This is a genomic window from Thioclava sp. JM3 (assembly GCF_002213185.1).
GTDB classification, from domain to species: domain Bacteria; phylum Pseudomonadota; class Alphaproteobacteria; order Rhodobacterales; family Rhodobacteraceae; genus Thioclava; species Thioclava nitratireducens.
This window is the reverse complement of record NZ_NBOB01000006.1, coordinates 111,478-220,588: the sequence shown is the minus strand read 5'-3', so window position 1 is coordinate 220,588 and position 109,111 is coordinate 111,478. Positions and strand designations below refer to the sequence as shown.

118 protein-coding genes and 1 other RNA gene (2 of these 119 running past the window's edge) are annotated in these 109,111 nt (G+C 64.6%); 55 read left to right on the top strand and 64 right to left on the bottom strand.

Translation table 11 applies throughout. The features are described 5' to 3' along the window. Positions 1–462, top strand: partial view of an L-malyl-CoA/beta-methylmalyl-CoA lyase gene (locus B6V73_RS13135; protein WP_088725451.1) — the 3' portion only. Its footprint begins 495 nt before the window's first position; 462 of the gene's 957 nt are visible here — the last part of the coding sequence; its start codon lies off the left edge, out of view; the stop codon is at positions 460–462. Between the two features lie 191 nt (positions 463–653). Here B6V73_RS13135 and B6V73_RS13130 read toward each other — a convergent pair whose 3' ends face one another. Continuing rightward, positions 654–1,121, bottom strand: coding sequence for a GyrI-like domain-containing protein (locus B6V73_RS13130; protein ID WP_088725450.1), 468 nt, complete (start codon positions 1,119–1,121; stop codon positions 654–656). A 183-nt stretch (positions 1,122–1,304) separates the two neighbouring features. On the opposite strand from B6V73_RS13130, the gene B6V73_RS13125 reads away from it, so the two are divergent. Then, positions 1,305–2,264 carry an acetyl-CoA carboxylase carboxyltransferase subunit alpha gene (locus tag B6V73_RS13125; RefSeq protein ID WP_088725449.1) on the top strand — a complete coding sequence of 320 codons (960 nt, stop codon included), beginning with the start codon at positions 1,305–1,307 and terminating at the stop codon, positions 2,262–2,264. Positions 2,265–2,303: 39 nt separating this feature from the next. Here the strand turns inward: B6V73_RS13125 and B6V73_RS13120 are convergent, their stop codons facing one another. Then, entirely contained in the window at positions 2,304–3,524 is a 1,221-nt protein-coding gene (locus tag B6V73_RS13120; RefSeq protein ID WP_088725448.1) for an MFS transporter, read from the bottom strand. A gap of 83 nt (positions 3,525–3,607) precedes the next feature. Here B6V73_RS13120 and B6V73_RS13115 point away from each other — a divergent pair, with 83 nt between their 5' ends. Then, positions 3,608–3,940, top strand: coding sequence for a helix-turn-helix transcriptional regulator (locus tag B6V73_RS13115; RefSeq protein ID WP_075773971.1), 333 nt, complete (start codon positions 3,608–3,610; stop codon positions 3,938–3,940). A gap of 99 nt (positions 3,941–4,039) precedes the next feature. On the opposite strand, the gene B6V73_RS13110 is transcribed toward B6V73_RS13115, so the two are convergent. The 3 genes from B6V73_RS13110 to B6V73_RS13100 are packed head-to-tail and all read right to left on the bottom strand — an operon-like array spanning position 4,040 to position 6,380. Next, positions 4,040–4,816, bottom strand: a complete 777-nt coding sequence (locus B6V73_RS13110; RefSeq protein WP_240496944.1) for a lysophospholipid acyltransferase family protein — start codon at positions 4,814–4,816, stop codon at positions 4,040–4,042. After that, a complete protein-coding gene (locus B6V73_RS13105; RefSeq protein ID WP_088725539.1) occupies positions 4,816–5,700 on the bottom strand; it encodes an FtsX-like permease family protein in 885 nt (294 codons plus the stop codon). The genes B6V73_RS13110 and B6V73_RS13105 overlap by 1 nt, the downstream gene beginning before the upstream one ends. Before the next feature lie 8 nt (positions 5,701–5,708). Further along, positions 5,709–6,380, bottom strand: coding sequence for an ATP-binding cassette domain-containing protein (locus B6V73_RS13100; protein ID WP_075773969.1), 672 nt, complete (start codon positions 6,378–6,380; stop codon positions 5,709–5,711). 423 nt (positions 6,381–6,803) lie between these two features. On the opposite strand from B6V73_RS13100, the gene B6V73_RS13095 reads away from it, so the two are divergent. Beyond that, positions 6,804–7,631 carry a hypothetical protein gene (locus B6V73_RS13095; protein ID WP_240504139.1) on the top strand — a complete coding sequence of 276 codons (828 nt, stop codon included), beginning with the start codon at positions 6,804–6,806 and terminating at the stop codon, positions 7,629–7,631. 53 nt (positions 7,632–7,684) lie between these two features. On the opposite strand, the gene B6V73_RS13090 is transcribed toward B6V73_RS13095, so the two are convergent. Genes B6V73_RS13090 through argH form a run of 5 tightly spaced genes read right to left on the bottom strand, consistent with a single transcriptional unit; the run spans position 7,685 to position 13,457 of the window. Further along, a complete protein-coding gene (locus B6V73_RS13090; protein ID WP_240504138.1) occupies positions 7,685–10,456 on the bottom strand; it encodes a DUF4175 domain-containing protein in 2,772 nt (923 codons plus the stop codon). 39 nt (positions 10,457–10,495) lie between these two features. After that, positions 10,496–11,761: a diaminopimelate decarboxylase gene (lysA, locus tag B6V73_RS13085; RefSeq protein ID WP_088722306.1), complete on the bottom strand. Its 1,266-nt coding sequence runs from the start codon at positions 11,759–11,761 to the stop codon at positions 10,496–10,498. A gap of 12 nt (positions 11,762–11,773) precedes the next feature. Then, entirely contained in the window at positions 11,774–11,899 is a 126-nt protein-coding gene (locus B6V73_RS21340) for a hypothetical protein (protein WP_255415012.1), read from the bottom strand. Then, positions 11,896–12,054, bottom strand: a complete 159-nt coding sequence (locus B6V73_RS20795; protein WP_168174897.1) for a hypothetical protein — start codon at positions 12,052–12,054, stop codon at positions 11,896–11,898. The genes B6V73_RS21340 and B6V73_RS20795 overlap by 4 nt, the downstream gene beginning before the upstream one ends. Next, positions 12,051–13,457: an argininosuccinate lyase gene (gene argH / locus B6V73_RS13080; protein WP_088725446.1), complete on the bottom strand. Its 1,407-nt coding sequence runs from the start codon at positions 13,455–13,457 to the stop codon at positions 12,051–12,053. The genes B6V73_RS20795 and argH overlap by 4 nt, the downstream gene beginning before the upstream one ends. 27 nt (positions 13,458–13,484) lie before the next feature. On the opposite strand from argH, the gene B6V73_RS13075 reads away from it, so the two are divergent. Next, positions 13,485–14,033 carry a TlpA disulfide reductase family protein gene (locus tag B6V73_RS13075; protein WP_088725445.1) on the top strand — a complete coding sequence of 183 codons (549 nt, stop codon included), beginning with the start codon at positions 13,485–13,487 and terminating at the stop codon, positions 14,031–14,033. A 280-nt stretch (positions 14,034–14,313) separates the two neighbouring features. On the opposite strand, the gene B6V73_RS13070 is transcribed toward B6V73_RS13075, so the two are convergent. Further along, positions 14,314–15,561, bottom strand: a complete 1,248-nt coding sequence (locus tag B6V73_RS13070; protein WP_075773963.1) for a PAS domain-containing protein — start codon at positions 15,559–15,561, stop codon at positions 14,314–14,316. Between the two features lie 174 nt (positions 15,562–15,735). Here B6V73_RS13070 and B6V73_RS13065 point away from each other — a divergent pair, with 174 nt between their 5' ends. The 4 genes from B6V73_RS13065 (at position 15,736) to B6V73_RS13050 (ending at position 19,711) form a co-directional block, all read left to right on the top strand. Then, positions 15,736–16,578 carry an EAL domain-containing protein gene (locus tag B6V73_RS13065; protein WP_240504137.1) on the top strand — a complete coding sequence of 281 codons (843 nt, stop codon included), beginning with the start codon at positions 15,736–15,738 and terminating at the stop codon, positions 16,576–16,578. 141 nt (positions 16,579–16,719) lie between these two features. Next, entirely contained in the window at positions 16,720–17,895 is a 1,176-nt protein-coding gene (locus B6V73_RS13060) for an acetyl-CoA C-acetyltransferase (protein ID WP_075773962.1), read from the top strand. 105 nt (positions 17,896–18,000) lie between these two features. After that, complete coding sequence (locus B6V73_RS13055) at positions 18,001–18,723, top strand: beta-ketoacyl-ACP reductase (RefSeq protein WP_075773961.1); 723 nt, start codon at positions 18,001–18,003, stop codon at positions 18,721–18,723. A 67-nt stretch (positions 18,724–18,790) separates the two neighbouring features. Next, positions 18,791–19,711: an EamA family transporter gene (locus B6V73_RS13050; protein ID WP_088725444.1), complete on the top strand. Its 921-nt coding sequence runs from the start codon at positions 18,791–18,793 to the stop codon at positions 19,709–19,711. A gap of 80 nt (positions 19,712–19,791) precedes the next feature. Here B6V73_RS13050 and B6V73_RS13045 read toward each other — a convergent pair whose 3' ends face one another. The 3 genes from B6V73_RS13045 to B6V73_RS13035 all read right to left on the bottom strand — a co-directional run bounded on the left by B6V73_RS13045 (position 19,792) and on the right by B6V73_RS13035 (position 21,062). Next, on the bottom strand, positions 19,792–19,959 hold the full coding sequence (locus B6V73_RS13045) for a DUF465 domain-containing protein (RefSeq protein WP_075773960.1): 168 nt from the start codon (positions 19,957–19,959) through the stop codon (positions 19,792–19,794). Positions 19,960–20,077: 118 nt separating this feature from the next. Further along, positions 20,078–20,845: a methyltransferase gene (locus B6V73_RS13040; protein ID WP_088725443.1), complete on the bottom strand. Its 768-nt coding sequence runs from the start codon at positions 20,843–20,845 to the stop codon at positions 20,078–20,080. A 4-nt stretch (positions 20,846–20,849) separates the two neighbouring features. Beyond that, entirely contained in the window at positions 20,850–21,062 is a 213-nt protein-coding gene (locus tag B6V73_RS13035; protein ID WP_075773958.1) for a DUF2007 domain-containing protein, read from the bottom strand. Positions 21,063–21,098: 36 nt separating this feature from the next. Between B6V73_RS13035 and B6V73_RS13030 the strand changes: the two genes are divergently transcribed. Beyond that, positions 21,099–22,133: a polyprenyl synthetase family protein gene (locus B6V73_RS13030; RefSeq protein ID WP_240504136.1), complete on the top strand. Its 1,035-nt coding sequence runs from the start codon at positions 21,099–21,101 to the stop codon at positions 22,131–22,133. 46 nt (positions 22,134–22,179) lie between these two features. On the opposite strand, the gene B6V73_RS13025 is transcribed toward B6V73_RS13030, so the two are convergent. The 3 genes from B6V73_RS13025 to B6V73_RS13015 form a co-directional block, all read right to left on the bottom strand. After that, on the bottom strand, positions 22,180–23,061 hold the full coding sequence (locus B6V73_RS13025; protein WP_088725442.1) for a 4-(cytidine 5'-diphospho)-2-C-methyl-D-erythritol kinase: 882 nt from the start codon (positions 23,059–23,061) through the stop codon (positions 22,180–22,182). Next, positions 23,048–24,922 carry a tetratricopeptide repeat protein gene (locus B6V73_RS13020; RefSeq protein ID WP_088725441.1) on the bottom strand — a complete coding sequence of 625 codons (1,875 nt, stop codon included), beginning with the start codon at positions 24,920–24,922 and terminating at the stop codon, positions 23,048–23,050. The genes B6V73_RS13025 and B6V73_RS13020 overlap by 14 nt, the downstream gene beginning before the upstream one ends. Positions 24,923–25,086: 164 nt before the next feature. Beyond that, complete coding sequence (locus B6V73_RS13015; RefSeq protein WP_088725440.1) at positions 25,087–26,733, bottom strand: electron transfer flavoprotein-ubiquinone oxidoreductase; 1,647 nt, start codon at positions 26,731–26,733, stop codon at positions 25,087–25,089. A 237-nt stretch (positions 26,734–26,970) separates the two neighbouring features. Between B6V73_RS13015 and greA the strand changes: the two genes are divergently transcribed. Next, positions 26,971–27,441 (top strand): transcription elongation factor GreA, encoded by a 471-nt coding sequence (gene greA, locus B6V73_RS13010; RefSeq protein WP_078522518.1) that lies wholly within the window; start codon positions 26,971–26,973, stop codon positions 27,439–27,441. A gap of 63 nt (positions 27,442–27,504) precedes the next feature. Further along, entirely contained in the window at positions 27,505–28,551 is a 1,047-nt protein-coding gene (locus tag B6V73_RS13005) for a hypothetical protein (RefSeq protein WP_233242995.1), read from the top strand. 74 nt (positions 28,552–28,625) lie between these two features. Here B6V73_RS13005 and B6V73_RS13000 read toward each other — a convergent pair whose 3' ends face one another. Both B6V73_RS13000 and mobA read right to left on the bottom strand, forming a co-directional pair. Next, positions 28,626–29,213 carry a GNAT family N-acetyltransferase gene (locus B6V73_RS13000; RefSeq protein ID WP_240504135.1) on the bottom strand — a complete coding sequence of 196 codons (588 nt, stop codon included), beginning with the start codon at positions 29,211–29,213 and terminating at the stop codon, positions 28,626–28,628. Beyond that, positions 29,210–29,812: a molybdenum cofactor guanylyltransferase MobA gene (gene mobA / locus B6V73_RS12995; RefSeq protein WP_276206799.1), complete on the bottom strand. Its 603-nt coding sequence runs from the start codon at positions 29,810–29,812 to the stop codon at positions 29,210–29,212. The genes B6V73_RS13000 and mobA overlap by 4 nt, the downstream gene beginning before the upstream one ends. An 88-nt stretch (positions 29,813–29,900) precedes the next feature. Here mobA and B6V73_RS12990 point away from each other — a divergent pair, with 88 nt between their 5' ends. Both B6V73_RS12990 and B6V73_RS12985 read left to right on the top strand, forming a co-directional pair. Next, the gene (locus B6V73_RS12990) at positions 29,901–30,647 is read left to right on the top strand and encodes an AzlC family ABC transporter permease (protein ID WP_233242997.1); all 747 of its coding nucleotides are present in this window, start codon (positions 29,901–29,903) and stop codon (positions 30,645–30,647) included. Next, complete coding sequence (locus B6V73_RS12985; protein WP_075773953.1) at positions 30,644–30,973, top strand: AzlD domain-containing protein; 330 nt, start codon at positions 30,644–30,646, stop codon at positions 30,971–30,973. Before B6V73_RS12990 ends, B6V73_RS12985 begins: the two co-directional genes overlap by 4 nt. A 353-nt stretch (positions 30,974–31,326) precedes the next feature. Here B6V73_RS12985 and rpmG read toward each other — a convergent pair whose 3' ends face one another. The 4 genes from rpmG to rnpB all read right to left on the bottom strand — a co-directional run bounded on the left by rpmG (position 31,327) and on the right by rnpB (position 33,437). Beyond that, positions 31,327–31,494, bottom strand: a complete 168-nt coding sequence (gene rpmG, locus B6V73_RS12980; RefSeq protein WP_036638206.1) for a 50S ribosomal protein L33 — start codon at positions 31,492–31,494, stop codon at positions 31,327–31,329. A 158-nt stretch (positions 31,495–31,652) separates the two neighbouring features. Further along, positions 31,653–32,363 (bottom strand): tellurite resistance TerB family protein, encoded by a 711-nt coding sequence (locus tag B6V73_RS12975; protein ID WP_088719534.1) that lies wholly within the window; start codon positions 32,361–32,363, stop codon positions 31,653–31,655. An 80-nt stretch (positions 32,364–32,443) separates the two neighbouring features. After that, positions 32,444–32,827 carry a DUF302 domain-containing protein gene (locus B6V73_RS12970; RefSeq protein ID WP_088725438.1) on the bottom strand — a complete coding sequence of 128 codons (384 nt, stop codon included), beginning with the start codon at positions 32,825–32,827 and terminating at the stop codon, positions 32,444–32,446. A 195-nt stretch (positions 32,828–33,022) separates the two neighbouring features. After that, positions 33,023–33,437, bottom strand: an RNA gene (gene rnpB / locus B6V73_RS12965) — RNase P RNA component class A. Between the two features lie 197 nt (positions 33,438–33,634). On the opposite strand from rnpB, the gene B6V73_RS12960 reads away from it, so the two are divergent. Together B6V73_RS12960 and B6V73_RS12955 are read left to right on the top strand one after the other, a co-directional pair. Continuing rightward, positions 33,635–34,069 carry a DsrE family protein gene (locus B6V73_RS12960; RefSeq protein ID WP_075773950.1) on the top strand — a complete coding sequence of 145 codons (435 nt, stop codon included), beginning with the start codon at positions 33,635–33,637 and terminating at the stop codon, positions 34,067–34,069. Between the two features lie 175 nt (positions 34,070–34,244). After that, positions 34,245–35,264, top strand: coding sequence for a hypothetical protein (locus tag B6V73_RS12955; RefSeq protein WP_088719533.1), 1,020 nt, complete (start codon positions 34,245–34,247; stop codon positions 35,262–35,264). Between the two features lie 47 nt (positions 35,265–35,311). Here the strand turns inward: B6V73_RS12955 and B6V73_RS12950 are convergent, their stop codons facing one another. The 5 genes from B6V73_RS12950 to B6V73_RS12930 form a co-directional block, all read right to left on the bottom strand. Next, complete coding sequence (locus B6V73_RS12950; RefSeq protein WP_143597903.1) at positions 35,312–36,193, bottom strand: SPOR domain-containing protein; 882 nt, start codon at positions 36,191–36,193, stop codon at positions 35,312–35,314. A 65-nt stretch (positions 36,194–36,258) separates the two neighbouring features. Beyond that, positions 36,259–36,891: a uracil phosphoribosyltransferase gene (gene upp / locus B6V73_RS12945; protein ID WP_075773947.1), complete on the bottom strand. Its 633-nt coding sequence runs from the start codon at positions 36,889–36,891 to the stop codon at positions 36,259–36,261. 11 nt (positions 36,892–36,902) lie between these two features. Continuing rightward, positions 36,903–38,120, bottom strand: a complete 1,218-nt coding sequence (locus tag B6V73_RS12940) for a phosphopentomutase (RefSeq protein WP_088725436.1) — start codon at positions 38,118–38,120, stop codon at positions 36,903–36,905. After that, the gene (locus tag B6V73_RS12935; RefSeq protein ID WP_075773945.1) at positions 38,117–39,439 is read right to left on the bottom strand and encodes a thymidine phosphorylase; all 1,323 of its coding nucleotides are present in this window, start codon (positions 39,437–39,439) and stop codon (positions 38,117–38,119) included. Before B6V73_RS12935 ends, B6V73_RS12940 begins: the two co-directional genes overlap by 4 nt. Next, positions 39,439–39,831 (bottom strand): cytidine deaminase, encoded by a 393-nt coding sequence (locus B6V73_RS12930; RefSeq protein ID WP_075773944.1) that lies wholly within the window; start codon positions 39,829–39,831, stop codon positions 39,439–39,441. Before B6V73_RS12930 ends, B6V73_RS12935 begins: the two co-directional genes overlap by 1 nt. Positions 39,832–40,073: 242 nt before the next feature. Here B6V73_RS12930 and B6V73_RS12925 point away from each other — a divergent pair, with 242 nt between their 5' ends. The 4 genes from B6V73_RS12925 to B6V73_RS12910 all read left to right on the top strand — a co-directional run bounded on the left by B6V73_RS12925 (position 40,074) and on the right by B6V73_RS12910 (position 47,601). Then, positions 40,074–42,350 carry an NADP-dependent malic enzyme gene (locus tag B6V73_RS12925; RefSeq protein WP_088725435.1) on the top strand — a complete coding sequence of 759 codons (2,277 nt, stop codon included), beginning with the start codon at positions 40,074–40,076 and terminating at the stop codon, positions 42,348–42,350. Positions 42,351–42,556: 206 nt separating this feature from the next. Next, entirely contained in the window at positions 42,557–44,449 is a 1,893-nt protein-coding gene (locus B6V73_RS12920) for a propionyl-CoA synthetase (protein WP_088725434.1), read from the top strand. Between the two features lie 331 nt (positions 44,450–44,780). Further along, positions 44,781–46,154, top strand: a complete 1,374-nt coding sequence (locus B6V73_RS12915) for an ATP-binding protein (RefSeq protein ID WP_075773941.1) — start codon at positions 44,781–44,783, stop codon at positions 46,152–46,154. Further along, positions 46,141–47,601, top strand: a complete 1,461-nt coding sequence (locus B6V73_RS12910) for a sigma-54 dependent transcriptional regulator (protein ID WP_088725433.1) — start codon at positions 46,141–46,143, stop codon at positions 47,599–47,601. The genes B6V73_RS12915 and B6V73_RS12910 overlap by 14 nt, the downstream gene beginning before the upstream one ends. Positions 47,602–47,604: 3 nt before the next feature. Here the strand turns inward: B6V73_RS12910 and B6V73_RS12905 are convergent, their stop codons facing one another. Continuing rightward, complete coding sequence (locus tag B6V73_RS12905; protein WP_199224616.1) at positions 47,605–48,369, bottom strand: NAD kinase; 765 nt, start codon at positions 48,367–48,369, stop codon at positions 47,605–47,607. Between the two features lie 157 nt (positions 48,370–48,526). Between B6V73_RS12905 and glyA the strand changes: the two genes are divergently transcribed. Further along, positions 48,527–49,819, top strand: a complete 1,293-nt coding sequence (gene glyA / locus B6V73_RS12900; RefSeq protein ID WP_088722290.1) for a serine hydroxymethyltransferase — start codon at positions 48,527–48,529, stop codon at positions 49,817–49,819. Positions 49,820–49,890: 71 nt separating this feature from the next. Here the strand turns inward: glyA and B6V73_RS12895 are convergent, their stop codons facing one another. Then, complete coding sequence (locus B6V73_RS12895) at positions 49,891–50,262, bottom strand: hypothetical protein (protein ID WP_075773939.1); 372 nt, start codon at positions 50,260–50,262, stop codon at positions 49,891–49,893. A 144-nt stretch (positions 50,263–50,406) separates the two neighbouring features. Here B6V73_RS12895 and B6V73_RS12890 point away from each other — a divergent pair, with 144 nt between their 5' ends. Then, on the top strand, positions 50,407–51,195 hold the full coding sequence (locus B6V73_RS12890) for an alpha/beta fold hydrolase (protein ID WP_075773938.1): 789 nt from the start codon (positions 50,407–50,409) through the stop codon (positions 51,193–51,195). Between the two features lie 19 nt (positions 51,196–51,214). On the opposite strand, the gene B6V73_RS12885 is transcribed toward B6V73_RS12890, so the two are convergent. The 3 genes from B6V73_RS12885 to B6V73_RS12875 all read right to left on the bottom strand — a co-directional run bounded on the left by B6V73_RS12885 (position 51,215) and on the right by B6V73_RS12875 (position 52,441). Beyond that, complete coding sequence (locus B6V73_RS12885) at positions 51,215–51,706, bottom strand: cytochrome b/b6 domain-containing protein (RefSeq protein ID WP_075773937.1); 492 nt, start codon at positions 51,704–51,706, stop codon at positions 51,215–51,217. A gap of 123 nt (positions 51,707–51,829) precedes the next feature. Then, complete coding sequence (locus B6V73_RS12880) at positions 51,830–52,012, bottom strand: hypothetical protein (protein ID WP_075773936.1); 183 nt, start codon at positions 52,010–52,012, stop codon at positions 51,830–51,832. A gap of 111 nt (positions 52,013–52,123) precedes the next feature. Beyond that, the gene (locus tag B6V73_RS12875; protein ID WP_088725432.1) at positions 52,124–52,441 is read right to left on the bottom strand and encodes a hypothetical protein; all 318 of its coding nucleotides are present in this window, start codon (positions 52,439–52,441) and stop codon (positions 52,124–52,126) included. A gap of 361 nt (positions 52,442–52,802) precedes the next feature. Here B6V73_RS12875 and B6V73_RS20470 point away from each other — a divergent pair, with 361 nt between their 5' ends. Beyond that, complete coding sequence (locus B6V73_RS20470) at positions 52,803–52,940, top strand: entericidin A/B family lipoprotein (protein ID WP_109171601.1); 138 nt, start codon at positions 52,803–52,805, stop codon at positions 52,938–52,940. 98 nt (positions 52,941–53,038) lie between these two features. On the opposite strand, the gene B6V73_RS12870 is transcribed toward B6V73_RS20470, so the two are convergent. Both B6V73_RS12870 and lepA read right to left on the bottom strand, forming a co-directional pair. Continuing rightward, a complete protein-coding gene (locus B6V73_RS12870) occupies positions 53,039–53,518 on the bottom strand; it encodes a pyridoxamine 5'-phosphate oxidase family protein (RefSeq protein WP_075773934.1) in 480 nt (159 codons plus the stop codon). Between the two features lie 143 nt (positions 53,519–53,661). Then, positions 53,662–55,461: a translation elongation factor 4 gene (lepA, locus tag B6V73_RS12865; RefSeq protein ID WP_088725431.1), complete on the bottom strand. Its 1,800-nt coding sequence runs from the start codon at positions 55,459–55,461 to the stop codon at positions 53,662–53,664. A gap of 119 nt (positions 55,462–55,580) precedes the next feature. Between lepA and B6V73_RS12860 the strand changes: the two genes are divergently transcribed. Further along, the gene (locus tag B6V73_RS12860) at positions 55,581–55,772 is read left to right on the top strand and encodes a heavy metal-associated domain-containing protein (protein WP_075773932.1); all 192 of its coding nucleotides are present in this window, start codon (positions 55,581–55,583) and stop codon (positions 55,770–55,772) included. 204 nt (positions 55,773–55,976) lie between these two features. After that, on the top strand, positions 55,977–56,285 hold the full coding sequence (locus tag B6V73_RS12855) for a hypothetical protein (RefSeq protein WP_075773931.1): 309 nt from the start codon (positions 55,977–55,979) through the stop codon (positions 56,283–56,285). 23 nt (positions 56,286–56,308) lie between these two features. Here the strand turns inward: B6V73_RS12855 and B6V73_RS12850 are convergent, their stop codons facing one another. Then, on the bottom strand, positions 56,309–56,779 hold the full coding sequence (locus B6V73_RS12850; RefSeq protein WP_075773930.1) for a low molecular weight protein-tyrosine-phosphatase: 471 nt from the start codon (positions 56,777–56,779) through the stop codon (positions 56,309–56,311). 28 nt (positions 56,780–56,807) lie between these two features. Here B6V73_RS12850 and B6V73_RS12845 point away from each other — a divergent pair, with 28 nt between their 5' ends. After that, entirely contained in the window at positions 56,808–57,497 is a 690-nt protein-coding gene (locus tag B6V73_RS12845) for an NAD-dependent deacylase (RefSeq protein ID WP_088725430.1), read from the top strand. A 34-nt stretch (positions 57,498–57,531) separates the two neighbouring features. Here the strand turns inward: B6V73_RS12845 and B6V73_RS12840 are convergent, their stop codons facing one another. From B6V73_RS12840 to B6V73_RS12830, 3 genes are read right to left on the bottom strand one after another with little or no spacing between them, the layout of a single operon-like run. After that, positions 57,532–58,902 carry a glutamate--cysteine ligase gene (locus B6V73_RS12840; protein ID WP_075773928.1) on the bottom strand — a complete coding sequence of 457 codons (1,371 nt, stop codon included), beginning with the start codon at positions 58,900–58,902 and terminating at the stop codon, positions 57,532–57,534. Between the two features lie 51 nt (positions 58,903–58,953). Beyond that, positions 58,954–59,508 carry a hypothetical protein gene (locus B6V73_RS12835; RefSeq protein ID WP_088725429.1) on the bottom strand — a complete coding sequence of 185 codons (555 nt, stop codon included), beginning with the start codon at positions 59,506–59,508 and terminating at the stop codon, positions 58,954–58,956. Then, the gene (locus B6V73_RS12830) at positions 59,505–60,230 is read right to left on the bottom strand and encodes a 16S rRNA (uracil(1498)-N(3))-methyltransferase (RefSeq protein ID WP_075773926.1); all 726 of its coding nucleotides are present in this window, start codon (positions 60,228–60,230) and stop codon (positions 59,505–59,507) included. Before B6V73_RS12830 ends, B6V73_RS12835 begins: the two co-directional genes overlap by 4 nt. A gap of 12 nt (positions 60,231–60,242) precedes the next feature. Between B6V73_RS12830 and ubiA the strand changes: the two genes are divergently transcribed. From ubiA to B6V73_RS20790, 4 genes are all read left to right on the top strand, one after another. Beyond that, on the top strand, positions 60,243–61,223 hold the full coding sequence (ubiA, locus tag B6V73_RS12825; protein ID WP_088725428.1) for a 4-hydroxybenzoate octaprenyltransferase: 981 nt from the start codon (positions 60,243–60,245) through the stop codon (positions 61,221–61,223). 78 nt (positions 61,224–61,301) lie between these two features. After that, positions 61,302–63,389 carry an OmpA family protein gene (locus B6V73_RS12820; RefSeq protein ID WP_088725427.1) on the top strand — a complete coding sequence of 696 codons (2,088 nt, stop codon included), beginning with the start codon at positions 61,302–61,304 and terminating at the stop codon, positions 63,387–63,389. An 11-nt stretch (positions 63,390–63,400) separates the two neighbouring features. Then, positions 63,401–63,727: a hypothetical protein gene (locus B6V73_RS12815; protein WP_088725426.1), complete on the top strand. Its 327-nt coding sequence runs from the start codon at positions 63,401–63,403 to the stop codon at positions 63,725–63,727. 232 nt (positions 63,728–63,959) lie between these two features. Continuing rightward, positions 63,960–64,118, top strand: coding sequence for a hypothetical protein (locus B6V73_RS20790; protein ID WP_168174462.1), 159 nt, complete (start codon positions 63,960–63,962; stop codon positions 64,116–64,118). Here the strand turns inward: B6V73_RS20790 and B6V73_RS12810 are convergent. Genes B6V73_RS12810 through B6V73_RS12790 form a run of 5 tightly spaced genes read right to left on the bottom strand, consistent with a single transcriptional unit; the run spans position 64,106 to position 69,936 of the window. Further along, positions 64,106–64,318, bottom strand: a complete 213-nt coding sequence (locus B6V73_RS12810) for a formate dehydrogenase subunit delta (protein WP_088722284.1) — start codon at positions 64,316–64,318, stop codon at positions 64,106–64,108. The two genes, B6V73_RS20790 and B6V73_RS12810, sit on opposite strands and share 13 nt — an antisense overlap. Then, entirely contained in the window at positions 64,315–65,085 is a 771-nt protein-coding gene (gene fdhD / locus B6V73_RS12805) for a formate dehydrogenase accessory sulfurtransferase FdhD (protein WP_088725425.1), read from the bottom strand. The genes B6V73_RS12810 and fdhD overlap by 4 nt, the downstream gene beginning before the upstream one ends. Beyond that, positions 65,082–67,967 carry a formate dehydrogenase subunit alpha gene (gene fdhF / locus B6V73_RS12800; protein ID WP_088725424.1) on the bottom strand — a complete coding sequence of 962 codons (2,886 nt, stop codon included), beginning with the start codon at positions 67,965–67,967 and terminating at the stop codon, positions 65,082–65,084. Before fdhF ends, fdhD begins: the two co-directional genes overlap by 4 nt. Beyond that, positions 67,964–69,487, bottom strand: a complete 1,524-nt coding sequence (locus B6V73_RS12795) for a formate dehydrogenase beta subunit (RefSeq protein WP_088725423.1) — start codon at positions 69,485–69,487, stop codon at positions 67,964–67,966. The genes fdhF and B6V73_RS12795 overlap by 4 nt, the downstream gene beginning before the upstream one ends. Next, on the bottom strand, positions 69,484–69,936 hold the full coding sequence (locus B6V73_RS12790) for a formate dehydrogenase subunit gamma (protein ID WP_075773918.1): 453 nt from the start codon (positions 69,934–69,936) through the stop codon (positions 69,484–69,486). The genes B6V73_RS12795 and B6V73_RS12790 overlap by 4 nt, the downstream gene beginning before the upstream one ends. 138 nt (positions 69,937–70,074) lie before the next feature. Here B6V73_RS12790 and B6V73_RS12785 point away from each other — a divergent pair, with 138 nt between their 5' ends. From B6V73_RS12785 to B6V73_RS12745, 9 genes are all read left to right on the top strand, one after another. Then, on the top strand, positions 70,075–70,914 hold the full coding sequence (locus B6V73_RS12785; RefSeq protein WP_075773917.1) for a S49 family peptidase: 840 nt from the start codon (positions 70,075–70,077) through the stop codon (positions 70,912–70,914). Between the two features lie 4 nt (positions 70,915–70,918). Continuing rightward, a complete protein-coding gene (locus B6V73_RS12780; protein ID WP_075773916.1) occupies positions 70,919–71,131 on the top strand; it encodes a hypothetical protein in 213 nt (70 codons plus the stop codon). After that, positions 71,128–72,108 carry a calcium/sodium antiporter gene (locus B6V73_RS12775; RefSeq protein WP_088725422.1) on the top strand — a complete coding sequence of 327 codons (981 nt, stop codon included), beginning with the start codon at positions 71,128–71,130 and terminating at the stop codon, positions 72,106–72,108. The genes B6V73_RS12780 and B6V73_RS12775 overlap by 4 nt, the downstream gene beginning before the upstream one ends. Beyond that, the gene (locus B6V73_RS12770; RefSeq protein WP_088722277.1) at positions 72,105–72,881 is read left to right on the top strand and encodes an SDR family oxidoreductase; all 777 of its coding nucleotides are present in this window, start codon (positions 72,105–72,107) and stop codon (positions 72,879–72,881) included. The genes B6V73_RS12775 and B6V73_RS12770 overlap by 4 nt, the downstream gene beginning before the upstream one ends. Before the next feature lie 298 nt (positions 72,882–73,179). After that, the gene (gene uvrC, locus B6V73_RS12765) at positions 73,180–75,087 is read left to right on the top strand and encodes an excinuclease ABC subunit UvrC (protein ID WP_077701319.1); all 1,908 of its coding nucleotides are present in this window, start codon (positions 73,180–73,182) and stop codon (positions 75,085–75,087) included. 1 nt (position 75,088) lies between these two features. Beyond that, positions 75,089–76,147 (top strand): lysine-2,3-aminomutase-like protein, encoded by a 1,059-nt coding sequence (locus B6V73_RS12760; RefSeq protein WP_088725421.1) that lies wholly within the window; start codon positions 75,089–75,091, stop codon positions 76,145–76,147. Between the two features lie 45 nt (positions 76,148–76,192). Continuing rightward, a complete protein-coding gene (gene pgsA / locus B6V73_RS12755; protein WP_075773912.1) occupies positions 76,193–76,822 on the top strand; it encodes a CDP-diacylglycerol--glycerol-3-phosphate 3-phosphatidyltransferase in 630 nt (209 codons plus the stop codon). Further along, entirely contained in the window at positions 76,815–77,063 is a 249-nt protein-coding gene (gene moaD / locus B6V73_RS12750) for a molybdopterin converting factor subunit 1 (protein ID WP_075773911.1), read from the top strand. The genes pgsA and moaD overlap by 8 nt, the downstream gene beginning before the upstream one ends. Before the next feature lies 1 nt (position 77,064). Continuing rightward, complete coding sequence (locus B6V73_RS12745; protein WP_088725420.1) at positions 77,065–77,505, top strand: molybdenum cofactor biosynthesis protein MoaE; 441 nt, start codon at positions 77,065–77,067, stop codon at positions 77,503–77,505. Here B6V73_RS12745 and B6V73_RS12740 read toward each other — a convergent pair whose 3' ends face one another. Next, positions 77,506–78,324 (bottom strand): sulfotransferase family protein, encoded by an 819-nt coding sequence (locus B6V73_RS12740; RefSeq protein ID WP_088719506.1) that lies wholly within the window; start codon positions 78,322–78,324, stop codon positions 77,506–77,508. 150 nt (positions 78,325–78,474) lie between these two features. On the opposite strand from B6V73_RS12740, the gene B6V73_RS12735 reads away from it, so the two are divergent. Further along, positions 78,475–80,049, top strand: coding sequence for a DUF5928 domain-containing protein (locus B6V73_RS12735; RefSeq protein WP_088725419.1), 1,575 nt, complete (start codon positions 78,475–78,477; stop codon positions 80,047–80,049). A gap of 11 nt (positions 80,050–80,060) precedes the next feature. Beyond that, a complete protein-coding gene (locus tag B6V73_RS12730; RefSeq protein ID WP_075773907.1) occupies positions 80,061–80,441 on the top strand; it encodes an HIT domain-containing protein in 381 nt (126 codons plus the stop codon). 40 nt (positions 80,442–80,481) lie between these two features. Here the strand turns inward: B6V73_RS12730 and B6V73_RS12725 are convergent, their stop codons facing one another. Together B6V73_RS12725 and nth are read right to left on the bottom strand one after the other, a co-directional pair. Beyond that, complete coding sequence (locus B6V73_RS12725) at positions 80,482–81,468, bottom strand: adenosine kinase (protein WP_088719504.1); 987 nt, start codon at positions 81,466–81,468, stop codon at positions 80,482–80,484. Beyond that, on the bottom strand, positions 81,465–82,109 hold the full coding sequence (gene nth / locus B6V73_RS12720; RefSeq protein ID WP_075773905.1) for an endonuclease III: 645 nt from the start codon (positions 82,107–82,109) through the stop codon (positions 81,465–81,467). The genes B6V73_RS12725 and nth overlap by 4 nt, the downstream gene beginning before the upstream one ends. A 116-nt stretch (positions 82,110–82,225) precedes the next feature. On the opposite strand from nth, the gene B6V73_RS12715 reads away from it, so the two are divergent. The 3 genes from B6V73_RS12715 (at position 82,226) to B6V73_RS12705 (ending at position 84,762) form a co-directional block, all read left to right on the top strand. After that, on the top strand, positions 82,226–83,080 hold the full coding sequence (locus B6V73_RS12715) for a bifunctional helix-turn-helix domain-containing protein/methylated-DNA--[protein]-cysteine S-methyltransferase (protein WP_088725418.1): 855 nt from the start codon (positions 82,226–82,228) through the stop codon (positions 83,078–83,080). A 141-nt stretch (positions 83,081–83,221) separates the two neighbouring features. Further along, complete coding sequence (locus tag B6V73_RS12710) at positions 83,222–83,902, top strand: OmpA family protein (protein ID WP_075773903.1); 681 nt, start codon at positions 83,222–83,224, stop codon at positions 83,900–83,902. A 98-nt stretch (positions 83,903–84,000) separates the two neighbouring features. Beyond that, on the top strand, positions 84,001–84,762 hold the full coding sequence (locus B6V73_RS12705) for an FCD domain-containing protein (RefSeq protein ID WP_075773902.1): 762 nt from the start codon (positions 84,001–84,003) through the stop codon (positions 84,760–84,762). Between the two features lie 58 nt (positions 84,763–84,820). Here B6V73_RS12705 and B6V73_RS12700 read toward each other — a convergent pair whose 3' ends face one another. From B6V73_RS12700 to B6V73_RS12680, 5 genes are all read right to left on the bottom strand, one after another. After that, a complete protein-coding gene (locus B6V73_RS12700) occupies positions 84,821–85,378 on the bottom strand; it encodes a F0F1 ATP synthase subunit B (RefSeq protein WP_075773901.1) in 558 nt (185 codons plus the stop codon). Positions 85,379–85,382: 4 nt separating this feature from the next. Beyond that, complete coding sequence (locus tag B6V73_RS12695) at positions 85,383–85,946, bottom strand: F0F1 ATP synthase subunit B' (RefSeq protein WP_075773900.1); 564 nt, start codon at positions 85,944–85,946, stop codon at positions 85,383–85,385. A 91-nt stretch (positions 85,947–86,037) separates the two neighbouring features. Then, the gene (locus B6V73_RS12690; RefSeq protein WP_038144344.1) at positions 86,038–86,274 is read right to left on the bottom strand and encodes a F0F1 ATP synthase subunit C; all 237 of its coding nucleotides are present in this window, start codon (positions 86,272–86,274) and stop codon (positions 86,038–86,040) included. A gap of 64 nt (positions 86,275–86,338) precedes the next feature. Continuing rightward, positions 86,339–87,094, bottom strand: a complete 756-nt coding sequence (locus B6V73_RS12685) for a F0F1 ATP synthase subunit A (protein WP_233243003.1) — start codon at positions 87,092–87,094, stop codon at positions 86,339–86,341. 7 nt (positions 87,095–87,101) lie between these two features. Beyond that, positions 87,102–87,458 (bottom strand): AtpZ/AtpI family protein, encoded by a 357-nt coding sequence (locus B6V73_RS12680; RefSeq protein ID WP_075773898.1) that lies wholly within the window; start codon positions 87,456–87,458, stop codon positions 87,102–87,104. A 215-nt stretch (positions 87,459–87,673) separates the two neighbouring features. Here B6V73_RS12680 and B6V73_RS12675 point away from each other — a divergent pair, with 215 nt between their 5' ends. Continuing rightward, positions 87,674–88,084 carry a metalloregulator ArsR/SmtB family transcription factor gene (locus B6V73_RS12675; protein ID WP_075773897.1) on the top strand — a complete coding sequence of 137 codons (411 nt, stop codon included), beginning with the start codon at positions 87,674–87,676 and terminating at the stop codon, positions 88,082–88,084. Here B6V73_RS12675 and B6V73_RS12670 read toward each other — a convergent pair. Continuing rightward, the gene (locus B6V73_RS12670; protein WP_088719501.1) at positions 88,081–88,830 is read right to left on the bottom strand and encodes an SDR family oxidoreductase; all 750 of its coding nucleotides are present in this window, start codon (positions 88,828–88,830) and stop codon (positions 88,081–88,083) included. The genes B6V73_RS12675 and B6V73_RS12670 overlap by 4 nt on opposite strands. A gap of 221 nt (positions 88,831–89,051) precedes the next feature. On the opposite strand from B6V73_RS12670, the gene B6V73_RS12665 reads away from it, so the two are divergent. Further along, positions 89,052–90,113: a hypothetical protein gene (locus B6V73_RS12665; protein WP_088725417.1), complete on the top strand. Its 1,062-nt coding sequence runs from the start codon at positions 89,052–89,054 to the stop codon at positions 90,111–90,113. A gap of 182 nt (positions 90,114–90,295) precedes the next feature. Here the strand turns inward: B6V73_RS12665 and B6V73_RS12660 are convergent, their stop codons facing one another. Then, positions 90,296–91,072 carry a cell cycle transcriptional regulator TrcR gene (locus B6V73_RS12660; RefSeq protein ID WP_075773894.1) on the bottom strand — a complete coding sequence of 259 codons (777 nt, stop codon included), beginning with the start codon at positions 91,070–91,072 and terminating at the stop codon, positions 90,296–90,298. A gap of 132 nt (positions 91,073–91,204) precedes the next feature. On the opposite strand from B6V73_RS12660, the gene B6V73_RS12655 reads away from it, so the two are divergent. Further along, the gene (locus tag B6V73_RS12655) at positions 91,205–91,855 is read left to right on the top strand and encodes a ribonuclease T2 (protein ID WP_088719499.1); all 651 of its coding nucleotides are present in this window, start codon (positions 91,205–91,207) and stop codon (positions 91,853–91,855) included. A gap of 4 nt (positions 91,856–91,859) precedes the next feature. On the opposite strand, the gene B6V73_RS12650 is transcribed toward B6V73_RS12655, so the two are convergent. From B6V73_RS12650 to B6V73_RS12640, 3 genes are all read right to left on the bottom strand, one after another. Next, the gene (locus tag B6V73_RS12650; protein ID WP_168174461.1) at positions 91,860–92,324 is read right to left on the bottom strand and encodes an STAS/SEC14 domain-containing protein; all 465 of its coding nucleotides are present in this window, start codon (positions 92,322–92,324) and stop codon (positions 91,860–91,862) included. Between the two features lie 65 nt (positions 92,325–92,389). Further along, a complete protein-coding gene (locus B6V73_RS12645; protein ID WP_088725533.1) occupies positions 92,390–93,376 on the bottom strand; it encodes an NAD(P)H-quinone oxidoreductase in 987 nt (328 codons plus the stop codon). A 14-nt stretch (positions 93,377–93,390) separates the two neighbouring features. Next, a complete protein-coding gene (locus B6V73_RS12640) occupies positions 93,391–94,059 on the bottom strand; it encodes a COQ9 family protein (RefSeq protein ID WP_077701322.1) in 669 nt (222 codons plus the stop codon). A 107-nt stretch (positions 94,060–94,166) separates the two neighbouring features. Between B6V73_RS12640 and rpsU the strand changes: the two genes are divergently transcribed. Together rpsU and B6V73_RS12630 are read left to right on the top strand one after the other, a co-directional pair. Further along, positions 94,167–94,373: a 30S ribosomal protein S21 gene (gene rpsU / locus B6V73_RS12635; RefSeq protein ID WP_011748553.1), complete on the top strand. Its 207-nt coding sequence runs from the start codon at positions 94,167–94,169 to the stop codon at positions 94,371–94,373. 206 nt (positions 94,374–94,579) lie between these two features. Then, the gene (locus B6V73_RS12630) at positions 94,580–96,028 is read left to right on the top strand and encodes a TrkH family potassium uptake protein (protein WP_088725416.1); all 1,449 of its coding nucleotides are present in this window, start codon (positions 94,580–94,582) and stop codon (positions 96,026–96,028) included. Positions 96,029–96,031: 3 nt separating this feature from the next. Here the strand turns inward: B6V73_RS12630 and B6V73_RS12625 are convergent, their stop codons facing one another. Further along, positions 96,032–96,496, bottom strand: a complete 465-nt coding sequence (locus B6V73_RS12625) for an Lrp/AsnC family transcriptional regulator (protein WP_075773891.1) — start codon at positions 96,494–96,496, stop codon at positions 96,032–96,034. A 143-nt stretch (positions 96,497–96,639) separates the two neighbouring features. Here B6V73_RS12625 and ald point away from each other — a divergent pair, with 143 nt between their 5' ends. Further along, the gene (ald, locus tag B6V73_RS12620; RefSeq protein ID WP_088725415.1) at positions 96,640–97,764 is read left to right on the top strand and encodes an alanine dehydrogenase; all 1,125 of its coding nucleotides are present in this window, start codon (positions 96,640–96,642) and stop codon (positions 97,762–97,764) included. 100 nt (positions 97,765–97,864) lie between these two features. Here the strand turns inward: ald and mscL are convergent, their stop codons facing one another. From mscL to B6V73_RS12600, 4 genes are all read right to left on the bottom strand, one after another. Next, a complete protein-coding gene (mscL, locus tag B6V73_RS12615; RefSeq protein ID WP_075773889.1) occupies positions 97,865–98,293 on the bottom strand; it encodes a large conductance mechanosensitive channel protein MscL in 429 nt (142 codons plus the stop codon). Positions 98,294–98,400: 107 nt separating this feature from the next. Beyond that, on the bottom strand, positions 98,401–99,075 hold the full coding sequence (locus B6V73_RS12610) for a hypothetical protein (RefSeq protein WP_088725414.1): 675 nt from the start codon (positions 99,073–99,075) through the stop codon (positions 98,401–98,403). A gap of 105 nt (positions 99,076–99,180) precedes the next feature. Further along, on the bottom strand, positions 99,181–99,972 hold the full coding sequence (locus B6V73_RS12605; protein ID WP_075773887.1) for an inositol monophosphatase family protein: 792 nt from the start codon (positions 99,970–99,972) through the stop codon (positions 99,181–99,183). 144 nt (positions 99,973–100,116) lie between these two features. Further along, a complete protein-coding gene (locus B6V73_RS12600) occupies positions 100,117–101,022 on the bottom strand; it encodes a LysR family transcriptional regulator (RefSeq protein WP_075773886.1) in 906 nt (301 codons plus the stop codon). A 93-nt stretch (positions 101,023–101,115) separates the two neighbouring features. On the opposite strand from B6V73_RS12600, the gene metF reads away from it, so the two are divergent. The 3 genes from metF to B6V73_RS12585 all read left to right on the top strand — a co-directional run bounded on the left by metF (position 101,116) and on the right by B6V73_RS12585 (position 103,119). Then, positions 101,116–101,982, top strand: coding sequence for a methylenetetrahydrofolate reductase [NAD(P)H] (gene metF, locus B6V73_RS12595; protein WP_088725413.1), 867 nt, complete (start codon positions 101,116–101,118; stop codon positions 101,980–101,982). Between the two features lie 222 nt (positions 101,983–102,204). Then, the gene (locus tag B6V73_RS12590; protein ID WP_075773884.1) at positions 102,205–102,537 is read left to right on the top strand and encodes a GYD domain-containing protein; all 333 of its coding nucleotides are present in this window, start codon (positions 102,205–102,207) and stop codon (positions 102,535–102,537) included. Between the two features lie 90 nt (positions 102,538–102,627). Next, positions 102,628–103,119: a PaaI family thioesterase gene (locus B6V73_RS12585; RefSeq protein ID WP_088725412.1), complete on the top strand. Its 492-nt coding sequence runs from the start codon at positions 102,628–102,630 to the stop codon at positions 103,117–103,119. Here the strand turns inward: B6V73_RS12585 and B6V73_RS12580 are convergent. Then, on the bottom strand, positions 103,021–104,241 hold the full coding sequence (locus tag B6V73_RS12580; RefSeq protein WP_075773882.1) for a DUF2235 domain-containing protein: 1,221 nt from the start codon (positions 104,239–104,241) through the stop codon (positions 103,021–103,023). The genes B6V73_RS12585 and B6V73_RS12580 overlap by 99 nt on opposite strands. A gap of 188 nt (positions 104,242–104,429) precedes the next feature. Here B6V73_RS12580 and B6V73_RS12575 point away from each other — a divergent pair, with 188 nt between their 5' ends. Further along, a complete protein-coding gene (locus B6V73_RS12575; RefSeq protein WP_088725411.1) occupies positions 104,430–107,549 on the top strand; it encodes a valine--tRNA ligase in 3,120 nt (1,039 codons plus the stop codon). A gap of 90 nt (positions 107,550–107,639) precedes the next feature. On the opposite strand, the gene B6V73_RS12570 is transcribed toward B6V73_RS12575, so the two are convergent. Next, entirely contained in the window at positions 107,640–108,935 is a 1,296-nt protein-coding gene (locus B6V73_RS12570; RefSeq protein WP_088725410.1) for an MFS transporter, read from the bottom strand. A 137-nt stretch (positions 108,936–109,072) separates the two neighbouring features. Between B6V73_RS12570 and B6V73_RS12565 the strand changes: the two genes are divergently transcribed. After that, positions 109,073–109,111: the start of a pyridoxal phosphate-dependent aminotransferase gene (locus B6V73_RS12565; protein ID WP_088725409.1), read on the top strand. It continues 1,071 nt past the right edge of the window; only the first 39 of its 1,110 coding nucleotides appear in the window; its start codon is at positions 109,073–109,075; its stop codon lies beyond the right edge, outside the window.

Here is a 109,111-nt window from a genome sequence, read left to right as displayed (position 1 = left end):
GCGGCCGACTTCGCCGCCTCGATGGGAATGCAGACCACCGGCATCGGCGGGACGCAGGAAAACTACTACATGCTGCGCAACGGCGAGAAGCATTGGTCCGACCCGTGGCACTGGGCACAGGCCGCGATTGTCGCCGCCTGCCGCACGCACGGGATTCTGCCCGTCGATGGCCCGTTTGGCGATTTTTCCGACGATGACGGGTTCCGCGCGCAGGCGCTCCGCTCGGCGACTCTGGGCATGGTCGGCAAATGGGCAATCCACCCCAAACAAATTTCCCTTGCAAATGAGGTCTTTACGCCGTCAGATGAGGCGGTCACCGAGGCGCGCGAAATCCTCGCAGCGATGGAAGAAGCCAAGGCACGCGGGGAAGGCGCGACGGTTTACAAAGGCCGTCTCGTTGACATAGCGTCGATCAAACAAGCTGAAGTGATTGTAAGACAAGCTGAAATGATTAAAGATTAAGCCGCGCGCGAACGAATCGCGATATAGTTATCTAATCCCGGAGCGGTTGGGAGGGGAGGCCCGGCCGCATGAGGGAAAAGGAGCGCCCTGGCCCCGTGCCGGGGCGTTTCCGTTTTCTGGAATCGGACCCTCTCGCGGCGTAACCTTCCTTAACAGCCCCGTGCGACCGCCCCGTGACAGACCGCCACCGCTCAGTCCTTGAGCGGCAAACGAATCTCCGTCAGCAGATTTCCGGGCTTCGGCTCGAAGGGATCGTTCAGATAGACCTCGTAGCGATCGAGACCGCGCGGCGCTTCGCCCGACGCGGGATACCACTCCTGCGCCAGCCAGCGATACGCCTCGGGCAACTGGTCATAGGGCCCTGCGATCGTCAGGGTCGCATATCTCCCTGCGGGATAGCGGATTTCCTCGAGAGGCGGGAAGATCACGAACCCCTCGCCCACTATGAAACAGGCATGCGAACGCAGATCCTCCGCCGGGACCGTGCGCGGATTGTCATGCCCGATCATCGCCGGATGCTCGACCTCCGCCCGAGACGGTTCGGGAATCAGCGAAACGAGCCTCTGGAACACCGGCGCCACCGAAGGATACGGTCCGGTATGCGCCAAACCCGCCAACCGCACCGGCGGCAGCCTCCGTATCTCGACCTCGTAGGCCATCGCACCCTCCCTTGAAAGCTAACCGGGCCTCGCCCCGAGCAGTTTAGCGCTCCGCGCGGCCCCGCCTATCTAGCAGGCTCCCGCCACCCGCACATCTGCGATAGGCTGCCCACGCGCCACCCAGTTGCAATTCCCGAGCGTTGAAGACATTAAGGGCCCGAGTTTCCGGATGCGGAGTGATCCATGACCTATCTCGAATTCGAAAAGCCGCTGGCAGAAATCGAAGGCAAAGCCGAAGAGCTGCGCGCGCTGGCCCGGCAAAGCGAAGAGATGGATGTCGACAAGGAAGCGTCGGCCCTCGACAAGAAGGCCGAGACGATGCTGCGCGATCTCTACAAGGATCTGTCGCCCTGGCGGAAATGCCAGGTCGCGCGCCATCCCGACCGGCCGCATTGCAAGGACTATATCGACCAGCTCTTCACCGAATACACGCCGCTCGCAGGCGATCGCAACTTCGCCGACGACCATGCGGTGATGGGCGGCCTTGCGCGTCTCGGCGACAAGCCGGTGATGGTGATCGGCCACGAGAAGGGCAACGACACCGCGAGCCGCATCGAGCGCAACTTCGGCATGGCTCGCCCCGAGGGCTACCGCAAGGCGATCCGCCTGATGGACATGGCCGCCCGCTTCGGACTGCCCGTCGTCGCCCTGATCGACACGCCCGGCGCCTATCCCGGCAAGGGCGCGGAAGAACGCGGCCAGTCCGAAGCCATCGCCCGCTCGACCGAGAAATGCCTGCAGATCGGGGTTCCGCTGATCTCGGTCATCATCGGCGAGGGCGGCTCGGGCGGCGCCGTGGCCTTCGCCACCGGCGACAGTGTCGCGATGCTGGAACATTCCGTCTATTCGGTGATCTCGCCGGAGGGCTGCGCCTCGATCCTCTGGAAGGATGCCGAGAAGATGCGCGAAGCCGCCGAGGCGCTGCGCCTGACCGCGCAAGATCTCAAGAAGCTCGGCGTGATCGACCGCATCATCTCGGAGCCGATGGGCGGCGCACAGCGCGACCCCAAGGCGACCATCGCTTCGGTCGGCTCTGAAATCTCGCTGATGCTGGCCGAGCTGGAGGGCAAGAAGGCCGCCGATCTCATCAAGGCCCGGCGCAAGAAGTTCCTCGACATGGGCGCGAAGGGGCTTTCGGCCTAAACCGAAACTCCTCCCGAAACGCGAAGACCAGCGCCGGCCTCACGCCGGCTCCGCCTGCCTGCGCATCAGCCCCGCCCCGAGCGCGAGCGCGATTATGACCGCGCCATAAATCTCGGTCGTCAGCCGCAGTCCCAGTTCCGGCACCGCCAGCCCTGCGAGCACCGCAGGCACCCCGAAGGCCGAATATGCCAGTGTGAACAGTGCCGCGAACAGGCCGCCACGCTCATCCGGCGCAGCCAGCGGCGCAAGCGAACGTAACACCCCTGCGAAGCAGGTGCCGAACCCGATCCCCGCGAGAATGACGCTCGAGATATAGAGCGGAAAACTCTCCGTCATCAGCGCCGCCAGCGAAAGCAGCGTGCCCAGCACCAACCCGTCCGTACCCAGAAGCGCAATCCGGCGTGGCGCCAGATTGCGCGTCGCATAGCACGAGGCCGCTCCGGTCGCCGCCAAAAGCGCCACGATCGCGCCCTGCGCCAGCGCTGTGTGAACCTCGAAGACCCGGGCCACGATGGGCGCGCCCAGCGACAGGAACAGCGAGCCGGTCCCCCACCCCGCCACGACGGCAGGCGCGCCCCGCCGGAACGCTGCGCGAATATGCGGCGGGACCGAGACCCGCGGGCGCAGCGAGGCGAGCGTCCCCGCATGGCGCGGCGCGGTCTCCGGCGGCAGCCAGACCAGCAGCGCCAGCACGGCATAGACCAGAGCAAGTCCAAGGAAGGTCACCAAACGCGGCGCGGGCACATAGGCCAGCAATGCCCCACCCGCGAGCGCGCCGAGTGCCAGCCCCGCCAAGGGCGCAACTGCATTCCAGACCGCCGCCAGTCCGGGCCGCGCCGGCGGCTCGTGATCGGTCGAACTCGCGCTCAGCGTCGAGATCAGCAGACCGCTCGCCAATCCTTGCACCACTCGCGCCATTAGCAGCGTCGTGGCCGTATCGGCCCGGAGGAATTCGAGCATCCCGACCGCCAACAGAACGAACCCCACTGAAAGGACGGGCCGCCGCCCGAGGTGGTCGGAGAGCCGCCCGAAGACCAGTAGGGTCACCAGAAGAGCCCCGGCATAGATCGCGAAGATTCCCGTCATCATCGCCGAGGAAAAGCCGATCTGCGCCTGTAGCACCGGGTAGAAGGGCGACGGCGCACTGGCCCCGGCCAGCATCAGCACGAGCCCTGCAAGGGCCAGAACGAAGCCCGCGCGGCTCCGCGTTGGCGGATTTGGAGAGGTGGGGCGCGGGCCGGGACGGGTCTCATCGGTCATCGCTGTCTCCTGATGCGATAGGTTCGAAAATTGTTGAACCTCCACATACTCGACACGGCAGATGGTTCAAGTATTGTCGAACCATGAGCACGCCCCCCGAACTTCCTCACCCGCCCGCAGACTCGCTGTCGCTGTCGCAAGTGCTCTTCGCGCTCAGTGATCCGGCGCGGCGAGAAATCGCCCGCAACCTGCGCGAGGGCCCGCTTGAAGCCGCCGCCTGCAGCTCTGCGGGCGCGGGCGTTCCGAAATCTACGAAATCCCATATTCTCAAGGTCTTGCGGGAATCCGGCGTAATACGGAACGAGCCGAATCCGAACGGCCGCGGCCGCCTTCTCACCCTGCGCCGGGACGACCTCGAAGCGCGCTTCCCCGGCCTGATCGACCCGATCCTCGACGCCGATCTACGCGAGGGATGATCACGCCAACGTGTTCCGCGCCCGCGCTTCGCGGCGCCGCCGCACCTCTTCCTCTTGGCTAAAATATCCCTGCCGGAGGTTCCCTCCCCCGGCATCCACTCAGGGCTTCGGCAGCTCGAACCCGGCCTCCGCCATGAGCGCATCGGAGCGCGGCTCCACCACCGCTTCGACCGCCGCCAACGTCTGTGGCGCCGAGCCAGCCGCGTCGATCACCGGCAGGAACTCGGTCACCGCCACGCCCGAGCGGATCGGCCAGCCTCGCTTGTTCCAGAACAGCCCGGCATTGGTCGCGGCGGGCACGACCGGCAGCTTCGTGGCCTCCGCCACCACCCCCACGCCCTGCTTGTAACGGCGTTTCTCGCCCGGCGGCACGCGCGTGCCCTCGGGATAGATGATCAGTTGGCCCAGCCCATGCGTCGCACGCGCCTCTTCGACCGCCCCAAGCATCACCTTCATCGCCTCCGACCCCTTGGAGCGATCGATCGGAATGCACCCCGCCTTGTGCGCGAACCAGCCCATCACCGGCACGTTCAACAGCGCCTTCTTCATCACGAAAGCCCGGCGCGGCAGGTGATTGGCGAGGATAAGAATGTCGAAAAAGCTCTGATGCTTGGCCGCGATGATGCAGTCGCCCTGCGGCGGCGTGCCGCGCAGCTCGTAGCGCAACCCCAGATAGACGCGCGCCATCGTCAACAGATGCTGCGTCCAGATCCCGGCCACGCGATGCACCCCGTCCCGCCCCTTTGGCAGCACCTGAAACACAAGGCCCCACGCCCCGATCAGCACCGTCGCGAGCGCAATGTGGACGTAGTAAATTCCGGTCATCACATGAGTCAGCGGCGTGACCTTTCCGGGTCGGTGCGAAGGATCGGACATCAGCGAAGTCTCCTGAGCATACGCAGCGCGGCGAAACGCGTGGCGGCAAAGGCCACGATCGCGGCGATCGGCGGAATGATCAATGGCCAGAGCCATGCGGCCCCGGAAAAGCCCAGGCCGGTGAGGAAACCGCCCGCGGCCTCGGTCGAGGGGAGCAGCGCCACCGCGAGCATCCCCAGCACCGTGCCCGCCACGGCACCGATCAGCCCGCGCGTGGTGAACCGGCGCACGAAGGCCCGCGCGATGAAGGCGTCGCGCGCGCCCACAAGCCGGAGCGTCGCGATCACCTGACCATTCGCGGCCAGCGCGGCCTGCGCGGCCAGCGTGATCATCCCCGCCATCGCGCCGAAGATCAGCAGCAGCGAGAGCAGCCCCAGCGTCCGAATCCGCTGCGCGGCGGCCACCAGCGGGCGCCGCCAGCGGGTATGGTCGTCGAAGATCGCGCCGGGCGCTTCAGCCTGCAGCCGCAGCCGCAGCCCCTCGACATCGACGCCCGCGCCGGTCTCGGTCACCGCGATCAGCTTCGGCAACGGCAACGCATCCACCGGCAGATCGGGACCGAACCACGGCTTCAGCAGCCCCTTCATTTCGTCATCGCCCAACACCCGCGACGAGGCGACACCCGGCGTCGTCTTCAGCACCTCCTGCACGGCGGCGACCTGCGCATCCATCTGCTCGGGCGGGGCGGAGATGCGGATCGTGGCGGACCGCGCGAGGCTATCCGCCCAGCGATCGGCAAGCCGCCCGGTCGCCAGCGACAGAGCGAGCGCAAAAACCGCCAGAAACGCCATCGCGGCGGCCGTGAACAGGGTCAGCCGCGCGGTAAACCCGGTCGGCGGCACGACACGATCCGGCCCCGTGGTCTCGGATGCGAATGTCAGCATGGTCAGCTTCACAGATCGGCCCCCGCCGTATGCAGATGGCGCTTCGCGATCCGCAGCACCCGCGCCGAGACCTGCGGCTTCGCCTGCCGGATCAGGTTCAGATCGTGGGTCGCGATCACCACCGTCTTGCCCATCTTGTTCAGCTCGACCAGCAAAGACAGCAGCCGCAGCGACATCTCCCAATCGAGGTTCCCCGTCGGCTCGTCCGCAAGAATCACGTCGGGCGACATGATGACGGCCCGCGCCAATGCGACCCGTTGGCGCTCCCCGCCCGACAGCTGCGGCGGCAGCGCATTCGCCTGCCGCTTCAGCCCGACCCACGCCAGCAATTCGCGCAGCTGGGTCATGTCGGGGGTGCGGCGATTGACCGTCATCGGCAGCGCCACGTTTTCCTCCACCGAGAGGTGATCGAGGAACTGGCAGTCCTGGTGCACGACACCGATACGCTGGCGCAGCCCCGCGATTTCGTCGCGGCTCATCGTGCGCACATCCTTGCCGAACAGAGATAAATGACCCGCCGTCGGCAGCAGCTCCGCGTAGCACAATTTGAGAAATGTGGTCTTCCCCGCGCCCGACGGCCCGGTGAGAAAATGAAATGACCCTGGGGCAAGCGTCAGGGACATATCGCTCAATAGCTCCGCCCCGCTATAGCTCATCGCCACATTTTGCAGCTCGATCACTGCCAGCCCCTCTATTTGGTGCGCGTTTCGCGAATTAAGCGGCCCAAATCATTTGGACATTCCGCCCGCGCTTGCTACAACATAAGACAGTGGTTGGCCAGAACGGCAAAACGCCAACACGGGCAGGGATGGGACAATATGCGGTTGGTTTGCCCCAATTGCGGTGCGCAATACGAAGTGGATGACGCCGTCATCCCAGACGGCGGACGGGATGTGCAATGCTCCAATTGCGGGCATGGCTGGTTCCAGCCGAGCAAGGATATGCTCTCTGCCGACAGCGACCCGACAGGCCCTGCGGCCCCGCCGGCAGGCTGGGATCCGGATCCCAACACCGAAACGGCCTCAGAACCTGAAACCTCCCGAGCCGAGACAGAGGCGCCCGTTGCCTCAAAGGCGACCGCGGAGCCGTCCGAGCCCACGCCGATGCCGGAGCCCGAACAGCAACCCAGCCACGACACGACGACCCATCTGCCCGAGCCCGAGCCGGTGGTGACGCAGCAAAGCGACGATGATACCGATGCAGCCGTCGCGGCGATGGTCGCGGCGCCGGAGGCCGAGGAAGATGACGAGGACGAGCCGGGCCTAGGCCCCGCCCCGCGCGTCGGGGCCAAACCGCGCAAACCACTCGATGACGGGCTCCTGTCGATCCTGCGCGAAGAGGCCGAGCGCGAAGCCGCGCAGCGCCGCGCCGAAGGCTCGAGCGAATTGCAGACGCAAGAGGAGCTGAACCTCGAAGAACGCGAAACCAGCGAAGATGCTGAACGCGCCGCAGAGGCCGCCGCCGCCGATCTGGCGCGCCGTCGCAAACGCGCACAGGATTTTTCCGACCTCCGCGATCCCGACGCCGAGCGCGAAGAAGATCGCGTGGCCGACCTGCTCGGCGAGGACGATGAGGACCTGCAGACGATCCGCGGGCGCGAACGCCTGCCCGATATCGACGAGATCAATTCGACCCTCACCGCGACCTCCGATCGCGAAGGCGACAGCGTCGCCGAATTCTCGCCGGAGATGGCGCGCCGCCGTCGCTCTGGCTTCAGCCGGGGCTTCATCTTCGTGATGGCCGTGACTGCGGTCTTGGCGCTGCTCTATGCTTTCGCGCCGGACATCGCAGCGAAGGTCCCGGCGCTGAAATCGCCGCTGACGCAATATGTCGTCGCGGTGGACGAGGGGCGCATCTGGCTCGACGACCAGCTCCAGATCCTCACCCATCGCCTCTCGCCAGAGACGGCCTCGGACGGCTTCACCGAATAAGTTTTCCTAATATTTCGACGCCGCGCATAAGTTGAACTTATGCGCGCCCGGCATCAGCCCGCATTCGAGAACTGATCGAGCAGCCGCTTGAGGTAATCCAGTTCTTCCTCGGGGCGCAGACGATCGGCCGAGCGGCGCCGGATTTCATCGAGCAGGTCCTGCGCCCGGCGATAGACATCCTCGCCGTTGAGCATCTGACGATCCGTGCCGAGCTGGTTGCCCTCGCCCTGCGCCCGGCCCAGCGGATCGCGTGGCATCTCGCGCCCACCGAGTTGTCCAGGTTGGCCCGCCTGCTGATTGCCCTGCTGGCCGGGCTGCTGACCGTCGCGGCGCGCCTGTTCGTTGCGCATCGCCTCGCCCAGCGCGCGCATCCCTTCGCGCAGCGCCTCGATCGCGTCGGCCTGACGGTCGATCGCCGCCGAATTGTCGCCCTGGCGCAGGGCCTGCTCGGCCTGATCCATCGCGCGCCCGGCGTCGTCGAAACGCTTCTCGGCCTGCTGGCCCGCCTCGTTGCCAAAGCCCGGCAGCAGCCCGCGCTGGCGGTCGAGTTCGCGGCGGAGCGCACGTTGGCGATCCGCGAGGCTCTGGCCGTCCACACCGCCCTGCCCGCCGTTCATGCCGGGCTGGTCGCCCTGCCCCTGGCCGTCGCGCTGCGCTTGTCCGTCCTGGCCTTGGCCGGGCTGGTTGCCGGGCTGCTGGCCCTGACCTTGTTGGCCTTGCTCACCCTGCTGGCCTTGTTGCCCCTGCTGACCTTGCTGCTGACCCTGTTGCCCTTGCTGACCTTGCTGGCCCTGCTGACCGTTCTCGGCCTGCCGCTGGCGCTCCTCGGGCGTCATGAACTGGTCCTGCAGGTTGCGGAACGCGTCGTCCGAAAGCTCCTGCTGCTTGCGCAAGGTGTCCTGCATGTCGCGCATCGCCTGACCGCCGGGCATGTCGCCCTGACCGTTCTGGCCCTGCTGGACCTTGAGGTTCTCCATCATCCGCGAGAGCTGATCGAGCAATTCCTGCGCCTCAGCCATCCGGCCTTCCTCCATCAGCTTCTGGATCTGGTCCATCATCTGCTGGATCTGGTCGCCGGTTATCTGCTGGCCCTGCTGCGGCTGCTGGCCAAATTGCGGCCCCTGATCCTGCTGTTGCGAGCGTTCGGCGAGCATGCGGATGTAATTGTCGGTGGCCTGTTTCAGCTCCTGCATGAGCTTGGCGATTTCATCCTTGGAGGCCCCGTTGCGGATCGCTTCGGAAAGCTTCTCCTGCGCCTTCTGCATCGCGGCCAACGCATCGGCCAAGCCGCCATCTTCGACAAGCTCCGCCATCTTCCACAGCGCCTCGGCGATCTCGTCGCGGGCCTCGGGGGACAGGTCGGGATCGTCGAGCCGCCCGATCACGAGGCGGATCATCAGATACACCTCCTCGCGCTTGATGAAGCCCTCGTGCCGGTTCGAGATCGCGCGGAGAAGCTGATCGGCATAGCCGCGGTTGTCGCGCGACCACAGCAGATCGCGGCGCACCTCAATCAGCGCGGCGGCGAGCGGGTCGAAGAAGCGCTTGCCGGGCAGGATGATTTCCTGCGTGCCGGAGGTGCCGGTCTGGCCGCGCCCGTCCTCGACATCGAGCGTAAGCTTCACCGGCAGGTTCGCCCAAGGATGCTTCGCGGCATCCTCGACAAGGCTCTCGGTGAAATCGGCGCGCGAGCCGGAAATCGGCAGCGGCAGATCATAGATCAGATCGTCTCGCGGCTCGGGCGGGATCTCCAGGCCGTAACGGCGATCGACCTTCGCCAGATCGAGCGAGATCACCGCATGGCCCTTGGTCACGGCGTAGTCGTCCTGCGCGGTGAAGGGCAGGCTCAGCTTACCATCGGCGCGGCGGTCGGGGGTACCGGCCAGCGCGACCGAGGGCGCCTCGTCGGGGCGCACCACCACATTGAAGCGGCGCGCGGCGGGGCCTTTGAACTCCAAAAGCCCGTCGCGGACCGCTTCGAATTCGTGGGTCTCGATGCCGCTGGCGGTCTGCGCCGCGCCCTGTTCGGGCAGCGCGGCCGGATTCGAAACGCTCTCGGAAAAGCCGATCGCGCCGGACGAGCCGTACAGCCGGATCGAGAAACGGGTGCCCTCGGGCACGATCAGTTCGTCGCCCTCGACCTTGTTAAGATAGAGCCCTGGCTTGCCGGTATAGCGCGGCGGCGCGGCCCAGCCTTCCCAGCTCGGTCCCATCGCGGCCTCGGCAGAGCCTGCAGGCGTCGGCAGCCCCTCGGTCGGATGCAACAGACGCTGCGGCACCCCGAAGATCACCGCGACGACCAAGGCCGTGAGCGCAGTCAAACGCAGCGCATAAGGATCACGGCGGGCGAGATCGGGTTTCGGTCGCGGCGCGCGGGCGGCCTGCGCGGCTTTCGCCATGCGCCGCAGATGCGCCATCCAGAGCGCGCGGGCTGCGGGATCGTTCTGCCCCAGCGCCATTTCGTCGGTCAGCGCGGAAAGTGGGCGGCCCGGCAACGTCGCATCGAGACGCGCGATCGCATCGGTCCGGCGCGGCCAACGCATCCGCCACGCGCCCCAGCCCAAAGCCACGAGCGACGCGATCAGCGCGACCAGCCAGAACCAGCGCCCGCCCGGCCCCAGATAGGCGGGCAGCGCGAAGGCGATGGCGGTGGCGATCAGCGCGAGAACGGAGAGAAGCGGCCAGAAGGCGGCCAGCCCTCGCTCGAGGATCATCCCGGCATGGGTCAGCAAAATAGGCCGGGCGAGCGGGGCCAGAGCGGCCTGCCCGTCCTCCTTCGTCGCGGTATCGCGCGAAGCTTTGCTGAACCAGTTCCTGACCGGCATTCTCTCCCTATCCGTCGGCCCTGATTCCCTTCCTACGGATCAGAGCCACTCCGGGATCGTATCGCGGGAGAGCATTTCCTCAAAGCTCGGTCTTGCCCGAATGAGAGCGAATTCGCCCCCCCGCACCAGAACCTCGGGGATCAGCGGGCGGGAATTGTATTCCGACGACATGACCGCGCCGTAGGCCCCCGCCGAGCGGAAGGCGACCAGATCGCCCGGGCCCAGCGGTGTCAGGTTGCGCGCCTTGGCGAAGGTGTCGCCGGTCTCGCATACCGGGCCGACGATGTCGTAAGGCGCGGAGTCGGTGCCCGGCTCTGGTTCGAGCACCGGGACAATATCGTGATAGGCGCCATACATCGAGGGCCGCACGAGGTCGTTCATCGCTGCGTCGAGAATGAGGAAATCGCGTCCCTCGCCCTCTTTCAGCCAGATCACCGAGGAGACCAGCAGCCCGGCATTGCCCGAGATCAGGCGGCCCGGTTCGATTTCGATCTCGCAGCCCAGATCGCCCACGGTGCGCTGGATCACCTGCCCGTATTCGATGGGCAGCGGCGGCGCGGAGTTAGAGCGCTCATAGGGAATGCCCAAGCCGCCACCGAGGTCCAGCCGACGGATATCATGGCCATCCGCGCGCAACGTCTCGGTCAGTTCGCGGACCTTCAGAAAAGCCGCCTCGAACGGCTCCAGATCGGTCAGCTGCGAGCCGATATGCACATCGATGCCGACGACATCGATGCCCGGCAGCTTCGCGGCCTCGGCATAGACCGCGCGCGCCTTGGCGATCGGGATGCCGAACTTGTTCTCGGATTTCCCGGTCGCGATCTTCTCATGGGTCTTCGCGTCGACATCCGGGTTCACCCGCAGCGCGATCGGCGCGGTCACCCCCATCGACGCGGCAATCTCGGAAATCGCCAGTAGCTCCGGCTCGGATTCGACATTGAACTGGCGGATGCCGTTTTCGAGAACGTAGGCGATCTCCTCGCGGGTCTTGCCCACGCCCGAGAACACCACCCGCTCGCCCGGCACGCCAGCCGCCCGCGCACGGCGATATTCACCGCCCGAAACCACGTCCATCCCCGCGCCGAGATCGCCCAGCACCCTCAGTACGGCGAGGTTCGAGTTCGACTTGATCGCGAAGCAGATCAGGTGTTCGGTCCAGCCAAGCGCCTCTTCGAACAGCTTGAAATGCCTCTCCAGCGTGGCGGTCGAATAGACGTAGAACGGCGTGCCCACGGCCGCCGCGATCTCGGGGATCGGCACATCCTCTGCATGAAGGACGCCGTCGCGATAGAGGAAATGATCCATGAGAGGTCTCGATTACTGGGCCGAAGCCTGCTGGGATTGCGCGCTGTCCGCCTCGGACGGCGGAACGGGCGGACCGTCGACACCGCAGGCAGCGAGCGAAAGAAGAAGCGTCAGGGCGAGGGTCAGGGTCTTGGTCATGGAGTCACCGACAGGGTCATGATGCCGACACGCGCCGTCGCGGCGGGATAGACTTTGATGCCGTCACGATTGATGCCGACATGCGTATGCAAGGCCGCGTCGGCGGCGCAGCCGCCAAGAAGGCCGATCAGCACGAAAGGGACCGCGAAGTTCATCCAAGCAGTTCCTTCCAGCGGGCGACCTGCGCGCGCACCTGATCGGGCGCGGTGCCCCCGTAAGACTGACGCGAGGCGACCGAGTTGTGAACCCCGAGCACGTCGAACACGCTCTCGGTGATCGCCGGGTTGACCGATTGCATCTGCTCGAGGCTCAGATCGGGCAGATCGCAGCCCTGCTCCTCGGCCATCGCGACGAGCGAGCCAGTGACATGGTGAGCGTCACGGAACGGTAGCCCCGCCTCGCGCACCAGCCAGTCGGCCAGATCAGTCGCGGTGGAGAACCCGCCCGAGGCCGCGGCCTCCAGCTTGTCGGCATTGACGGTCATGTCGCCGATCATCCCGGCCATCGCGGCGAGCGCGAGCATCAGGTTGTCGGCGGCGTCGAAGACCTGTTCCTTGTCTTCCTGCATATCCTTGGAATAGGCGAGCGGCAGCCCTTTCATCACGGTGAACAGCGCGACCGACGCCCCGAGGATGCGTCCGATTTTGGCGCGGATCAGTTCTGCCGCGTCCGGGTTGCGTTTCTGCGGCATGATCGACGAGCCCGTCGACCACTTGTCCGACATCGCGACGAAACGGAACTGCGCGGAGGACCAGATCACCAGTTCTTCGGCTAGGCGCGACATGTGCACCGCGCAAATCGCAGAGGCCGACAGGAACTCCAGCGCGAAATCGCGATCCGACACCGCGTCGAGCGAGTTCGCCATCGGCCGATCGAAACCGAGCGCCTCGGCCGTGGCATGACGGTCGATCGGGAAACCTGTGCCAGCAAGCGCCGCCGCCCCTAGAGGAGATTCGTTCATCCGTTTGCGCGCATCAGTGAACCGGGATTTGTCGCGCGCGAACATCTCGACATAGGCCATCATGTGGTGGCCGAAAGTCACCGGCTGCGCGGTCTGCAGATGGGTGAAGCCGGGCATGACCCAATCGGCGCCTTCCTCGGCCCGGGTCAGCGCGGTGCGGATCAGCGTGTCGAGACCCGAGATCGCGGCGTCGCATTGTTCGCGCACCCAGAGGCGGAAATCGGTCGCGACCTGATCGTTGCGCGACCGCGCCGTGTGCAGCCGCCCCGCCGGTTCGCCAATGACCTCTTTCAGCCGCGCCTCGACATTCATGTGGATGTCTTCGAGCGCGGTAGAGAACGGAAAGCCGCCCGCTTCGATCTCGGACAAGACAGTGAGCAAACCTTCCCCGATCGCCTCGGCATCCTTGTCGCTGATGATGCCCTGCGCAGCGAGCATCGCGGCGTGGGCCCGGCTGCCGCGAATGTCCTGCGCGTAGAGCCGCTGATCATACCCGATCGAGGCGTTGATCGCCTCCATGATCGCATCAGGCCCCGCGGCGAAACGCCCGCCCCACATCGCGTTGGAGGACTTGTTCTCGTCGGTCTGATCGGTCATGGTCGAAGGCCCTTGCTAGGAGGCTATATGTTACGGTTTCTCGTCCTTTATACGGCGCTGGCGCTGGGTGCAAATGTTGCGCAGGCCGCGGATCTCGATGCGATTAAATCGGGGCAGATGGAATCCCTCGTTACCTATGACGAACCGCTGCCGCTGCCGCCCTTCACGGTGACCGATGAAAGCGGCGACGAGAATTCGATGAAAGATTTCGAAGGCAAGGTTGTGCTGATCAATTTCTGGGCGACGTGGTGTCCGCCCTGCCGCGAGGAGATGCCTTCGCTGAATGCGCTGCAAAAAGAGTTCGGCGAAGATGGGTTTCAGGTGATGACGATCGCCACGGGCGGATCGAACTCGCCCGAGAAAGTCGCCGCCTTCTTCGATAAGGAAGGCATAGACGTCTTGCCCCGTTTCCACGACGATGCCAATTTCGCGGCCCGCGCGATGGGGGTGCTGGGCCTGCCGGTTTCGGTCCTGGTCGACAAGAACGGCCACGAGGTTGCACGAATGATCGGCGGGGCGGAATGGGATTCGCCCGAGGCGAAGAAGGTCATTCAGGCATTGATCGACGAGGATTGAGGCGCGATGACGCCGTGACGCGTGTGGTTTAAGGCGAACCGCTGCGCCATCGCGGTATTCTCGTAGATGCTGTGCTGCGCATTTATACTGTACTTCGCATATACTGTGCTTCGCATTCCACTTCATATGGCGCAAGCGTTCGGACACCCGATGGCGCGCCGTGGGCTCCGCGCTTCGCGAAACCTCGCGTATTTTCTTTGAGCGATGTGGCAAGGCTAGTGCCACAGGGCTCTGGGCGCCTCATGGCCGTGATAACACAGCCATAAGCCCTGAGACACGCTCATGCCGCGGTTCTTTCGGCTCGGAGGTAGCGCCCTAGCCAATGCTCGATCTCTTCGGATAGAGAAAGGATAGCCTCGAGCCGTCCCTTGATGTCGTCATGGAAGCTGTCGAGCTGGTCTATTGTGGCCGCGAGCCCACCGTTGGTATCCCGCATGCGCCCGCACTCGACCCGCCCGAGAACCCGGATCGTGTCGAGCCCGAGCAACTGGCGACGAAGATCTCGACTTTGGTCCATCATATCGTCAGCGAGTTCTGCCGCTTGGCGCATCGCGGCATTCGCATCGGCAGTGCCCCTGACGACGAGAGACTGAAGCAATGTGCGCTCCTCGTCTCGGGTATGACCTTCGCGAGGTTGGCTAGGCTGCGCCTCTTCGCCCATGAAATTTTCGCTCATCTCGTTGAGGACACGAGCGCATCCTAGTTGGAACACGGCGCGCGCAACCTGGTAGGCCATCTGGCCACAAAGATTGTCGCGGCCGGCGACGAATTTGCGCAGCCGTTCCGATATAACGGCAGACGAGGCTTTGTAATTTTCCGAGATTGCGGACACAGGCCCCCCGGATGGTTCCAACCGCGAAGCAACAATCCGCATATTGTTGGGCACGGATTGCAACGCCTCGAAACTGCGCAAAAGTCCGAATTGTTCCTTCGTTAGCCGCCCCATCGCGGTGTTCAACTCGGCCAGCATCCGCGTATTCTCATCGGCAGTTCGACCGAGGCGGCGATCCCGTTCGGTCAGTTCAAGCGCCAGGGCATAGGCCATGAAGGCCGTGTAGTTGGAGTAGCCGCCACGCTCTGCGAAATCGCGCAGCAGACCCGCGCTCTCCCCCGGGTCGAGGGCCTCTGCCCGCTCGCGCGCAGAGAGCTCGCGATAGAATGAATGAATCCGATCGGAGAGGTCGCTCGTCGGCTTCAGCCGGACGGAAACATAACCACTCTCGATCGGCATGACGACCGCAAACACCCAGTACCAACCGCCACCTTTCGCCCTGTTTTTCACATAGGCGCCCATGGGATAGCCCTCTTTGATCGCATCCCACAGCACCCGGAACACCGCGCGCGGCGTATCGGGGTGGCGCACGATCTTATGCGGGGCACCGATCATCTCGGACCACTCGAAGCCCGCGGTGCGGCGAAAAATTTCGTTACCCGATTGGATCACACCGCGCGTGTCGGTGCGCGAGTAGAACAATTCTTCCAGCGCGAAAGGCACCTCGCTGGTACCGCGCATTTCCGGCTGCCCCATTGTCGTTATCGCCCATTCTGTTCCATCAGGACTCACCCTAGGCAACCGACGGTTACGAACGGCTTAACGCTGCAGAAGAATTTTTTGTTAACCACGAGTTCGATGCCTTTCCCCCTCTTTACCGCTTCTTAGGCGCTTGCGGGGATGCTTGTTGCGAAGGTGAAGGAGGGCCACATGACGATTCGAAACGCGAAAGCCATGCCCGTGCATCGTGACGAAGACAGCCCACTGAGCTTCGCGGCTGCGGAGCAAAGACGACAGTCGATTGCCATGGTGCACGCGGCGATCGATAGGCACGACGTCATGCTGGCCTTTCAACCCGTAATCCAAACCTGTCGTCCCGACCGTCCTGCCTTCTATGAAGGGCTGATCCGTGTGCTCGACGACCGCGGGCGGATTATCCCGGCCAAAGATTTCATGGACGCGATCGAACGCACGGAGGTCGGGCGAAAGCTCGACTGCCTCTCGCTCGAACTCGGTTTAAAAGCGCTTCTCGGGCAACCGGATCTGCGCCTTTCGGTCAACATGTCGGCGCGCTCTATCGGCTTCGCGCCCTGGACCAAGGTGCTTAATCGCTGCCTCGCAATCGATGAAACGGTCGCCGATCGCCTCATACTCGAAATTACCGAAAGCTCGGCCATGGAAATGCCTGAGCTGGTCAGCATCTTCATGGAGGACCTGCAGGCCCGAGGTGTCAGTTTCGCGCTCGACGATTTCGGGGCGGGCTACACCTCCTTCCGCTACCTTAGGGATTTCTACTTCGACATCATCAAGGTCGACGGTCAGTTCATTCGCGGCATCTCCCGCGATCCGGACAATCAGGCGTTGACGAAATCGCTGCTCGATGTAGCGCGCCATTTTGAGATGTTCACGATCGCCGAAGCGGTCGAGTCGCTGGAGGATGCCGAATATCTGGCGAGCCTCGGCATCGATTGCATGCAGGGCTATTACTTTGGCGCGCCGACGATCCACCCTCCGTGGAGCCAGACGCCCGAGCCGCAGAGGAGGCGCGCATGACCCCGGCGAAAGCGCAATAAACTTGCGCTAACAATTTCCCGAGCGACGGGATTAAGCTTGACCTCTCGCCTCCATCCGCCATGCTGCGCAGCAGCAGAACGGACGCGCTTTCGCGCCCGCTTAAGTGATGAGGAGGATCCCATGACCAATGTCGTCATCGTCTCGGCCGCGCGCACGCCCGTCGGCTCGTTTTTGGGCGCGTTCGCCAATACGCCCGCACATGACCTCGGCGCCGCCGTGATCGAGGCCGTCGTCGCCCGCGCCGGGATCGAGAAGTCCGATGTGTCCGAAACGATCCTCGGTCAGGTGCTGACCGCGGGCCAAGGCCAGAACCCCGCCCGCCAAGCCCATATCAACGCGGGCCTGCCGATCGAAAGCGCCGCCTGGTCCATCAACCAGGTCTGCGGCTCGGGCCTGCGCACCGTTGCGCTCGGCGCCCAGCATATCATGTGCGGCGATGCCGATATCGTCGTAGCCGGCGGTCAGGAAAGCATGTCGCTCAGCCCCCATGTCGCGCATCTGCGCGCGGGCCAGAAGATGGGCGACATGAAGATGATCGACTCGATGATCAAGGACGGGCTGTGGGACGCGTTCAACGGCTACCACATGGGCCAGACCGCCGAGAATGTCGCGACCCAGTGGCAGATTTCGCGCGAGCAGCAGGACGAATTCGCGCTCGCCTCGCAGAACAAGGCGGAAGCCGCGCAGAAGGCGGGTAAGTTCGCCGACGAGATCGCACCCTTCACCGTGAAGACGCGCAAGGGCGACATCGTCGTGGATCAGGACGAATATATCCGCCACGGCGCGACCATCGAGAACATGCAGAAGCTGCGCCCCGCCTTCACCAAGGACGGCTCGGTGACCGCGGGCAACGCGAGCGGCATCAACGACGGCGCGGCAGCAGTGCTGTTGATGTCGGAAGAAGAGGCCGAGAAGCGCGGCCTCACGCCGCTGGCCCGCATCGCGTCCTACGCGACCGCCGGCCTCGACCCGTCGATCATGGGCTGCGGTCCGATCCCCTCCTCTCGCAAAGCGCTGGAAAAAGCGGGCTGGAAAGCCTCCGATCTCGACCTGATCGAGGCAAACGAAGCCTTCGCGGCGCAGGCTTGCGCCGTGAACAAGGATATGGGCTGGGATGTCAGCAAGGTGAACGTCAACGGCGGCGCCATCGCCATCGGCCACCCGATCGGCGCAAGCGGCGCGCGAATCCTCAACACCCTGCTCTTCGAGATGAAGCGCCAAGGCGCGAAAAAAGGCCTCGCCACGCTCTGCATCGGCGGCGGCATGGGCGTCGCAATGTGTATTGAAGGCCTCTAACGGCAAAAAAATGCTGCATCTGCAAAAAGAGCGCGCAACTTTGTTGCGCGCTCTTGTCATTTTCGGTAACAGCGTTTCAAGGGGTAATCCATTGGAGGAGGAATCATGTCGAGAGTTGCATTGGTCACCGGCGGATCGCGCGGCATTGGCGCGGCGATCTCGAAGGCGCTTCAGGCGGCGGGCTACACGGTCGTCGCGAACTATGCCGGCAATGACGAGGCTGCGGCCAAGTTCACCGAGGAAACGGGGATCAAGACCTACAAGTGGTCGGTCGCCGATTACGACGCCTGCGCGGCGGGCATCGAGCAGATCGAATCCGAAGTCGGCCCGATCGACGTTTTGATCAACAACGCCGGCATCACGCGTGACGCGCCCTTCCACAAGATGACCCGCGAGCAGTGGAGCGAGGTGATCGACACCAACCTCAGCGGCATCTTCAACATGACTCATCCGCTCTGGACGAAGATGCGCGAGCGCAAGTTTGGCCGCGTTGTGAACATCTCCTCGATCAACGGCCAGAAGGGCCAGTTCGCGCAGGCGAACTACTCGGCAGCGAAGGCGGGCGATCTGGGTTTCACCAAAGCTCTGGCGCAGGAAGGCGCCCGCGCAGGCATCACGGTGAACGCGATCTGCCCCGGCTATATCGCAACCGAAATGGTCATGGCGGTGCCGGAGAAGGTGCGTGAGTCGATCATCGGCCAGATCCCGGTCGGGCGTCTGGGCGAGCCCGAAGAGATCGCGCGCTGCGTGGTCTTCCTCGTCTCCGACGATGCGGGCTTCATCACCGGCTCGACGATCACCGCGAATGGCGGTCAGTATTTCATCTGATTTCGCCTCTTGGCATTCTCGACGGGGGCCCGCATTTTGCGGGCCTCTTTGTTTTGGCGGGGGCAGGATGACGCGCGGCAAGGCCACTTCGATCGGGTTCACGGCAGTGTTGCTGTGGGCGCTTCTGGCGCTGTTCACTGTGGGATCAGATCCGGTGCCGCCCCTGATGCTGAACGCGCTGTGCTTCGCGCTTGGCGGCGCGGTGGGCATAATCTGGCTGTTCGCGACCGGCGCGCTAGGGCAACTGCGGCATGTCTCGTGGAAGGTCTATCTCGCCGGAACCGCGGGGCTTTTCGGATATCATTTCCTGTATTTCTCGGCGCTACGTCTCGCGCCTCCGGCCGAGGCCGGGCTAATTGCCTATCTCTGGCCGTTGCTGATCGTGCTGTTTTCCGGGCTGCTGCCCGGCGAGCGGCTGACCCTTTGGCATGTCGCGGGCGCGATACTGGCCTTCGGGGGCGCCGCGCTGATCCTGGGAGGCGGGATCTCCGCCGATCCGGAGGCGCTGCCCGGCTATGGGCTGGCGCTGATTTGCGCGCTGACATGGTCGAGCTATTCGCTGCTGTCGCGGCGCTTCGGCGCGGTGCCGACGGCGGCGGTCGCGGTCTATTGTCTGGCGAGCGCAGCGCTGTCCGCCGTCGCCCATCTGGCGCTGGAGCCAACGATCTGGCCACAAAGCGCGGTCGGCTGGGCCTCGGTGATCGGCTTGGGACTGGGGCCCGTCGGGCTCGCTTTCTACACATGGGATCTTGGCGTGAAGCGTGGCGATATTCAGCTGCTAGGCACGGCCTCCTATGCGGCACCGCTGGTCTCGACGCTGGTGCTGGTCGCCGTAGGGATCGCGAGCGCGCGCCCGACCCTGCTGATTGCGGCAGCGATGATCGCCGGGGGCGCGGGGCTGGCGGCGCTTGGCGGTCGGGGTCGGCGCGCCTCGCCCCCTCCGCCGGACATGACCGGGCAAGAGATACCGCGGAAAGGTTCGGCCTGAGTAGGCGCCCTCTCGAACGGCCCCGTTATAATGACACGGGCCGCCCAAAGGACGGCCCGGTTAAACTCGTGGGAGGGCCCTCAGGCCGTTTCGAGGCGGCGGATTTCCTCTTTCAGCCGAAGTTTTTGCCTTTTCATCTGAGCGATTTCAAGATCGTCGACGCCGGGTCTGCGCGCAGCGCGCTCTACCTCCATCGACAGAGCCTCATGTTTCTTGCGAAGTTCGGTGATATGCGAACCAAGCGACATGGCAGTCTCCTCTCCAGTTGTCAGCCCGTCGATTGCAGCACAGCTTTTGAGTCGTGTCACGGAAATGTCGTATAGTGACGGGGCATCTCCATCATTTTCGCGAAATCTTGCGAAAGCACTAACGAGGAATAGGCATTTTTTGACCTTCGCGCAGAATTTCGCGCGCAATATCCGTCAAATCCTCCGCATCGTGTGAATGCATCGGCGCCGCGTGCAAGATCAGCGGCGCGAGAAGCTGCAGCGGCGTTCGCACCCCCTTGCGCGCCGTCACGATCACCCGCCGCGCCGGGCGCCCCACCCGCGGCGCGATCGGCAGGACGGTGATCGCGCCCGCGCGCCCCTGGAGCCCCGCCAGAAGGTCTGCCAGCCGGTCGGCCTGCTGGATGAGCGTGATCCGCCCCTCGGGCTTGAGACGCCGCAACCCCGCGTCGAGCCATGCGCTGATCGGCGTCGCCTCCCGCTGCGCGCGCTCGCGACCGGGATCGGCGGCGGGCGTCCCGTCTTCGGGGCTGAAATAGGGCGGATTGGCGATGACGTGATCGAAACTGCGCGCCCGCAATTCGGCGGGCATCTGCGCCAGATCGCCTTCGATCACCTCGAGCGCGATCCCGTTATCCGCCGCGTTGCGCCGGGCGAGATCGGCATAGGCGGGCTGCAGTTCCAGCCCGCTTTGCGCAAGCCCCGGCACCCGCCAGCCAAGACACAGGCTCGCCACCCCTGCCCCGCAGCCGAGTTCCAGAACCGACTGGCCGGCCTGCGCCGGACAGGCCGCCGCCAGCAGGACCGGATCCATCGCGGCGCGGTAGCCCGCGCGCGGCTGGGCGATCCGCAACCGCCCGCCGAGAAAGCCATCGACTGTCAGATCCTCGGGCGCGAACCGATTCATGCGCTCAATCCGATTTTATCTCGTTATCGCGCAGCACCGCCTGCGCCATGAACATGTCGCTGTCGCGCACCATCAGGCGGCGCGGGAGAATCCCAAGCGAGCCTTCCAGCACGCTCGTATGGACGTCGAGTTGAAACGTGCTTATACCCTCGCCCTCGAGAAGGGCGGTCGCCATGGCCAGTTTCACCGGGTCCGTGCTGCGCAGTAGCTCTTTCATATCCCTCACTTACGGCCCCTTGCGAGGGCTGTCGAGATGAGGCAGATCGAAGGGATGAACATGAGCCTCGACGACAAGCCCGACAACACAGCGAAACCGCATGACCGGCTCGCGGAAGCCTTGGCCGACGACATGGCGGCGGTGGATGCGCTGATCGCCGAGCGCATGGCCTCGGAGAACGCGCCGCGCATCCCCGAAGTGACCGCCCATCTGGTCGGCGCGGGCGGCAAGCGGCTGCGGCCGATGCTAACGGTGGCGGCGGCACGGCTGTGCAGCTACAAGGGCAATCTGCACCACAACCTCGCCGCGGCGGTCGAATTCATCCATACCGCAACGCTGCTGCATGACGATGTGGTCGACGAGAGCAAGCAGCGCCGGGGCCGCCCGACCGCAAACCTGCTCTGGGACAACAAATCGAGCGTGCTGGTTGGCGATTACCTCTTCGCGCGGTCGTTCCAGCTGATGACGGATACAGACAACCTGCGGGTTCTGTCTATCCTGTCGAACGCCTCCGCCGTCATCACCGAAGGCGAGGTGCTGCAGCTCTCGGCGGCCGAAGACCTGAACACGACCGAGGACACCTATTACAAGGTGGTGCGCGGCAAGACGGCGGCTCTGTTCTCGGCGGCGACCGAGGCGGGCGCGGTTCTGGCCGGCGCGCCGGAGGAACAGATCGCGGCGCTGCACGATTACGGCGAGAGCCTCGGGATCGCCTTCCAGGTGGTCGACGATCTGCTGGATTATCTCAGCGATGCCAAGACGATGGGCAAGAACGTGGGCGACGATTTCCGCGAGCGCAAGCTGACGCTGCCGCTGATCAAGGCGCTGGCCAAGGCCGACGGCGAGGCCCGCGCTTTCTGGACCCGCACCATCGACAAGGGCGATCAGCGCGAGGGCGATCTGGAGCATGCGTTGGAGTTGCTGAAGGCGACCGGCGCGCTGGAAGAGACCCGCGCGGCAGCCCTCGAGTGGGCCGATCGCGGGCGCGAGCGCCTGCAAATCCTGCCGGAAAGCGAGCTGCGGCAGATGCTGGACGATCTGGCCGATTACGTGGTGGCGCGGTTGCGCTGAGGGGGCACTACCCCCCGCCCTGCGGGCTCCCCACGGGATATTTGGGTCAAGAAGAAGAGGCGCGGCTATGGGGCTGCCCCTTTTGCGTCTGATCGCCGAGCATGCCGGAGGCCCGCCACCAGCCAGGGCGGCGCTGAGCCAGCGTGGCTTCCGCAGCCTGCGCGGCGTCCAGCGTCTCGAACAGCGCGAAACAGGTCGCACCAGAGCCCGACATGCGCGCGAGACGACAGCCGGGGAGCGTCATGAGCGCGTCCAGCACCTCCCCGATCACGGGGGCCGAGGCGATGGCAGGCGCCTGCAGATCGTTACGCTGCGTGGCCAGCCAGTCGATGCAGTCAGGCGCGCCAGTAAATGTCGGCAGCACCTCGGGCATCGGGGGATTGTCCTTCGAATCTAGCCCCTTGAAGATCGCAGGCGTCGGCACCTCCACACGCGGGTTCACAAGTAGCGCGGGCAGCGGCGGCAGCGACACGAGGTCGAGCGCCTCGCCAATGCCGCGCACGCGCTGGGGGCGTGGCGTCAGGCACATCGGCACGTCTGCCCCAAGTTGTGCGGTCTCCGCCGGAAGCGGATGGTCCCAAAGCGCAGCCAGCGCCCGCAGCGCAGCCGCCGCGTCTGACGATCCACCGCCGATGCCCGAGGCGGGCGGCAGATATTTGTCGAGATGGATTTCCGCCCCCTGCCCCGCCGGGCGCGACAGAAGCGCTGCGGCCTTCAGCACGAGGTTCGACGGATCGGCAGGCACGCCTGCCGCTTCCGGGCCCGTCACACTGAGCGACAGGGTGCCGCTTTCGCGCAGCACCAGCCGGTCGCCCATCGGCCCGAATGCCACGAGGCTGTCGAGCAGGTGATAGCCATCGGCCCTCTGGCCGATGACATGCAGCGTCAGGTTGATCTTCGCAGGCGCGAAAGCGTCAATTATTCGCATCGCTCGCGGGCGTTTCGGGGGCGGCCTTGGGGCTATCCTTGCTCGGACCCTTATCCTCGAGCGGCGGCAGACCTTGCTCCTTGCGCTGCTGGTCCAGACCTACCTCGATCTTGCGGCGGATCGCATCGGGATCGAGTTCCTCGGTGGTCTCCGCGTCGTCGGTCGCGAAGGACAACGCGCGGCGCCACTGGAATTTCGCCTCGCGCTGGCGGCCCACGGCCCAGAGCACATCGCCCAAGTGGTCGTTGAGCAGCGGATCGCGCGGCTCGAGCTCCACGGCTCGCTCCATCTTCTGGGCCGCCTCTTGGTAATGGCCAAGCTTGAACAGCGCCCAGCCGAGGCTGTCGATGATGAAGCCCGCATCGGGACGCTCGGCGGCGGCCTTGCGGATCATGTCGAGCGCCTCGTCGAGGTTTTCGCCCTTGTCCACGTAGGAATAGCCCAGATAGTTCAGCACAGAGGGCTGATCGGGCGAAAGGCGCAGCGCCTCGCGGAAACCCTTCTCGGCCTCGTCCCAATTGCCCGAGCGTTCCTGCGCGATGGCGCGCGAATACCAGACGAACCAGTCCTTCGGCTCGGGTTGACCGAGCAGATCGATCGCCTTGTCATAGGCTTTCGCAGCCTCGGCGAAGCGGCTCTCGCGGCGGAGCGTATCGCCCAGAGCGGTCCAGACGCCGACGAGGTTGGGTCGGCTGCGCGACAGGTTCTCGAGCACTTCGATGGCCGCATCGTTGCGGCCCGCGCGCACCATCGATTCCGCGCGCCCGATTTCGGCGGCGTGGTAGATCGGGCTGTCGGGCTTGATATCGGCATAGGCTTCGATGGCCAGATCGTATTGGCCCTGCTGGTCGAGTATCGACGCGGTCAGCAGAGTGGCGTCATCCATGTCGGGCCGGATCATGTTGGCCAGCCGCGAATGCACCAGCGTGAACGTGTCGGGCGCATCGCCGATCAGCGCCTGCGCGACCGAGTAATAGACCTCCGCAACGCCGTCGGACGCATTGCGCACGACGTCGAAGGGCAGCGTGTCGCCCGCCTCCAGCTTGGAGCGGATATCTTTAAGCTGCGGGTCGAGATCCTTGCCGAAGCGATCCTCGATCAGCTTCAGCGCCTCCTTGTTCTTCTCGAGTTGCGAGAGCACCTCGACATGGGCCAGAACGCCGCGACGGGTCGAGGTGATCTTCTCGCCATCTTCGCCCGAGAGGATCGCATCAGCCCCCTCGTAATCGCCGACGAGCGCGAGTGCGAGCGCCTTGTGGAAACCCGCGAAGGCTGCGAGGCCCTGCTGCTTGCCGACCTCGTCGAAGGCAGCGGAGGCGTCGGACATCTTGCCGTCGCCCGCAAGCACCCAGGCCTTGGTCAGCCCGCCCACGAGCGGCCCCGGATCGGCATCGCTGTCGAGCAACTTGAGCGCGGCGCTCCAGTTCTTGTCATGCGCGTCCGCAGCGAGCACGGTCAGCGCCGCGATCTGGCTTCCGGTGCCGGCCTCGACCATCTGCTGCGCAAGCGGCTTGGCACGGTCGAAATCGGCGATCGCGATCTCTGAGACGAGCGTGGCCTCTGCCGTCGTGCCACTGGTATCGCCACTGGCCATCAACTGGCGGTAGTAATGCGCGGCTTCGGCGAAATCGAATTGCTGCGACGCGATGCGCGCGGCGAGATAGGCCCCCGCCTCCGCAGGGCTCGGGTCATTCGCGGTGTCGCCTGCATCGCCTTTGGCAGCAGCAGTATCGGCAGCCTGCGCGGCATCCTCGGCGCTGCCGGCCGTCGGTGCATCCTGAGCGAACAGCGGCAGGGGCGCGGTGGAGCCCATCAAGAGGGCGAAGAGCGCAAGGCGCAGCGGGGTCTTAAAACTCGGCACGAAACGGTCCTCTCATTCGGGTCGAAATCGAGCGTAACGGGGCGCTGCGGGCATTACAATGAGCCGAACCACCGCACGCGGGAAGCCGCCGTCACAGACACGGCGTTGTGATGGGGGCGAGGAGCGGTGGAAACGAAAAAGGGGCCCGCAGGCCCCTTTCGCGATCACATGTTCGGGTAGTTCGGCCCGTCGCCGCCTTGCGGGGTGGTCCAGTTGATGTTCTGGCTCGGATCCTTGATGTCGCAGGTCTTGCAGTGGACGCAGTTCTGGAAATTGATCTGGAACTTCGCGTCGTCGCCCTCGCCGACCACCTCGTAGACGCCCGCCGGGCAATAGCGCTGAGCGGGCTCGTCATATTTCGGCAGGTTCACCGAGATCGGGACCGACGCGTCCTTCAGCTTCAGGTGGCAGGGCTGGCTCTCTTCGTGGTTGGTGAAGGAGAAGCTGACATTGGTCAGGCGGTCGAAGCTAAGCTTGCCGTCGGGTTTGGGATAGTCGATCGGCTTGAAGTTTTTCGCCTCGCCGGTCGCTTTCGCATCCGACTTGCCATGCTTGAGCGTGCCGAAGAGCGAGAAGCCGAAGAGATCGTTGGTCCACATGTCGAGCCCGCCGAGGACGAGCGAGGGGACCATCCCCCATTTCGACCACATCGGCTTCACGTTGCGGACCTTCTTGAGGTCTTCGGCGATCGGACCGGAGCGCAGATCGGTCTCGTACTCGGTCAGCTCGTCGCCCGAACGCCCGCCCTTGATCGCGGCTGCCGCGGCTTCCGCCGCCGCGATGCCGGAGAGCATCGCGTTATGGTTGCCCTTGATGCGCGGCACGTTCACGAGCCCCGCCGAACAGCCCAGCAGCACCGCGCCCGGCACGGTCAGTTTCGGGATCGACTGCCAGCCGCCTTCCGAGATCGCCCGCGCGCCGTAAGCCACGCGCTTGCCGCCCTCCAGCAGCTCCGCAACCATCGGGTGATGCTTGAAGCGCTGGAACTCCATGTAGGGATACAGATGCGGGTTCTCGTAGTTCAGGTGCACCACGAAGCCGACATAGACCTGATTGTTCTCGAGGTGATAGATGAACGACCCGCCGCCCGCATTGCCGCCCAGCGGCCAGCCCATCGTGTGGGTCACGGTGCCTTCGCGGTGCTTCTCCGGGTCGATCTCCCAGATTTCCTTCATGCCGAGGCCGAATTTCTGCGGGCAGTGACCGTCGGAGAGGTTGTGCTTCTCCATCATCACCTTGGCGAGCGAGCCGCGCACGCCCTCGGCGATCATCACGTATTTGCCGCGCAGCTCCATGCCCGGCTCGTAGCCCGGGCCCTCGGTTCCATCAGGGTTCTTGCCGAATTCGCCCGCGACGACACCGGCCACCCGGTCTCCATCCCAGACGATTTCCGACGCGGCCATGCCCGGAAAAATCTCGACGCCGAGGGCTTCAGCCTGCTCGGCCATCCAGCGGCAGACATTGCCCATCGAGACGATGTATTTCCCATGGTTCGACATCAGGCGCGGCATCGGCCAGTTCGGAATGCGCATCGCTCCGGCCTCTCCGAGGACATAGAAATTGTCCTTCTTGACCGGCACGGTGATCGGCGCGCCCTTGTCCTTCCAGTCGGGGATCAGCTGATCCAACCCGCTGGTGTCGAGCACCGCGCCCGACAGGATATGCGCGCCCACTTCCGAGCCCTTCTCGAGCACGACGACCTCGAGCTCCGGGTCGATCTGTTTGAGGCGGATCGCCGCCGAAAGCCCTGCAGGCCCCGCGCCCACGATCACCACATCATATTCCATCGACTCGCGCGTCACGTCGGTCATGTCTGTCGAACCCCTTGCTGGTCGTCCTAGCTGGCGTCCTGCCTAGCCTACCTCGCGTAACGAGGCAATTGTTACGCTGCGATGCCGCGCAACAATCTTGCGCCAAATTGCGCCGCCTTCCCGAACTGACGAGATCGGCAATTCGCCGCGAAAATCGCGCTGTCCACTTGACTTCCGGGGGTGAGAGCAGATTTAGATGCCCTGAATTGGGGACAGTTCCGAGTTCGGGAGCCTTCCATGGACAAACAACCGATGACGCGCGCAGGTTTTGACGCGCTCAATACAGAATTGAAAAAGCTCAAGTCCGAAGAGCGTCCCGCGATCATTGCCGCGATCGCGGAAGCGCGGGAACTGGGCGACCTCTCGGAGAATGCCGAATACCATTCGGCACGCGAGAAGCAGGGCTTTATCGAAGGCCGGATCAAGGAGCTCGAAGGGCTTCTGGGCCGAGCCGAGGTGATCGACCCGTCGAAGATGTCGGGCGCCGTGAAATTCGGCGCGACAGTGACCATCGTCGACGAGGACACTGACGAAGAGAAGACCTACCAGATCGTCGGCGAACCCGAAGCCGATCTGGAGAAGGGCAAGCTCAACATGAAGTCGCCTCTGGCGCGCGCGCTGATCGGCAAGGACGAGGGCGACTCTGTCGAGGTTCGTACGCCGGGTGGCGACAAGGCTTACGAAATCCTCAAGATCGTTTTCGCCTGACACGGACGCCCCTGCGCGGCTGCCTCTGAGCATGTGCCCGTGCGCCACTGACGGAGAGCCTGAATGGAAGGACCCGCAGAGCAGGACAAGGATCGGTTCGCCATGCCCGGCGGATCGCACCCGCCTGCCGGTCGTCCACGCCTCAAGACACGCTTTCCCGGCGCGCCCGAATGGATCGCGCTGGGGCTAAGCATCCTGTGGGTCTTCCTGGTCGCCGCCTTCTGGTTCTTCGCACCCGGGATCGCGCGCGCCGCGTCGCTGTTTGCCACCGTCAGCCTCGTCGTGGGGATGGCGGTGCCGATCGTGATGGTCTGGGTCGCCGCCGTGACCGCGCGCGCTACCCGCGAGATGCGCGCCGAAACCGCCGCGCTGCGACAATCGATCGAGGCGATGCGTACCGCCTGGCTCAATCAGCAGGCGATGCGTACCGATCAGAATGTCGAGAAGAAGCTCGACGAGATCGCTGCCGTCGCCCGTCAGGCGGAGACCACGATCGCGACCTTCGCCTCGCGCCGCGATGTGCAGGCAAGCCAGCCCTCCGCCGACCGCAAGGCGGCGCTGGTCGCGCCGCCCCCGCCCCGACCCGATGACAGCGAACCGATGCTGGCGCTCGGCACCCCGGCGGAGGACCTCCGCGCGCCGCTCTCGGTCGCCGATTTCGTCCGCGCGCTGAACTTCCCGGATTCGCCCGACGATACCGAGGGCTTCCGCGCGCTACGCCGCGCGCTCGAAGACCGGTCGACGGCAAAGCTGCTGCGCTCGGCGCAGGATGTGCTGAACCTGCTCGCGCAGGACGGCATCTACATGGACGACCTCAAGCCCGACCGCGCCCGGCCCGAACTATGGCGCCGTTTTGCGCAAGGCGAGCGCGGCCGCGAGATCACCAGCCTCGGCGGCATTCGCGATCGCTCGTCGCTGGCGCTCAGCGCGGGCCGGATGCGCGGCGATACGATCTTCCGCGACGTGGCGCATCACTTCCTGCGCCAGTTCGACCGGACCTTCGCCGAGTTCGAGAAGAACGCCTCCGATCAGGACATCGCCGAGATGGCCGAAACCCGCACCGCGCGCGCCTTCATGCTGCTGGGGCGCGTCACCGGCAGTTTCGACTGAGGGGCCAGCCCCTCGGGCTTCGCCCTCACCCCCCGGGGATATTTGAGCCAATACGAAAGGGCGCGGCGGAGCCTTCAGAGCGCGCGGCGCATCAGTTGCACCGAACGGAAATCGAAGACCAGCCGCGTCAGTCGCGAACTGCGCCGCCCCGTCACCTCGAAGCCCAGCCGTTGGTACAAGGCGCGTGCGCGCAGGTTCTCGTCGATCACGTCGAGACAGAGCGCCCGGTAGCCACGCCTGCGCGCCTCGTGGGACAGCGCCTCGATCAGCGCGCGCCCTATGCCTGCGCCGCGCAGTTCCGGGTGGACGGCGATCCCGTCGACCATCATTCCGCCTTCGGGCAGATCGTGGGCCAGAAGATGCAGGCAGGCACCGCGCCAGAGCCCACCACCGCGCCCGTAATGGCTGCGCAGATCGGCCCAGCTACCGCCGACGAAGGAGCCGCGCAGCGTGCGAAACCCGACCACCCCGACCAGCGCGCCATTGCCATCGAGCGCCGAGAGCGCGTGGCTCGGATCGATCACCTCGGCGATGAAGCCCAAGGCGCGCCGCTCCGGCCCCATCACGCGGCCGAGCTTGCCGCCGAAGGCCTGCCAGTAAAGCTCCGCCGCCGCTGCGCGATGCTCGCGTGCGAGCCCGTGCCGGATCGACACCTGGGTCACCGGGTCGCCTCAGCCAGATGCGCGGCCGCCGTGGCGAGATCCTCGGGCGTGTTGAGATTGGTGAACGGGTCTGGGCTGCCCTCGAACGCCACCCGCGTCGCCTCCGGGAAGGCCGCACGCAATCGGCGTTCGCCCGAGGCGAACAGCTCGGCTATCCGCGGCCGCTCCATGACCGGGCACAGCGCGACGCTCGGGTGGTCGCGACCGGCCGAGGCGGCGTAAGCCGCGCCGCCGGGAGCGCGCAGCCGGGCAACGAGGTCGCGGGGCAGGAAAGGTGTATCGACGGGAACGCTGAGCAGCATATCCGCGCCCTGCTCCGCCGCCCAGTCCAGCGCGCTCAGGAGCCCCGCCAGGGGGCCCTCGCCCTGCCTTTGGGGCGGATCGGGTAGAACGGGGATCGGAGCGAATCGAACCGCCGCACCATTGGCGGAGATCGCGAGCCCTGCCACCTGCGGGCCGATCCGTGCTGCGACATGGGCAAATAGCGGGCGTCCGGCGAGCATCACCATCGCCTTGTCTACGCCGCCCATGCGCCGGCCCTGCCCGCCCGCAAGGATCACCGCGACCACGCGCGGCTCGACTTCTTCGCCAGCGGTCAAGATGATTGCCTCCAATACAATCGCGCGCTTTGCCTTTGCCCGCATCCTTCCCTATCTGTCCCGCAACTGAGAACGGGAGACAAGCATCATGTCGGACATGACTGCGAACGGGACGGCCCCGAAAGGCGCGGTGCGGGCCGCCTATTGGCGCGGATTTCGGCATGGCCTGCCGTTCCTTCTGGTCATCGTGCCTTTCGGCCTCCTGTTCGGCGTGGCCGCAACCAGTGCGGGGCTCGATCTGGTCCAGGTGATGGGCTTCTCGGTGATGGTCATCGCGGGCGCCGCGCAGTTCACCGCATTGCAACTGATGGGCGATCACGCGCCGGTCGTGCTGATCCTCGCAGCCTCGCTTGCGGTCAATCTGCGCATGGCGATGTATTCGGCGGCCCTCACCCCGCATTTCGGCAAGGCGAAGACGTGGCAGAAGGCGTTGGTGGCCTATTTCATGGTCGATCAGGCCTATGCGATGGCGGCCAATGAATACGAGGCCGAGCCCGACCTGAGCCGCGCCGAGAAGCTGGCCTATTACGCGGGCGTCTGCTCCCCGGTCTGCCCGAACTGGTATGTCGCGACCCTTGTCGGCGCATTGGTCGGCGCGCAAATCCCGCCGGAATTCGCGCTCGATTTCGCGGTGCCGATCACCTTTCTTGCGATGATCGGGCCGGCGCTGCGCACGTTGGCCCATGTCGCCGCGGCGGCCGTCTCGGTCGTGGGCGCACTGGCGCTGAGCTTCCTGCCCTCGGGCGTTGGGCTGATGATCGCCGCCGTCGCCGCTATGGTGACAGGCGCGCAGGTCGAGCTTTGGGTCGCGCGTAGAAAGGCGGTGCGGGAATGAACGGCTATTCGGACGCTTTGGTCTGGGGAATCATCGTCGCACTGGGGATCGGCACCTACTTCCTGCGCTATTCCTTCATGGGGTTTCTCGGCGACCGGCAACTGCCTGAATGGGCGCTGCGCTACCTGCGCTACACGCCGGTTGCGGTGCTGCCGGGGCTCGTGGCCCCGCTGGTGCTGTGGCCCGCAGGTACCGGCGGTGAGACCGACCCCGCGCGGATGATCGCGGCCTTCGCGACGCTCGGCGTCGGGATCGCGACGCGCAACACGCTGTGGGCGATTCTGAGCGGGCTCGCAGCGCTTTACCTCTCGCTGTGGCTGGTGTGAGCCGCAGCCTGCGCTGAAGGCGCAGATCGGGGGCTCCAGAGAAGCCACCGAAGCGGCGAACGCGGATTGCGCGAGCAATGCACCGGGGAAACCCCGGTAACTCCATTTTGAGCCTCCAGAGGGCCGCGCCCGACCTCGGGTGGGCGCTTTCCCCGCCTATGGCAGGGTGCTTTATCTCGCAAGCCCGCAAGACACATAGACCCGCGACGACATCGCCAATGCGCCCTCCCCGGGGGAGAGGTCGGGCGCGGCCCGGGCGACTTCGCGGCTGATCCGGGCAGCCAGCTTCCAATACAAAAAGAAAAAGGCCGTGCCCGGAGGCACGGCCTTCTAACCGTCAAGGTCAGGCGATCTTACTTGATCTTGCCTTCCTTGTATTCGACGTGCTTGCGCGCGACCGGATCGTATTTGTTCACGGTCATCTTTTCGGTCATGGTGCGGGCGTTCTTCTTGGTCACATAGAAGTGCCCGGTGCCCGCCGTCGAGTTCAGACGGATCTTGATCGTCGTCGGCTTCGCCATTGTCTATCTCCTAGCTCCGGGCATCGAAAAAACTACGCACCCGCGGAATCCTTGAAGCCCGCCTTTTAGCGATGCGCGATGCGGAGTCAACCGGCAAACCGGGCCGCAAGCTGAAAATTCTTCGCCCGCGCCCCATAAAGCCGGAAGGCTCTCTCCGCTCAGATCAGCGGCTTGCCCATCGTCTCGTGGATCTGGGCGACTTTCTCCGTCTCGAGGCCCAGCGCGGCAGCCAGATTCGCCAGATATTGCTTCTCCGCCTCGGTATCGACTGTGATCGGAAGAAGCGCTGCGGAATAGACCTGCGACTTCATGTGATCCGAGGTGGCATTGGCCAGAGCGGTGATGTCGATCGGGCCGTCGAGTTCGGCCTTCACGAAGGCGATTTCCTCATCGGAGGCATCGGACAGGTGATCGAGAATGGTCTGCCGCTCTTTGTCGTCGATCTCGCCATCGGCTTTCGCGGCCTGAATCATTGCGCGGATCATCAGCTTGGCCTGATCTTCCATCATCGCGTTGACCGGCGTGCCGGAGGTCACGGCGCCGAGCATTTCCGAGATATTGCCCGCGCCCGTCTTCGCAGCGCCGGTCATGGCGCCGATCAGCGCGCCCAGTCCCGCCTCGGTCGCAGCCGTCGCGGAGGCCGCCTGAGAGCCGAACTGGCCGAACAGACCGCGCACGGTCTCCTTGCCGCCGGGCATGCCCATCTTCTCGGCCCACTCGCCCATCTGGTCACCCATACCGCCGGGTTCGCCCGCCTTGCCGAGCGCGTCCTTCATGCCGTCGAGACCGCCCATCTTGTTGAAACGCTCCACGCCCTTGGCGGCGGCGAAGCCCACCGCGAGCGTGGCCAATGTCTTCACGAAGCTCATATCATTCCCCCGAAATTCGGTTTCCTGTTGCGCCAGCTTCGCGCGCGTCGGCGCGCTTGGCTAGAAAAAACTCGTGCGGCTTACAGTTTGGCGATCACGTCGGCGAGCATCTGGCGCACCTGGCTGGCGACTTCCACGAGATCGTCGTTCTCGACCGCCAGCATCGAAGCAACCGGGTCGACCGCGCTGACCTCGATCCCGTTTTCGACCTCGCGCAGGACCACGTTGCAGGGCAGCATCGCCCCGATCCGCGGCGCGAAGCCGATCGCCTCGTAGGCCAACTTCGGGTTGCAGGAACCGAGGATTTTGTAGCGCGGCATGTCCTTGTCGAGCTTGGCCTTCATCGTGGCCGAGACGTTGATCTCGGTCAGCACGCCGAAGCCCGCATCAGCCAATCCCTCGCGCACTTTCGCCTCGACCTCGTCGAATGCCCCGGTCATCACCTTGTCGATCGTATAGCCCATGGCAATCTCTCTCCCCTGTTCGTCTCAGCTTTGTTTGCCTTTGCTTCGAGCGTGGTTAATTCGGTCCGAAACGCAAGTCACGATCATGGCGAGGCATGTGCTTCAACGCGCGCTCGCTGTGCCGCAATGGCGGGAACCCGTGCGGGTGGGAGCTTGTTCCATGCCCGCGTTTTCTGGCGATACTGGAAGCGGAATTTGCGCGGACGGCCTGTAAGCCGGATTTTGTCCCGAGGGCTCGCGCCCCCGTGGATGACCATTCCTCTCGCCCTGCGATTGCTCGCAGGGTCCAGCCGCCAACCCGGATCGCTCGGGGCGAAGCTCCCCTGCCATCACCGCAAGCGGCGCAGCACACGATCCCTATTCGGCGTTGCTCCCGGTGGGGCTTGCCGTGCCGGTCCTGTTGCCAGTCCCGCGGTGGGCTCTTACCCCACCGTTTCACCCTGACCCCGGCCGAAACCGGGGCGGTCTGTTTTCTGTGGCGCTTTCCGTCGAGTTTCCCCGCCCGGGCGTTACCCGGCACCGTTGCTTCATGGAGTCCGGACTTTCCTCGGGCACCCGGCTGCCCGCATTGCGCGGGGCTACGGGCGCTCGCGGCCATCCAGCCATCCGCGCAAGGCAGCAGATAGACATTCGCACTCATGCGGTCAATCGCCCGGATGGGCGCACCGCGCGCGCCCGTAGCCGGGCCGAGAGCGCCAGCCATCCATCACGAGGACGTGAAATTTGCGGAGCGATCCGTGCAATCGCTTGCTTTTCGACCCCGGCACGTCGAGGCTGAGCTTCCATTGAAGTGAAAGGGAGATCACGATGGACAAGGGAGGACTGCGCCTCGGGCTCGCGCTCGCGGCGATGGTTTGGGCGTTGCCCGCGATGGCGAACGAGAAGATCGCGATTCAGGTCAACAGCGCCGACCCACAAGTGATGAACATGGCGCTCAACAACGCGCTCAACATGATCCAATACTACAAGGACCAGGGCGAAGACGTGCAGATCGAGCTGGTCACCTACGGGCCCGGTCTCAACATGCTGCGCGCCGATACCTCGCCGGTGAAAGCCCGGATCGAGGAAATGGCGATGCTGGGCCAGCCGATCCATTTCCGCGCCTGCGCCAACACGCTCGCCGGTATGACGAAGAAGCTCGGCAAGGAGCCTCCGATGGTCGAAGAGGCGGAGATCGTCCCGTCCGGCGCGGCCTACCTCGTCGATCTGCAGCGCGACGGTTACGCCTATCTGCGCCCCTGACGGACGAGAGCGCGGGCAGCACCACGCATCCCGCGCACTCCACTCTGAATTGCGCCCCAGATCGCCCCGCTCGGCCTTCCGTGCGGGGCGGCTTACGTTGCAGGCAGGGCTGTTTGATTGACCCCCCGGCAGGATCGGCTATCCTCTTGACAAACAAGAGCAGTAACGGGCCCGCATGACCGCCCTTTCCGAATATGAGCGCCTCGAGGCGATCGGCATATGGCGTCCCGATGCGGACGCACAACGCCGCGAGGTGATCCTCTCGCTGGGCGACGCGACGCTTGTGCTGTCGGAGGTGCGCTCCGGCACGGCACTCGCACATTGGTCGCTGCCCGCGATGCACCGTCGCAATCCCGGCAAGCGCCCCGCGATCTTCGCCCCATCCGAGGAGCCGGGCGAAGAGCTCGAGGTCGAAGACGAAACGATGATCGCCGCGATCGAGAAGGTTCACGCGATGATCGCCGCACAGCGCCCGCATCCGGGGCGGCTGCGCGGCGTGCTCATCGGGGCGGTTCTGCTGGCAGTCGGCGCGGTGGCGCTGTTCTGGCTACCCTCGGCGCTGGTCGATCATGCCGCGCGCGTCGCACCCCAGGCAAAACGCGTCGAGATCGGGCGTAAGCTGCTGTCGGAGATGGTAAAGATGACGGGCGCTGCCTGTCACAGCCCCGGCGGCGATCGCGCGCTCTCGGCCCTCGCCGAGCGACTTCCCGGACAATCGGCGATCGCGGTCCTGCCGCAGGCGCTCGAAGGGGCGCGGCTGTTGCCCGGCGGGATGACCGTGGTCGGTCGCGACACGATCAACGGGCCGGACACGCCCGAGGTCGTCGCGGGCTACATCATCGCCGCGCAGAACAGCGCCGCCGGAGAACGCCCGCTGCACCGGATGCTCGACCGTCTCGGGCCCGCGGCGGCGCTGCGGCTGCTGACGACGGGCGACCTTCCCGAGAGCGGACTGGCCGAGTATGCGCAGGACCTGTTACAGCGTCCGCCTGCTCGCGCCGATGGCGACACGCTTCTGCGCGCCTTCCGCGAGGCCGGGGTCAGCGCGACGCCCTACGCCTACGCGCTCGACCCGACCGGAGAGTCCGTGCTGGGCCTGATCGAGGCCGATCCGTTCAAGGGCCAGCCCGCGCCGAAGCCGGTTCTCGAAGATGCGCAATGGGTGGCCCTGCAGGATATCTGCTCAGCGCAATGAAAAACGGCCCCGAAGGGCCGCTCGATCTTGCTTCGGTCCATACTTCCTCAGCGCACGAGCGCATCGGGAAAGCCCGCTCGACGCGCCGAGGCCAGCGCCGAGTTCAGCTTCGCGGTATCGTAGAACGGCCCGGCATAGACCACAGTCAGCTCCTGCGTCTTGGACGTCGCGACCGGCAGGCCCAGCGCCTGCAGACGCTTCGTCGCGGTCGCAACATTCGCGACATTGGCGAAGCTGCCGACCTGCACATATTGCTTGCCGTTCGAGCCGACCGGCGCGACCGATTTGTTCGACACAGTGACGGTCGGCACCACCACGATCCGGGTTCTTGGCACCGGCGGGTGAGAGCTTTCGACATAGACCTGATCGGGCGTCGCGGTGGGCCGTAGCTGCATCGGCGTCTCCTCGGTCCAGCGCGCCCGCATCTGTTCGTTGCCCTGGACGGTGCGTGGACCGCGATAGGGGTTGAGGCGCCCGTCCTCGAAGGCATTCGTCCAGCCGTTCTCCGGCTGGGGCGCGCGGGTTACGATCGGCGCGAGCCCACCGACGCTCACCCTGTGCGACACGCGCGCGCTGCCGCGCGGCGCGGGCGGGGACGCAGGGGTCGGCGAATAGGGAGCGCGCGTTGCCACCTTCGCCCGGGTGGCAGGTTTCGCGGTTGCAGGCTTCGCCGCCAGCGTCATCGTAGGCTTATAGCCGCAGACGATGCCGCGGTCGCTATTCATTCGTGGCACCCAGCGCACGGCGCCACCATAGTCGGCGCGCACGAAGACGCAGCCCTCGCTGTCGACATATTGCGGCTCGGTATAGCTTGCCGGGGGCATCTCGGCGGGCGCATATTGCTGCGCCCGCAATTCCGATGCGAAGCCTCCCAGCCCCAGCGTGAGAATTGCGGCCAGACCGACCGCTGCTCCTGCGTTCAATCGCATATACAACCCCTAAACTATCTAGGGGGAGGATAGCCGGGTTTTCCTTTGAGTAAAGGACGTTGCCCTTACTTCGTCCCGAACATCCGGTCGCCCGCGTCACCCAGACCCGGCACGATATAGGCGTGCTCGTTGAGCTTCTCGTCGAGCGCGGCGGTCACGATCGGCACGTCCGGGTGCGCCTCTTTCATGCGCGCGACGCCCTCGGGGGCGGCCAGCAGGCACATGAAGCGGATGTTCTTCGCGCCCTTTTCCTTGATCAGGTCGATCGCCGCGACCGAGGAGTTGCCGGTGGCCAGCATCGGGTCGACCACGATGGTCAGACGATCTTCGAGCTCGCTCGGCAGCTTGCAGTAATACTCGACCGGCTTCAGCGTCTCGGGGTCACGGTAGAGACCGACGAACCCCACGCGCGCCGCCGGCACCAGTTCCAGCACCCCATCCAGCAGACCGTTGCCCGCCCGCAGGATCGAGACCAGCGCGAGCTTCTTGCCCGCGAGGATCGGCGCGTCCATTTCCTGAAGCGGCGTCTCGATGTTCTTCGAGGTCAGTTCCAACTCCGACGTGATCTCGTAGGCCAGCAGCAGGCTGATCTCGCGCAGCAGACGACGGAAGGACGCGGTCGAGGTGTCCTTCTCGCGCATCAGGGTCAGTTTGTGCTGCACCAGCGGATGTTTGACGACGGTCAGATGGTCACTCATGGTCTTGTCCCTCACAGAAAGCTTTTGCCCGGCCCTTGCGCCGGAATGTTCAGATGCGTGGCGAGCGAGGCCGCTAGGTCGACATAGCCCACATTCCCCACGCTGCGCGACCCGATCCCCGGGCCCGCGCCCAGAACAGGCACGCGTTCGCGGGTGTGATCGGTGCCGCGCCAACTTGGATCATTGCCGTGATCGGCGGTGAAGATCGCCAGATCGCCCGGTTGCAGGCGGTCGAGAAATTGCTCCGCCACCGTGTCGAACCATTCCAGCGCGCGAGCATAACCCGAGATGTCGCGGCGATGGCCATAGAGGCTGTCGAATTCCACGAAATTGGCGAAGGTGAGCGAGCCCTCCTCGGCCTCATCCGCCAGCCGGATCAGGTGATCGGCCAGATCGGCATCGCCCTTGCCCTTGTGCAGATGGGTGATGCCGCGATGCGAGAAGATATCGCCGATCTTGCCGATCGCATGGGTCACGCGGCCCGCATCATAGGCCCAGTCCAGAAGTGTCGGAGACGGCGCCGGGATCGCATAGTCGCGGCGGTTCGGCGTGCGGGTGAACTGCCCGTTCTCGCCGACGAACGGCCGCGCAATCACACGCCCCACCTTCATCGCATGCAGCGTCGGCGCGAGCCCCTCGCAGAGCTTCAGAAGGCGGTCGAGGCCGAAATGCTCTTCATGGGCTGCAATCTGGAACACGCTATCGGCAGAGGTGTAACAGATCGGCCAGCCGGTGCGGATATGCTCGTCGCCCAGTTCCTCGATGATGTTCGTGCCCGAGGCGTGGCAATTGCCGAGGATGCCGTCGGTCCCAGCGATCTCGCAGGCTTTCGCGACGAGATCCGGCGGGAAGCTGTTCACCTTGTCCGGGAAGTAATGCCATTCCCACGGCACCGGCACACCAGCCAGTTCCCAATGGCCCGAGGGCGTGTCCTTGCCGGGAGAGACCTCGGTGGCCGCGCCCCAGAGCCCGACAGGTTCAGCCATCAGCCCCGGCGCATCCTCGCCCGAGGCGAGCTTCACCGCAGCGCCCAGCCCCAGACCGGCCAAAGTCGGCATCTTCAGCGGCCCCGAGCGGCCCTCCTCTGCCCGTCCTTCGGCGCAGGCCTGCGCGATATGGCCCACGGTATTCGCGCCCGTATCCGGCGCGCCGTCGTTGAAGAAACGATCCGCATCGGGCGCGCCGCCGATCCCGACGCTGTCCATGACGATCAGAAAGGCGCGGCTCATTGAACATCCTCCGGGCCGATACGTTCGTGGATCAGGGGCGGCTCTTCGGGGGCCTCGTCGCTCAGCTCGATCGCAGCCAGAAGGGCCGCTTCGGCGGCATCGGCGTCGCGATCATTCGCGGCATGGATCGTCACCAGCGGTTCGCCCGATGTCACGTCGTCGCCCAGCGAGACGATCTCCCACAGCCCGACCGAGGGATTGATCCTGTCGGTGCCGACCAGACGCCCGCCGCCCAGATGCACCACCGCTTCGCCCACCGCGCGGGTGTCGATGCGGCTGACGAAGCCTGCGCGCGGGGCCTCCACGGCGCGGATCACCGGGGCGGAGGGCAGTCGGTCGGGGAAACGTTCGACGAAATCGCTCGGGCCACCCAACGCGGCGACCATCTTGCCGAACACCTCGACCGCGCGCCCGTTACTGAGCACCTCGTCGATCCGCGCCGTGCCGTCGACCGCGTCCTTGGCCAACCCCGCGAGAACCAACGCCTCGCCGCCCAGAGCCGCGGTCACGTCCCAAAGCGCCTCGTTCACACCGGTGCCGGTCAGCGTCTCCATCACCTCGATCACTTCCAGCGCATTGCCCGCCGAATGGCCGAGCGGCTGGTCCATGTCGGTGATCAGCGCCGTGGTCTTGCAGCCCGCACCGTTCGCGGTGGCGACGAGGCTCTGCGCAAGCGCCTTCGCATCCTCGGGCCGCGCCATGAACGCGCCCGAGCCGACCTTGACGTCGAGGATCAGCCCTTCCAGCCCGGCGGCCAGCTTCTTCGACAGGATGGAGGCGGTTATCAGGTCGATGCTCTCGACCGTGCCCGAGATGTCGCGGATCCCGTAGAGGCGCTTGTCGGCCGGGGCGATCTCGCCCGTGGCGCCGACGATCGCGCAACCGACTTCGCCCACGACCTTGCGCAACGCGCCGATACCGGGGGTCGCGTCATAGCCGGGGATCGCTTCCATCTTGTCGAGCGTGCCGCCGGTATGGCCCAAGCCCCGTCCCGAGATCATCGGCACGTAGCAGCCACAGGCCGCCAGCGCGGGCGCAAGCAGCAGCGAGACGGAATCCCCTACCCCGCCGGTCGAGTGTTTGTCGATCACCGGGCCGGGCATGTCCCAGCGCAGAACCTCGCCGGAATCGCGCATCGCCTGCGTCAGCGCCACACGACCGTCGGTGCCGATACCTTTCAGCAGGACGGCCATCGCGAAGGCCCCCGCCTGCGCATCGGAGACCGAGCCGTCGGCCAGACCGCGCGCGAACCATTGGGCTTGATCTGCGCTCAAGCTTTTGCCGTCGCGCACCGATTGGATAATGCTGCGGGCATCCATCAGGTGTTTTCCATATGGCTCATATCGAAGCGACCGGGCAGCAGATCGCCCACCGTCGTATCGAGTCGCTCGCCCTCGGTCGTGGCCAGCGTCACCGGCGTGTCGTGACGCGCGAATTCCGCCAGCTTCTGACGGCAGCCGCCACAGGGCGGGACCGGCGTCGGGCTGTCGGCAATCACGGCGACCTCGGTGATCTCGGTCTCGCCCGCGGCCACCATCGCGGCGATCGCGCCGGCCTCGGCACAGGTGCCTTCGGGATAGGCCACGTTCTCGACATTCACGCCGCTATAGATGGTGCCGGACGCCCCGCGCACCGCCGCACCGACCTTGAATTTCGAATAGGGCGCATAGGCGTTTTCGCGCACCTGACGGGCAGAATCGAGCAGCGACATCGGCGGTCTCCGGTCCGTGGCCGGAGCGTAAAATTTGTCCAGCCGGTTGAGTTCTCCCGATCCTGCGCCGCACCTGCTCCGGATGCAAGCGCTCACCTCGCGCCACCCGTCCGCCTCGCGCGGAGTTCATGCCGCAACGTAATTCGCAGGGGTTGCAATCACTCCCTTCGTGCTATCTAGAACGGCGGGAGAATCGCGCGCGAAAAATTAGTTTAGCGCTAAACCAGTTCGGGGAGGATCTCATGGAAGAGGCGCGTCAGGACACCCTGCGTCAGTCGGCACTGGAATATCACGCCCAGCCGAAACCCGGAAAACTGGAAATTCGTGCGACGAAGCCGCTCGCGAACGGCCGCGATCTGGCCCGCGCCTATTCGCCCGGCGTGGCCGAGGCGAGCCTCGCCATCAAGGAAGATCCCGACACCGCGCATGACTACACCGCGCGGGGCAACCTGGTGGCTGTCGTCACCAACGGCTCGGCGGTGCTGGGCCTGGGCAATATCGGCCCGCTCGCCGCGAAACCGGTGATGGAAGGCAAAGCGGTTCTGTTCAAGAAATTCGCCAATATCGACGCGTTCGACATCGAGGTGAACCAGAACGACCCCGAGAAGCTGGCCGAGATCGTCTGCGCGCTCGAGCCCTCTTTCGGCGCGATCAACCTTGAAGACATCAAGGCGCCCGACTGCTTCATCGTGGAGAAAATCTGCCGCGAGAAGATGAACATCCCGGTCTTCCACGACGACCAGCACGGCACCGCGATCGTTGTGGGGGCGGCCGCGACCAACGCGCTGCGCATCGCGAAGAAGAACTTCGAGGACATCAAGATCGTCTCGACCGGCGGCGGGGCGGCGGGCATCGCCTGCCTCAACATGCTGCTGAAGCTGGGTGTGAAGCGCGAGAACGTCTGGCTCTGCGATATCGAAGGGCTGGTCTACAAGGGCCGCGAAGCCGACATGACGCCGCAGAAGGCCGAATTCGCGCAGGACAGCGATCTGCGCACGCTCGACGAGGTGATCGAAGGCGCGGACATGTTCCTCGGCCTTTCCGGTCCCGGCGTGCTGAAGCCCGAAATGGTGCAGAAGATGGCCAAGCAGCCGATCATCTTCGCGCTGGCGAACCCGAACCCGGAAATCCTGCCCGATCTCGCCCGCGAGGTCGCCCCCGACGCGCTCATCGCGACCGGGCGCAGCGATTTCCCGAACCAGGTCAACAACGTGCTGTGCTTCCCGTTCATCTTCCGGGGCGCGCTGGATGTGGGCGCGACGACGATCAACGACGAGATGCAGATCGCCTGCGTCGAAGGGATCGCCAAACTCGCGCGGCAGACCACCTCCGCCGAAGCCGCCGCCGCCTATCGCGGAGAGAAACTCACCTTCGGCGTGGACTACCTGATCCCCAAGCCGTTCGACCCGCGGCTGATCGGCATCGTCGCCTCCGCTGTGGCGAGAGCCGCGATGGAGACCGGCGTGGCGACCCGCCCGCTGGAGGATCTCGATGCCTACAAGGTCCAGCTCGACAGTTCGGTGTTCAAATCGGCCCTGCTGATGCGTCCTGTCTTCGACGCCGCTGCGACCGTGAGCCGCCGTATCGTTTTCGCCGAGGGCGAGGACGAGCGAGTGCTGCGCGCCGCCAACGCGATGATCGAGGAAACCACCGACACGCCGATCCTGATCGGTCGTCCCGACGTGATCGAGATGCGCTGCGAACGGGCCGGCCTGCCGCTCGATCTCGGCGCGGTCGAGATCGTGAACCCGGAGAACGACCCGCGTTACCGCGACTATTGGGGCACCTATCACGAGCTGATGGCCCGCCGCGGTGTCACGCCCGACCTCGCGCGTGCGATCATGCGCACCAACTCCACCGCGATTGCCGGCGTTATGGTCCATCGCGAGGAAGCGGATTCGCTGATCTGCGGCACATTCGGGCAGTATCTGTGGCACCTGAAATACGTGCGCGAAATCCTTGCCCGCGACGGGCTCCATCCCCAGGGCGCGCTGAGCCTGATGATCCTGGAGGACGGCCCGCTTTTCGTGGCCGACACCCACGTCCATCACGCGCCGACACCGGAGCAGATCATGGAAACGGTCTGCGGCGCGGCGCGGCACGTCTCGCGCTTCGGGCTGAAGCCGAAGATCGCGCTGTGTTCGCATAGCCAGTTCGGCAATCTCGACAGCGACTCGGGCGAACGGATGCGCGCCGCGATGAATCTGCTGATCCAGCGCGAGGTGAATTTCGACTTCGAAGGCGAAATGCATGTCGACGCGGCGCTCGACCCCGACACCCGCGCCCGCCTGATGCCGAATTCGCGCTTCGAGGGCGCGGCCAACGTGCTGGTCTTCGCCAATACCGATGCGGCGTCGGGCGTGCGCAACATCCTCAAGATGAAAGCGGGCGGTCTGGAAGTCGGGCCGATCCTGATGGGGATGGGCAACAAGGCGCATATCGTCACGCCCTCGATCACCTCGCGCGGCCTGCTGAACATGTCGGCCATCGCAGGCACGCCGGTGGCGCATTACAGCTGAGTCGCACTCGCCAGCGAAATTTGCAAACCCCCACGAGGGTGCAAATAACCTGAAAACTCGCCCGCAGTTTGCAAAAGTTTGCGGGCGATTTGTCGCGGTTTCTGCAAATTTTTTGGCAGGGCAACGGATTGTGCGCGGTAACATTCTTGCGTCAGCCGTTTCCGCTCCGTAACACATCTCCAAATTCCTGAGGAGGAGATGTTCGCATGGGCTACAAAGAGGTCTATTCCGCCTGGCAGGCCGATCCCGAGAAATTCTGGATGGACGCCGCCGAGAAGATCGACTGGGACGAGAAGCCCTCGAAGGCCCTGTTTGACGGGAACGCGCCGCTCTACGAATGGTTCTCGGACGGGATGGTCAATACCTGCTGGAACGCGGTCGACCGCCATGTCGAGGAAGGACGTGGCGATCAGATCGCGATCATGCATGAAAGCCCGATCACCCACTCGACCAAGGGCATCACCTACAAGGAACTGCAGACCCGCGTTGCCTCGCTGGCGGGCGCGCTGAAAATGCGCGGCGTCGAGAAGGGCGATCGCGTCATCATCTACATGCCGATGATCCCCGAGGCGCTGGAGGCGATGCTCGCCTGCGCCCGGATCGGCGCGGTCCATTCGGTCGTGTTCGGCGGCTTCGCGGCGCATGAACTCGCGGTGCGGATCGACGACTGCACCCCCAAGGCGATCATCGCGGCCAGCTGTGGTCTCGAGCCGGGCCGCACAGTGCATTACAAGCCGCTTCTCGACGAGGCGATCGAGCAGGCCGAGCACAAGCCGGAATTCTGCGTCGTCTTCCAGCGCGAACAGGAAGTGGCAAAGCTGATCGAGGGGCGCGACTTCTCGTGGCACGGTTTCCAATATGGCGTGAAGCCCGCGGACTGCGTGCCGGTCGAAGGCAACCACCCGGCCTATATCCTCTACACCTCGGGCACGACCGGACAGCCGAAGGGCGTCGTGCGCCATACCGGCGGCCATCTCGTCGCGCTGCAATGGTCGATGAAGAACATCTACAATATCGAGGCGGGCGACCGTTTCTGGGCGGCGTCCGATGTCGGCTGGGTCGTGGGTCACTCCTACATCTGCTACGGCCCGCTGATCGCAGGCGCCACCACGGTGGTTTTCGAAGGCAAGCCGATCGGCACGCCGCATCCGGGCGTATTCTGGCGGATTATTCAGAACAACCGCATCAAGAGCTTCTTCACCGCCCCCACGGCGCTGCGTGCGATCAAGCGCGAAGACCCGAATGGCGAATGGATCAAGCGCTATGCGCTGCACGACCTGCAGGCACTCTACCTCGCAGGCGAACGGGCCGATCCCGCGACAGTCGAATGGGCGCAGAAACATCTTGGCGTGCCGGTGGTCGATCACTGGTGGCAGACCGAGACCGGCTGGGCCATCGCCGCAAACCCGATCGGGATCGAGGAACTGCCGACCAAGGTGGGCAGCCCCTCGGTGCCGATGCCGGGCTATGACATTCAGGTGCTCGACGAGGGCGGCCACCCGGTCGAGGCGGGCCAGCTCGGCGCCATCGCGATCAAGCTGCCGCTGCCTCCGGGCACGCTGCCGACGCTGTGGAATGCCGAGGCGCGCTTCAAGAAGGCGTATCTCGAACAGTTCCCCGGCTATTACGAGACGGGCGACGCGGGCTATGTCGACGAAGATGGCTATCTCTACATCATGGCGCGCACCGATGACGTGATCAACGTCGCCGGTCACCGCCTCTCGACCGGCGCGATGGAGGAGGTTCTCGCAGGGCATCCCGACGTCGCCGAATGCGCCGTGATCGGCGTGGCGGACGAGCTTAAGGGGCAGACGCCGCTAGGCTTCCTGTGCCTCAGTTCTGGCTGCAACCGCCCGCATGAAGAGATCGTCAAGGAATGCGTGAGCCGCGTGCGCGAACAGATAGGTCCGGTCGCGGCCTTCAAGCTCGCCACTGTGGTGGATCGGCTGCCAAAGACCCGCTCTGGCAAGATCCTTCGCGCGACGATGGTGAAGATCGCGGACGGGCAGGAGTGGAAAATGCCTGCCACCATCGACGATCCGGCGATCCTCGACGAGATAACCGAGGCGCTCAAGGGGCTCGGTTATCCCCGAAAGTAAGGCAAGCTTATAATAAGCGTCGCTGATTGTGAGAGACGCGAATAGGCACCACTTTAGAAGTTTACGCGAAAGTTAAGAAGCCGCATCCACAATGGGTGCGGCTTTACGTTATTGTTTATGCTATCAAAGATTGATTTGAGAACCGCACCCCGGAATCATCCATCGAGGGGTTATTTTGATGAACCGAGAGCTACCAGACCCCGCTGACCAAGCCCCTCTCGCGACATCGCGATGCGATCGGGGGCCTTTATGGCAGCACGATCTGCGCGCCGCGCTTGCCGATGTGATGTGCGGATTGGACGCGGCGCTCGCCGATCCCGGCGGGCGAGGCATGCATGGGCAACTCCAACGCGCACGCGAAGCGGCGAACGATCTCGCTCAGCTGATCGATCTGGACGACGCGGTGACGGGTGCGCCCGTGGTCCAGAGCGATGACGCAGCCGATCGGGGCACCCCCTCCGAGACACCGCCCTTGGTCATCGCCGATGCGCTTGAACGTGTGCGCCGTCGCTGGACCAGCGCGGCCTCCGGTCGCGGCATGGCGCTCGCAGTTCATATGTCCCCCGATATTCCGCCGGTGCTGGCGATCGACCGCGTGCCGCTCACCCGCATCTTCGCCAACCTGATGCGCAACGCACTGTGCTATGCGCAGCGTGGCACGATCCATCTGTCGCTTGACTTCGACCAAGCCGAGGGGCTTTTGCTGACCGTGCGGGACGAGGGGGATGGCTTTCCCGCCGAACGCCTCAGCGATCCGGCATGCGCGGGGCAACGCAGCGAGACCGCGACGTTCCGCAATCCAGAAGGGCAAGGCCTGGGGCTCGCGATCTGCCACGCGCTGGTGGCGGAGGCCGGCGGCCGGATCGAACTCGCCAACGCACCGGAAGGCGGCGCCGAAATTCGCGTGTCGCTTCCCGCCCGTCCCGTCGATATCGGCTCCACGATGCCAGACGCTCCGCTGCCCGATCTCAGCGGATGGAACGTGCTCGTCGCGGACGACAGCGAGACGAGCCGCGCCTTGCTCGAACAGTTCCTGAGCGCGTTGGGCGCGCAAGTGACAGGGTTGAGCAACGGCGGCACCGCCGCTGCCCAGTTATTGACCGAACGGTTCGATCTCGCGGTGCTGGACATCGAGATGCCGGGTCTCCGCGGCACCGAGGTGATTGCGGCTATTCGCCGCTCCGGGCTGCCTTGGGCGGACCTTCCGATCATTCAGTGTAGCGGCCATAGCGGAGCTCAGATGGGTGGGGCCGATGCCTGCCTCCTCAAGCCGATGCTGGGTCTGCGGCCGATCCTGCGCGCTCTGGAAGACGCCGGCTGCACGACGACGGTGCCACGGGTGACCACACCGCCGCGCGGTCTGCTCGCGCACCTGCGCCTGACCGAGAAGGCGCTGCCGGAAGGGCTCGGGCGCGAGTTGATCGCCGATCTCGAGACGGTACGTCACGGACTCTCGCTCGCATTGCCCCCTTTCGACCTCTGCGCCCTGCAATTACTTAGTCATAAGCTCAGTGCCGTGGCTGGAGCCGCCGGTGACACACCCCTGTCGCGGCAAGCACGGGCGCTTGACAGCGCTACCCGTCATGGGACTTATGAAGATATTCAAACCCTTGGCCGTGTCGCCCTCATTTTCATCGACCGGCTGATCGCCACCACTCGAAATAATTTGAACACGAAGACTGATTTACAGCATGAGACCCAGTGACTCCGATACGAAGACCCCGGACGGCGAGACGCACGGGGGGACGGACGACCAGCCTTACGCGTCAGGCCGACGCGCGCGGGACGGCGAAGACGCAGAAGCCGATCATTTCCTTCTGATCGAAGATGTCGGATCGCTGCGCGCGATCTACGACGCTTATCTGCGCAATGCCGGCTTCGTCACCCATCTCGCGGCAAGCGCCGAGGAAGGGATGCGCATCTTCCGCGAGAACCCGATCCGCATGGTTCTGCTCGATCTGATGCTGCCCGACCGTGATGGTGATGAGCTGATCGCGGAGATGCTGGCCCTGCGCCCCTACACGGCGATTATCGCGGTAACCGCCGACCGGTCGATCGATCGCGCGGTGCGAGCGATGCAGGAGGGCGCGATCGACTTTCTCGTCAAACCGATCGACGAACCGCGCTTCCGAAGCGCCATCGAGAGCGCGCGCAGCCTGTCGCTGCGAGCGGATGCCAACGATGCGAACGCGGTCGAAGGGACGGTCGGGGAGTTCATCGGCAGCGCGCCGAAGATGCGCGCGCTCTATGCCCGGACGCGCGCCGCCGCCCGCTCGACGGCGCCGGTCTATATCTGGGGCGAGAGCGGCACCGGCAAGGAACTCTGCGCCCATGCGGTTCACAGCACGAGCCCCCGCGCCGACGGCCCCTTCGTCGCGCTTGATTGCGGCGCCCTGCCCGCGGAACGGATCGACAGCGAGCTGTTCGGTCACAGCCGCGGCGCCTTCCCCGGCGCCTTGGAAGACAAACCCGGTGCGTTCCATGACGCAGATGGAGGCACTCTGTTGCTCGACAATATAGGCGAGCTCGCCCCCACCGCGCAGATCAAGCTGCTGCGATTTTTGCAAAGCGGCCAGATCAAACCGCTCGGTGCCAGCCAGGCGATTGACGTCAACGTGCGTATCGTCTGCGCCGCCACCAGTTCGCCGACGGCACTGCTGCAAAGCGGCGCGATCCGCGAAGACCTCTATTACCGGCTAGTGGTGCTCGCGATTGAGATGCCGCCGCTGAGGATGCACCGGCAGGATATCGGCCCTCTGGCGCGGATGGCGCTGGAGCGGTTCGCCTCCGAGGAAGATCGCTGCTTCAGCGAGATTGAGCCCGAAGCGATCGCCCGTCTTGAAGACCGCCCCTGGCCCGGCAACGTGCGCGAACTCATGAACGTGATCCGCGCGACGATCGTCATGCATGAGGGGCCGGTGCTGCGCGCCCATATGCTTCCGGAGTTCGACCCGACGATGGCCGCCGCCGCCGCGCCCGCCGCGCAAGCCGCCGATCCCTTCGCGAACCGCACCCTGGCAGAGATCGAGCGCGCCGCGATCGAAGCCGCGATAGACCGCCATGACGGATCTATCCCGCGGGCGGCGCTGGAACTGGGGGTCGCGCCCTCTACGATCTATCGAAAGCGCGATGCGTGGCTGTCGAAGGACTGAGCGTCAGGCGAATTGCTCGCGCATCAATCGCTCTTCGAGACCGTGGCCGGGATCGAAGAGGATGCAGTGCTCGATCTCCGGCTCGGAGCGCACCTCGACCCATTTGACCGGCTTGACCGATCGGCTGTCCGCATCGGCCATGACCGGTCGCTTGTCGGATTCCAGAATGTCGAAGCGCACGAGCGCGGAGGATGGCAGGATCGCGCCCTGCCAGCGACGTGGCCGGAAGCTCGCGATGCCGGTCAGCGCCAGCACGTCGGAGCCGATCGGCAGGATCGGCCCGTGGGCGGAGAAGTTGTAGGCGGTCGATCCGGCCGGGGTGGAGACGATCGCGCCGTCGCAGACCAGTTCTTCCATCCGCACCTTGCCGTTGATCGAGATCTTCAGCTTCGCGGCCTGCGGACCCGCGCGCAGCAGCGAGACCTCGTTGATGGCGAGCGCCTCATGCAGCATCCCGTCTTCGGTCTCGGCTTTCATCGACAGCGGATTGATCACCGCCTGCTCCGCCGCCTCCAGCCGCTCTGGCAGATCGTCGGCGACATAGTCGTTCATCAGGAAGCCGACCGAGCCGCGGTTCATCCCGTAGACCGGCAACCCCGTGCCCTCGTGGAGGCATTGCAACATGAACCCGTCGCCGCCAAGCGCCACGATCACATCGGCCGCATAGCGCGGCACCTGCCCGTAACGCGCCACCAGATCCTCGAGCGCCTTCTGCGCCGTCTCGGCATGGGAGGCTGCGAAATGGATATGGGTAAATTGCTTCGCCACCGCGCCGTCCTCCTGCTTGTCCAAGGTGTTGCAAGGGCTTGGACGAAAGACAAGCGTCAATCCGGCGCGGAAATGACCGATTTGGTCGTTTGTCTGCTTTCAGCCCTGCGAAATCTGCGCTAAACGGTCGGCGACCGGATCTTTGCGAGGAATGGCCATGAAAGACCAACGCGATGCGGGCTTCTTCACCGAAAGCCTCTCCAGCCGTGACCCCGAACTGTTCAAGTCGATCACCGATGAACTCGGTCGCCAGCGCGACGAGATCGAACTGATCGCCTCGGAAAACATCGTCTCGAAGGCGGTGATGGAGGCGCAGGGTTCGGTGATGACGAACAAATACGCCGAAGGGTACCCGGGCAAGCGCTACTACGGCGGTTGTCAATATGTCGACGTCGCGGAGAACCTCGCGATCGACCGCGCCAAGCAGCTCTTCGGCTGCGAATTCGCGAACGTCCAGCCGAACTCGGGCAGCCAGGCGAACCAAGGCGTGTTCACCGCGCTTCTGAAACCCGGCGACACCATCCTCGGCATGAGCCTCGATGCGGGCGGCCACCTGACCCACGGCGCCAAGCCGAACCAGTCGGGCAAATGGTTCAACGCGATCCAGTACGGCGTGCGCAAGCAAGACAGCCTGCTGGACTACGAGCAGGTCCGTGAACTCGCGCTGGAGCACAAGCCGAAGCTTATCATCGCCGGTGGCTCGGCCATCCCGCGCCAGATCGACTTCGCCAAGTTCCGCGAAATCGCGGACGAGGTCGGCGCCTACCTGATGGTCGACATGGCCCACTTCGCGGGCCTCGTGGCGGGCGGTCAGCACCCCTCGCCCTTCCCCTATGCCGATGTCGCGACCACCACGACGCACAAGACGTTGCGCGGTCCGCGTGGCGGCATGATCCTCACCAACAACGAGGAGATTGCGAAGAAGGTGAACTCTGCGATCTTCCCGGGCATTCAGGGCGGTCCGCTGATGCATGTCATCGCCGGCAAGGCCGTGGCCTTCGGCGAAGCGCTGCGCCCCGAGTTCAAGAACTACGCAGCCCAGGTCGTGAAGAACGCTCAGGCGCTGGCCGACGAGCTGATGAAGGGTGGCCTCGACATCGTCACCGGCGGCACCGACACCCACGTGATGCTGGTCGACCTGCGCCCGAAAGGCGTGAAGGGCAACGCGACCGAGAAGGCTCTGGGCCGCGCGCACATCACCTGCAACAAGAACGGCATCCCGTTCGACCCGGAAAAGCCGATGGTCACCTCGGGCATCCGTCTGGGCACCCCGGCGGGCACGACCCGTGGCTTCGGCGAAGAAGAGTTCCGCGAGATCGCACGCCTGATCGTCGAAGTGGTCGACGGGCTCGCAGCGAATGGCGAAGAGGGCAATGGCGAGGTCGAAGCGGCCGTGAAGGCCAAGGTCTCGACCCTGCTGAGCGGCTTCCCTATCTACCCCGAACTCTGATCCGGATCCGAGATCACGACGAAGGCCCCCGCGTTCCGGGGGCCTTTTTCATGTGGGAGATTGCGGGCGGATCAGATCGCCCCGGTCCAGACCATCGCCGCCAGCAAGGTGCCGCCCACGATCACCACGATCACCGCGATCGACGTGGCGAGGCCAAGCGCCGCAGAGCGCAACCGCTCTGCCGCGCCCAGCGGTTCGAGATAATCGCGGCAGGTCGCGAAGGCCGCCTCCACCCGGCGGGCATCCAGTTGTCGGGCGATCTTGGGGGCCTGCATCTTGCGCTCGGCATCGATCAGCACCAGCGCCGCCTTGCGCACCTTGCGCGGCAGCGCCCGGGCCCGCGAGGCGACCCGCGCCTCGAGCGTCGGCCCCTTAGCGCCCAGCCGCTGCGCCAGAAGCCGGGAGACCTGCCGCACCATCTCGTTTATCTTCTCCGGCCCCATGCGACCCTCTCACCTACGCGGCGTTCGGCACGACCGCACCGGACGCTAGCCGCCGCGCGAGATCAGCGCAACAGCGCGCATGGCCGCAGTTTTTTTTCGCATCCGCTCTGGAAGCGCCTGGAAGAGCGATCTAGCTTAGGCCCCATGTTGAACACGACCCTCTACTCCTCCGACAGCAATCCCGGCGCGCGGCCCCTGATCATCGCGCCCGGCCTTTTCGGATCGGCCCGGAACTGGACCGCGATCGCCAAACGGCTGAGCGCGGACCGGCCCGTGATCGCGCTCGACATGCGCAATCACGGCGACAGCTTCTGGGACGACGATCACAGCTATGAGGCGATGGCGGGGGATATCGCCGAGGTGATCGAGGCGAATGGTGGGGTCGCGGACGTTCTGGGCCATTCGATGGGCGGCAAGGCGGCGATGACGCTCGCCCTGACGCGGCCGGAACGTGTCGAGCATCTCATCGTCGCGGATATCGCGCCCGAGAACTACGACCACGGCGACAACCACACTGCGCTGATCGAAGCGATGCAGGAGATGGATATCAGCGATCTGACCTCGCGTTCCACCGCGGACGAGCGGCTGGGCGAGCAGGTCTTCGATCCGGGCACCCGCGCCTTTCTGCTACAATCGCTGGTGCTGCGCGACGGCCCGCCGCGCTGGAAGTTCAACCTTGCGGCGCTGAAGGCGAATATGGACGGCATTCTCGGCTGGCCCGAGACACTCGAGGGCAAACAGTTCGACGGACCGACGCTGTTCCTGTCCGGCGCGGACTCGCATTATGTCCAGCCGGAGATGCACGAGCGTATCCGCGGCTTCTTCCCGCAGGCTCGCTTCGAGGAAGTCGACAACGCGGGGCACTGGCTGCACGCCGAGAAACCCCGCGAATTCGAGGCCGACGTGGCGCGTTTCCTCAACTCCGCGAGCTGACGAAACCGCGCCCCCTCGCTCAGGCGCCCGGCCTCATCATCCGGCGGAGCAGATGATCGCGCTTGACGTATTGGTGGTAGAGCGCGGCCGCCACATGCAGACCGGCGAGCCACAGGAGGGCCGTCGTCAGGATCGAGTGCGTCTCGGCCGCCCATCCCAGCTGCCCGTAATAGGCCACGAGCCCCGCAATCGGGATCAGGAAGAGCAGCACGTAAAGGAGCCAGTGGATTGCCGCTGCGCCGAACCGCAGAATGGCAGGATCGTTCTCCGGCGGCTCGGGCGTTCCATGGCCTGCGCGCAGCGCCAAGCGCCAGATCGCAAGTACGAGCACCGTAATGCCGATGACGATGTGACCATAGGTCAGAAACCCGGCATCGGCCGATCCGTTCTTCATCAGGTCATGGAAAGTGTGGCCCATCTCGTCATTGAACAGGTACTGGACGATGAGCAGCAGGACGACGGCCCAGTGAAGCCATATCTGCGTTTTCGAATAACCGGGGGCGTAGGACATGTTACCTCTTCAAAATTGGCGAAACGGCTCTGCGCTTCGCCAGACTAGCGCGAGGAAGGCGCGGAGGTTCCGCCCCGTCACGAAGTTGGGATTCCCCCGCGACGACGGCTCGCGCGAATGCGATCAGGCGTTTTCGCGGATCGCCTTGGCGACGAACCACGCGATCGGAAGGGCCACGAGGAAGCCGATTACTGCCGAAACGATGATCGCGTTGGTCGTGACCATATTCATCGTCAATACGGCGATAATGAGGATGCCCGCAAGGGTCGGTCCGGCCAGGGCGTAGATGATACCGAAGAGGCGCATATCTGATCTCCAGTGAGAACACATTTCGGACGTCAGATTGGCCACGATCACGGCGATGTTACCTTGATCCGCATCAAATCCGCCCTCTCGCCGCTGCGGCAGGGCGTCGCATCAGCAATCGAGTTGGAAGCGCGCTTCGCCCGTATCGCCGGGCAGCGAGGGCGACCGATAGAGCCCGCCCGCCGAACCCGTGACCTTGCAGCCAGATACCTGTTCCGCCGCTCGGATCAACAGGGGCGGCACGCGGCCCCTCTCTGCCCGGCGCAGATAGCCCATTCGCACGACCTCCGCCCGGTCCCCCTTGAGGAAGACGACGAAATCGATGCCGTCGAGCCTCACCTCGTGCCGCGACGCACCGAGGAACTGCGGCGCCGGGGAAGCGCAGCTCGTGAGGAGGCAAAGAGCGAGGAAAAACGAGGCTCTAGACATGGAAAGGCTCCGGGGAGGGACAACCCGGAGCCTTTCAGAGCTTGATTAACAATGAGTTAACCAGCTCGGGCGGAGTGTGCGGCCCCCGCGAGGGACATAGCAGGGGCCGCAAGACCGTTCTGACAGGGATCATGCCTGGCGGGGCGGCCAGAACGGGTCATTCCTTTTGTTACGCCGCTCGGACCGGAGTCCGGCTAAAATGCTGTCCGGGAGGGCGACGACGAATAGGCGCAGAGGCGTCTTTCTTCGGGCTCTCCCTTATGTGTTCGAGGGCAAAACGCCGCTTCTTGCCTACAGTTCCACGGAACCGTAAATTTTTTCGTACGTTGGCCGACAATGGCTTAATAGGAGAGCGTAAGAGATGACGAAATCGGTTCAAATGGCAGCAATGACCGTGATTCTTCTGGGCCTCGCGGCCTGCAACACGGTGCAAGGCGCGGGTCAGGATCTGTCCGTCGCGGGCAGCACAATTGCGGGTGAAGCCCGTCAGGCGCGCTAAGTACGACCGAAGCTTGCCAAAAACATCAAAGGCCCCGGAAATTTCCGGGGCCTTTGCATTTCGAACTTCGGACCGATGCCGTCAGAGACGCGTCCGGCTCAGTATTTCACATGGGCGACGCGATCTTTCATCGACTCGCCCGGGTCCGACGACAGAAGGATTTTCGCGCCCGCCACCAAGGCATTGCCGCTGTCCCAGATCTCGGCCGCATCCGCATCGAAGCGCAACAGCACCAGCTTCGGGTCGTCCTTGCCGTCATACCAGGCGCTGACAAAGGGGTTCCACAGACGCTCGACGATCTCCGGGTCGGTGTTCTCCGTCAGACTGCCGGTGACGGTCGCGAAGACATCATGCCCCTTGTCGACGAAGGTGAACATCGCACCGGCGCCGGGGGCCAGCCCGTCCATCAATTCCGTGTCGCGCGCGGTGAAGAACCAGACGGGGCCGGGTTTTTCCTCGACGATCGCCGTCATCGGACGCGGCGCCGCCGTATCGACGCCGGCCCGCGCCAACATCACTGTGCGATCCGAGTCGAGGGCGTCCCAGAAATCTTTCTCGATCTTGGCTTGGTCGGTCATGTCGTTTCCTCCTGAAATAGGTCTGGGAGGAGAACGTGAGCCCGCCTTCCCATGTTCCTCAGAAAGGCCGCCGCCCTGCGCCGCCAGAAATGAAACGGCCCGGCGCAATCGCCGGGCCTTCAATCAAGAAATTTCGAAGAGGATCACTCGTCCATCTTCAGCGCAGCGATGAACGCGCTTTGCGGGATCTCGACCTTCCCGAACTGGCGCATCTTCTTCTTACCGGCTTTCTGCTTTTCCAGCAGCTTCTTCTTACGGCTCGCGTCGCCGCCGTAGCATTTCGCGGTCACGTCCTTGCGCATCGCCGACAGGGTCTCGCGCGCGATCACGCGGCCTCCGATGGCGGCCTGGATCGGGATCTTGAACATGTGACGCGGGATCAGGTCTTTCAGCTTCTCGCACATCGCGCGGCCCCTGGCCTCGGCGCGGTCGCGGTGGACCATGATCGAGAGCGCGTCGACCGGCTCGTCATTGACGAGAATCGACATCTTCACGAGGTAGTCCTCGCGATATTCAGTGATCTGGTAATCGAAGCTGGCATAGCCCTTGGTGACCGATTTCAGCCGGTCGTAGAAGTCGAACACGACCTCGGCCAGCGGCAGGTCATAGACCACCATCGCGCGGCCACCGACATAGGTCAGGTCCTGCTGGATGCCACGACGGTCCTGACAGAGCTTGAGCACATCGCCCAGATATTCGTCCGGCACGAGGATCGTCGCCTTGATGCGCGGCTCCTCGATATGATCGACATAGGTCAGGTCGGGCATGTCGGCGGGGTTGTGAAGCTCGATCACCTCCCCGTCCTTCATGTGGATCTTGAACACGACCGAGGGCGCGGTGGTGATCAGGTCGAGATCGTATTCCCGCTCCAGACGGTCGCGCACCACTTCGAGGTGCAACAGTCCGAGGAAGCCGCAGCGGAAGCCGAAGCCGAGCGCGGCCGAGGTTTCCATCTCGGCCGAGAAGCTCGCATCGTTCAGCTGCAGTTTCTCGATCGCGTCGCGCAGCGCCTCGAAATCGTTCGCATCGACCGGGAAGAGGCCGCAGAACACGACCGGGATCGAGGGTTTGAAGCCCGGCAGCGCGTTGGCGCAGGGCTTCTTCTCATGGGTGATCGTGTCGCCGACCTTGGTGTCGCGCACCTGCTTGATCGAGGCGGTGAAGACGCCGATCTCGCCGGGGCCCAGCTCGTCGATATTGACCATCGCGGGTTTCAGAACGGCGAGACGGTCGAGCTTGTAGGTCGCCCCCGTCTTCATCATCTTGATCTGGTCGCCCTTCTTGATCACGCCATCCATGACGCGGATCAGAACCACGACGCCCAGATAGGGGTCGTACCACGAATCCACCAGCATCGCTTTCAGCGGCGCGTCACGGTCGCCCTGCGGCGCCGGAAGACGATGAACGATAGCTTCCAAAACGTCCGGGATGCCCAGGCCGGTCTTCGCGGAAATCTCCACCGCCTCGGAGGCGTCGATCCCGATCACATCCTCGATCTGCTCCTTCACGCGCTCGGGCTCTGCCGCCGGAAGGTCGATCTTGTTCAGGACCGGGACGATCTCGTGATCCGCGTCGATCGCCTGATAGACGTTGGCCAGCGTCTGCGCCTCGACGCCCTGCGAGGCGTCCACAACCAGCAGCGATCCCTCGACCGCCTGCATCGAGCGCGACACCTCATAGGCGAAGTCGACGTGGCCGGGGGTGTCGATCAGGTTCAGCACATAGGTTTTGCCATCCTTGGCGGGATAGTCGATCCGCACCGAGTTGGCCTTGATCGTGATGCCGCGCTCACGCTCGATATCCATCGCGTCGAGGAGCTGGTCCTTCATATCGCGTTCGGCCACGGTACCGGTCAGCTGGATCAGCCGGTCGGCAAGCGTGGATTTACCGTGGTCGATATGCGCCACGATGGAGAAATTGCGGATGCGATCAAGATCAGTCATGGGCGCGCGTATACAGGGGAAAAAGCGGGCCGGGAAGAGGGATTGAACGCCATCTGCCATTGACCTAGGCCCGGTCGCGTCCGACATATCCCTGAGACACGAAACACGGGAGACGCAAGATGATCTATTCCGTTCCGAACATGACCTGCGGGCATTGCAAAGCCTCGGTCGAAGCCGCGATCGAAGAGGTGGGCGGCAAGGCCGATGTCTATCTGGAAGATCGCGAGGTCGAGGTGGAAGGGCTGCCCGAATCCACCGTGATCAGCGCGTTGAAAGGCGCGGGCTACGAGGCCACCCCGGTCGAAGAATGATCTGGAGGGGCGTCGCGGTCCAGATGTAGTAGGCCCAGCGCCGCGCAACGCGACGGTTAGAAATCGGGTTCCCTGCCCGGCCCCGGACAAGCGAAATCCTGCCTGTTTTATTGCCTGCTTTTTGAAATTTGTTTAGAATCGCGGACAAATGAGCAGGCAGGATCGGCAAATACATGCCGGCCGCAACGACAAAAGGGGCAGTAGATGACTTTCAAGACGACACTCGGACTCTGCGCATTCTCGGGCGCCGTGGCGCTCGCTTCGATGGCCTCGGCCGGGCCCATCGACAACGCCTGCCTGAAGGCGGGGCGCGCCAGCAATCCCGGCACCTGTGGGTGCATCCAGCAAGTCGCCGACATGACGCTGAGCCACCGCGACCAGCGCCGCGCCGCCAGCTTCTTCCACGATCCCGACCGCGCGCAGGAAGTGCGCATGTCGGATCGCAAGTCGGATTCGGACTTCTGGGACCGCTACAAGAACTTCGCCTCCACCGCGGAAGGCTTCTGCAAGTAAGCGGTCAGTCTGCGGCGCGCGGTCTACTGCCCGCGCCGCTTTTCTTCCTCATCGGCCAGCAAATCGGCGATCAGCTGATCCGCGCCCGCCTCGATCATGTCGAGGGCTCCCTCGAAATTGCGGGTAAAATAAGGATCGGGCACATCGCGCGGTCCTTCCGGCCCGTCGATGAACATCTGCACCTGCGCGCGCATCTCGCGCGGCGCCCCGTCCAGCGCATCGCGCAGGTTATTTTCATCCATCGCCAGGATCACATCGAACGCGTCGTAATCGGCGGGCTCGATTTTCCGTGCACGCAGAGCGCGCATGTCGTAGCCGCGCGCCTCCGCCGCCGCGATCATCGGTTCGTAGGGCGGCTCTCCCAGATGCCAGCTACCGGTGCCGGCGCTGTCGAACTCGATATCGAGGCCGGCCGCGGCGGCCTTGTGACGGGTCACCGCTTCGGCGGCGGGCGAGCGGCAGATATTGCCAAGGCAGAGAAAGAGGATACGCATAGGAGGAGTGATAACTGAGGGCAGCGCGATGGCCAAGGTCGTGATTCTGACTGGCGCCGGTATTTCCGCCGAAAGTGGTCTCAAGACGTTTCGGGCGAGTGACGGCCTTTGGGACGAGCATCGCATCATGGACGTGGCGACGCCTGAGGGTTTTGCGCGCGACCCCGAATTGGTGCATCGCTTCTACAATGCGCGCCGGGCGGCGGCGCGCGCGGCACAGCCAAATCCTGCCCATGTCGCGTTGGTGGCACTTGAGGCCGATCCGGGCCACGAGGTTCTGGTGGTGACGCAGAATGTCGATGACCTGCACGAGCGCGCTGGCTCTCGGAACGTGATCCACATGCACGGCACGCTGTTTGGAGCCTTGTGCCACGCATGCGGCCATCGCTGGCCCGCGCCGGAAGCGATGAAGCCGCGTGACACCTGCCCCGAGTGCGGGCGAAAAGCCACGCGGCCCGACATCGTCTGGTTCAACGAGATGCCCTACCAGATGGACCGGATAATCCGCGAGCTGGAAGCCGCGGACCTCTTCGTCTCGATCGGCACCAGCGGCAACGTCTATCCGGCGGCAGGCTTCGTACAGGATGCCGCGATGGCCGGTGTCGAGACGCTGGAGCTGAACCTCGACCGCTCGGCGGGCAGCGAGATGTTCGACATCTCGCGCCAGGGACCGGCGAGCGTGCTCGTCCCGCAATGGGTGCGCGAGCGGCTGGGATAGAGCGGCGGGGCGGCTAACCGCCCTGCCCTGTCCGTTAGTAGCTGTATTCGGCGTAGATCTTGCTCAGATCGCCATTCCACTCGCCGTGATATTTCTCGAGGAGTTCGTCGGCAGGCACGCGGCCGGTCTCGACGCTCTCTTCCAGCGCGTTGAGGAAATGGGTCTCGTCGGGGATCATTCCGCCTGCGCCGGGCTTCGCCCGTGCCGCCAGACCGGATTTCGCGATCGCCACCGTTTCGCGTGCGAGGTCATGCAGCTTCACGCCGTTGAACTCGCCCTGCAGCGCATCGACCGCCGCCGCACGGCGCAGACCTTCACGGGTCTCGTGATCGAAGCCCTTCACCAGATCCCAAGCCGCATCGAGCGCGGTCTGGTCATAGCACAGGCCGACCCACAGCGCGGGCAGCGCACACAGACGCCGCCAGGGCCCGCCATCGGCACCGCGCATCTCGATGAATTTTTTCGCCCGCGCCTCGGGGAAGACGGTCGTCAGGTGATCGGCCCAGTCACTCAGCGTCGGCTTCTCGCCGGGAAGCGCGGGCAGCTCGCCCTTGAGGAAGTCGCGGAACGACTGGCCCAGAGCATTGATATATTTGCCGTCGCGATAGACGAAATACATCGGCACATCGAGAACGTAGTTCGCGTAGGCCTCGTAGCCCGCGCCCTCTTCGAACATGAAGGGCAGCATGCCCGTGCGCGCATCGTCGAGGTTCTGCCAGATATGGCTGCGCCACGATTTCATACCGTTGGGCTTGCCATCGAGGAAGGGCGAGTTCGCGAAGAGCGCCGTCGCGACCGGCTGCAGCGCCAGCGCCACGCGCATCTTCTGCACCATGTCGGCCTCGGACGCGAAGTCGAGATTCACCTGCACGGTGCAGGTGCGATACATCATCTGCGTTCCGAGTTCGCCGACGCGGCCCATGTAATCGGTCATCAGCCGGTAGCGCCCCTTGGGCATCATCGGCATCTGCTCCTGCGACCAGATCGGAGCCGCGCCAAGGCCGATGAACCTTACGCCGAGATCGTCGGCGACCGACTGCACTTCGCGCAGGTGGAGGTTCACCTCGTCGCAGGTCTGGTGGATCGTCTCGAGCGGCGCGCCCGACAGTTCCAGCTGCCCACCGGGCTCGAGGCTCACATTCGCGCCGTTCAGCTCCAGCCCGATGATGTTGCCCTGCTCTTCCACCGGCTGCCAGCCAAAGCGGTCGCGCAGACCTTCCAGCATCGCCTTGATCGACCGCGGGCCGTCATAGGGCAGCGGCAATTGCTTGTCCGCGCAATAGCCGAATTTCTCGTGTTCGGTGCCGATGCGCCAATCGTCGCGCGGCTTCTCGCCCGCGGCCAGATATTCGGCCAGTTGCTCGAAGCGCTCGATCGGGCCACCGCCCTGCTGCGGAATGGACATGTCTTTTCTCGCGTCGCTTTATGGAGCGCCACAGGTGGCGCGGGGGCTAGCTCAAGTCAAGCGTGAAACCTGTTTACGGATCCAGAGGCTCTGTGCGGTAGTCTGCTGGTCGAGCGCGGCGGAGATTTTCCCCATATCGATCCCCGGCAGGCTCGCGAAGGCGTCGTACAGCCCATCCGCCCCCGCCGCATCGAGCGGGATCAGAAGCGCCTCGCCCGACAGGCTGCGAAGCCGCCAATATTGCTGGCCCTGCAGCGTCAGCAGTCGGATTTCCGCCAGTTCGCGCAGCGGCACCTCGCCGCCCATCCCGAGCGCCGAGACATTGCTGCCCGGCCCCGCAATGGCGCGCGCCCGGCTGGCTGCGAAATAGGAGATACGCCCCTCGTCGATCTCGACCAGACCCGGCGCGCTGGTTTCACGCGCAAAGCGCAGCCGCCGCCAGCCGATCAGCGCCCAGCCGAGCCCGAGCGCCACGGCGACCAGTCCCAGCGGCATCAGGATCAATCCGCCGAGCCAGATCAGCCAAGCTCCGAACGCCACCACGACGCCCGCCGCGATCACCTCGCCCCAGCGCTTGAAGCCTTCTGCAACTTCGGGACGGATCACCGCCAGTCTCCCAGCGCCGATTGCCACAATGTGATCGCCGCGCAGACCGCCGTATCGGCGCGCAGGATGCGCGGGCCGAGGCTGACGGGGGTCACGAAATCGCGACTGCGAAGCATCTCGCGCTCGGCCTCCGAGAACCCGCCTTCTGGCCCGATCAGGATCGCCCAAGGTCCCGGCTCCAACCCTGCGAGCGTCTCTGCGGGGCCAACCAAAGCCTCGTCGGCCCAGAGGATGCGACGGCTCGGATCCCAGCCATCCAGCAGCTTCTTGAGACCCTGCAAATCCTCGACCGGCGGCACATAGGTGCCCAGACATTGCTCCGCCGCTTCCTTGGCATGGGCCTGCAAGCGGTCCTGCCGGATGCGCGCGGAATTGGTGAACTCGGTCTGCACCGGCAGCACCTTGGCGCAGCCCAGCTCGGTCGCCTTTTCGACGATGAAATCAGTGCGCTCTTTCTTGATCGGCGCGAAGATCAGCCAGAGATCCGGCGGCGCGAGCTGCGGCGCGGCCTGCTCGACGCAGGCCAGAATACCGCGCTTCTTGTGAGCCTCGACGACCTCCGCCGTCCACTCGCCATCGCGCCCGTTGAACAGCGCGACACGGGCGCCCACGGCCAGCCGCATCACCGCGAAGAGGTAATGCGCTTCGTCCTGAGTCAGAGGCACGGCTTGCCCCGCGCCCAGCGGGTGCTCTACACAGAGCCTGATCTTGGCACGTTCCATGAGGCGGACTTTATGAGCGGAAAACCCGAAACGCCAGAGGCGGCGGAAGACGCAAACGGCACGGTCGCGGATGCTTATCGCGGCAACTGGGTCGACCGGCTGGCCCCGGCATGGACGCGGCCCTATCTGCGCCTGAGCCGCGCCGACCGGCCTATCGGGACGTGGCTGCTGCTGCTGCCCTGCTACTGGTCGATCGCGCTGGCGGCGTCCTCGACGGGCGGCTTCATCTGGTGGGATCTGTGGCTGGCCATCGGCGCCTCCGTCGGAGCCTTCCTGATGCGCGGCGCGGGCTGCACCTGGAACGACATCACCGACCGCGACATCGACGCCGGCGTGGCGCGCACCCGCTCGCGCCCGATCCCCTCGGGGCAGGTTTCGACGAAACAGGCGCTGGCTTGGGCTGTGATCCAGTCGCTGATCTCCTTCGCGATCCTGCTGACCTTCAACACCCCCGCGATCATTCTCGGGATCGTCTCGCTCGGCCCGGTCGCGATCTACCCCTTCGCCAAGCGCTTCACCTGGTGGCCGCAGATCTTCCTCGGGATCGCCTTCAACTGGGGTGCGCTGCTGCTGTGGGCCGCGCATACCGGAAGCCTCAGCTGGCCGCCCGTCGTGCTTTATTTCGCGGGCATGGCCTGGACGTTGTTCTACGACACGATCTACGCGCATCAGGACAAGGAAGACGACGCGCTGATCGGCGTGAAATCCACCGCGCGGCTCTTCGGGGACGACAGCGCGAAATGGCTGGGCGGCTTCCTGATGACCTCCGTCGCGCTGATGACCATCGCCGTGATGGGCGCACTGTTGCCCGGCGCGCCGCCGCTGCGCCTCGCGCTCTCGTTGCTCGCGCCCTGGGCGATGGGGTGGCACATGCTATGGCAGATGCGTCAGCTCGATATCGACGACCCGGACACCTGTCTGAAACTGTTCCGCGCGAACCGCGATACGGGCCTGATCGCTGCGCTGTTTCTCGCCGTTGGCGCAATCGTGTAACGGCGTATCGATTGATCCCCGCGCCCCTGCACCTTAAGGAAACGGGATAAAGATTCCCCTGGGGAGGGCCTGAGACCGATGCGCAGCCGCGCCACCTTGTTGACGATCGCCGCCTTTGTCCTCGCACTCGTCGTCTCCGCAGTCATCGCGGGCGGCGCGGCGACAATTGTCGAAAAATCCACGAAACAAGAAGTGCGCGTCGCGATGGAGGCGCAGGGCTACGGCTGGATGCGTATCCATACCGATGGGCTGCAGGTGATCCTCTCCGGCACCGCCCCGACCGAGGCCGAGCGCTTCCGCGCCGTTTCCGAGGTCGACAAATACGTCGACAGCTCGCGGGTCGTCGACAATACCGACACCCAGATCACGAAGCCGATCACGCCACCCGCCTTCTCGCTGGAAATGCTGCGCAACGAGAACGGCATCTCGCTGATCGGGCTGGTGCCATCCTCGATCGACCGCGAGGCGATCGTGGAGAAGCTCTCGAAAGTCGCAGGCGAGGATGGCGTCACCGACATGCTGGAGAGCGCCGATTACCCGGTGCCCGGCGGTTGGGACGAAGCGATGAAATTCGCGATGACGACGCTCGAGACGCTGCCGCGCTCGAAAGTGTCGGTCAGCGCGGGCAAAGTCTCGGTGGAGGCGATCACCGACAGCCCCGCCGAAAAGGGTCGAGTGGAGACTTCGCTGGCACGTCGCCGCCCCTCCGATCTCAAGCTCAGCTTCGACATCTCCGCACCGCGCCCCGTGATCACCCCCTTCACGCTGCGCTTCCTCATCGACAAGGCGGAAGGCCCGCATTTCGACGCCTGCTCCGCCGATAACGAACGTGCGCGCGACCGCATCCTGACTGCGGCCCGCGCGGCGGGCGCGAAAGGCACGCTGAGCTGCACGATCGGGATGGGCACGCCTTCGCCCGACTGGTCCAAGGCCGCGCAGATGGCGATCAAGGCGCTCGGCGATCTCGGCGCGGGCTCGGTGACCTTCTCGGATGCCGATATCGCGCTGGATGTGCCTTCGACCGTCGATCAGCAGCAATTCGACGATGTCGTGGGTGAGCTGGAATCGAACCTGCCCGGGGTGTTTTCGCTCAAGGCCAAGCGCGAGCCCGCCCCCGATGCGAAAGCCGGCGAGGCGAGCTTCACCGCCACCCGCGACGGCAACGGCCATGTCGACCTGAAGGGCCGCGTGACCGATGCGCGTGAGCGCCAGACCGTCGAGAGCTACGCACGCGCCAAGCTCGGCCATGCCAATGTCCATGGCGCGACCCGCGTCGACAAGGAGCTTCCCGCCGGTTGGCCGGTACGCACCCTGGCCGCCCTCGACGCCCTGTCGGTGCTGCACGAAGGCAAGGTCACCGTGACCCCCGACGGCATCTCGGTCAGCGGCGTCTCGGGCGACCCGCAGGCCTCCGACACGATTTCGCGCATTCTGACGAGCGAGCTTGGCGAAGATGCGCAGATCGACCTGAGCGTGAAATACGACAAGCGCCTCGATGAGCAGCTCGCCCTGCCGACCGGCAAGGAGTGCGTGGCCCGCCTGAACGACACGCTGAAGAAGAAGAAAGTCGATTTCGATCCGGGTTCGGCGCAGGTCGCTGCGGAAAGCCTCGACGCGCTCGACGCGTTGGCCAAGGCGATCAAGAACTGCACCGACTTCAAGATGGAAGTGGCCGGCTATACCGACAATCAGGGCCGCGAGGAAATGAACCTGCAGCTCTCGCAACAGCGCGCGCAGGCGGTGATCCGCGGGCTTCTGGACCGTGGCGTGCTGATCGGCAACCTGGAGGCAAAAGGCTACGGCGAAGCCCAGCCCATCGCCTCGAACGACACCGAAGCCGGCCGCGAGCAGAACCGCAGGATCGAGTTCGTGCTGCTGGACGAGGCGCCGGTGGGTGACGAGGCGCTGCCCGATGCCACGGCAGACGCGACGGCAGGCGCTGACGAGGGGACTGGGGATGGCGCTGGCGAGCCGCACTGGAATGGCGCCGTGACCGATGACGGCGCCCCCGCCACCGAGAACGGCGCGCAGGACAAATCCGGCGATGGGGACACCGCCGCAGAACCGGGGCAACAGACCCCGCAACAAGAAGAAATTCCGGTCGAGACGCCCGGCGAGAAGACGCCGCGCCCGCAATCCCGGCCGGAGGACCTGTCGAAGGGCTGAAGGGACGCCATATGAACAGAGACGAATTCATCATCGCCACAGCGATCATCCTTTTCGTGGCTTTCGCGCTTGGCTGGTTCGCAAGCTGGCTGATCCACCGCCTCACCCGTGTGAGCCAGGCCGATATGGGCGAGCTGGAGCAGATGGCGCAGGCGTTGCATGAAGCCGAGGAGACCCGCGATCAGGCGCTCGCCTATGTCGAGCAGCGCGAGGCGGAACTGGCCAATCAGCTCAGCCAGACCGAGGCTGAGCTGCGCGCGGCGATGGATGGATTGCGCGACGCGCGTCACGAGGCCGAGGAATTGCGCGCCTATATAGAGCGTACGAAAGAGGCCTGATCTCTCGCGGCTCCCCGCCCGATATTGCCGCAGATTCTCCAAACAGTCATGTCAGGCGGCAGACGCCCATGGCGCTTTGGCCCGCGCCCCGAAGTTGGTATCGAGTCCTGCCCGCCATGCGCGGCCGATCTGCAAGCCAATAGCTGCGCCATGCTCCAGACCTTTCCCGTGGCGCCCTCCCCTGCCGCACCGCGCTCGGCGGCGCGCGCGGGATTGACGAGGCGCAGATGATATGTCCGGGGCAGGTCTTCCGCGCGCGACCTATCCAGACCATCCCGACTGGACGATCGGTCCGGTGCAGCAGTTCGCGGCCCCCTACCCCTTCGCGGATGAGGCGAAGTTCACCCTCTCGGTCGCGCCAATCGTGACGCCGGGCGATCAGCCGCGCTGAGGGGGACGGATATCCGGCAGGGCCGCTTTCACCAGCGGGTGCAGCTCCAGCTTGTCCGCCGCCGCGAGGAACGTGTCGCGCATCGTGGGCGCCCAATTGGCATTGATGTGATCGGCCACGGCATGCGCCTGATCGCCGGGCTGGCTTTCGAAGAACTGTGCGATCTGATTGGCCATCCCGGCGAGTTTCTCAGGCTTCATGCGGTGGCCTCCTGCGGCGCGGTGTAAAGCGCGAGGCCCCGGCCTGCGCGTGCAATAACGGTAAGGCCCGCGTCCCGCGCCTCGCTCACCGCCAAAGCGGTGGGGGCGGAGGGGCCGACTATCACCGGGATACGTAGGGTCGCGACCTTCTGGATCAGGTCGACCGAAAGCCGCGAGGTCATCACCAGCGCGCCGCTCGCCGGGTCTATCCCGCCCCGGATCAGCGCCCCGATCAGCTTGTCGAGGGCGTTGTGGCGGCCGACATCTTCGCGCGTCAGCACGATCCCCTTGCCCGGCTGCCAGAAGCTCGACGCATGGGCAGCGCGGGTTTCGTCCTGCAGAGGCTGATGGTCACGCAGGGTCTCGAGCGCCTCCGAGGCCTGTTCCGGCGTCATGGTAAAGGCGGGCGGGAGAACCGGAGCGAGCTTGCGCCGCGCCTCCTCCAGCTGCTCGATCCCGCAGAGCCCGCAGCCCACCGGCCCCATCGTAGCGCGGCGGCGTTCGGCAAACCGGGCGCCTGCGGGAGCTGCCAGCCAGTTGCGCGCTTCGATCCCGGCCTCGGTCACTTCGAGCTCCTGCCGGGTGATCTCGGACGCGTCCTCGATGAGCGCTTCGGAGAGCGCGAATCCCAGTGCGAAATCCTCCAGATCGGCGGGGCTCGCCATCATCACCGCCTGCGTCACCCCGTCGAAAGACAGCGCCACGGGCACTTCCTCGGCAAGGCGCTGAACAGCGCCGCTGGGCATTTCCCAATCGGTCGCCGTCATTCAGCAGCCTCGACGCGGCGGGTCAACTTGGTCTGCGCGTTGTAGAGCTCCTGCCAGTCCGAGGGCCCGTTCGATAGCCCCACCTGCACCGCCGTCACCTTGTATTCCGGGCAGTTCGTCGCCCAATCGGAATTGTCGGTGGTGACGACGTTCGCCTGCGTTTCGGGGTGGTGGAAAGTCGTGTAGACGACGCCGGGCGAGACCCGGTCGGTGATCGTCGCGCGCAAGGACGTCTCGCCCGCTCGGCTGGTGAGCCGGACCCAGTCGCCCTCGCGAATGCCGCGCGTCTCGGCATCATGCGGGTGAATTTCCAGCCGGTCCTCGGCATGCCAGACGGAATTCTCGGTCCGCCGCGTCTGCGCGCCCACGTTATACTGCGACAGGATGCGCCCGGTGGTCAGCAGCAGCGGGAAGCGCGACCCGGTGCGCTCCTCGGTCGCGACATAGGCCGTGCGGATGAACCGCCCCTTGCCGCGCACGAAGCCATGTTCATGCATCACCGGCGAGCCTTGCGGATGCGCGTCGTTACAAGGCCACTGCACCGAGCCCATACGGTCGATCAGGTCGTAAGTCACGCCCGCGAAGGCGGGCGTCGTGCGACCGATCTCGGCCATGATCTCGGACGGGTGGGTGTAACTCCATCCCGCGCCCAGCGCATTGGCCAGCGCCTGCGTCGCCTCCCAGTCGGCCAGCCCTGCTTTCGGCGCCATGACCTTGCGCACCGGGTTGATCCGGCGCTCGGCATTGGTGAAGGTCCCGTCCTTCTCGAGGAAGGTGGAGCCCGGCAGGAAGACATGGGCGTAGCGCGCGGTCTCGTTCAGGAAGAGGTCATGCACGATCACGCAATCCATCGCCGCGAGGCCCGCGGCCACGTGATGGGTATCGGGATCGGATTGCAGAATATCCTCACCCTGAATGTAGATCGCCTTGAAGTCCCCCGCGACGGCGGCGTCGAGCATATTGGGAATACGCAGCCCCGGCTCGGGGTCGAGCGTCCTACCCCATTCCGCTTCGAACACCGCGCGCACGGAGTCGTCCGAGACATGGCGATAGCCCGGCAGTTCGTGCGGGAAGGAGCCCATATCGCACGAGCCCTGCACGTTGTTCTGCCCCCGTAGCGGGTTCACCCCCACACCGGGGCGTCCGATATTGCCGGTCATCATCGCGAGGTTGGCAATGGCGATCACGGTGGTCGAGCCCTGGCTGTGCTCGGTCACGCCCAGCCCGTAATAGATCGCCCCGTTCGGCGCGGCGGCGTAGGTCCGCGCAGCGTGGCGCAGCGCGTCGGCCGGCACGCCGGTCAACTCTTCGACCGCCTCGGGAGAATGGGCCGGATCGGCGGCGAACTCGGCATAATCCGTCCATTCGTCCCAATCGCAGCGCTCGCGGATGAACGCCTCGTCAAACAGCCCTTCCGTCACGATCACATGGGCCATCGCGGTCAACACCGCGACATTGGTTCCCGGACGTAGCGGTAGGTGATGCCCCTCGCCCATATGCGGGGTCTCCAGCAGATCGATCCGGCGCGGGTCCACCACGATCAGCTTCGCGCCCTGCCGCAGCCTTTTGCGCAGCCGCGAGGCGAAAACCGGATGCCCGTCGGTCGGGTTCGCCCCAATGACCACGGCGCAATCCACCTGCTCGACGGAGTCGAAATCCTGCGTGCCAGCCGAGGTCCCGAAGGTCTGCTTCAGCCCGTAGCCGGTCGGCGAATGGCAGACCCGGGCGCAGGTATCGGTGTTGTTCGTGCCCATCACCGCGCGGGCGAGTTTCTGCACGAGGAAGGTCTCCTCATTGGTGCAGCGCGACGAGGTGATGACGCCCACTGAATCCTTGCCGTGCTTGGCCTGCGCGCGCTTGATGCCGTTGGCAGCAAATTCCAGCGCCTCTTCCCACGACACTTCGCGCCACGGGTCAGTGATGCTGTCGCGGATCATCGGGTTGAGGATGCGGTCGCCATGGTTCGCATAGCCCCAGGCGAAACGGCCCTTCACGCAGCTATGTCCACGGTTCGCCTTGCCCTCTTTCCACGGCACCATGCGCACCAGCTGGTCGCCGCGCATCTGCGCCTCGAAAGAGCAGCCCACGCCGCAATAGGCACAGGTCGTAACCACGGAACGCTCCGGCACGCCGATCTCGTCGACGGTCTTCTCCTGCAGGGTCGCTGTCGGGCAGGCCTGCACGCAGGCGCCGCAGCTGACGCAATCCGAGTTCAGGAAATCTTCCGTACCGGTCGAGATGCGGGCGTCGAAGCCGCGCCCGTCCACGGTCAGCGCGAAAGTGCCCTGCACCTCTTCGCAGGCGCGCACGCAGCGCATGCAGACGATGCATTTCGACGGATCGTAGAAGAAATACGGGTTGGAATCGTCGCGCGGAATATAGAGCGGATTGGCGCCGTCCGCCGCGCGCGTCTCGACATGGTTCTCGCCCGGCGTGTAGCGCACGTCGCGCAGGCCCACGGCCCCTGCCATGTCCTGCAATTCGCAATCGCCGTTCGCCGCGCAGGTCAGACAGTCGAGCGGGTGATCGGAGATATAAAGCTCCATCACCCCGCGACGCAGCCTGTGCAGCTGCTCGGTCTGGGTTTTCACGACCATGCCTTCGCGCACGGGCGTGGTGCACGACGCAGGCGTTCCGCGCATCCCCTCGATCTCGACCACGCAAAGACGGCACGAGCCGTAAGCGTCGAGCATATCGGTCGCACACAGCTTCGGCACGGTGATCCCGGCCTCGGCGGCGGCGCGCATCACGGAGGTGCCCTCGGGCACGCTCACATCCATGCCGTCAATCACCAGCGTCACAGGCGGGCCCGATTTGGCAGGCGTGCCCATATCGGAGAGTTTCGGCCCGTGCACTCCGTCGGGGATGATGAAATCCTTCATTCCGCAGCCTCCTGTGAGAGCGAGAATTCTTGCGGGAAAAGCCGTATCGCCGAGCGCACCGGGAAGGGCGTGAAGCCCCCCATCGCGCAGAGCGAGCCCTTCTCCATCACTTCGCATAGCTCGTGCAGCAACTCGATCGCCGCCGGGTCGCCCGCCGCGACGCGGTCGAGCGTTTCCATGCCGCGCACCGCGCCGATCCGGCAGGGCGTGCATTTCCCGCAGCTCTCGACGGCGCAGAACTCCATCGCGTAGCGGGCGAGCGCGAGCATGTCGGCGCTGTCGTCATGCACCACGAAACCGGCATGGCCCACGAGGCCACCCTGATCGGCGAAAGCCTCGTAGCAGACCGGCAAATCGAAATCGTCCGGCCCGTGATAGGCGCCCAGCGGTCCGCCCACCTGCACCGCTTTGAACGGACGGCCCGAGGCCGTGCCGCCGCCGATTTCGTTGACCAGCGTGCCGAGCGACATCCCGAAACCGGTCTCGAACAACCCGCCATGTTTGACGTTGCCCGCGATCTGAAGCGGGATCGTCCCGCGCGAGCGACCCAGCCCGAACTCGGCATAGGCAGCGCCGCCGTGGACCAAGATCCACGGCACGGCGGCCAGCGAGAGCACGTTGTTCACCACGGTCGGCTTGCCGAACGCGCCTTCCAGCGCGGGCAGCGGCGGCTTGGCGCGCACCATCCCGCGCTTTCCTTCGAGCGAATTGAGAAGCGAGGTCTCCTCGCCGCAAATATAGGCGCCCGCGCCGACGCGCACCTCCAGATCGAAGGCCGGCCCCTGCCCCATCAGGCTGTCGCCGATGATCCCGGCCGCGCGCGCTGCCTTGATCGCTGCGTTCAGCGTGCGGATCGCATGGGGATATTCCGAACGGACATAGATGAAGCCCTTGGTCGCGCCGACCGCAAGACCGGCAATCGCCATGCCCTCGAGTAGGCAGAAGGGATCGCCTTCCATCAGCATCCGATCCGCGAAAGAGCCGCTATCGCCTTCGTCCGCGTTGCAGACGATATATTTCTGCGAGGCCTCTGCCCCGGCGACAGTCTTCCATTTTATGCCGGTCGGGAAGCCCGCACCGCCACGACCGCGCAGCCCCGATGTGATGACCTCTTCGATGGTCTGCTCCCCGCTCAGTTCCAGCGCACGCTTGAGACCCTGCCAGCCCTCGCCCGCCTCATAATCGGCCAGCGACAGCGGATCGGTCCGACCGCAGCGCGCGAAGGTCAGGCGGGTCTGTTTTGCGAAGAAGGGGATTTCCTCGACCGGGCCGAGCGCCTTCGGGTGATCGCCGTCTTCGAACAGCGCAGGTACGTCCTCGGGCGTCATCGGTCCGAAGCCGTAGCGCACACCGTCGCGCTCGATCTCGACCAAAGGCTCCAGCCAGATCATCCCGCGCGTGCCGTTGCGGATGATCTCGACCGTTTCGCCGCTCAGACCAGCCGCTGAGGCAATCGCCGCCGCGACCTCATCGGCCCCACAGGCTGCGGCAGCGGCATCGCGGGGAACCCAGATCTTCATGCCGAGACCTCCGCAACCAGAGCCTCGATCCGCTCGGGCGTCGCCCGCCCGACCAACTGATCGCCCACCATCGCGGCGGGCGCGCAGGCACACAGCCCGAGGCAGTAGACCGCCTCAAGGGTCACGTCACCCTTCGTTTCTCCGACTTTCATGCCGAGCGCGCGCTCCAGCCGCGCGATCATCTCCGTCCCGCCCATCGATTGGCAGGCCTCGGCACGGCACAGCTTGATCACATGCTTGCCCGCGGGCGCATCGCGGAAATCGTGATAGAAGGAGACGACGCCCGCCACCTCCGCCCGGCTCAACCGCAGCGCATCGGCAATCGGCTGATAGCTATCGGCGGGCACGCAGCCGTAAGCGGCCTGCACATCGTGAAGAATGGGCAGCAGCGCACCTTCGCGCCCCGCATGATCCGCCAGAATCGCGGCGAGCCTGTCGTCTTCGGTCATTTCCATCCTCCCGGCCCCGATGATGGGGCGAGCATGCCCCGACCAGCAAGTCACGACTGGTTCAATCGCGAACAGGCGCGGACAGGAACCGTCATCGCCGTGCTTGCGCGGGCAGGGGTGAGCCTCTACATCCCTCACATGAGCCTGATCCAACGCCTTCCCTTCGTCAAGAAATCGCCCTTCGTCGCGGTGATCCGTCTGCACGGTGCCATTGGCATCTCGCGCCCGGGATCGCCCGGCCTGTCGGATGCCGCGATGGCCCCGATCATCGAGCGGGCTTTTTCCCGCGGGAAACCGGCGGCGGTGGCCCTGATGATCAATTCGCCCGGCGGATCGCCCGTGCAATCAGCGCTGATCGCGGGGCGTATCCGCAGGCTCGCGGACGAAAAAGGTATTCCCGTGCATGCCTTCGTCGAAGACGTCGCGGCCTCGGGCGGCTATTGGCTCGCCTGCGCCGCCGACCAGATCTGGGCCGACCCGACTTCGGTCGTGGGCTCGATCGGTGTGATCTCGGCAGGGTTCGGCCTCGACGAGTTCATCAGCCGTCACGGAATCCAGCGCCGTGTGCACACGGCGGGCGGCTCGAAAAGTTTCATGGACCCGTTCCGCCCAGAAAAGGACGAGGACGTCGCGCGGCTGAACAAGCTGCTCGAGGACATGCATGTCAGCTTCAAGGAACATGTCGAGTCCCGGCGCGGTGCAAAACTGGCCTCGGATCGCGACCTCTTTACCGGCGATATCTGGACCGGGCGACAAGCGCTGGCCGAGAAGACCGGCCTGATCGACGGGCTGGCCCATGCGGTACCGAAGCTGAAAGAAATCTACGGCGAGAAGACACGCATCGTGCCCTATGCGCCCAAGCGTTCTCTCTTCCGGCGTTTCGGCGCGCAGATCGGCGGCGAGATGGCGGCGGCGACGGCAGGCGCACTTATCGACACGACCGAAGAGCGCGCGCTCTGGGCGCGCTACGGGCTGTAACCCGATGCTCATCAAGGGCATGACCCTCTTCCTGGTCGTCATGGCGGTGCTCGCCATGTTCGGCAAGCTACGGATGCCGAAGATCAAGGGCCCGCGCGGTCCGGGCCGGCTGTCGGCACGTTGTCCCGATTGCGGACGTCCGAAAATAGGACGCGGCCCCTGCCCCTGCAAGACGACCTCCAAGACCAAGAGCAAGAAGACGGAGCGCCGGTCATGATCTGGGATTTCGGCGAGATCATTGCCGGGCTGGCGTTGCTGGTCGTGGCGGGCGATCTGCTGGTGAAAGGCGCGGTGGCGATGTCGCTGCGCCTTGGCATTCCGGCGCTGATCGTCGGGCTTACTGTCGTGGCCTTCGGCACCTCCGCGCCCGAGCTGATGGTCTCCGTCGCCGCCGTCCTCGACAATGCGCCGAGCATCGCGCTCGGAAACGTCGTGGGCTCGAATATCGCGAATATCCTGCTGGTGCTGGGACTGCCGGCGATCATCTCCGCGATCCGCACCGACCTGCACGACACGCGCGAAAGCTTCGTGCTGATGATGGGCGCGACGATTCTGTTCATTCTCGTCTGTTTCATGGGCCCGATCCGCTGGGCGCAGGGGCTGCTTCTGCTCTTTGCTCTGAGCATCGTCCTGTTCCGGCAGATCCGCGAGGCGCGCGCCCATCGCGCCAATCGCGGCAACGGGCGCGCGGCCGAGACCGAGGCGAATGAAGAGATCGAAAGCGTCGATCCGAAGATGCCGCTCTGGCGGATCGGGCTTTACGTTCTCGCGGGCCTCGTCGGCTTGCCGCTGGGCGCGAACTGGTTGGTCAGCGGCGCATCGGAGATCGCCAGCGCCATGGGCATCTCGGATGCGGTGATCGGCCTGACGCTGGTGGCGCTCGGCACCTCGCTGCCGGAGCTGGCGACCTCGATCACGGCGGCGATGAAAGGCCGCTCGGACCTCGCGCTCGGCAACGTCGTGGGCTCGAACATCTTCAACCTGCTCTGCATCATCGGCGTTGCGGGGCTGTTCGGCGATATTCCGGTGCCTCGGCAGATGCTGCAGATCGACCTTTGGGTCATGGCAGCCGCCTCGATCGCGCTCGCGCCATTCATCTTCGGCAACCGCGTGATCACCCGCGGCGTCGGTATCGCTTTTTCCGTGGCTTATCTGGCCTATATGGTGGCCCTCTTCATTGGAGGCAGCGCATGAAACGAGCATTGGTGACAGGCGGCGCGAAGCGGCTGGGGCGCGCGATGGCGCTTTATCTGGCCGAACGCGGCCTGGACGTCGCGATCCATTATCACGGCTCCGCGGAGGACGCGGAGGCCACGGCAGCGGAGGCCCGCGCGAAGGGCGTGCGCGCCGAGATCCTACAGGCCGACCTGCTGGACGAGGCAGCGACGGCGGCCCTGGTGCCGCATGCGGCGCAACTGCTCGACGGGCCGCTCGATCTGCTGATCAACAATGCCTCGATCTTCGAATACGACACGATCCGCTCGGCCACGCGCGAAAGCTGGGACCGGCATATCGGCTCCAACCTCCGCGCGCCCTTCGTGCTGATCCAGCATTTCGCGGCACAGGCCCCGCAAGCCGACCGCTCAGGCGCGGAACCCAAGGCCCGTGCCTTGGTGGTCAACATGGTCGATCAGCGGATGCGCAAGCTGACGCCCGAGTTCATGACCTACTCACTCGCTAAGATGGGGCTGTGGACGCTGACCCAGACCGGCGCGCAGGCGCTGGCCCCCGATATCCGGGTGAACGCGATCGGCCCCGGCCCCACCCTGCAGGGCGCGCGCCAGTCGGAAGATCACTTCAACCGGCAGCGCGCGGCGACGATCCTTGAGCGTGGCGCGGACCCGGCGGATATCGTCGCAGCGCTGGGATATTTCATGGATGCGCCGGCCGTCACAGGGCAGTTGCTCTGCGTAGATGGCGGCCAACATCTAGGCTGGCGGACGCCCGATGTATTAGGTCCGGAATGAGCCTGAAATCGAATCACAGGCCGAAGTTGTGCACTGCGCGGCGGCCTGTAACGAGACCGTCACAAAAGTATTAATCCTTTCAATAGCTTGGCAAATGTGCAGAAAATTTCTCAATGAAATCAATGCGCTCCGCAATTGCTCAAAAAACGGGCAAACACTCGATCAACCCTTATATTAAGGTCGGAACCCGCGGTCCCACATGTTTGCCAACAGACTTATCCCCAAATTTCGTGGACATGTTTTTTCTTGAAAACGGCCGCGCGAGGTTGCAGCCACGGGGGAGAATCGAAGCCTGCTCATGAATGATGACGAGAACAACAAGGACACCCTCGATCCCCCGGCGGCCACGCGCCCGCAACACGGGCTGACGGGCCATGCTCTGATCGCGGATTACCTCAAGCGTCTCGACGGCTCGCCCGGCGTGTACCGGATGCTGAACGCGAAGGGCGAGGTGCTCTATGTGGGCAAGGCGCGCAACCTGAAGGCGCGGGTTTCGAACTATGCGCGGCCCTCGGGACACTCGGCACGGATCGCGCGGATGATCTTCGAGACCGCCTCGATGATGTTCCTCACGACGCGGACCGAGACCGAGGCGCTGCTGCTCGAGCAGAACCTGATCAAGCAGCTCAAGCCGCGCTACAACGTTCTCGCACGCGACGACAAGAGCTTCCCCAACATCCTGATCGCGACCGATCACCCCTACCCGATGATCAAGAAGCATCGCGGCGCGCGCAAAGAGAAGGGACATTACTTCGGCCCCTTCGCGAGCGCTGGCGCGGTGAACCGCACGCTGAACCAGCTGGAGCGGGTGTTCCTGCTGCGCAACTGCTCGGATTCGATGTTCGAGACCCGCACACGCCCCTGTCTGCAATACCAGATCAAACGCTGTTCGGGGCCTTGCGTCGGCAAGATCTCCGAGGAGGATTACGCAGCGCTGGTCGACGATGCGAAGCGCTTCCTGCAGGGCAAGTCCACCACGATCCAGCGTGAATTGGCGGAGCAGATGCAGCAAGCCTCGGACGATATGGAGTTCGAGCGCGCCGCTGCGCTCCGTGACCGGATCAAGGCGCTGACCAACGTGCAGCAAAGCCAGGGGATCAATCCTCGTACCACCGCCGAGGCCGATGTCATCGCGCTCCATCAGGAAGGCGGGCAGGCCTGTGTTCAGGTTTTCTTCATCCGCGCGAACCAAAGCTGGGGCAATCACGACTTCTACCCGAAGACCGGCTCCGGCGCCGAGGCGCCCGAAATCCTGCAGGCCTTCATCGCGCAGTTCTACACGAACCGCCCGCCGCCGAAGCTGATCCTGCTGTCGCACCCAGTCGAGGATGAGGAACTGGTAAGCGAATTCCTCTCCGAGCGCGCCGAGCGCAAGGTCGAGATCACCGTGCCGCAACGGGGCGAGAAAGCCGAACTCGTCGAGAATGCCGCGCGCAATGCCCGCGAGAGCCTCGGTCGGAAGATGTCGGAATCTGCGGCGCAGGCGAAGCTGCTGGCTGGCGTGGCCGAAGCCTTCGGGCTGGAGAAACCGCCGCAGCGGATCGAGGTCTACGACAACTCGCATATTCAGGGCGCGCATGCCGTGGGCGGGATGATCGTCGCGGGGCCGGAAGGATTCATCAAGAGCCAGTATCGCAAGTTCAACATCAAGAACGCCGACCTGACGCCGGGCGACGACTTCGGGATGATGAAAGAGGTACTGACGCGCCGCTTCACCCGTTTGCTGAAGGAAGACCCAGAGCGCAAATCCGAATCCTGGCCCGATCTGCTGCTCATCGACGGCGGCGCCGGCCAGGTCTCGGCGGTGCGCGAGATCATGGACGAGATGGGCGTGAGTGACGTCGCGATGGTCGGCGTCGCGAAGGGCGTCGACCGCGACCACGGCAAGGAAGAATTCCACCGTACCGGCCAGCGCCCAATCGCCCTGCCCCGGCAATCGCCGGTCCTCTACTACATCCAGCGCCTGCGCGACGAGGCGCACCGCTGGGCCATCGGCACCCATCGCGCGAAACGCGCCAAGGCGCAGATGGCGAACCCGCTGGATGAAATTCCGGGCATCGGCGCGGCCCGCAAACGCGCGCTGCTGGCGCATTTCGGCTCCGCCAAGGCGGTGAGCCGCGCGGCCCCGATCGATCTTATGGAGGTCGACGGCATTTCCGAGGCGATGGCCGAGACCATCCACAATTTCTTCAACGAGAAGGGCTGAGATGACCGATCACAGCCGCCACCCCCGCGCGCTGACCCGCGTGGCCGATCTCGAACGCGACGGTCTGACCGCCTCGGGGGCGCGCGTCGATCTGGAGCGCGTCGCCAAGGAATTCCGCATCCGCGTGACACCCGAGATGCGTGGGGCCATCGCCGATCCGACCGATCCGGTGGCCGCGCAATTCGTGCCCTCCGCGGCGGAGTTGGTGACCCGCCCCGAAGAAATGGAAGACCCCATCGGCGACGATGCCCATTCCCCAGCGCCCGGGCTGACGCATCGCTATCCGGACCGGGTGATCCTGCACATCACCAAGACCTGCGATGTTTATTGCCGCTTCTGCTTCCGCCGCGAGACGGTGGGGGAGAACGGGCCGCTGCCGGAAGACCAATTGACGCAGGCGCTCGACTATATCGCCGCGACCCCGGCCATTCGCGAGGTGATCCTGACCGGGGGCGATCCGCTGACGCTGTCGACGCGCAGGCTCGGCGCGGTGCTGGAGCGTCTTTCCGGCATCCCCCATCTCGACCAGGTCCGGCTCCACACCCGCGTTCCGGTCGTCGCGCCAGAGCGCATCACCGATCAGCTTTGCGCTCTGTTGCGCAAGGCGCCTACTGCGTGGATCGTGCTGCACACCAACCACGCGCAGGAACTTACGCCTGTCGCTCGCGACGCCATCGCGCGACTTGTCGATCGCGGCATACCGATGCTCTCGCAAACCGTACTGCTGCGGGGCATCAACGACAGTGCCGACGCGTTGGAGGGCCTGTTCCGCGCCCTGACCAAGCTGCGCGTCAAACCCTATTACCTGCACCATTGCGACCTCGCGCGCGGTACCTCGCATTTCCGCACCACCATCGCGGAAGGCCGCGCGCTGATGGCCGAGCTGCGCCGCCGCTGCTCGGGCACCATGCTGCCGACCTATGTGCTCGACATCCCCGGTGGGCATGGCAAAGTGCCGATCACGTCCGACCATTTCACGCCGGGGGACAGTCCCGGAGACTGGCATGTGACCGACCGACGCGGCACGGTGCATGCATATCGCGATCCCGCGACCCGTTAACGCGCCCTCTTCCGCTTTGCCAAGCACGCAGCTAGGTTGCCTCCCATGAAATGGACCCTTCCCAATATCCTGACCGTGCTCAGGCTCTTGGCTGCCCCGGGCGTGGCGGTCATGTTCCTCTATTTCTCGCGGCCCTGGGCCGACTGGCTGGCGCTCGCGCTGTTCATCGGCGCAGCAATCACCGACTGGTTCGATGGCTACCTTGCCCGGGCGTGGAAACAGGAGAGCCGCTTCGGCGCGATGCTCGACCCGATCGCAGACAAGGCGATGGTGGTGATCGCGCTTGTGGTGCTGACCGGCTACTCGGGCATGAACCCCTGGCTGATCCTACCCGCCACCGTGATCCTGTTCCGCGAGGTCTTCGTCTCGGGGCTGCGCGAATTCCTCGGCGCGGATGCCGGGCGGCTGCGGGTGACCAAGCTCGCGAAGTGGAAAACGACCGCGCAGATGGTGGCGATCGCCGTGCTGTTCCTCGGTACCGGGCTCGCCTATCTCGAACAGGGTCAGGCCCCGCGCGCGGGGGAAGGTGATATCCGCATGGGCGCCACCCCCGCCGATGTCGCGACCCATGTGGGGCTTGCGCTGATCTGGATCGCCGCCGTGCTGACCGCGATCACCGGCTGGGACTATTTCCGCAAGGCCCTGCCCTATCTGAAGGAGCCGAGCCATGATTGACGTTCTCTATTTCGCATGGGTCCGCGAGCGGATCGGCCTGCCGAGGGAAAAGGTCGAGACCGAGGCAAAAACAGTGGCCGATCTGGTCGAGGAACTGAAAGCGCGCGAGCCGCGCTACGAGGCGGCCTTTGCCGACATCTCGGCGCTGCGGGTCGCGCTCGATCAGGATCTTGCAGAGTTCGATGCGCCGCTCGAAGGTGTGCGCGAGGTGGCCTTCTTCCCGCCGATGACGGGAGGCTGAGATGAAAGTCTCCGTTCAGGCCGAGCCCTTCGATCTGGGCGCAGAGCTTGCCGATTTCGGCACGGGCCGCGCGGATGTGGGCGCCGTCGTAAGCTTCACCGGCATCGTGCGCGACGACACCGGCGCGATGGAAGCTTTGGAGCTGGAGCATTACCCCGGCATGACCGAGCGCGCGATCGCGGGTATCGTGGATCAGGCGGTCGAGCGTTGGTCCCTGTCGGACGTGACCGTGATCCACCGCCATGGACGTCTCGTCGTGGGCGAGCAGATCATGATGGTCGCCACCGCCGCACGCCACCGCGTCGCTGCCTTCGAGGCGGCCGAATTCCTGATGGATTACCTGAAATCCCGCGCGCCCTTCTGGAAGAAGGAACACGGGCCCGAAGGCACCTCCTGGGTCGCCGCGAAGGATGAGGATGAGGACGCGCTGAAACGCTGGTGATCAGTCGCCCAGCTTTGCGTGCACCTCGTCCAGATCGACCTCGCCCACCGGCATCTTGTTATCCGGATCGTCGAAATCGTATTGAAATAGCTGGAAATCCTTCTTGTAGATTTCCCAGATCAGGTGGCGCGACAGGTCGTCAAAATAATCGCTGACCTTATGCGCACGCTTCGGCCCGTGCCCTTCGGATTCGTTGAACCGCGGCACGTCGGCCAGATCGACCTTCACCGGCGTCTCGACCGCGTCGAGCACCGACTGCATCCCCTCGTTGAATTTCTCGGTGAAGAAGATGTTGTCGTAGCGCCCGCCGTTGACGATGAAGGTCGAGATATGGCCCGACATGGCCGACCAGTGAATGTCCGGCTCCATCGGGCGGCGCCAGCGGATCGTGTCGCGCGCGAACAGCAAGAAGCGGCGGAACGAGGCGATCTGGTCGAAATCGAAATTATCTTCCGGCGAGCCGACCTCGATCCCGTATTTCTGCACCAGCTGTGGCACCAGATTTCCGCGATAGCGTTTGCCGTTGCGCTGGATGCCCGCGATCTTGTCGAAGAAGCTCGACAGGATGCGCTGATACGGGTTGCGAACGCAGGTGAAGGCGTAGCTTTTGTGCGCCACCACGTTCTCGGTGATCGGCGTCTGGCTTTCCTCCTGCGACCACTTATGCAGCCCGGTCTTGGAATCGTGGATGTCGCCGTCGAAGAATTTCCCGTGGTCGGAATAGAACATGATCTGCCCGATGGAGGAGCAGGCGCATTTCGGCACGACGCGATACACCATGCTTTCGCTCTCGGTCATCCAGGTTCCGGGAAATCCCATTCAAAGCCCTCCAGAAGGTCGCGCACCCGTGAATGGGTGACGCAGACATAATAAATATTGAGTAAAGAGCAAAGAAACCCTGTCTTTTCAACGCTCATTCCGGCTAACAAGTCGGATAATACCAGCAAGTGACAGCGCATCGTTTCCCGTATGGCCCGAATCGCCTTTATTCTTCTGACCCATAAGGACCCGGACGGGATCATCGCTCAGGCGGAACGACTGACGCAGACCGGCGATTATGTGGCGATCCATTTCGATGCCCGCGCCAAACCAGAGCATTACCGCAAGCTGCGCAGCGCGCTCGATGCCAATCCCAATGTCACCTTCGCGAAAAAGCGCGTCAAATGCGGCTGGGGCGAATGGAGCCTCGTCGCCGCGACCCTGGAGGCGGTAAAAGCCGCCGTCGCCGATTTCCCGCGCGCCACGCATTTCTACATGCTCTCGGGCGATTGCATGCAGATCAAATCGGCCGAATACGCGCATGACTTTCTCGACGCTGAAGAGGTCGATTACATCGAAAGCTTCGACTTCTTTTCGTCTGGCTGGATCAAGACCGGGATGAAGGAGGACCGGCTGGTCTATCGCCACTGGTTCAACGAGCGCAATCAGCCCAAGCGGTTCTACCTTGCCTATAACCTGCAGAAACGGCTGAAGCTATCGCGCGAGGTGCCGCGCGATCTGCAGATGATGATCGGCTCGCAATGGTGGTGCCTGCGGCGGCGCACGATGGAGCAGGTGCTCGATTTCATCAAGGCGCGGCCCGATGTGATGCGGTTCTTCCGCACGACATGGATTCCGGACGAAACCTTCTTTCAGACCATCGTCCACCACCTGATCCCCGAGACCGAGATCCGTGCCCGGACGCTGACCTTCCTGATGTTCACCGATTACGGGATGCCGGCGAATTTCTACAACGACCATTACGACCTGCTGCTCGCGCAGGATTACCTTTTCGCGCGCAAGATCAGCCCCGAGGCGAAGGAGCTGAAGCAGCGTCTGGGCGAGCTGTGGACACGCGAGGGCGTCGAATTCGCCGTCTCGAACGAAGGCCGCGCGCTGCATCGCTTCCTGACCGGGCGCGGTCGCGTCGGCCGTCGCTTCGCACCGCGCTTCTGGGAGGCGGAGGCGACCTTGGGGCGCGAACGCACGCTGACCCTGATCCTGTGCAAGAAATGGCATGTCGCGAAGCGGCTGGTGGCGGAGTTCCGCAAACGCTCCTCGATCCCCGCGCTCGATTACGTTTTCAACGAGATGGCCCCCCTGCCCGATCTCGGCGGCATCGAGACCAGCCCCGAAAAGCGCAACCGTCACCGCCGCGCCCTGATGCGGATGGTGTTCGACCACGAGAACGCCGACCGCATGGTGATCTGCGTCGATCCGGCCGAGCTTGACGTGATCGAGGATTTCACCCGCGACAAATGCCAGACCCGCATCCTCGAGATCGAGTGCCAGTTCTCCGACGACTATCTCAAGGGGCACGCGCAACGCGTGGGCCTCGCTGGGCATCATACGCCGCCGCAGGTGCTCGATCAGATGCTGCCGACGATCCGCGCCGACCTGCATCATGAATCCGAACGGCTCCGCGATGCCGAGTTCGAGAATTACGCGCTCATGCGCGAGGGCGGCGAGATCGAGGACAACGCACGCGCGCTGGCCCATGCGCTCGACATCCCCTCCGATATGGCGCAGGAATTGGCCGAACTCGACTACATCTTCCGCGACTGAGGAGAGAGGCCATGGCCTATACCTATGACGATCAGAACATCTTCGCCAAAATCCTGCGCGGCGAGATCCCGAACGACACCGTTCTGGAGACCGAGCATACGCTCGCCTTCCGCGACATCGCCCCGAAAGCGCCCGAGCATGTGCTGGTGATCCCGAAAGGCGCCTATGTCGCGCTCGATCATTTCTGCGCTGAAGCCAGCGATGCAGAGATCGTCGATTTCCACCGCACCGTGGCCGAGGTCTGCAAGATGACCGGGGCGAGCCCGGGCGAAGGCGGCGAAGGCTATCGCGGCATTACCAATGCGGGCGAGAACGGCGTGCAGGAAGTGCCGCATTACCACCTGCATATCCTCGCAGGTCGCCCGCTCGGGCCGATGCTGCTGATGCGTTAAGGCTGGCGGCGCGCCCTGATCCCGGGCGCGCCGGACAGGCTCAGATGAGCCCGCGCTCTGCGAACAGCGCCTTCACATCCACTTCCGGGCGCGCGCCATAATGGCCGATCACCTCGGCCGCCGCGGCGCAGCCCATCTTGCCCGCGGTCTCGAGGTTCTGCCCCGTCGCGTAGCCATAGAGGAAGCCCGCCGCGAACTGATCCCCCGCGCCCGTCGCATCGACCGGCACCACGCGCTTGACCGGAACCGTCGCACGCTCCTCGCCACGGATCAGGATCACGTCGTCGCCCGAGCGGGTGCAGACCACCATCTCACATTCCTCAGCGGCCTGTTTCAGCGCCGCATCCAGATCGGTCTGGTAGAGCGATTCCCATTCGTGCTGGTTGCCGATCACGTAATCCATCTGGTCGCGCACCAAACGACGGAAATCGGCGCGGTGACGATCGACGCAGAACGGGTCCGAAAGCGCGATCCCCGCCTTGCCGCCGCCCCGGTGACAGCCCTGCGCCGCCTTCAGGAATGCGGCCTTCCCGTGATCCTTGTCGAAGAGATAACCTTCGAGGAACAGGATCTGCGTGTTCTCGACCACCTCGAGGCTTACATCCTCGGTCGAGACCTCAGCCGAAATCCCCAGATAGGTGTTCATCGAACGCTCACCGTCCGGCGTCACGAAGATCATCGAGCGCGAGGTCGGCAGCTCGCCATCCTTCACCGGCGGGTTCGGGAAATCCGTGCCCTCGCCATGCAGAGCCGCCTCATAGAAGCGCCCCAGCGTGTCGTCGCGCACCCGGCCGATAAAGGCGGTGGTCAGGCCCAGATTGCCCAGCCCCGCGATCGTGTTGCCGACCGAGCCGCCCGGCGCCTGCGTGCGTTCTTTCATCGCGCCGTACAGCGTTTCGCCGCGCTCGCGCTCGATCAGCTGCATGATGCCTTTCTCGATGCCCATATGCTCGAGAAAGCTGTCGTCGCATTGCGCGATCACGTCCACGACGGCATTGCCGATGCCGACGACCTGATACTGTTTCAAAGGTTTTTCTCCTCAAACTGGCACAGATCCTTGATCGGACAGGCCTGACATTTGGGTTTGCGCGCCACGCAGATATAGCGACCGTGCAGGATCAGCCAGTGATGGGCGTGGCGCTGGTATTCGACGGGCACGTTGTCTTCGATGGCGCGCTCGACCGCGTCGACATCCTTGCCCGGGCAGATGCCGCTGCGATTGCCGACCCGGAAGATATGCGTATCGACCGCCTGCGCGGGATGGCCGAACCACATGTTCAGCACGACATTCGCGGTCTTTCGCCCCACGCCCGGCAGCGATTGCAGCGCGGCACGCGAGGATGGCACCTCGCCGTTATACTGATCGACGAGGATCTGGCTCAGCTTGATGACGTTCTTCGCCTTCTGCCGAAAGAGACCGATCGTCTTGATATGCTCGGTCACGCCCTCAAGGCCCAGCTCCAGCATCTTCTCGGGCGTGTCGGCCACCGCGAATAGCTTTCGCGTCGCCTTGTTCACGCCCGCATCGGTCGCCTGCGCCGACAGCGCCACGGCCACCACCAGCGTATAGGCGTTGACGTGCTCGAGCTCCCCCTTGGGATGGGGCTCGGAGGCTTCGAACCGCGCGAAGACCTCTTTCATCGTGGCATAATCGAATTGCTTGGCCATGCTTTCCTAATGCCCGCCACGCGCGCGAAGGGCAAGGCCACCCGCGAAACCGCAGCTTTCGGGTCGCGCGCCTGCCGCCCGCGTCCTAGGATCGGGGAAAGCCCAAGAGGTGCGTGATGAACGACCACAGCGACATCGCCGACAGCTACCACTATCAGGTCATCGCCCGCGCGCTGGACGAGATCGACGCAGCGCAGGCGGCGGGCGAGTTGCTGACGCTCGAGGCGATCTCCGCACGGCTCTCGATGAGCCCCGCGCATTTCCAGCGGCTGTTCTCTGCCTGGGTCGGGGTGTCGCCGAAACGCTACCAGCAATATCTGACGCTCGACTTCGTGCGCGAATTGCTGAGCCAGCGCCTGCCGCTCGACGAGGTGGCCGGCCGTGCGGGACTGTCCGGCACGGGCCGGCTGCACGATCTGGTTCTGCGCTGGGAGGCGATGACGCCCGGCGCCTTCGCGCGTGGCGGCGAAGGCGTCGCGATCCGCTGGGGACGGTTCGACAGCCCCTTCGGCCCGGTGATCGCGATGGGCACGGATCAGGGGCTTTGCGGCATGGGCTTCACCGCCGAGATGGGCGAGCAGGAGACATTTGACGATCTCGCCCGCCGCTGGCCCGAGGCCCGCTTCACCGAAGACCCCGAGCCGCTGCGCGCTTGGGTCGACGCCGCCTTCTCCCGCCATGGCGAGGCGAAGCTGACGCTGATCGGCGCGCCCTTCCAGATCAAGGTGTGGGAGGCGCTGCTCTCGATCCCCTCGGGACAGGTCACGACCTATTCCGACATCGCCGAGGCGATCGGCCACCCGAAAGCGGTCCGCGCCGTCGGCACCGCCGTAGGCCGCAACCCGATTTCCTTCCTGATTCCCTGCCACCGCGCCTTACGCAAATCGGGCGGATTGGGCGGCTATCACTGGGGTTTGGGCGTCAAACGCGCGATTCTGGGCTGGGAAGGCGCCCGTGCAGAGGCAGATTGAGCGTCGCTCCGCCGCTTCTACCGGCAGATGATGCGCGGAATTCCGCGCTTCGCGAAAAGGGCATGGAACCTGCGCGTTTTTTACGCGTATCTTCCGTCAAGCCTCGAAACATGGGGCGACCAGAGAAGGCAGAGACAGAACATGACCACCGTTCTCAAGACCAAAACCATTCTTCTGAGTGCCGCCGCAGCGATGGCGCTCACCGCTTGTGTGCCGGGCGGCTATACTGGGGCGAACAACCCCGACCAGAGCCCGAACGCAAATCGCAATGCCGGTGCGATCACCGGTGCGCTGATCGGCGGCGCCCTCGGCGCGAAAAGCAAAGGCGACGAGAAGCTGACCAAAGCCGCAGCCGGCGCAATCGTCGGCGGCGTGATCGGCGGCGCGATCGGTTCGCAGCTTGACCGTCAGGCACAGGAACTGCGTCGCGACCTGACCACCAACGGCGTCAGCGTCGTGCGTCAGGGCAACCAGCTGATCGTGACGATGCCGCAAGACGTGCTCTTCGCGACCGACAGCGCAGCCGTGCGCCCCGATCTGCAGCGCGATCTGTACACGCTCGCCGGCAGCCTCAACCGCTATCCGGATACCACCGTCGAGGTCGTCGGCCACACCGACAACACCGGCGATGCGGCCTACAACATGCGCCTTTCGCGTCAGCGCGCGCAGTCGGTGGCCAATGTCCTCATCAATGGCGGCGTCCCGAGCTACCGCGTCATCCCGACCGGTCGTGGCGAGGATCAGCCCATCGCGAGCAACCTCACGCCGGAAGGCCGTCAGGCCAACCGCCGGGTCGAATTCATCATTCGTCCGAACAACTAAATCGCTCATCAGAGCGGGAAAAGGGCCGGGAAATCCCGGCCTTTTTTCATTGCCTACCCCCTGATCTGGTCATACATCTTGACCACATGGAGGGGGAAATGCCGTTTCAGAAGATTGAATCCGAGAAGCTCGCGAATGCCGTCGTGCGCCAGATCGAGCAGCTCATCCTGCAGGGCATCCTGCGCCCAGGAGAGCGCCTCCCCTCGGAGCGAGAGCTCTCCGAGCGTCTCGGCGTGTCGCGCCCAAGTCTGCGCGAAGCGGTCGCGGAGCTGCAGGAATCCGGCCTTCTGACGACCCGCGCCGGGGCGGGCATCTATGTCGCCGAAGTGCTCGATTCCGCCTTTTCGCCCGCCCTGATCCGGCTCTTTGCCCGCAACGACCAGGCGCTGTTCGATTACATCTCGTTCCGCCGCGACATGGAGGGACTGGCCGCCGAGCGCGCCGCGCAATGCGGTTCGGACACCGATCTCGAAGTGATCCAGACCCTGTTCTCTCAGATGGAAGCGGCCCATTCAAAGCGCAATCCGACGCAGGAAGCGCAGCTCGATGCGCAGTTCCACATGGCGATCATCGAGGCGAGCCATAACGTCATCATGATCCATATGATGCGCGCGATGTTCGATCTTCTGGCCGAAGGCGTGTTCTACAACCGCTCCATGATGTTCAAGAACCGCGGCACGCGCAGCAAGCTGCTCGACCAGCACCGCGCGATCAACGATGCGATCCAGCGCCGCGACGCCAACTCCGCGCGCAAGGCCATCGCGGCCCATATGGAATTCGTCGAGGTCGAGATGGCGGCGATGCGCCGGGCCGAGCGCAACGAGGCCACCGCGCGATTACGTCTCGAACATAACCGCTGAATAAAGAAAAACCCCGGCCCATCGGACCGGGGTTTTCAATGTCACCCGTAAGGGAAGATCAGTTCAGGCGCTGTTCGACTTCCGAAAGCGAGCTGTCGATCATCGCGGCGCGGTCCGACGCGCTCAGCTGCTTGGCGAGCACATCGCCAGCGGCGGCCACGGCGACCGACACGGCGCGGTCCTTGACCTCTTTCAGAGCCTGCGCCTCGGCCGAGGCGATCTGCTCGTCAGCGGCCTTCAGGCGGCGCTCGATCGAGACCTTCAGATCTTCCTTGGCCTTCTCTGCGGCGGCTTCGGCGTCGCGCTTGGCGGCGGCAACGATCTGGTCGGCCTGCCCCTGCACTTCGCGCGCCTTGCGCTCGTAGCTGGCCAGAACCGCCTGTGCCTCGTCACGCAGCTTGCGAGCTTCGTCGAGATCCGAACGGATGTTCGCCGCACGCTTGTCGAGCATCTTGCCCAGCGTCGCCGGCACCTTCGCGTAGAGCACGATGGCCACGAAGATGATGAAGGCGATGGTCACGATGAAATTCGTGTTCCACAGCGAGAAGAACGGACCAGTTGCCGCGAAGGCGGGCTGTGCCGCCACGAGCGGAAGGAGAAGCGAGAGTTTCTTCATCGTCTTACCCTTTCAGCCGTTGTTCGACAGCTGCGTTCACAGCCGCTGCGTCCGAGTTGCCACCCAGAGCCGCGACGATCTCGCCGGCGGTATCCTTGGCGACCTGATCGACCGCTGCAAGTGCGCCGTCCCGGATTTCCGCGATGCGCGCTTCCGATTCCGCGGAGCGTGCCGCGATCTCGGCATCTGCCTTGGCGATGGCCGCGTCGAGGTCCTTCTGGATCTCGGCCTTGGTTTCGCCTGCGATCTTCTGCGCCTGAGCGCGTGCTTCGGCCAGAGCTTTCTCGTAAGCGGCTTCGGCCTCTTCGGCCTTGCGCTTGAAGTCCTCGGCCGCGGCGATGTCACCCGCGATCGTGCCCTGACGGTCGGCGAGAACTGCCTCGATCCGGGGCAGTGCGATGCGCGTCAGCAGCCAGTAGATCGCGACAAGAGCGACCAGAAGCCAGAAGATCTGGTTCGGGTAGCTCGAGAAGTCGAGCTGCGGCATGCCGCCCTGCTGCGCGGAATGTGCCGCGCCTTGGGCCGCATCAGCGGCTGCGTGCGCCGTATTTTGCGTTTCGCTTGCCATGTCGTCCCTCGACCCTGATCACAAATCCCCTTGCGGGTCACGGGATGGGCTCCGAATGAGCCCACCCGCCCTCAAGGAAAAGCGTGCTGGATCAGACTGCGAACATCAGCAGCAGAGCGACGAGGAACGAGAAGATCCCGAGCGCTTCTGCGAAGGCGATGCCGATGAAGAGGGTCGCGGTCTGGCCAGCGGCCGCCGAGGGGTTGCGCAGGGCACCCGACAGGAAGTTGCCGGCAACGTTGCCCACACCGATAGCCGAGCCGCCCATGCCCATGCAGGCCAGACCAGCGCCGATGTAAGCACCCATTTGAACGATATTGCCTTCCATTGTCGTAACTCCTTGAGGTTGGAAGTGGCAGAAACTTGGTGAACTGGTTCGATCCGCGATCCGGTCAGTGTGCCGGGTGCAGCGCGTCGCGCAGGTAGACGCAGGTCAGGATCGTGAAGACATAGGCCTGGATGAAGGCCACGAGAACTTCGAGCCCGTACATCGCGGTGATCGCGAGGATCGACAGCGGGGTCACAGCGAGGCCGACGCCGGAGAACAGGATCAGCGGCGCGAAGGCGGCGAACACTTTCATAACCGCGTGGCCGGCCATCATGTTGCCCGCAAGACGAATGGAGTGGCTGACGGGACGCACGAAGTAGGAGATCACCTCGATGATCGCGAGGATCGGGCGCAGCGCCAGCGGGGCCGAAGCCACCCAGAACAGGCTCAGGAAGCCCGCGCCGTTCTTGACGAAACCGATGACGGTCACCGCAACGAACACCGCGACTGCCAGCAGACCGGTCACCGCGATATGCGAAGTCGTGGTGAAGCCGCGCGGCAGCAGGCCGAGGAAGTTCGAGAATACGATGAACAGGAAGACCGTGAAGATATAGGGGAAGAACTTCAGCGCGTCCTTGCCCGCCACGTCCTCGACCATCTTGTGGATGAAGCCGTAGGACAGCTCCGCGATCGACTGGGCGCGCGAGGGCACCACGGCGCGGCCACGGGTGCCGATGACCAGCATGAAGAAGATCGCCAGAACGGCAATCGCCATCCACAGCGTCGCATTGGTCGGCGTGTACCAGTGAACCGGACCCTCGCCGAAGAGGGGCTTAACGATGAACTGATCCATCGGGTGGAAGGTCAGTTCACTGCGCATTTCCTGTTCAAGATTTGCCACGGTCGTCTTCCTCTTCATCGGCCATGTCGGCCGCACGCTCTTCGTTCATTTCCTTGGCCGAGCGAAGCATCACCTTCACCCCGGCCGCGAGCCCGAGAAGCGTGAACAGCACCATCATCCAAGGCATCGTGCCAAGCAGCACATCAAGCCCGTATCCGATGCCGAAGCCGATCCCCAGCCCCGAAACCATTTCGATCACCATACGCCAGGCCATGTTCGCCTGGGACAGATGATGATCGGCACGTTGCGGAGGCGGTTCTTGCGTCTTTCTCACTGCCGCAAGCTTCTTCTCAAGCGCTGCGAGGCGCTCGGGATCGGGCTCGTCGGAGCGGTGATCAGGCATGGTTCGGCCCCCACTCAGGTCCCAGCCGTGATAGCCGCGCCCCCAGCCTGAGTCAATTCCGGATAGCCCCTTGAAGGCACCGCGCAACCCATTGATCCGTAACGATTTTGAAAATCGGCATCAAATTCGCGCCGCGCCAAGCTCACGGGAATGCGAGCAATGGCATATTCAACCGATCGGTTGACGTTTGTCGCGTACCGCCCCATCAAGGAGCGATGCTACCGCCGCCCGCCCCTTCTCTCGATGCGATCTTCGCCGCGCTCGCCGACCCGACCCGGCGGACGATCCTGACGATGCTGCTCGAAGACGACATGGCGGTGACCGACGTGGCAGAGCCCTTCGAGATGTCGCTCGCCGCCGTTTCCAAGCACCTCGCGATCCTGACCAATGCCGGGCTGATCTCGCAGGAGAAACGCGGCCGGGTGAAATGGTGCAAGCTGGAGCCGCTCGCAATGTCTGCCGCGACGACATGGATTCAGGGCTTCGGCCAGTTCGAACCGCTGGACTTCGATGCGTTCGAGAAATTCCTCGAAACCGAACTCGCGCAGGTCGAGATCGAACCTGTCGAGCCCTTGGAGACCGGGCGAAGCGACGCGCCGTCGAACAACGCGCCGCAACCCGATTAAATCGAACCCGCCTCGACCATGTAGTTGTTCGCGGTGCACATAGCCGCATCGTCGGACGCGAGGAACAGCACCATCCGCGCGACATATTCCGGCTGGATCAGATCCGGCAGGCATTGATTGCGACGATGATCCTCCAGCGCCTCGGGCGTGGCCCAGAGTGTTTTCTGCCGATCCGTCATGATCCAGCCCGGCACGACCGTGTTGACCCGGATGCGATGCCCGCCCAACTCGCGTGCCATCGTGCGGGTCAAACCGTGCACCGCCGCTTTCGCCGTCGCGTAGGCCGGGAAACCGCTGCCGGCCTCCCACCACGAATTCGAGCCCATATTGATGATCGACCCCGCCCCTTTCGAGATCATGTCCGGCGCAACCGTCTGGATCGCGAAGAACATGTGGCGCAGGTTGGTGTGCTGGCGTTCGTCCCAGTACTCCGCATCGATCTCGCGCCAGTCGTGGCGGTCGTCGCGCGCGGCATTGTTCACCAGCACATCCGCGGGGCCGATCTTCTCGCGCAGCTGACCCAGCGCCCCCTTCATCGCGGCGATGTCGCGCAGGTCGCACAGCTCGTACTCGACGCCCAGCCGTTTCGCGACCGCCGCACTCCCCTCCGCATCGCGGTCGAGAAAGCCGACCTTCGCCCCCTGCGCGGCGAAGCCTTCCACGATCAGCGCTCCGATCCCCGAGGCGCCCCCGGTCACGATCACGGATTTGCCCTTCAGGCTCGGATAAGTGGCGAATTCCGGCATCTGTTCCTCCCTCTTCTCGACGGGAGCATCGCGCCCGGGGTCGCGACTGTCCAGCCGGTGGCGGCGCGGCCCGCGTCACAAATCCTTCGCCCCTGCGTCAGCGGGCTGTCACAGCCCGGCGTATTATGACGCCCGAAGCGCCCCGAGCCGACGGTCTGCCGCCCGATGCACCGCGCCACCCTCTGGGCCTTCGTCATATCAAGTCTACCTTGGGGGTATATATGCCACGTCCTTCCCGTTCGATCACGCTTTGCGCGGCTCTCGCTGCCGCCGTTCTCTCCACTGCCCTGTTGGCTCCGGCCCATGCACAATCCGCCTCCGACGCGGGCGTGCTGAAGGTCGCGCTCTGGGGCGACGAGTTCTACAGCAAGGACCCGGAGGAAAAGGCGAACTGGATCGACCAGACCGTCGCCTCGATGAACGCACACGATCTCGACTTCACGATCTTCGCCGGCGACACCAAAAGCGGCAGCAGCGAGTGCACCGATCAGGCGATCGGGGCGGACGTGCAGGCGATCTTCAACCGCCTCGACATGCCGACACTCTACGCCCTCGGCGACAATGAATGGGTCGACTGCCACCGGACCAACAACGGCAGCTACGACCCGGTCGAGCGGCTGTCCTACCTGCGCAAGACCTTCTTTGCTGCCGCGAAGTCGCAAGGCCAGAACCCGATCGACGTCGAACGTCAGGGCACGCCAGGCGAAGCTTACAGCGAGAACAGCCGTTTCGAGCGCGACAACGTGATGTTCGTGGCCCTCAACGTGCCGGGCAGCAACAACAACCTTGTCGTGACCGACAAGCAGTGCACCAAGAAATCCGACCGCACGCAGGCCGATTGCGATGCCGCAACCGCGGAATACGAAGCCCGCAATCCGAAGAACGTCGAATGGCTCAAGGAGTCCTTCGCGAAGGCGCGCGAGAATAACGACGCGGGCATCCTGATCGACATTCAGGCCGACATCTTCTTCCCGTTCGAGCTAAGCGACGGCGGCTACGAAGAGGATTTCCTTCCGACCCTCGACGACAAGAACGGCTTCACCGACTTCTACAAGACTCTCGTCGAGGAGACGAATAACTTCGAAGGTCAGGTCCTGTTGGTCCATGGCGACTCCCATTACTTCAAGGTCGACAAGCCGATGATCCAGCCCGATGGCCGCAGCACCGCGAACTTCACCCGCGTCGAGGTCTTCGGCAGCAGCGACAACAGCTGGGTCGAGATGACGGTCGATCCGAAATCCGACGCCGTGTTCTCGTTCCAGCCGGTGGTGCTGAAGCAGTAAGTCGCGGCTGCAGCGGAACAGGGCCGCCTCTCGAGCAGCTCACTCCGCCATATCAGCGACGGGCGACGGTTCATTCGTCGCCCGTATTCCTTTTCCATCCTCAGCGGCGCGAAACGACGCACTCGCAATGTGAAAAGGCCGCCCCCGATGGGGCGGCCCTGATCTTTCGCAACGGCGACAACTTATTTGTGGTTGTCGTCTTCGTCCTCGTCCTCGTTGTCGTCGGGCAGGTTGAAGAAGCTGTCCGCGTCCGAATAGTCGGCATTGTCCGCGGTCTCTTCCTCTTCCTCGGTCTCCTGCTTGAGATCGGAGGAGGAGAAGTTCTCCAGGCCGGCGATGCCCGAGGGCAGACGCGGTTCGTCGGGCATGCCCAGCGACTGCTCGGTCGAGACCAGCTTGCGGCGCTCGTCATCGCTCATCACGCCTTCGGCGGCGGCTTTCTTCGCGGCCTTCTGCACTTCGATATCCAGTTCCGACTGGCGGCAAAGACCCAGCGCGACCGGATCGATCGGGGTCATGTTCTGGATGTTCCAGTGCGTGCGCTCGCGGATCGACTGGATCGTGGGCTTGGTGGTGCCAACGAGACGCGCAATCTGCGCATCGGCCAGTTCCGGATGGAATTTCACCAGCCACAGGATCGCGTTCGGACGGTCCTGACGCTTCGACAGCGGGGTGTACCGCGGGCCGCGACGCTTGTCCTCGCCCAGCGCCGCCTTGTTGAACTTCAGCTTCAGCTTGTGCAGCGGGTCTTTCTCGGCCTTGTCGATCTCTTCCTGATCGAGCTGGTTCGAGGCGACCGGATCGAAGCCTTTCACGCCGGTGGCGACGTCACCATCGGCGATGCCCTGTACTTCCAGCTCGTGCAGGCCGCAGAAATCCGCGATCTGCTTGAAGCTGAGCGTCGTATTGTCCACCAGCCACACGGCGGTGGCCTTTGCCATCAGGGGCTTGTTCGTCATTGCAGCCATCCTTTACATATCTCTCCCGGGCCGAGAAATCGGCTGCGGCGCGAGATTTCCCTGCCGCGGTCCATTTCTGGAAGGGGAATTGCCGCCTCATATAGTCAATCGCGCGTCAGGAGAAAAGAGAAAATGACTCGTTTGAGCCTTCTGACCGCAGCCCTGCTTGCGCTTTCGACCCTCACATCCAGCGTCTCCGCCGAGGGCGAGCGCGCGGGCGATTTCGACTATTACCTCCTCTCGCTCAGCTGGTCGCCCACGTGGTGCGCGCTGACCGGCGACGCGCGCAACTCGCCGCAATGTGACCCGGCGGAGGATCGCGGCTTCGTGCTGCACGGGCTCTGGCCGCAATACGAGACCGGCTGGCCCAGCTTCTGCCGCACGCCGCAGCGCGATCCGTCGCGCCAGCAGACCGCGGCGATAGAGGACCTGACCGGCGCGCCGGGGCTGGCGTGGTACGAGTGGAAGAAGCACGGGCGCTGCTCGGGGCTGTCCGCCACGGATTACTTCGCGTTGGAGCGCAAGGCTTACGAGAGCATCGAAATTCCGCGCGTGCTGGCGAACCTCGACCGCGACGTAAGATTGCCCGCGAAAGTGGTCGAGCAGGCGTTTCTCGAGGCCAATCCTGGCCTCGATGCCGACGAGATCACCATCACCTGCAAATCCGGACGCATCCAAGAAGCGCGCATCTGCCTGACCAAGGAGCTGGAGCCGCGCCGCTGCGGGGCCGATACGATCCGCGATTGCAGCCTGTCGAACGCGCTGATGGAAAAGGTGCGCTGAGGCGCTATTCGTCGAGCGGCGGCTGACGATCTTCCAGCGTCGGCAGCTTGTGTGTCGCCGCGACGTCGTGACTGTGATCTTCCTCCGGCTTGCCCGAGGAACAGATCCACGCTTTCGCCTGCTCGAGCTCGCTGAGATGAAACAGCTTGACCGTGCCGGGGATCATCGGCGCGAAGGCCTGAATGCCCCAGCGGATCCAGTCGACATCGCTGACCAGCGCCACGGCGGCGAAATCGCCCAGATGCGACAGGCCCAGCTTGGTGTCGTCCCATGCTCCCTTCGCAGTGTAGCCGTCGAATTCTTCCCCGATGATATAGAGTAGCTTCACCTTTCCCTCGGCGGCGATCTTCTTCTCCACCGCCGGGATGAGGTGTTTTTCGTAGGCTTCCGCACCGATCGTGCCTTTGGCTTCGAAAGCCAGCACATCCGCCGGAAATCCATCCAGAAATTCAAAGCGTCCTTCGCTCATGACTGCCTCCCCTCGTTGGTTCGCGCGCGCCGCAAGCATACACCCGGCGCGCGCTTCACGAAAGTTCAGCCGCCCGCAACTTCCAACACGATCTTGCCAATATGCTGGCTCGTCTCCATCCGGGTATGAGCTTTTGCGGCCTCGGCCAGCGGGAAGCTGCTGTCGTGGATCACCCGCAGTTTGCCCGAATTGATCATCGGCCAGACATTGGCGTTCAATTGCCGCGCGATCTCTGCCTTGGCCGCAACCGATTGCGGGCGCAGCGTCGCTCCGGTAAGCGTCAGCCGCTTCGCCATGACCTGCGCAAAATTGATTTCAGCCTTCGGACCGCCGAGGAAAGCGATGAAGACCAGCCGCGCGTCATCGGCCATCGCCTTGATGTTGCGCGCGATATAGTCGCCGCCCACCATGTCGAGCACGAGGTTCGCCCCGCCTTCGGCCTTCAGCACGTCGACGAAATCGCCGGTCTTGTAGTTGATCGCGGTCGCGCCGAGTTCTTCGCAGACCGCGCATTTCTCCGCTGACCCGGCGGTGGTGAACACCCGCGCACCCAGCGCCGTCGCGATCTGGATCGCGGTGGTGCCGATGCCCGACGAGCCGCCATGCACGAGGAACCGCTCGCCCGCCTGCAAGCCGCCGCGCATCACAACGGTCGACCAGACGGTGAAGCAGGTCTCGGGAAGGCAGGCCGCCGATTTCAGATCGAGCCCGGCGGGCACGGGTAACGCATGTTCCGCCGGGCAGGTCGCGTATTCCGCGTATCCGCCACCGGGCAGCAGCGCGCAGACCTCGTCGCCAATCTCCCAATCGGTGACGCCCGGGCCGATCGCTGCGACCCGACCCGAGCATTCCAGCCCCGGCAGATCCGACGCGCCGGGCGGCGGATTGTAGGCGCCCGCACGCTGCAGCGCGTCCGGGCGGTTCACTCCGGCATAGGCCACCTCGATCAGGATCTCGCCATGTCCCGCGACCGGCACGGCGCGGGACACTTCCTTCAGCACCTCCGGCTTGCCATGTTCGGAAATCTCAACGCAGCGCATCTCGGTCGGCATCTCGACAGGCTCCATCACTGCGCCTCCCGACCCGGCATGTCGGCATTGCCCTTGGGCGCACGGATGCCGCCAAGCAGTTTCGGCAGGAAGGGCAGCTTCATCGCGGCCCCCTTCACCTTCTCGAACTGCATCACGTCCTCGATCCGGCGGTCGAGGAAGGCCCAGGTGTCGCCCTTGCCCTCGCTCTCGTCGCCCATCCAGTAGAGCACCGTTGAGCTGTAGACCCCCGAAAGCGTCATCCGCTTCGTGTACCAGTTGTAATCCTCGCTGACATCACCCAGCGCGCGCCAGATCTTGTCCGACGTTTCCCAGATCAGCTTAGAGCCGGTCGTGGCGTTCTGCGGTAGCGCGAAGATCGCGGCGCCACGGCGCACCAGCTCCGGATCGGCCTCTTCCAGACGGAAGCGCACGGCAGTCGCGATCCGGTCGCGGAACTTCAGTCCCGACAGATCCGCCTCTTCCAGACGCCTGAGCATTTCGGCATCGCCCTCGCGGTGATAGGCCACCGCCAGATCGACGGCACCACGCGGACACACGACCCGCGCCAACCCCGGATCGAGCCCCAGATCGGACACTGCGAGCTTGAAGGCAGGCTCGGACCAGCCATCGAAAGGGACATGCGGCTTGATCGCCGCCAACAGCTCGGACCGCGTGCGTTCCATATCGAGATGGTCGTTTTTCATCGCGTTTCCTCTCTCAGCTTTGACGGTAGACAAACCGCCTTTTGGTGACTATATGGAGCGCTCCTGCAAGCAACTGCAACTCTAACTTAGGAAGGTGGTGACACCACATGCAGGTCAGCGTTCGCGACAACAACGTCGAACAGGCGCTCCGTGCTCTGAAGAAAAAGCTTCAGCGCGAGGGTGTGTTCCGCGAAATGAAGCTCAAGCAGCATTTCGAGAAACCCTCGGTCAAAAAAGCGCGCGAGAAAGCCGAAGCCGTCCGCCGTGCCCGTAAACTGGCACGTAAGAAGGCTCAGCGCGAAGGCGCGCTCTAAGCGCACCGCTCCGCGTCTGAAAAGGCGCCTGAAAATGCTGGCGGGCTTGCCCGCACCGATGACCCCCGAGGCTTGGCCGCGGGGGTTTTTGGTTTCTGGAGGACACCGCTACAAGAAAGCGCAATCGCCGCCGCTTTGATCTTGCCTAAAGCGCTGCACCCCCTACCCTAGCGCCAGCACTTCGCTCTGGCGGGAACCGCTTTCAAATGTCCGATATCCGGCCCGTCCTGCACCTCTTTGGCCTGATCGTCACAGCCCTCGGAACCGCTATGCTGGTGCCCGCGGCGCTGGATTTCAGCGACCTCAACCCGAACTGGCAGGACTTCCTGGAAGCGGCGTTCGAGACTGCGCTGATCGGGGGCGCTCTCGCGCTCGCGACCCGCACCAAGAGCGCGAGCGGGCTCACCACGCGGCAGGCCTATCTGCTCACCGCGGCGATCTGGCTCGGCCTGCCGATCTTCGCCGCCCTCCCTTTCATCGAAGGCGCACCGCACGCGACCTGGACGAATGCCTATTTCGAAGCCGCCTCGGGCATCACCACGACCGGCTACACCGTCTTCGAACATCTCGACACGCTGCCACGCGGTGTCGTGTTGTGGCGCGGGATGCTGAACTGGTTCGGCGGGCTCGGGATCGCCTTCGTCGCGATGATCTTCCTGCCGGTGCTCCGCATCGGCGGCATGCGTTATTTCCAGGCGGAAGGCTTCGACACGCTGGGCAAGGTCATGCCGCGCGCCCATAACATCGCGCGCTCGCTGCTCTGGGTCTATGTTTCGCTGACGCTGGCCTGCGCGATCAGCTACACCGCCACGGGCATGACCTCCTTCGACGCGATCTGCTACGCAATGGCGACGATCGCGACCGGGGGCTTCGGCACGCATGACAGCTCCTTCGCGAACTTCTCGCCCGGGTCGCAATATGCGGGCGTCGTCTTCATGCTGGGTTCGGCCTTGCCCTTCATCCGCTATGTCCAGCTTGGCCGAGGCGACCTGCGCCCGTTCTGGGACGACCCGCAAATCCACGCCTTCTTTCGTTGGTTCGGCCTCGCGCTCGCGGCACTCCTGATCTGGCTCTACACCCACGCGCCCGACGGGATCGAGCCGACCTTCCGTTCCGCCGCTTTCAACCTGTCCTCGATCATGACCGGCACCGGCTTCGGCACGGCCAACGTCTCGAATTGGGGCAGCTTCGCGATGGTGCTGGCCTATTGGGTCGGGCTGATCGGCGGCTGCACCGGGTCCAGCTCGGGCGCGCTGTCAGTTTTTCGCTGGCAGGCACTCGGCGCGGTGATCCGCGCCGCCGTGCGCCGATTGCAGATGCCGCATCGGGTACTGCAGCCGCGCCTCGGCGAAAGGCTGCTGGAGGAAGACATCCTCTCCTCTCTGATCCTCTATTTTACCGGCTACATCCTGACGCTGGGCCTGATCTCGGTCGGGATTTCGATGACCGGGGCCGATTTCGTCTCGGCCATCTTCGCGACCTGGGGGGCTCTCGGCAATATAGGCTACGGGGTCGGCCCGCTGACCGATCGCACCGACACGATGATCGACTTCAGCGACGCCGCGACCTGGCTATTGACGCTCGCAATGCTGCTGGGCCGGATCGGGATGCTCGCGATCCTCGTCGTATTCCTGCCGCGCTTCTGGCGTGCCTGACTCTCAGACCGGCATCGCCGTGGTCGAGACCACGCATTTGAGCGAGAAGCTCGACTGGATCTGCGCCACGCCCGGAATGTTGGCCAGCTTCGCCCGGTGCAGCCGCGCAAAATCCTCGGCATCGGCGGCGACCACTTTCAGAAGGTAATCCGCAGCCCCCGCCATCAGATGACATTCGAGCACCTCCGGGACCTGCTGCACACCCTTCTCGAAGGCATCCAGAACCTCGTCGGCCTGACTGGACAGCTTGATCTCGACATAGACCGTCGTCGTCCGCCCCAGCTTGCGCGGGTTCAGCAGGGCGACGTAATCGCGGATGTAGCCCTCCTCCTCCAGTCGCTGCACCCGCCGGTGACAGGCCGAGGGCGAGAGGTTCACCCGCTCGCTCAACTCGGCATTGGAGATTCGCCCCTGCCGCTGCAAAACCTCCAGCAACCGACGATCTGTCGCGTCCAGCTTGTCGCTCATGCAATATCCTGCCGCTATTCACGTATTTTATCGAAGATACGAGCGGCCTACCCCATCCACAACCGCCAAATGGCAAAGCACTTGCTTGTGACGGAGCGCATACTGGTCGCAGGACGTTTCCATGTTTTGGAGGAGGACACGCGATGAAGATCGGAACCGTACGCGAAATCAAGGCGCAGGAATTCCGCGTCGGGCTGACCCCGGCCGCGGCGCAAGAGGCGGTCGCCCATGGCCACGAAGTGCTGGTGGAAACCGGCGCAGGCCTGGGCGCGGGTTTCAATGACAGCGATTACGAGGCCGCCGGCGCGAAGATCCTCGGCGATGCGGCAAAGGTGTTCGCCGAGGCCGAGATGATCGTGAAGGTGAAAGAGCCGCAGGCCTCCGAGCGCGCGATGCTCCGCGAAGGCCAGCTTCTGTTCACCTATCTGCATCTGGCCGCCGACCCGGCGCAGACTCATGACCTGATGAAATCGGGCGCGACCTGCATCGCCTACGAGACGGTGACGGCGAAGGACGGCACCCTGCCGCTGCTCGCGCCGATGTCCGAGGTGGCTGGTCGCCTCGCGCCGCAGATGGGCGCGTGGACCCTGCAGAAGGCCAATGGCGGGCGCGGTGTGCTGCTGGGCGGCGTGCCCGGCGTGTCGCCCGCGAAGGTCGTCGTGATCGGCGGCGGCGTCGTGGGCACCAACGCCGCGCGCGTGGCTGCCGGGATGGGCGCGGATGTGACCGTGCTCGACAAGTCGCTGCCGCGTCTGCGCTATCTCGATGACACGTTCGGCGGAACCTTCCGCACCGCCTATGCCTCGAAAGCCGAGACCGAGGCGCTGGTCGCGGCCTCCGATCTGGTGATCGGGGCGGTGCTGATCCCCGGGGCCGCCGCCCCGAAACTGGTCACCCGCGAAATGCTCAAGACGATGAAGCCCGGCGCGGCGATCGTCGATGTCGCGATCGATCAGGGCGGCTGCGTCGAGACCTCGCACCCGACCACCCATGACGACCCGATCTACGAGGTCGAGGGCATCATGCATTACTGCGTGGCCAATATGCCCGGCGCGGTCGCGCGCACCGCGACGCTCGCGCTGTCGAACGCGACCCAGCCCTTCCTGCTCGCATTGGCCGACAAGGGATGGGAGCGCGCCTGTGCCGAGGATCCGCATCTCGCGGCGGGGCTTAACGTCCATGCCGGCAAGGTGACCTATAAGGCAGTGGCCGAAGCGCTCGACTTGCCGTTCGACGCGCCGGACGCGGTGATGCACGCGGCCGAATAAAGGCCACGACGCCAAGAACAACTGCACCCATGACGAGGACGGCCCGGCGCTTTGCCCCGGGCCGTTCTTCTATCTTCAGGCGGCGCTGCGCGCCGCGCCATCACTTCCGAAGTGCGTCGCGAATTTCGAGCAACACGTCGAGCTGGCTCGGACCGGTATGCACCTCGGGCGCGACATCGTCCGGCTTCTCCGCCGCAGCCTTGATGCGGTTGACCATCTTCACCAGCATGAAGACCACGAAGGCGATGATGAAGAAATTGATCACCGCCATCAGGAACGCGCCATAGGCGAAGACCGAGGCACCCGCCTTGCGCGCCTCTTCAAGGCTCGCCCCGGTGGGAACCTCGCCGGAGAGCACGGCGTAGTTATTCGTGAAATCAACGCCTCCGGTGAACAGACCGATGATCGGGTTGATGATGTCGCCGACCAGCGAGGTCACGATGGCGGTGAAGGCCGCGCCGATGATGATGCCCACCGCCATGTCCATGACATTGCCCTTGGCGATGAAATCCTTGAATTCCTGAATCATTCCAGCCCCTCATTGCGATGCGCGTTCTGCGCGACGACAGGCTATCACGATCTTTGCGTCTGCATAGCCTCAAGCAGCGAGCGCAAGGCAGGCTTGCCGGTTTCGCTTTAGCACAACCTTCGGCGTGCATCCTCGACAAGGCGGCGGGCGACCTGCGCCGCCGTGGACACCGTGTCCCCGCCGGAACGGGACGAGAGAGGCGCGGCGACCGGCAAGGCCGCGAAACCGTCGCTGAGCCGTGCGCGCGCTTCCTGTCTGGCGATGTCGGCGATGGCGTCTGCATCACAGCGGAGCGCCTGCTGGATTCGCTCTGCCACCCCCGAGCAGGGTCCCGCCCCGTCGCCCTCAGAGGGACAGTCAAAGCCGCAGGCACAGCCGAAATGCTGGGGCATTTGTGAGATATTGCGCAGACGCCGCTGCGCAGCGCGGATACGATCGCAGGCCGCGTCGCGTTGGTCGGCGCGCAGGGCAAGCTCCAGCGGCATGGTCTCTGCCACGGTCGCCCGCTCCTCCTGAAGCCCCTCGGCCGCCGTGCGCAGCGCCGCCGCAGTGTCCACCTCCGCCGTTTCGGCATCGTCGAGGCAGCCCGAAATCATCTCGTCCAGGAAGGCGACCCGATGCCGCGCGATCAACTCGGCCGCCTCCGCAAAGGCGAGATCGGACACCGCCTGCCGTAACTCCTCCAACACGCGTTCGACCGCGCAATCGCCCGGCCCGTGCAGCGCAGTCAATGCGCGCTGTTCAAGCGCGAGTGATGCGGACCCGAATTCCTGTCCAACCATGGCGGCATCCCCTTTCTGGTAACCGCTTCAGGCTGGCACAACGGAATGAACGAAAGGTGAACTTTCGCTCACCTTTCGCCGCCTCATAGAATTTTCAGAGATTTCTCAGTCGTTTGACCGAAGCGCCTTGGTGAGAGCCGGGAACATTTCAGCATTCGACGCGATCACCGAACCCGATTCGAGAACATCACGCCCCTCGCGCACTGCTTCCACGAAACCGCCCGCTTCTTTCACGAGGAGAATGCCCGCGGCCATGTCCCAGGCGTTGAGCCCGCGCTCCCAATAGCCCTCGTAGCGGCCCGCCGCGACATAGGCGAGGTCGAGCGAGGCCGCGCCCCAGCGACGAACGCCCGCGCATTGCGGCATCAGCTTCGCAAGGTCCTGCAGCGTCGCCGGAAGGGTCGACTTGCCGCCGAAGGGCACGCCCGTCGCGAAGATCGATTCGATCATCTTGTGACGGCCAGAGACCCGCAGACGCGTGTCGTTCATGTAGGCGCCGAGGCCCTTCTCGGCGAAATACATCTCGTCTTTCGCGGCGTCAAACACCACGGCCGCGATGATTTCGCCCTTATGCTCCAGCGCGATCGAGATCGCCCAATGCGGCAGGCCGTGCAGGAAGTTCGTGGTGCCGTCGAGCGGGTCGACGATCCAGCGGCGGGTCGGGTCATCGCCCGCCTCTTCACCGGTCTCCTCGCCGAGCCAGCCATAGGAAGGGCGCGCGCCGCGCAGCTCGTCCTTGATGATCTTCTCGGCTTCGCGATCGGCCTTCGAGACGAAATCGCCCGGACCCTTCGAGGAGACCTGAAGGTTCTCGACCTCGCGGAAATCCTTGACCAGCGAGCGGCCTGCCTTGCGGGCGGCCTTGATCATCAGGTTGAGGTTTGCGCTGCCTTGCATCTCTGGGCTCCTTCGCGTTTCAAGCGGTCGCCTTACAGGGGTTGCGCGGAAAATCCAAGAGCTTTGGCACGTAAGGCAAACTGAGGAGGGGCTCTGCCCCGCTCGCTGCGCGAGCCCCCGGGATATTCGGACAAGCCCGATGGATCAGGCACGCTGAAGCTTCACCGGCTCGGTGCGTGCAAGCCGCAGGAAATGCGCCATGAAGGGCTGGGTGGCATCCTCGGACCGCGTCGCGGCGTAAAGGCGCTTGGTCAGCCCGTGTTCGGTCACAGGTTTGGTGATGTAGTCAGGCTGGTACTTCACCTCGCGCAGCACCCAGTCGGGCAGCACCGCCACGCCGCGATTCGAGGCGACCAGCATCAGGATCACCGCCGTCAGCTCCACCTGTCGCACGGCTTTCGGCTCCACCCGTGCGGGCGTGAGCAGCTGGGTGAAGATGTCCGAGCGACCGCGGTCGATCGGATAGGTGATCAGCGTCTGATCCGCGAAGTCCTGCGCCTCGATATATGGCTTTGCCGCCAGCGGTGAATTCGCGGCGGCGATGAAGGTCGGGGCGTAGTCGAAAAGCGGATTGAAGGTGACGCCGTCGATCTTTTCCGGATCCGACGATATCACCAGATCGACCTCTTCGCGGCTCAGCGCGGGAAGCGCGTTGAAAGCCAGACCGGGCCGGATATCCACGTCGATATCGGGCCAGGCATGGCGGAAACGCTCCAGCACCGGAAACAGCCAGTCGAAACAGGCGTGGCACTCGATCGCAATATGCAGACGGCCCGCCCGCCCCGACCGCAGCGCGTCGAACTCGGCCTCGGTTGCCGCGATCTCGGGCAGGATGCGTTCGGCCAGCCGCAACAGCTTCTGCCCCGCCGCCGAGAGCTTCAGCGGCTTCGAGCGGCGCACGAACAGCTCCACCCCGGTCTGGTCCTCCAGCCCTTTGATTTGGTGCGACAGCGCCGATTGTGTTATGTGCAGAACGTCCGCTGCCTTCGCGAGCCCTCCGGCATCGTGAATCGCCTTGATTGTGCGCAGGTGACGGAACTCGAGATGCATCTTGCTGTTACACTCATAACCATTTTGAGGATTATGAGTTTGTCTCACAAAGCCCGATCTGGCACAAGAGAGCGAACGAAAGGACAAAATCCCATGACGACGCCCAAGGTCAGTTTCGAATTTTTCCCGCCGAAGACGCTCGATGCGTCGTTCCGGCTGTGGGAAACCGCGCAGGTTCTGGCACCGCTCAAACCCGAGTTCACCTCCGTGACCTATGGCGCGGGCGGCACGACGCGCAAGCTGACCCACGAGGCGGTGGGGACCATCCACAAGAATTACGGCCTCAATGTCGCCGCCCACCTGACCTGCGTGGAGGCGACCAAGGCAGAGACGATGGACATCGTGGACGCCTATGCCGAGGTCGGCGTGACCGAGATCGTGGCGCTGCGGGGCGACCCGCCGCAGGGTGCCAAGCATTTCACGCCGCATCCCGAGGGCTTCGCCTCTTCGGTCGAACTGATCGAGGCGCTGGCCGAGGATGGCCGCTTCACGATCCGCGCCGGCGCCTATCCCGAGCCGCATCCGGACGCCGCCGACAATATGGCCGACGTGCGCTGGCTCAAGCGCAAGGTCGAGGCGGGTGCGACCTCGGCGATCACCCAGTTCTTCTTCGAGCCCGAGACCTTCTTCCGCTTCCGCGATGCCTGCGAGCGCGAAGGGATCGACGCGAAGATCATCCCCGGCATCCTGCCGATCCAGTCGTGGAAGGGCGCCAAGAAATTCGCGCAAAGCTGCGGCACCTCCATCCCCGCCTGGGTCGAGGAAGCCTTCGAGGCCGCGATCCGCGACGGGCGCGAGCATCTTCTGGCGACCGCGCTGTGCACCGAGCTGTGCGACAAGCTGATCGAGGGCGGCGTGGAAGACCTGCATTTCTACACGCTCAACCGTCCCGGCCTGACCCGCGACGTCTGCCACGCGCTGGGTGTGACGCCTGACACGGTGCTCGAGAAAGTGGCCTGAAAGGGTACTCAAATGGATTGAACGAAGGGGCCCGGCTGGGCCCCTTTTCTTTTTTGGTCGTGATGCGTCACGCGTCTGACGCTTGCCGCAACGCCCACACCACCGCCCAGAAGACGCTCAGGAAATCGCACTGGTCGTGATAATGTTTACCTAACGGAAACCAGTTCAAATCTGCCGACGAGATCGCGCCGATGACTGGCGTCCGTTCTAGGGAGGTAACACATGGGACGTTTCGTGATCACGGGGAGCTTCTCTCCTCAGGCCATAAAGGGCTTCATGGACAGCCCGACGGACCGATGGGAGACCATCGACGCGTTGATAAAGGCGGCTGGGGGGAAACTGGAAAACTACTACATAACCACCGGTCCGAGTGACTTTTTGATCATCGCCACGGGCGACGACATGAAGAAGGTGCTGCCGGCGATCATGGCTGCCGCTGGCTCTGGGTCGTTGTCGAAGGTGCAGACGCAGGAGGCCTTCACGACCGCCGACTTCAAGGAGATGCAGAAGGCTGCGGCCGGCATCCGTTCGAACTTCGTGCCGCCGGGCAGTTAAGGCCACTTCGGTCGCAATCCGACACCTACCTCCCCTTCCCTTTCCGAGCCACCGCGATAGCTTAGGGCCCACCCGGAAAAGGACCCGAAGATGCCCGACCAATATTTCGCCGAAGGCCCCGAAGATTTCCTCCCACTCGAGGAGGTGCTTTCGATGCCGGGGCTCGACTACGTCAGGAAGATGGTCACCGGCGACGTTCCCTCGCCCACCGTGCAGAAGCTGATGGCCTATCGGATTACCGAGGCCGAGGAAGGCCGCGTCACCTGCCGCGGGACGCCGGGCCATCCGCAGACCAACGGCTATGGCGGCATTCACGGCGGCTGGTATGCGATGATGCTAGATACGGTGATGACCTGTTCGGTGATCACCGGACTGAAGAACGGTCAGACGCAGACCACGCTTGAATTCAAGGTGAACCTGATCCGCGCGATCAAGCCCGGCACCGAGGTGATCGGCGTGGGACAGCTCGATCACATCGGCCGGTCAACCGGCGTCGCGCGGGGTGAGATCCGGGGCGCCGAGGATGGACGCCTCTACGCGACCGGCACCGCCACCTGTTTCGTCATGACGCCTGACCTCTGAGACAGGCTCGGACCGGCGCGCGAGACGACGGATTTCGGGACGCAGGATGCGCGGCCTGAAAATCGCGCGCGAGCCTTCGGGCAAGACCACGCTCTCATGCAGCCCTTCAGAGGGGTCGCGCCCCACGACGCGCGGCGCGCGCAGCCAGAACAGCTTGCCCCAGCCAGTCCAGGTGCCGACCGAGGGCGCATTCGGATCGCGCGGGAACTCCGCCTGCCAACCGGGCGGCAGGCTCAGACCCAGCGATTCCGCCCGCTCCAGCATCCACACGAGCGGAATATTGGCGAGTGGGCGCGCATCCGCGAAATGCCCGAGCATCCCGCCGATATCGCCATGGGCGCCGCGAAACCAGCGCTGCTCGATCCGGGTCGCGGGAGAATCGGCGTCGGAAGCGCCCTCGTCGCTTTCCCACACCAGCGGCTCCAGCACAGAGCGCCGCTCGTCGAGCGCGAGCGCCTGAAACCCGTGGCGCACATGGTCGCTCAGGTGGTGGTCGTGAAAGCGCACGCGCTCCTCGTTGACGATCCAGAAGAACGGCACGCGAATGCCCAGCGCCTGAACCGTATCAAAGGCGCCGACCATCTCGATCTCGACATTCTCGTGGCACAGGCTGTTGCGGAAGCTTTGGAGGACGTCCGCGGGCGTCTCTTCCTCGTAGTGGCGCCATGCAAGCCGCGTGTTGCGTTCGATCGCATGCTCCGGGCGCAACAGACCGATCCGCCCGATCATCCCCGCCAGCGAGCGCGCAGCGAAGCCGCCCCGGGAATAGCCGATCAGGAAGATGCGGTCGCCCGGGCGGTATCGCATCGCGAGCCAGCCATAGGCGCGCGAGATCTGCTGATTCACGCCCCAGCCGAACCAGACATCCGACATGTCGTGCCAGTCGCGCCAGCGCAGGCCGCGCCCGTAATAGACCGAGACTTTCGGCGCCGCCCGGCGCAGGAAGCGGTAGATCAGCCCGATCGAGGTCAGCCGGTCGGCGCGCAGCGAGCCGAGCGTCCCGTCGAGCAACACGACATGATCGACCGGGCCACGGCCCGCGCCTGCCGCCGAGCGCGCCTCGGCCCGTTCCGGGCTGCGGCGGCGCAGGGCAGAGATCACACGCTCGAAGAGACCGCGCATATCAGCGCTCCACATAAGTTGGGCTTATACTATCCAATGTAGGATAAGTTTCACTTATCTTCAGGGGCAATCGCGGCAGTTTGTTGACCCGATCGTGCCCGCCGCGCTTTTTCGGACCGCGCGCACGGGGTTTTCCTTGTCGCCTGCGCGGGCTAAACAGCCCTCAAGCCGAGCCAAGGATGCCTGACATGACGATGGACAAGACTTTCGATGCCGCGAGCGCCGAGCCGCGGATCTACGCGAAATGGGAAGAGGCCGGAGCCTTCAAGGCCGGAGCCAACGCGTCGCGCGACGAGACCTTCTGCGTGATGATCCCGCCGCCCAACGTGACGGGCGCGCTGCATGTGGGCCACGCCTTCAACAACACCGTGCAGGATATCCTCGTGCGCTGGCACCGGATGCGCGGCTTCGACACGCTCTGGCAGCCGGGACAGGACCATGCGGGTATCGCGACCCAGCTGATGGTCGAGAAGGAACTGGCCAAGACCGGTCAGCCCAAGCGCATCGAACTCGGCCGTGAGAAATTCCTCGAGAAGGTCTGGGAGTGGAAAGGCGAATACGGCTCGACCATCATCAACCAGCTCAAGCGTCTGGGCTCGAGCTGCGATTGGTCGCGCAACGCCTTCACCATGTCGGGGGCTCCCGGCGCGCCGGAAGGCAACGAGGGTAACTTCCATGACGCCGTGATCAAGGTCTTCGTCGACATGTACGAGAAGGGCCTGATCTATCGCGGCAAGCGGCTGGTGAACTGGGATCCCCATTTCGAGACCGCGATCTCCGATCTCGAGGTCGAGAATATCGAAGTCGCCGGTCACATGTGGCACTTCAAATACCCGCTCGCGGGCGGCGAGACCTATACCTATGTCGAGAAGGACGAAGAGGGGAACGTCGTCTTCACGGAAGAGCGCGACTACATCTCGATCGCGACGACCCGCCCCGAGACGATGCTGGGCGACGGCGCTGTCGCGGTGCACCCGTCCGATGAGCGTTACGCGCCGATCGTCGGCAAGCTCTGCGAAATCCCGGTGGGCCCGAAAGAGCATCGCCGCCTGATCCCGATCATCACCGATCAATATCCCGATCCCGAATTCGGCTCGGGCGCGGTGAAGATCACCGGCGCGCATGACTTCAACGACTACATGGTCGCCAAACGCGGCGGCATCCCGATGTATCGCCTCATGGACACCAAGGGCGCGATGCGCGCCGACGGGCTGTCCTACGAGGAATGCGCGGCCCGCGCGATGGAGATCTCCCGCGGCGCGGATTTCACCGAGGCAGAGATCGACGCGCTCAACCTCGTGCCCGAGGAACTGCGCGGTCTCGACCGGTTCGAGGCGCGCGAAGCCGTGATCCGTCAGATCACCGAGGAAGGCCTCGCGGTGACGACCACGAAGACCGTCACCGACGAAGACGGCGTTGAGACCGAAACCACCGTTCCGTATGTCGAAGACAAGCCGATCATGCAGCCCTTCGGTGACCGCTCGAAAGTGGTGATCGAGCCGATGCTGACCGATCAGTGGTTCGTCGATGCCGAGCAGATCGTCGGCAAGGCGCTGGACGCCGTGCGCAACGGCGACACCGTGATCATGCCCGAAGCGGGCGAGAAAACCTATTTCCACTGGCTGGAAAACATCGAGCCCTGGTGCATCTCGCGCCAGCTCTGGTGGGGCCACCAGATTCCGGTCTGGTACGGTCTGGACATGGAAGCGCCCGACTTCCGCGATGACGAAGGCGATGGCACGATCGACCTCGTGGAGATGGGCCGCCTGCTCGTCGAGACGAAGATGGTGCATCGCGACGACCGCTATCACTGCGCCTCGGACTTCGAGAGCGTCATCGGCTGGTTCAAGGCGCAGAATGCCGAGCTGCCGACGCCGCTCAACGTGGCGCGCATCGTTGAAGTGGAAGATCGCCACAAGGCGATCGAAGTGCTGGCCGCGAGCCTCGCGCAATACGAGATGACCGAGGACCCGACGCAGCTCGTCTACCCGGTCTGGCGCGATGCCGATGTGCTCGACACCTGGTTCTCGTCGGGCCTCTGGCCGATCGGCACGCTGGGCTGGCCCGAGGATACCGAGGAGATGCGCAAGTATTTCCCGACCGATGTCCTCGTGACCGGCTTCGACATCCTGTTCTTCTGGGTGGCGCGGATGATGATGATGCAGCTGGCCGTGATGGATCAGGTGCCCTTCCACACCGTCTACCTGCACCAGCTCGTCCGTGACGAGAAGGGCAAGAAGATGTCGAAGACGACGGGCAACGTGATCGACCCGCTCGAGATCATCGATGCTTACGGCGCGGACGCGCTGCGCTTCACCAATGCCGCAATGGCGGCGATGGGCGGCGTGCTGAAGCTCTCGGAAGAGCGCATCAAGGGCTATCGGAACTTCGGCACGAAAATCTGGAACGCGACCCGCTTCGCCGAGATGAACGGCGTATTCGAGGGCCCGGTCGTGACCGAGATCCCGCAGCCCACCCACACGGTGAACCGCTGGATCATCGGCGAGACCGCGAAGATCCGCGAGCAGGTGGACGAGGCCTTCGCCGCCTACCGCTTCAACGACGCGGCGCTCGGGCTTTACGGTTTCGTCTGGGGCAAGGTCTGCGACTGGTATGTCGAATTCGCCAAGCCGCTGTTCGATGGCGAGCATGCCGAGGAAACCCGCGCCACGATGCGTTGGGTGCTCGATCAGTGCTACACGCTGCTGCACCCGATCATGCCCTTCATCACCGAAGAGCTGTGGGAACTGACTGCGCCGCAGGGCGACCGCGCGAAGATGCTCGTCCATGCCGACTGGCCGGATTACAAAGCCGCCGATCTGGTGGACGAGGCAGCCGACCGCGAGATGAACTGGGTGATCGAACTGATCGAGGCGATCCGCTCCTCGCGCACGCAGATGGGCGTGCCGGTAGGCCTGAAACTGCCGATGGTTCTGGCCGAGGCGGATGACGCGGCGCGCGCAGCGCTCGCCAATAACGAGGCGCTGATCTTCAAGCTGGCCCGCATCGAAAGCGTCACCGAGGGACCGATCCCGAAAGGCGCGATCTCGATCCCGGCGCAGGGCGCGCTGTTCGGTCTGCCGCTGGAAGGCGTGATCGACATCGCCAAGGAGAAGGCACGTCTGGAGAAGGCTCTGGGCAAGATGGAGAAGGAAATCGGCGGCATGAAGGGCCGTCTGAACAATCCGAAATTCATCGCCAATGCCGATCCCGACGTGGTCGTGGAAACCCGCGAAAACCTCGCCCGCGCCGAGGAAGAGGCCGAGAAGGTGCGTCAGGCCGTCGCGCGTCTGGCGGAGCTGGGCTGAGCGAGGCTTTTAGCGATCAGGGCCGCGCCTGCCCCTCGGGTGGGCGCGGCCCGGGCCTGGTCGTCCCGCGCCGTGAGCTGAGCGGAGACCTTACTCCGACACTTCCTTCATCATGAACGCCACGCCCGAGGCGACCACGCAGATCCCCGCATAGACGATCAGCACCATATCCGGCCCCGCCATCGCGAGCGCCGAACTCGCCGCGCCGAAGGCCAGCAGCATCACGCCTACACTCGTGTTCGACACCGCCGTATAGGCCGCGCGATCGTCCTTGGGCGACATGTCCACGAGGTAGGTCGAGCGGCCCAGCCGCACCCCCTGATAGCCGATCATCAGCCCGAACAGCGCCACCGGCGAGGCCCAGATCGTGCCCATCAGCCCCGACCAACTCAATCCCACCGCAAGCGCCAGGAACGCGGCGGCGACCAGCCCGGTGAAGATCAACACCTTGCGCGAAGAGCGATCTGCCAGCCGCCCCCAGATATAGGAACTCACCAGCGAGGCCAGCGCCGAGGCCAGCACCATCGCCCCCAGCGCGCCGAACCGGTTATCTCCGGCATTCGCGGCGAGCAGCACGATATAGGGCGGCGCGAGCGCGGTCGGCAGCAGCAGCACCCGCGCGATCACGAACTTGCCAAGATCGGCATCCTTCCACAGCAGGCTAAGCTCTGACAGGCCAATGCTGCCCTTCGCCTCGCCCGGCTGGTCTTCCTCGCGCAGCGTCGAGAACAGCGCAGCCGCCGCCACCCAGAGCACGGCGGCCAGTGAAATCGCCCCGATCACGAGGCTCATCCGCGGGACGAATCCGCTCATCAGGATCAGCGCGAACAGGATCACCCCGGCCGCAGAAACGCTCGTCGCGATGCCGGTCGTCGTGCCACGCCGCGTGCGGTCCACGGTCTTGCCCAGCACGTCCTTGTAGCTCACCGAGGACAGCGAGCGCGCGATGGCCAGCACGCCCAGCGCGGCGAGCATCGCAAGCCCCGCGGCCATCCCCTGCATCGTCAGCGCGATCACCACGATCGCCGCCGCCGCCAGCCCCTGGATCATGCTGCCGGCCGCCCAGGCCCATTTGCGCTGGGGCATCTTGCGGACATGCGGTGCGGTGAACAGCTGCGGCAATAGCGAGCCCGCCTCGCGCACCGGCACCAGCCAACTGACCAGAGCGGCAGGCGCGCCCACCGCCTGCATGAGCCAGCTGAGCACCAGCTTCGGGTCGATCAGCCCGTCTGCCAGCTTGGTCATCGACAGCGATCCGACATGGCGCAAAAAACTGCCGGGTTCGTGCTTGGCGGCGGTGTCGCTCAGCTCTTTCACATTCCCCGGCGCATCGCCGGTCAGCGTTTCGAATAGGGAGGAGGAGAAAGAGGTGTCGCTGGCGCTCATCGGCTGGCTTCCCGAACTTATGTCATTTCACGATATTACGCTGGGAAAAGCGCTTGGCCCAGTCCCCGGTTCCGCCGCGAGGAACCGATCGACGCAGCCTCTTGCCGCATCCGCGCTTTGCGCTTACGCCTGTAGCCATGACCGGACCTCGATATACCCGCCTGATCGACAGCCTT

Bases quoted from the DNA above. Each gene is read 5' to 3' on its own strand.
- ubiA (WP_088725428.1), top strand. From the start codon at position 60,243: ATGAGCGGAAAACCCGAAACGCCAGAGGCGGCGGAAGACGCAAACGGC.
- B6V73_RS13070 (WP_075773963.1), bottom strand. From the start codon at position 15,561: ATGGGGCAGCCGGAAATGCGCGGTACCAGCGAGGTGCCTTTCGCGCTG.
- metF (WP_088725413.1), top strand. From the start codon at position 101,116: ATGACGACGCCCAAGGTCAGTTTCGAATTTTTCCCGCCGAAGACGCTC.
- B6V73_RS12695 (WP_075773900.1), bottom strand. From the start codon at position 85,946: ATGGCAAGCGAAACGCAAAATACGGCGCACGCAGCCGCTGATGCGGCC.
- B6V73_RS12840 (WP_075773928.1), bottom strand. From the start codon at position 58,902: ATGTCCATTCCGCAGCAGGGCGGTGGCCCGATCGAGCGCTTCGAGCAA.
- B6V73_RS20795 (WP_168174897.1), bottom strand. From the start codon at position 12,054: ATGAACTTCGCGGTCCCTTTCGTGCTGATCGGCCTTCTTGGCGGCTGC.
- B6V73_RS12735 (WP_088725419.1), top strand. From the start codon at position 78,475: ATGGCCCGAATCGCCTTTATTCTTCTGACCCATAAGGACCCGGACGGG.
- B6V73_RS13110 (WP_240496944.1), bottom strand. From the start codon at position 4,816: ATGTCCGATCCTTCGCACCGACCCGGAAAGGTCACGCCGCTGACTCAT.
- B6V73_RS12970 (WP_088725438.1), bottom strand. From the start codon at position 32,827: ATGGGCTATACGATCGACAAGGTGATGACCGGGGCATTCGACGAGGTC.
- B6V73_RS12630 (WP_088725416.1), top strand. From the start codon at position 94,580: ATGTCCGATATCCGGCCCGTCCTGCACCTCTTTGGCCTGATCGTCACA.
- B6V73_RS13120 (WP_088725448.1), bottom strand. From the start codon at position 3,524: ATGACCGATGAGACCCGTCCCGGCCCGCGCCCCACCTCTCCAAATCCG.
- B6V73_RS12870 (WP_075773934.1), bottom strand. From the start codon at position 53,518: ATGACCGACCAAGCCAAGATCGAGAAAGATTTCTGGGACGCCCTCGAC.
- B6V73_RS12810 (WP_088722284.1), bottom strand. From the start codon at position 64,318: ATGAAGCCTGAGAAACTCGCCGGGATGGCCAATCAGATCGCACAGTTC.
- B6V73_RS12815 (WP_088725426.1), top strand. From the start codon at position 63,401: ATGAACAGAGACGAATTCATCATCGCCACAGCGATCATCCTTTTCGTG.
- B6V73_RS13125 (WP_088725449.1), top strand. From the start codon at position 1,305: ATGACCTATCTCGAATTCGAAAAGCCGCTGGCAGAAATCGAAGGCAAA.
- B6V73_RS13005 (WP_233242995.1), top strand. From the start codon at position 27,505: ATGGAAGGACCCGCAGAGCAGGACAAGGATCGGTTCGCCATGCCCGGC.
- B6V73_RS13040 (WP_088725443.1), bottom strand. From the start codon at position 20,845: ATGAATCGGTTCGCGCCCGAGGATCTGACAGTCGATGGCTTTCTCGGC.
- B6V73_RS12920 (WP_088725434.1), top strand. From the start codon at position 42,557: ATGGGCTACAAAGAGGTCTATTCCGCCTGGCAGGCCGATCCCGAGAAA.
- B6V73_RS12715 (WP_088725418.1), top strand. From the start codon at position 82,226: ATGAACGACCACAGCGACATCGCCGACAGCTACCACTATCAGGTCATC.
- lysA (WP_088722306.1), bottom strand. From the start codon at position 11,761: ATGGATCATTTCCTCTATCGCGACGGCGTCCTTCATGCAGAGGATGTG.
- B6V73_RS12685 (WP_233243003.1), bottom strand. From the start codon at position 87,094: ATGCGCAGTGAACTGACCTTCCACCCGATGGATCAGTTCATCGTTAAG.
- B6V73_RS12795 (WP_088725423.1), bottom strand. From the start codon at position 69,487: ATGAAGATCTGGGTTCCCCGCGATGCCGCTGCCGCAGCCTGTGGGGCC.
- B6V73_RS20470 (WP_109171601.1), top strand. From the start codon at position 52,803: ATGACGAAATCGGTTCAAATGGCAGCAATGACCGTGATTCTTCTGGGC.
- B6V73_RS12660 (WP_075773894.1), bottom strand. From the start codon at position 91,072: ATGACGAACAAGCCCCTGATGGCAAAGGCCACCGCCGTGTGGCTGGTG.
- B6V73_RS12845 (WP_088725430.1), top strand. From the start codon at position 56,808: ATGGCCAAGGTCGTGATTCTGACTGGCGCCGGTATTTCCGCCGAAAGT.
- B6V73_RS12910 (WP_088725433.1), top strand. From the start codon at position 46,141: ATGAGACCCAGTGACTCCGATACGAAGACCCCGGACGGCGAGACGCAC.
- B6V73_RS12950 (WP_143597903.1), bottom strand. From the start codon at position 36,193: ATGCGATTGAACGCAGGAGCAGCGGTCGGTCTGGCCGCAATTCTCACG.
- B6V73_RS12935 (WP_075773945.1), bottom strand. From the start codon at position 39,439: ATGGATGCCCGCAGCATTATCCAATCGGTGCGCGACGGCAAAAGCTTG.
- fdhF (WP_088725424.1), bottom strand. From the start codon at position 67,967: ATGAAGGATTTCATCATCCCCGACGGAGTGCACGGGCCGAAACTCTCC.
- B6V73_RS13035 (WP_075773958.1), bottom strand. From the start codon at position 21,062: ATGAAAGAGCTACTGCGCAGCACGGACCCGGTGAAACTGGCCATGGCG.
- B6V73_RS12770 (WP_088722277.1), top strand. From the start codon at position 72,105: ATGAAACGAGCATTGGTGACAGGCGGCGCGAAGCGGCTGGGGCGCGCG.
- B6V73_RS12925 (WP_088725435.1), top strand. From the start codon at position 40,074: ATGGAAGAGGCGCGTCAGGACACCCTGCGTCAGTCGGCACTGGAATAT.
- B6V73_RS12880 (WP_075773936.1), bottom strand. From the start codon at position 52,012: ATGCGCCTCTTCGGTATCATCTACGCCCTGGCCGGACCGACCCTTGCG.
- moaD (WP_075773911.1), top strand. From the start codon at position 76,815: ATGATTGACGTTCTCTATTTCGCATGGGTCCGCGAGCGGATCGGCCTG.
- B6V73_RS12760 (WP_088725421.1), top strand. From the start codon at position 75,089: ATGACCGATCACAGCCGCCACCCCCGCGCGCTGACCCGCGTGGCCGAT.
- B6V73_RS12850 (WP_075773930.1), bottom strand. From the start codon at position 56,779: ATGCGTATCCTCTTTCTCTGCCTTGGCAATATCTGCCGCTCGCCCGCC.
- B6V73_RS12740 (WP_088719506.1), bottom strand. From the start codon at position 78,324: ATGGGATTTCCCGGAACCTGGATGACCGAGAGCGAAAGCATGGTGTAT.
- B6V73_RS13050 (WP_088725444.1), top strand. From the start codon at position 18,791: ATGACGCGCGGCAAGGCCACTTCGATCGGGTTCACGGCAGTGTTGCTG.
- B6V73_RS21340 (WP_255415012.1), bottom strand. From the start codon at position 11,899: ATGACCAAGACCCTGACCCTCGCCCTGACGCTTCTTCTTTCGCTCGCT.
- nth (WP_075773905.1), bottom strand. From the start codon at position 82,109: ATGGCCAAGCAATTCGATTATGCCACGATGAAAGAGGTCTTCGCGCGG.
- B6V73_RS12590 (WP_075773884.1), top strand. From the start codon at position 102,205: ATGGGACGTTTCGTGATCACGGGGAGCTTCTCTCCTCAGGCCATAAAG.
- B6V73_RS12785 (WP_075773917.1), top strand. From the start codon at position 70,075: ATGAGCCTGATCCAACGCCTTCCCTTCGTCAAGAAATCGCCCTTCGTC.
- B6V73_RS12780 (WP_075773916.1), top strand. From the start codon at position 70,919: ATGCTCATCAAGGGCATGACCCTCTTCCTGGTCGTCATGGCGGTGCTC.
- argH (WP_088725446.1), bottom strand. From the start codon at position 13,457: ATGACCGATCAGACCGACGAGAACAAGTCCTCCAACGCGATGTGGGGC.
- B6V73_RS13025 (WP_088725442.1), bottom strand. From the start codon at position 23,061: ATGCGAATAATTGACGCTTTCGCGCCTGCGAAGATCAACCTGACGCTG.
- B6V73_RS20790 (WP_168174462.1), top strand. From the start codon at position 63,960: ATGTCCGGGGCAGGTCTTCCGCGCGCGACCTATCCAGACCATCCCGAC.
- B6V73_RS13055 (WP_075773961.1), top strand. From the start codon at position 18,001: ATGTCGAGAGTTGCATTGGTCACCGGCGGATCGCGCGGCATTGGCGCG.
- B6V73_RS12990 (WP_233242997.1), top strand. From the start codon at position 29,901: ATGTCGGACATGACTGCGAACGGGACGGCCCCGAAAGGCGCGGTGCGG.
- uvrC (WP_077701319.1), top strand. From the start codon at position 73,180: ATGAATGATGACGAGAACAACAAGGACACCCTCGATCCCCCGGCGGCC.
- B6V73_RS12640 (WP_077701322.1), bottom strand. From the start codon at position 94,059: ATGAAAAACGACCATCTCGATATGGAACGCACGCGGTCCGAGCTGTTG.
- B6V73_RS12600 (WP_075773886.1), bottom strand. From the start codon at position 101,022: ATGCATCTCGAGTTCCGTCACCTGCGCACAATCAAGGCGATTCACGAT.
- B6V73_RS12745 (WP_088725420.1), top strand. From the start codon at position 77,065: ATGAAAGTCTCCGTTCAGGCCGAGCCCTTCGATCTGGGCGCAGAGCTT.
- B6V73_RS12820 (WP_088725427.1), top strand. From the start codon at position 61,302: ATGCGCAGCCGCGCCACCTTGTTGACGATCGCCGCCTTTGTCCTCGCA.
- B6V73_RS13095 (WP_240504139.1), top strand. From the start codon at position 6,804: ATGCCGGAGCCCGAACAGCAACCCAGCCACGACACGACGACCCATCTG.
- B6V73_RS12680 (WP_075773898.1), bottom strand. From the start codon at position 87,458: ATGCCTGATCACCGCTCCGACGAGCCCGATCCCGAGCGCCTCGCAGCG.
- B6V73_RS12580 (WP_075773882.1), bottom strand. From the start codon at position 104,241: ATGCGCGGTCTCTTCGAGCGTGTGATCTCTGCCCTGCGCCGCCGCAGC.
- ald (WP_088725415.1), top strand. From the start codon at position 96,640: ATGAAGATCGGAACCGTACGCGAAATCAAGGCGCAGGAATTCCGCGTC.
- B6V73_RS13065 (WP_240504137.1), top strand. From the start codon at position 15,736: ATGACGATTCGAAACGCGAAAGCCATGCCCGTGCATCGTGACGAAGAC.
- B6V73_RS12605 (WP_075773887.1), bottom strand. From the start codon at position 99,972: ATGCAAGGCAGCGCAAACCTCAACCTGATGATCAAGGCCGCCCGCAAG.
- B6V73_RS12610 (WP_088725414.1), bottom strand. From the start codon at position 99,075: ATGGTTGGACAGGAATTCGGGTCCGCATCACTCGCGCTTGAACAGCGC.
- B6V73_RS12575 (WP_088725411.1), top strand. From the start codon at position 104,430: ATGACGATGGACAAGACTTTCGATGCCGCGAGCGCCGAGCCGCGGATC.
- B6V73_RS12730 (WP_075773907.1), top strand. From the start codon at position 80,061: ATGGCCTATACCTATGACGATCAGAACATCTTCGCCAAAATCCTGCGC.
- B6V73_RS12790 (WP_075773918.1), bottom strand. From the start codon at position 69,936: ATGACCGAAGACGACAGGCTCGCCGCGATTCTGGCGGATCATGCGGGG.
- B6V73_RS12955 (WP_088719533.1), top strand. From the start codon at position 34,245: ATGACCGCCCTTTCCGAATATGAGCGCCTCGAGGCGATCGGCATATGG.
- fdhD (WP_088725425.1), bottom strand. From the start codon at position 65,085: ATGACGGCGACCGATTGGGAAATGCCCAGCGGCGCTGTTCAGCGCCTT.
- B6V73_RS12885 (WP_075773937.1), bottom strand. From the start codon at position 51,706: ATGTCCTACGCCCCCGGTTATTCGAAAACGCAGATATGGCTTCACTGG.
- B6V73_RS12645 (WP_088725533.1), bottom strand. From the start codon at position 93,376: ATGCCGACCGAGATGCGCTGCGTTGAGATTTCCGAACATGGCAAGCCG.
- mscL (WP_075773889.1), bottom strand. From the start codon at position 98,293: ATGATTCAGGAATTCAAGGATTTCATCGCCAAGGGCAATGTCATGGAC.
- B6V73_RS13030 (WP_240504136.1), top strand. From the start codon at position 21,099: ATGAGGCAGATCGAAGGGATGAACATGAGCCTCGACGACAAGCCCGAC.
- B6V73_RS12710 (WP_075773903.1), top strand. From the start codon at position 83,222: ATGACCACCGTTCTCAAGACCAAAACCATTCTTCTGAGTGCCGCCGCA.
- B6V73_RS12975 (WP_088719534.1), bottom strand. From the start codon at position 32,363: ATGAGCTTCGTGAAGACATTGGCCACGCTCGCGGTGGGCTTCGCCGCC.
- B6V73_RS13130 (WP_088725450.1), bottom strand. From the start codon at position 1,121: ATGGCCTACGAGGTCGAGATACGGAGGCTGCCGCCGGTGCGGTTGGCG.
- B6V73_RS12960 (WP_075773950.1), top strand. From the start codon at position 33,635: ATGGACAAGGGAGGACTGCGCCTCGGGCTCGCGCTCGCGGCGATGGTT.
- B6V73_RS13075 (WP_088725445.1), top strand. From the start codon at position 13,485: ATGTTACGGTTTCTCGTCCTTTATACGGCGCTGGCGCTGGGTGCAAAT.
- B6V73_RS12625 (WP_075773891.1), bottom strand. From the start codon at position 96,496: ATGAGCGACAAGCTGGACGCGACAGATCGTCGGTTGCTGGAGGTTTTG.
- lepA (WP_088725431.1), bottom strand. From the start codon at position 55,461: ATGACTGATCTTGATCGCATCCGCAATTTCTCCATCGTGGCGCATATC.
- B6V73_RS13060 (WP_075773962.1), top strand. From the start codon at position 16,720: ATGACCAATGTCGTCATCGTCTCGGCCGCGCGCACGCCCGTCGGCTCG.
- B6V73_RS12860 (WP_075773932.1), top strand. From the start codon at position 55,581: ATGATCTATTCCGTTCCGAACATGACCTGCGGGCATTGCAAAGCCTCG.
- B6V73_RS12585 (WP_088725412.1), top strand. From the start codon at position 102,628: ATGCCCGACCAATATTTCGCCGAAGGCCCCGAAGATTTCCTCCCACTC.
- B6V73_RS12690 (WP_038144344.1), bottom strand. From the start codon at position 86,274: ATGGAAGGCAATATCGTTCAAATGGGTGCTTACATCGGCGCTGGTCTG.
- B6V73_RS12895 (WP_075773939.1), bottom strand. From the start codon at position 50,262: ATGGGGCCGGAGAAGATAAACGAGATGGTGCGGCAGGTCTCCCGGCTT.
- B6V73_RS12665 (WP_088725417.1), top strand. From the start codon at position 89,052: ATGCCACGTCCTTCCCGTTCGATCACGCTTTGCGCGGCTCTCGCTGCC.
- rpmG (WP_036638206.1), bottom strand. From the start codon at position 31,494: ATGGCGAAGCCGACGACGATCAAGATCCGTCTGAACTCGACGGCGGGC.
- glyA (WP_088722290.1), top strand. From the start codon at position 48,527: ATGAAAGACCAACGCGATGCGGGCTTCTTCACCGAAAGCCTCTCCAGC.
- upp (WP_075773947.1), bottom strand. From the start codon at position 36,891: ATGAGTGACCATCTGACCGTCGTCAAACATCCGCTGGTGCAGCACAAA.
- B6V73_RS12705 (WP_075773902.1), top strand. From the start codon at position 84,001: ATGCCGTTTCAGAAGATTGAATCCGAGAAGCTCGCGAATGCCGTCGTG.
- B6V73_RS13090 (WP_240504138.1), bottom strand. From the start codon at position 10,456: ATGCCGGTCAGGAACTGGTTCAGCAAAGCTTCGCGCGATACCGCGACG.
- B6V73_RS13015 (WP_088725440.1), bottom strand. From the start codon at position 26,733: ATGACCGACGTGACGCGCGAGTCGATGGAATATGATGTGGTGATCGTG.
- B6V73_RS12675 (WP_075773897.1), top strand. From the start codon at position 87,674: ATGCTACCGCCGCCCGCCCCTTCTCTCGATGCGATCTTCGCCGCGCTC.
- B6V73_RS12915 (WP_075773941.1), top strand. From the start codon at position 44,781: ATGCATGGGCAACTCCAACGCGCACGCGAAGCGGCGAACGATCTCGCT.
- rpsU (WP_011748553.1), top strand. From the start codon at position 94,167: ATGCAGGTCAGCGTTCGCGACAACAACGTCGAACAGGCGCTCCGTGCT.
- B6V73_RS13115 (WP_075773971.1), top strand. From the start codon at position 3,608: ATGAGCACGCCCCCCGAACTTCCTCACCCGCCCGCAGACTCGCTGTCG.
- B6V73_RS12855 (WP_075773931.1), top strand. From the start codon at position 55,977: ATGACTTTCAAGACGACACTCGGACTCTGCGCATTCTCGGGCGCCGTG.
- B6V73_RS12985 (WP_075773953.1), top strand. From the start codon at position 30,644: ATGAACGGCTATTCGGACGCTTTGGTCTGGGGAATCATCGTCGCACTG.
- B6V73_RS12930 (WP_075773944.1), bottom strand. From the start codon at position 39,831: ATGTCGCTGCTCGATTCTGCCCGTCAGGTGCGCGAAAACGCCTATGCG.
- B6V73_RS12875 (WP_088725432.1), bottom strand. From the start codon at position 52,441: ATGTCTAGAGCCTCGTTTTTCCTCGCTCTTTGCCTCCTCACGAGCTGC.
- B6V73_RS12890 (WP_075773938.1), top strand. From the start codon at position 50,407: ATGTTGAACACGACCCTCTACTCCTCCGACAGCAATCCCGGCGCGCGG.
- B6V73_RS12940 (WP_088725436.1), bottom strand. From the start codon at position 38,120: ATGAGCCGCGCCTTTCTGATCGTCATGGACAGCGTCGGGATCGGCGGC.
- greA (WP_078522518.1), top strand. From the start codon at position 26,971: ATGGACAAACAACCGATGACGCGCGCAGGTTTTGACGCGCTCAATACA.
- B6V73_RS12570 (WP_088725410.1), bottom strand. From the start codon at position 108,935: ATGAGCGCCAGCGACACCTCTTTCTCCTCCTCCCTATTCGAAACGCTG.
- B6V73_RS12700 (WP_075773901.1), bottom strand. From the start codon at position 85,378: ATGAAGAAACTCTCGCTTCTCCTTCCGCTCGTGGCGGCACAGCCCGCC.
- B6V73_RS13105 (WP_088725539.1), bottom strand. From the start codon at position 5,700: ATGCTGACATTCGCATCCGAGACCACGGGGCCGGATCGTGTCGTGCCG.
- B6V73_RS12830 (WP_075773926.1), bottom strand. From the start codon at position 60,230: ATGGAACGTGCCAAGATCAGGCTCTGTGTAGAGCACCCGCTGGGCGCG.
- B6V73_RS12670 (WP_088719501.1), bottom strand. From the start codon at position 88,830: ATGCCGGAATTCGCCACTTATCCGAGCCTGAAGGGCAAATCCGTGATC.
- B6V73_RS12655 (WP_088719499.1), top strand. From the start codon at position 91,205: ATGACTCGTTTGAGCCTTCTGACCGCAGCCCTGCTTGCGCTTTCGACC.
- B6V73_RS12775 (WP_088725422.1), top strand. From the start codon at position 71,128: ATGATCTGGGATTTCGGCGAGATCATTGCCGGGCTGGCGTTGCTGGTC.
- B6V73_RS13045 (WP_075773960.1), bottom strand. From the start codon at position 19,959: ATGTCGCTTGGTTCGCATATCACCGAACTTCGCAAGAAACATGAGGCT.
- B6V73_RS12650 (WP_168174461.1), bottom strand. From the start codon at position 92,324: ATGAGCGAAGGACGCTTTGAATTTCTGGATGGATTTCCGGCGGATGTG.
- pgsA (WP_075773912.1), top strand. From the start codon at position 76,193: ATGAAATGGACCCTTCCCAATATCCTGACCGTGCTCAGGCTCTTGGCT.